We start from the raw sequence: 115,343 nt of genomic DNA, 5'->3' as shown, positions 1-115,343 counted from the left end.
GTGCCAGAAACCCGATTGCAAAATTCCCGCTTCAAACAATTGGCGCACCATTTCAAGGCTGTCAACAGTTTCCTGGATGGTTTGCGTGGGATAGCCGTACATCAAATACGCGTGTACCATAATTCCGGCTTCAGTAAAATTCCGGGTTACTTTTGCGACTTGTTCGACCGTTACGCCTTTATCGATGAGTTCCAGCAAACGGTCGGAAGCCACTTCCAATCCGCCCGAAACGGCAATGCAGCCTGAAGCTTTTAATAAAAGGCATAAATCTTTAGTGAAGCTTTTTTCAAAACGGATGTTCGTCCACCAGGTGACTGCAATTTTCCGTCGGATGATTTCCAATGCCAACGCACGCATCAATGCTGGTGGTGCGGCTTCATCGACAAAATGAAAACCATTCTGCCCGGTTTGCGCGATCAGTTCTTCGACGCGGTCGCAAAGCAGGTTCGCCGCGACAGGCTCGTAGACCTTAATATAATCGAGCGAAATGTCGCAAAATGTGCATTTACCCCAATAACAGCCGTGCGCCATGGTGAGTTTGTTCCATCGGCCGTCGCTCCACATGCGGTGCATCGGGTTGACGATTTCGATCACCGAGATGTATTTGTCCAACAGCAAATCGGAATAATCAGGCGTTCCGGTTTCGCTTTGCTTGTAATCGCGGCAGGTCGAATTGTTGATATACTGCACTTTTCCATCGACTAAGGCAAAAGTCCGCTTTAAATCGCATAAATTACGTTTACCTTCTAAATGTTCAATCAGATTTTCAACCGGCATTTCGCCGTCGTCAAGCGTAATAAAATCCAGGAATTCGAAGACGCGCGCATCCGAAAGCGAACGCAATTCGGTATTCGGGAAACCGCCGCCCATAGAAATCTTAATATTCGGATAATGCTTTTTGATCCATTGCGCTGAGCGGAAAGCCGCATATAAATTTCCGGGAAACGGCACCGAGATCAAAACAAAATCGGGCTGTATGCTTTCGATTTTTTTTCGGAGGATTTCAATCAGGATCTCATCGATATAAGTATGGCCGAGTTGCAGCGCAGCATAGAGTTCGTCGAACGAATTCGCGCTTCGGCCCAAACGTTCGGCATATCGGCTAAAGCCAAAATTCTCATCTACGGCTTCGACGATAAAATCGGAAATATCCTCAAGATACAATGTAGATAAATGCTTGGCTTTGTCCTGAGTTCCCATAGTCCCAAAAGCCCAGTCGAGTTCTTCAAGTTGTGCAAACCGCGATGCTTCAGGCAGGAAATCTTCCTGGCAGATTTGTAATGATAAGGTTGGATTTTTTCCCTGTAGAAACAAAATCACGGCATCGATCGTTTTGAGGTATTCGTCCTGCAGCGCTAAAATCCGCCCAGCATTTGCCGAAAGCTGCAAGGTTTTATTTTCAGCATCTTTAAAAATCCGCTCAAGCCCTTTTTTGGAAAACAATTCGAGGATGACTTCAATTCCGAGGTCAGCCTGCGTGGAAGGAATATTTTTAGTATTCAGGAAGCCTTTAATATAAGCCGTCGCCGGATAGGGCGTGTTGAGTTGCGTGAAGGGCGGCGTAAAAAGGAATATTTTGGTTTCCATAACTAAAAAGGCAAATTTACAGCATATTTTGGTTGCTGCCGATGATTTGCATGAATTTGTCTGAACTAATTCAGATCAAAGCCAATGGTGGATCAATGTTGGATTCCCAACCCTTTGTTAAAGCAAATTTAGCACACTTTATTTTTGTAATTTTACCGACTCGAAGGCTGAAAAGCCTATTGGAACAAAGTAAAATTTTAAGCAAAAAACTATGCCAACCGACTGTATAAGCTACCAGGATTCCGGATATTTCACGCCCATCATGAATGATTACCTGAATCAGAAAACGCAGCTACAGCCATTGTACAACCGATTTCCGACACTTGAGAATTTCGGGGCACAGATTTTAGAAAAGCAGCTAAATTTCAATCCTGAAAACAGGAAAGTGCTGTCGCAAACGCTGCAAAAGCAATATAAAAAAGTCCCTGCTTCTGACCTGACGCTTAAAAACATCGAACTGCTGCAGCACGAAAATACCTTTACGATCACGACCGGGCATCAGTTGAATTTGTTTACCGGGCCGTTGTATTTTTTATATAAGATCATCAGTACGATCAACCTGGTGAAGCAATTGAAAGCCGAATACCCGCAGCACCATTTCGTACCTATATATTGGATGGCAACCGAAGACCATGATTTTGAAGAAATCAATTATTTCACTTTTAAAGGCAAAAAGTTTCGTTGGAACAAAGAAAGTTCGGGGCCGGTTGGGCGTTTGTCAACAGCAGGTTTAGACGAAGTTTTTAAACTATTTGCACTTGACCTTGGGCCGGGAAGCAATGCTGAAACAATTAAAACGCTTTTCAGCAAAGCATACCTGAAACATGAAAATCTTGCTGATGCTACACGTTGGCTGGCAAATGCGCTGTTTAAAGATTTTGGCCTGGTGATCATTGAACCTGATGATAAAGCGCTCAAAACATTACTTGCTCCGTATGTGAAACGGGAATTGCTGGAGCAGGTTTCTTCTAAAATGGTTTCAGAAACGACTAAAAAGCTAGAAGACTACAACATTCAGGTGAACCCGCGGGAGATCAATCTCTTTTACATCGAAGATGGTTTGCGCGAACGCATTATTTTTCAGGACGGTTTGTATTATGTCAACCATACCAAAATAAAATTTACGGAACCTGAAATCCTCGAAACACTAGAAAACCATCCGGAGAAATTCAGCCCGAACGTCATCATGCGCCCCTTGTACCAGGAAGCCATCCTACCAAACCTTTGTTACATCGGCGGCGGCGGCGAATTGGCCTATTGGCTTGAGCTTAAAGCCTATTTTAATGCGGTAAATGTTACATTTCCTATATTATTACTGCGAAATTCTGTAATGCTCGCTACTGAAAAACAAGCTAAAAAAGCCGATCGTTTGTTTTTATCGTGGTCAGATTTATTTATGAAACAACAGGAATTGGTAAACCGCAAAACCAGGGAAATATCAGAATTCCCGGTGAATTTCGAAAAGCAAAAAATATTGCTCAAGCAACAATTTGAAGATTTGATGCAGGTTGCCCTGAAAACCGACAAATCTTTCACAGGCGCTGTCGAAGCACAGCAAGCCAAGCAAATAAAAGGTTTGGAAAATCTTGAGAAACGTTTGCTAAAAGCACAAAAAAGAAAATACAGCGAGCAACTCCAGCGCATCACCGATTTGCAAAATGAATTGTTTCCAAATAAAAGCCTTCAAGAACGGCAAGCGAATTTTGCAGAATTTTATTTGGAAAGCGGAAAAGCCTTGATTCAGAAATTGTTATTTTCTTTGCATCCACTGGAAAACGATTTTGACATTATTGTGCTTTAAGGATTATGCTATTGTCAAAAAGTAACTCTTTAATTTAAGTATCGAAAAAAAAAGGATATTTCTAAAATTAATATCACGATTCAACTGTTAAAAAAATAATCTTATCAACACGATAACGTTTTCGTAACACTAATTCTTTACGCAATCGATTTTGCTATGGAAATTTGATTATTTTTATTGAAATTTAAACTTAAATCATTTATTATGAAAACAAAATTACTATCCTTATTGTTGTTTTTTGTACTTTCAATGGGATACTCACAAACAAGTATTGCAATTGTAGGTGCTGATGTAGGCGGATGGCCAGATGCGGCAAATCCAGTACCAGATACTCATGTAATGACAACTACTGACGGGATTCACTGGACATTGGATGCTATCGAAATTATTCCAGTTGCTGTTGATGGCGGATTGAAATTCCGTGCAGACAATGCCTGGACGCTCAACTGGGGTAGCGATGCTTTCCCTACTGGAATTGCTGTTCTAAACGGTCCAAATATTCATGGTGTTGGCGCAATTTACAGCGTTACTTTTAACAGTGTTACAGGGGAATTTCACTTCGAAGGCCCACCGGTACCGGTAGTTAAAATCATTGGTGCTGCCGTTGAATCAGCTGACGGTATCGCAATGACGACTTCAGATGCTGTTAACTATACGGCTTCAAACGTAACGCTTCTTACAGGTGGCGCTCAGTTTAACATTGCAGTTGACGCAGAAAATGTAAGCTACGGTGGAACTACTTTCCCTGAAGGTGAAGCTACAGACGAGGGTGTAACAATTCCTGTAGTAGCAGGAACTTATACTACTGTAACCTACAACATTAATGACGGTGTGTATGTATTTACTGCTGCTCCTGTTTATCCATCGATTGCGCTTGTAGGAAGTGGCGCAGGCGGATGGCCGGTTGATCCACAGATCGATGCTAATGTGTTGACAACTGCTGACGGTGAAACTTATACTGGAGTTGTAACGCTTACTGCTGTTGACCCTGCAATTGATGGTTCAGGCGAAATCAAATTCCGCTCAAACAATGACTGGAACCAGCCAAACTGGGGTGGTGGTTCATTCCCTGCGGGCCCAACAGTTCCTGCTGACAATATTTTCGTTACAACTGCCGGCACTTATGACGTAGTGTTCACAAGATCTACAGGTGCTTACACATTCTCTATGGCTTCTTTCGCAATCGTAGGAGACGGTGCTGGTGGATGGCCAAATGACCCACAAATCGATGCAAACCAAATGACCACTACTGATGGCGCTAACTACACATTGGCTTCAGTTACTTTGACAGATGGTCCAATCAAATTCCGCGCTAACAATGCCTGGACAATGAATTTTGGCGGTACTGCATTTCCTTCTGGAACTGGAGTTGCAAATAGCAATGATAACATACCAGCAACAGCTGGAACTTACAGCGTATCTTTGAACAGATTGACTGGTGCTTACAGCTTCGCAACTTTAGCAACTGCTAACTTTGACAAAGCAGCTTTCAAAGCATATCCTAACCCAACGCACAACAACTGGAACTTTGATTCTGCTAAAGAAAACATCGAAACCATCCAAATCGTTGATGTATTAGGAAAAACTGTTTTGAACATCGCTCCAAACGCAGCTTCTGCTTCGGTTGACGCTTCAGCTTTAAACAATGGTGTGTACTTCGCAAGAATTGCAACAGCTACAGGTTCTAAAACTGTAAAAGTGGTTAAAAACTAAATTTTTATCTTAAATATTAAAAATCCCTTGCTACTAAATGGCAAGGGATTTTTTATGCAAAAAAGTAAAACTTGACTTTTAAAAATCAATTAATAAACCTTACTTTTGCAGCAAATTAAAAAAAACAAAATGGCAACGAACAGAACATTTACAATGATCAAACCAGATGCGGTAGAAAACGGCCACATCGGAGGAATTTTAAATATGATTGCAGAAGCAGGTTTTAAAATTGTTTCTTTAAAATTAACGCAATTGACTACTGCAGATGCCCAGGCATTTTATGCAGTGCACGCAGCACGTCCATTCTATGGCGAATTGGTTGAATTCATGTCAAGAGGCCCAATCGTAGCGGCAATCCTTGAAAAAGAAAATGCCATCGAAGAATTCCGTACCTTGATCGGGGCTACAAACCCGGCTGATGCTGCTGAAGGAACCATCCGTAAAAAATATGCCACTTCAATCGGTGAAAATGCAGTTCACGGTTCAGACAGCGATGAAAATGCAGCTATTGAAGGTGCTTTCCATTTCGCAGGAAGAGAGCAGTTTTAATCAAATGAGTCATTAGATAATTGTTCAGTGAAGATAAAAAAGCCAGTTGTAAAACAACTGGCTTTTTAATTCGCATATCCGCTAATTTCTAATTGACTCATTTTGTAATCATTACCGCAGCACCACATCTTTCACCACTTCACGTCGCAATTCTTCATTGATCATTTTAATGATTTTCGCCTTTCCATAACTCAATTCCTCACGCAAAACTGCTGAAGTCAGCTCAACATAAAGCGTACTGCCTTTTAAAATGACGTTTCTGGTATACGTATTCACGCCGTTCCCCATCAGGTTTTTCCATGCATCCTTCACAGAAACATCATCGATTCCGGGCTGCAGCTTGTTGACCTGGATAATCTGCTTCAGCACATCGCCTATCGAACTGTCGTTATTGAGCCTTTTTGCCATTTCCGGTGATGTTTATGGGAGTGGTTTTCTTATAATGGTATTCTTTATTTTCTGCATTCAGCAAAACCAGTTCTTTTTCTGAAACTGATTTTAATTCCTCACGCCATTTCGCATAAGGCGTTTCATATTTCAGGTAGGTTTTGCCCTTATCATAAACCACGGCCACTTTTTCCTGCAGTTCATTAGTTTCAAAACTGCCGTCAAGCCGCGGCATTACTTTCTGCCGAAAGCCTTTATTTCCTTTGATCTCAAAAAAATCGTACGTCTCATTAATCGTATAATCTTTCACTTTCCCATCGGGAAGCAACACTTTTTCAATCTCCCAATAGCCGTTGAGCTTTGCCACATCCTCAGGCTTTACCTGATGCTGGCAAGCCGACAGAAACAACGATATGGCTACAATCCTGAATGCATTTTTCATTTGGTAAAAATAGGATTTTTAAATGGAATTTTCTTTTTCGGGAGCAATTTCCGGCTGTACGCTTGTATCTTTTTATTGCACATACCTTTCCGTGAACCGGAGCAGCATCCAGGCAATAAAAAGGATACCGCTGCCATCCGGGCTAGGCACTTCAATTAAAATGAAAAATTGTTTAAACTATTGTGTATTTTTAAGGTCATAAGCCCGACTTAAAAACCAAACCATGAAAAAATCATCCTTTCTTTTCATCGCAGCAGTTGCTTTCCTAGGTTGCAGTTCTTCAGATGATACCGTTGCAACAGCAAGCACACCAATTGTAGTTCCGCCAGTAATCGTTCCCGAAGAACATTCTGAATCCATGTATTTTCCGCCAATGGCCGGAACCGATTGGGAAACAAAATCCATAACCGATTTAAGCTGGAACCAAACTGCCGTTCAGCCACTACTCGACTATCTCGAACTCAAACATTCAAAAAGCTTCATGATCCTTGTAAACGGAAGAATCGTCATGGAAAATTATTTCAACGACCACAGCGCCACAACGCCATGGTATTGGGCCAGTGCCGGAAAAACTTTAACGTCAGCCGTAACCGGGATCGCTGAACAGGAAGGTTTGCTCAATATCAATAACAAAGTTTCAAATTACATCGGAACCGGCTGGACTTCAGAAACCTTGGCAAAAGAAAATTTAATCACGTGCAAAAACCTGCTTACCATGACTTCCGGAATTGATGATTCCATGGGCGACGGCGTTTCTCCATCTGAACTGCAATACAAATCCGACGCCGGAACCCGCTGGGCGTATCACAATGTTTACGTAAAGCTTCAGGATGTTGTCGCAGCTGCATCCGGGCAAACCTGGAGCAATTATTTCAATACCAAACTCCGCGATAAAATCGGCATGACCGGAGCCTGGCTCCAAGTAGACAATAATGTGGTATATTACAGCACCACCAGAAGCATGGCGCGCTTTGGCCTGATGATGCTCAACAAAGGAAAATGGAATTCAGATCAAATCCTGAACGAGAATTATTTTAATGCGGCTACGACCACTTCACAAAACATCAACCTTTCTTACGGTTATTTATGGTGGCTCAACGGAAAGTTGAGTTACCACATGCCACAAACGCAATTTCAGTTTCCTGGCAGCATCATTCCGGCAGGTCCAAATGACATGTTTATGGCATTGGGCAAAAACGATCAGAAAATCTATGTCATTCCAAGCAAGAAAATGGTTGTCATCAGGATGGGCGATGCTGCCGATGACGTGAATTTGGCCTTGTCTGGTTTTGACAATGAATTGTGGGTAAAGATCAATGCGTTGTATCAGTAGCTGAATAGCTGAGTTAAATTTAAAAAAATTAAAATGCGCCCGATTTGGGCGTATTTTTTATATGTAATCTTTAAAACCTAGGCAATCAGCTACTTAGCAACTATTTAAAAAAAGAATCTACAAATTCATATTTATTGAACACCTGTAAATCATTGATGCCTTCGCCTACTCCGATGTACTTTACGGGTATCTGGAACTGGTCAGAAATCCCGATGACGACGCCACCTTTTGCAGTTCCGTCGAGTTTTGTGACAGCTAATGAAGTGACTTCAGTTGCAGCAGTGAATTGTTTGGCTTGCTCGAAAGCATTTTGTCCTGTTGATCCGTCTAGAACCAACAATACATCGTGTGGCGCATCTTCAACGACTTTTTGCATGACGCGTTTGACTTTCGTAAGTTCGTTCATTAAACCTACTTTGTTGTGCAAACGGCCAGCGGTATCGATAATCACAACATCGGCATTTTGGGAAACGGCAGATTGCAGGGTATCGAAAGCTACGGAAGCCGGATCGCTACCCATTTGTTGTTTTACGATGGGAACGCCCACGCGGTCTGCCCAGATTTGCAACTGGTCGATCGCTGCAGCGCGAAAGGTATCGCCAGCACCCAGAACTACTGAATATCCGGCACTTTTAAATTGGTGCGCGAGTTTTCCGATGGTGGTTGTTTTTCCAACACCGTTAACTCCGACAACCATGATGACGTAAGGTTTTTTGTCGTTTGGGATCACAAATTCGGTTGCTTCGCCTGAGTTGGTTTCAGACAATAAAGAAGCGATTTCTTCGCGAAGGATTTTGTTGAGTTCGTCTGTTCCTAGGTATTTGTCGTCGGCGACGCGCTTTTCGATGCGCTTGATGATTTTAAGCGTGGTGTTGACGCCAACGTCTGAAGCGACGAGAATTTCTTCAAGGTTGTCTAAAACCTCATCGTCGACTTTGGATTTGCCGGCAACGGCTTTGGTGAGTTTGGAAAAGAAGCTGGTTTTGGATTGTTCCAGCCCTTTGTCGAGGGTTTCCTTTTTTTCGGAAGAGAATATTCTTTTGAAGAAGCTCATTTTTTTGGTGTGCGAATTAGCGAATATGATTATTAGCGAATATTTCAGAACCCGCTAATTCGCTCGTTGTTCCATCCGCTCATTTTAGCCCGGAACGCAGCGGAAAGCCCGGAGTTTTGAAGGCTTGGTTTTTGAAAATTGACGTGGCGACCAAAGGAAGCCGGCGTGAATTTATAAAAAACCGCCTGAAAAGCGAGGACTTGCAGCGGAGAGCCGGAATTGCTGCGTAAAAGTATAAAATAAAAAAGCTACTTCCGAATGAAAGTAGCTTTTCTATAAATGTTTTGTTTGATTATTTCTTTTTCAAGAATTCGTCAACAAGTTCAGGAGCCATAATGCTTTCTACGAAAGTATATGCACCGGTTTTAGGAGATTTCACCATTTTGATGGCTTTTGATAATCTCTTAGAAGCGGTTTGTAAGGTTGCTACGGTTTTCTTTGCCATGATTTAATGTTATTTGAAATTTAAATAATGATCTTATTGAGACCTTATTAAATCCCTGTTATTATTTAATTTCTTTGTGAACAGTTACTCTTTTAAGGATCGGGTTGAATTTTTTAATTTCCAAACGGTCCGGAGTATTTTTTTTGTTCTTAGTCGTGATGTATCTTGAAGTACCTGGTTGACCACTGGTTTTGTGCTCTGTACATTCTAAAATTACCTGGATTCTATTGCCTTTCTTTGCCATCTTGCTGTATAATTTTTAGCCCGGGAACGGGATATTATTTAATAAAACCTTCTTTCTGCGCTTTTTTCAAAACTGCAGCGATTCCGTTTTTATTGATTGTTTTAATTGTTGAAGCAGCGACTCTTAACACAATCCATCTGTCTTCTTCAGGAAGATAGAAACGCTTTTTCACTAAGTTCACAGAGAATTTTCTCTTAGTTTTATTCATCGCGTGGGAAACATTATTTCCTACCATCGCTCTTTTACCTGTAAGGTCACAAACTCTTGACATTATGCTTATCTTTTATCGTTATTCAAAATCAGGGTGCAAAGAAAAGAAAAATAAACGTTTCTGCAAAATAATTAAAGTACAATTTTTTATTTTTTATAATTTAACTTCTAAAGGCAGAAAAAGAGCAGGCTGGTATTTGTCGCTTTGGTTAAGATTTGAGTTTTTTTTGACCAATGATGAACGACGAATGACTAAATGCTGCTCGTTAAACATTCGTCATTAGACATTCGTCGCAGCGTTTTTTAAAATTTCTTTTTGCAGCATTTCCATGCTTTTATTTATGGCGCGGTCAATGACTTTTTCGCGTGGCTGGCCGAAGTTAAATTTGTCCGATAATGTGCCATTTGGTGTTGCCAATGCTATGAAAACCACGCCAACTTCTTCATTGGTATCATCGGTTGTCGGACCTGCATTTCCGGTGATTCCGATGCCGTAATCAGTGTTCATTATTTTTCGAATTTGCGTCGCCATTTCGATTGCTACTTCTTCACTGACGACTGAATATTTATTAATCGTTTCTTCGGAAACGCCCAGGATTTTTATTTTGATTTCTTTCGAATAACTAACGATGCTGCCTTTGAAATATTGTGACGAACCCGGAATGGACGTAATGAGTTGTGCCAATTTTCCGCCGGTGCAGCTTTCAGCAGTCGCCATCGTTTTTTTATTTTGTGTCAATAATTTTCCCAAAACCATTTCAAGCGTTTCGCTGTCGTCAAATCCGGTGATGATATCGCCGATGATTTTGGTTAGGCTTTCGATGTTTTGGTTGAGCGCTTTGTCGAGGATTTCTTTGTCGGTGCCGCGGGCAGACAATCGCAAGCGAACGCGTCCCGGACTTGGCAAATAGGCCAGCTTTATAAATTCTGGAAGGTTGTTTTCCCAGTCTTCGATTTTTTCAGCAAGCATGCTTTCGCCCATTCCGTACGTTAAAATGGTTTTGTGGATGATGTATGGACGCTCATATTCTTTGACGATCTTTGGAATGATCTCATTTTCTATAATGCCTTTCATTTCAAACGGAACACCGGGCAATGAAATAAAAACGGTGCTTTCTTTTTTCATCCACATTCCCGGCGCGGTGCCGTTGTCGTTTTTAAGCACAATCGCAGTTGACGGAACCAAAGCCTGGTCTTTATTGATTTGCGTGATTGGACGCTTGAAATAACCTTCAATGAGTTTGGTGACGTGTGCCAATACTTCTTCGTTGGTAACAAGTTCGTCATTAAAGTATTCGCAGAATGTTTTCTTGGTGATGTCGTCTTTGGTTGGGCCGAGGCCGCCGGTGATCACAACCAGATCGACCTGGTTTTGCAGGTTGGCAAACGTGTCTAAAATGTGTTGCTTGTTGTCGGAAATGGAGATCATCTCTGAAATCTCGATACCGATTTTATCCAAGGATTTGGCGATGAAACCCGAATTCGTATCGACAATCTGCCCAATTAAAATTTCGTCACCAATGGTGACTATGGTTGCTTTCATTCGGCTTTATTTTTTTTAGCGGACTCATGATGTCGCTTCGCTCATGTCCTTTTTTTGAGTTGCAAAGTTACAGAGTTTTCTGGGATTGTGGAAATTGTCGATCAGTAGCTTGCCCTAGCCCTGATTGAACGGAAAGCCCCGAAAAACAAAAGCTCTTTTTTCCCGCAGAAAAGTGCGACCGGAGGAAGCACCTTTGATGCGTTTTGAAAAAATAGCTTTTATTTGAGGGCTTGCAGTGAAAGCAGGAACAGCTCCTAAAAAACTTTGACCCGAACCTGAAAGGCGAACGGATGAGATAAACCCTGCAACTTTAAAATTTTGAAACTTCTAAATATCAAAATCCTTCTTAATCTCCTTAATTGCTTTCTCCACCTGGTCTTCAATACTGTCGAAAGTATCGTTGATCTCGCGGCGTTTGCCTTCGTTTTTCGTCCAGGCTTCTACCAGTAAAATTTCTTCAAATGCCTGGTTCATGCCCAATAGATCAAGTGTTGGCTTGATTTTATGTGCGTAGCTGTAAGCAAGTTTATAGTCTTTTACTTTGATTCCGGCTTTGATTTGCTCCATGTCCTGCGGCACTTCGGTTACGAAAAGGGAAATAATCTGCATCACGAACTCGGGATCGTTGTCTGAAAGCGCGTACACTTTTGCTAAGTTATAGTTTAAGGCCATTATTTTACGTGTATTCTAAATAGTTTTTGTTGTTCTAAAAATCCTTCCAAAACGTCTTCGGGCTTTACCGCAGCCACACCTTCAGGCGTTCCTGTAAAAATAATATCGCCAATCTTGAGCGTAAAGTATTGAGAAACATAGGATATGATTTCGTCAATTTTCCACAACATCAATGCAGAATCGCCTATTTGGACGGATTTTCCGTTATTGGTCAGTTCAAATTTAAGGTTTTCTACCGAATTAAAAACTTTTTTATCGATAAAGTCGCCAATAACTGCCGAACCGTCGAAAGCCTTCGCCTTTTCCCACGGCAGGCCTTTGTCTTTTAATTTTTGCTGTACGTCGCGTGCGGTAAAATCGATGCCAACGCTGATTTCGTCGTAATATTTGTGGGCGAATTTGGGTTCGATGTACTTCCCTACTTTCGAAATCTTAACAATGATCTCAATTTCATGGTGTACGTCATTTGTAAATTCCGGGATTACAAACGGGAATTTTTTGAGCACAATCGCCGTATCAGGCTTCATGAAAATGACCGGCTCGTCAGGTTTTTCGTTTTGTAATTCCTGGATGTGTTTGGCGTAATTGCGCCCGATGCAGATGATTTTCATTTTTTAAGTGGCAAAGTTTCAAAGTTGTAAAATTTTTTATCAGGAGCTATTCCGGCCGTCCGCTTTATCTTTTGCATTTAAAATGATGCTTTTGTTAACCAAAATACCTAACAGCCACCAGCTGTTCTCCTTTTAATTTCAAATGCAAAAGGATGCCGCTTCCATCCGGGCTAGGACAAACTACAAACCGGTGATTTCCGCAATAGAAGGAAACTTTCCTGCTCTGTCACTTTGCTCCTTCAACTTCTTACAATTTATTATTCAGTTTCCTAAGCTTAATCGCCGTTAAAACCTTTTTCGTATACAACGGAAAATCGGCATTCTGGATCCAGCCGAAATATCCAGGTTCGTTATCGAAAACCGTTTCTACTTTGGCGCCTTTGTGCTTTCCGAAAGTAAAGATCTCATTTTCATCTTTGTCATAACCGATAAAGCCTGCGAAATCGGCAGAGCGTTTTCTGGTTGTGAATTCCGATAAGGATTTCATGTCGTTTTCCAGATCCGGATAACGGTCGAGCTGCGCTTTCAGGATTTCATAAGTCGCCATCGTATCGGCTTCGGCAGAATGTGCATTTTCAAGCGGTTTTCCACAGTAAAATTTCAGGGCAGCGCCTAATGTACGCTCTTCCATCTTATGGAAAATCGTTTGTACATCAACTGAAACACGGCTTTTCATATCAAAGTCAACTCCGGCACGAAGCAATTCCTCTGCCAGAAGCGGAATATCAAAACGATCCGAGTTGAATCCGCCCAGATCGCTGTCTTTGATCATATTGTAAACCTGTTGCGCAAGTTCTTTGAAAGTGGGTTCGTTGGCTACTTTTTCATTTGTGATTCCGTGAACTGCAGTCGTTACGGCTGGAATCGGCATTTCGGGATTGACAAGCCAAGTTTTGCTTTCCTTATTTCCGTTTGGAAAGACCTTGAAGATCGAAATTTCGACAATGCGGTCTTTCGCCACTTCAATTCCGGTGGTTTCTAAATCGAAAAAGCAGATTGGTTTGTTGAGTTTGAGTTCCATTTTTTGTATTTTGGATTACAAAGATAGGTTTTGAGGTTAATTAATAATGTATAATTAATAATTAATAATGGACAATTGATAATGGACAATTGATAATGGACAATTGGCATCTTTCGATCGTAAATCAATCTGCTATTTGATAATCTTAATGGTTTTAGACATTTGCTTGCCTGAAATATTAAGGAAATAAGCACCTTTTGGCAATTGCGGCATTTGAAGTTGTTTTGAATTTTGTCCGATGCTGAAATGTCCAGAAAACAATTGCTGGATCTTTCTGCCGGTTTGGTCAATCAATTCGAATGATAGAAATTCCTCCTGATCCATTTTAAAATCAACATTTACTATATTTTCAAATGGATTTGGCGACACTGTGAATGCTGTTTTAGAGAAGTCTTGTTGGACTAACGTTTGTTGAATAAAACGCCACAATACAAATTGCTCTCCGGTTGGCCCATCAGAAGTTACAGTTACACCGCCAAGAGTGATTTTTCCATCGTTTGTAATAATGATATCTTTGGCAGCAGCCATTTCTTGGGGATCAATCCAGTAAAATCCGTTATTTCCAAATGCTGCATCTTGGCTTCCGTCAGCGTTTATCTGCAACAGAAATGCATTAAGAATACCGTTGTTAAACCCACCTCCAACGATCAGGAATTTTCCATCTCCAGTAAGGTGCGAACCAAAAGCATAATTTTCAGGCGTTTGGTTGTTGGTTTCGGTAATTAATTTTCCGCCGTTTGCAAAAGTTGCATCAAGCGTTCCGTTTGCATTGTATTTTGCGACGACTATTTTTTCATTATCGTCATTGTTATAATACATCGTGCCACAGGCAATGATTTTACCGTTTGGAAGCAATTGTATACTTTCTGCAATTTCATCATCGGCAGTAAAATTGGTGTATGCTTTTCCATTTACTCCAAAATTGGCATCTAAAGTTCCGTCTGCATTAAGTCTTGCCAACGCAAACTTAGCCCTTTCAGGACCCATGCCATCCGACGTATATCCTGCAATAATGATTTTCCCATCAGGCTGTATTTTCAAAGCATTTGCATCTTCGTACGTCCGGGTCGCACTGTTTGTTGAAGTTCCAAAGTTGATCCTTACAATGCCGTTCACTCCAAAGATAAGATCTTTCGATCCATCGGAATTGTATCTCGATACAGCGAAATCGGTGTCATTCGAATCATAAGTGAAACTTGTTCCTGCTATAACAATTTTACCATCGGATTGCAATTCCATATCCCGGCCAAAATCGGAACGGTCAAAATCTGCCACTGCCATTCCGTTGGTTCCAAAACCGCCATCAGGTGTTCCATCAGCATTAAACCGAAGCAAAACATAATCAGTATTTTGTTGGTTTGGCGCAGCATTAACTGTCCGATTTGTCATGACCAGGATTTTGCCGTTGCTGAGTATCTTTACATCATTGTGCTCATTGCTGTCGTCACTTCCAATTGGAAGAATTATTTTTCCGTTTGTTCCAAATGACAAATCAATTGTTCCATTAATATTGTATCGCGTGAGCGCCAATTGGTTTACTGTATATGGAGCCGTGTCAATTTCTTTGTTGTACGTGCCGCAGGCAACAATTTTACCGTCAGGCTGTACTGCGATTCTCGACAAAATACTGTTGTCTGCACCAAAGGAAGTTTGTACTTTTCCATTATTTCCAAAGGACAAATCAGGAATTAAATTTTGAGAAAATGCCGAAGCAGATAACAGTAATGCTGAAATGAGTAATTTTTTATTCATAGCGAATCATTTATTTCCTATATATATAAAAAGCCTCTTCATTGGAAAAGGCTTTCAGTGTTCATTATTTAATTAAACAGATCGGTTTTCATCAAACGCTTCCATATAATCAGCGACGCGTTTTACAAAACTTCCGCCAAGTGCGCCGTCAACAACCCTGTGGTCGTAACTGTGCGACAGGAACATTTTTTTGCGGATTCCGATGAAATCACCTTCCGGGGTTTCAATGACTGCCGGCACTTTTCTGATCGCACCTAAAGCTAAAATCCCGACTTGCGGCTGGTTGATGATCGGTGTTCCAAAAACGCTACCAAAAGTCCCAACGTTTGTCACCGTATAGGTTCCGCCCTGCGTATCGTCTGGTTTTAATTTTCCGGCTTTCGCGCGGTTTCCAAGATCGTTTACGGCTTTTGCCATTCCGAGTAAATTGAGCTGGTCGGCATTTTTGATTACCGGAACAATGAGATTTCCGTTTGGCAAAGCTGCCGCCATTCCGAGGTTGATGTTTTTCTTTTTGATGATGTAATCGCCTTCTACAGAAATGTTCATCATTGGGAAATCTTTCAACGCTTTCGCTACGATTTCCATGAATATTGGTGTAAAAGTGAGCTTCTCGCCTTCTCTTTTTTCGAATGCATTTTTGTTTTTCTCCCTCCAGTCCCAAATTGCGGTCACGTCTACTTCGATAAACGATTGTACGTGTGCCGAGGTTTGCACCGATTGCACCATATAACCTGAGATGAGTTTTCGCATCCGGTTCATTTCGATGATCTCATCCTGGCCGTTTACAGAAACCGGAATCGATTTTGGTTGTTGGTTGCCGGTTGCCGGTTGCTGGGCTGCGGGTTTCGGTACTTCAGATGTTCCGTTTGATTGCGCTGCTTGTGGTTGTGCCGCAACCGTTTGCGCTTGAGGTGCTGGTTCTGAAACCGGAGCAGCCTGAGGCGCTTTGCTTTTATTCTCTACATAAGCGAGAATGTCGTTTTTCGTCACGCGGCCTTCGCTTCCTGTTCCTGAAATGCTTTCGAGTTCGGCAATTGAAATGCCTTCTTCTTTGGCAATATTTTTGACCAGTGGCGAGAAAAATTTCTCAGAATTGGAAAAATCCTGTGAAGTGGCAGCCGGAGCAGCTACATATTGTTGTGCGGTTTCAACCGATTTTGTGATCGATTCCACTGCGGCAGGAATTGCTTCTTTTGCAGGTTCGGCAGCAACTGGTGCTGTGGCAACGCTTCCGCCTTCGGTTTCAATGATGGCGATGGTTTGGCCAACCTGTACAAGATCGTCTTTCTGGAATAATTTTTCAACGAGCACGCCCGAAACTTCGGATGGCACTTCGCTGTCGACTTTATCCGTGGCGATTTCGAGTACGGTTTCGTCGGTTTCGATTTTGTCGCCAACTTCTTTGAGCCAATTCGTGATCGTCGCTTCTGCTACGCTTTCTCCCATTTTTGGAAGTTTCAATTCAAATCTTGCCATATTGTGAACCTAAAGGTTGTTTTCGATTTTCTGTTTGCGAAATTAATTAAATTTTTCTGCTTTTAACAGGAATTGCATAATTTATAACTTAGTTTTTATCCAAATGTATAATTTCACCGCGGTCATTGCTATTGTCGCTTCCGATGAAAAAATCGCTTTCGCGCGGTAAAATCCTGAATGTGAAACGGGATTTTGAGAATTTTTCCATTTGGGAAATGATGCTTTTGAAACTTAAATGGTTGTTGTCAAATATGATTTCGATGCATTTTTCATTTTCCGCTTGTAGCGAATTTAGATTATTTTCAGATGTATTATCAAGCAGTTGCACTTTTTTTCCTAACAACTTTTCAACTTTTACGCGCATGTTTTCGTTGTTGGAAATCAATGTATAGTGATCAATTTCAGGCCTTGAAAGCACGGCTTGTTTTTTCTTAACAATGGAAAAAAAGAATGCGCCGGTTTTCATAAAAACATCAAATAGGAATGAGCTTCGGAAATGTTTTTTGTAAAAGAAATCCATTGCCTGCCGAAAGCGCTGCATGTATTTTTCATCGCGAACCGTACTTTCTCCTTTATAATGTACCACCGTGGTTTCGTGGAAATAATAATTGGATCTTCCGGTTTTTAAAACCATATACGATAAATCGATGTCATCGGAATACATAAAGCAGTTTTCATCAAAACCGCCGACTTCAATATAGGTTTCTTTTTTCATGGCCATAAATGCACCGACGAGGATTTCGACTTTCCCGGTTTGGTTTGGATTTAGATGTGACGCGTAATATTTTCCGAAAACATCGGACAATTTATACAATCCGGTCACTTTTGTAAATGCGGTAAACGGCGTCGGGATGCCACGTTTGGATTCGGGTAGAAAATTTCCCGCGCCGTCGATGAGTTTGCATCCGACGATTCCGAGCTTTTTCTGCTTATCGGCGAAAGCCAGCACTTTGTCAAAAGTATCTTCGGCGACGACCGTATCGGGATTTAAAATGCAGATGTATTCGCCTTTGGCTTCAGCAACTCCGATATTGTTGCCTTTTGGAAAACCTGAATTTTCTTTGTTTTCGATGAGTCTGACATTTGGAAAACGCTTTTTCATCATGTCGCAGCTGTCGTCGGGAGAATTATTATCAATTACAATAATTTCAGCGTCAATGTTTAGGAGTGCGCTCTGAACGCTTAAAACACAAAGCTCAAGAAAATTCCGAACGTTGTAATTAAGAATGATGACAGACAATTTCATATCGCAAATATAAACGAAAATCCCATAATTCGTTAGGCGTTTACAAGACTCGCAATGACATGCTGGCGGCTTTTGTGTATTTTTGCTTTGAGTTCATCGGGAACAAATGGTTTTGTCATGTAATCATTCATTCCGGCATTTCTTATTTCATTTTCCATTTCCGGGGAAACTTCTGCTGTAAGCGCAATAATATGGATTTTGGACTGTGAGCCTTGTATTTTCCTAATGTGTTTTGTTGCTTCGAGTCCGTCCATAACGGGCATATTGACATCCATCAAAATGACATCGTATTGATTTTCAATTAACATATCAATTGCTATTTTTCCGTTGCTGGCGACTGCAATTTCCAGATTCCATTTGGCAAACAATTTCTTCATGAACAGCACATTAATTGCGTTGTCTTCGGCTAGAAGAATCCTGATATTTTCGATATTGACAGTTTCCACATTTATTTTATCTGAATCATCAATCACATTAAAACTGATGGTTTCAAAATCAATTTCGAAGTAAAAATTGGTTCCGATTCCATCTGTACTTTCCATGTAAATTTCGCTATCAAAATGCTTTAAAAGTTGTTTGACAATTGGCAATCCTAGGCCTGTTCCTCCAAAGTAGCGCGTCGTACTTTCTGAAGCCTGAACAAACGGATCAAAGATCAGTTCTCTTTTATCCGGACTGATGCCGATGCCCGAATCTTTTACACAGAAGCGCACGCGGGCAATTTTATTTTCATGCCGAAGCAAACTTGTGCTGACTTCAACAAATCCGCTTTCTGTAAATTTGATTGCATTTCCGAGCAGGTTTGAAAAAATCTGCAGCAGCCTTGTAGAATCGCTGACAATGTTGAAATTATTGATTTCCGGATCGTGAAAAACAATGAAATCGAGTTTTTTCTGATGCGCTTTTAACCTAAATCCTGAATGCGCATTCTGAATCAGATTGTAAAGATTGAATTCCCTTTTTTCGAGCCTGACAGAATCTGAATCTATTTTATTGAAGTCGAGCACATTATTGATCAGACCCAAAAGGCTTTCTGCAGAAAATTTTAAAATATCAAGATTTTCCTTTTGGTCGGGATCGGTTTTTTCGCTCATTAGCAAATTGGTCATCCCAATTACCGAGTTAAGGGGCGTTCGCAATTCGTGCGACATTGTCGACAAAAAATCACTCTTGCCTTTTGCCGTTTTATGCAGGATTTGGTTGAGTTGTTTTTTCTCATCAATTGTATCCACAAAAGCACTGTAAAACAAATAATGCGACATCCCGATACTGACAAAATTTAGTACAATGACGACAATGTAAGTGACGTTCGTAAAAATATCCGGAACGATATTCAACACGGCATGCTGCTGATTAACAACAAGCGCGATTACGACCGGAATGACTGCTATCGCTGAATAAAACATTCCGCCTTTTCGGCCCAAACCGTAAAAACTAAAGGTCATTATCATAAAAACCTGTTGTAAAACGGCTATGTCAACGGTATAATTTCCGTAGAGTATGATGCGTCCAAAGACCAGAAAAATAGTCGCCAGAACAGAAATATGAATCAGAAAATTGATCCATTTTGGTCTTGAAAGCAACAGTTTTATAATTAGGAGTGAAATTATAATTCCGAAAATACTTCGAAGGAACATTTGCTGTTGCGCATCTTCGACATACTTTGGCAAAGCGATGCATACTTTTATAATATTCAGCAGAAAAATGACAATGAATATCTTTATTTTAGCCTGATCCAGCGAATCGGGAACAAATTCAAACGTCTTGCGGAGCGAGCAATTGAGCAAAGTAGGTTGCTTCATTTTTATAATATAATAGCTACAAATATATACAATTTGGAAATTGTCCTGACACGCGAAACGCTTTTAGCCAAACTTCACTTTGATGTCGCTTAAACACAAGGATTTAATAATTAGCGCGAAAACTCTGCGACAAAAGATTACTTTTGCAAAAAAATTATTCCTGTGAATTACCTATCAGTAGAAAATATCTCGAAATCGTTTGGCGACCGCACGTTGTTTGACAACATTTCGTTTGGCATCAATAAAGACCAGAAAATTGCTTTTATCGCGAAAAACGGTTCGGGCAAAACGACCATTATGAATATTATCAATGGTTTCGATACGCCAGACACCGGAAAGGTCGTGATCCGCAAGGAAATCAAAATGGCATTTCTATCTCAAGTCCCGAATTTACAGGACGAATTAACGGTTGAAGAGAGCATTTTCGCATCTGATAATGAAGTGCTAAAAGTGATTGAAGCGTATGAAAAAGCGCTTGAAAATCCGGAAGATGAAGAAGCTTACCAATTGGCTTTCGACCGGATGGACCAACATGAAGCCTGGGATTTTGAAAACCAGTTTAAGCAGATTTTGTTCAAGCTGAAACTTGAAGACCTGAAAATGAAGGTTAAAAATATGTCTGGCGGACAGAAAAAACGTTTGTCATTGGCGATTATTTTAATCAGCCGCCCGGATCTTTTGATTTTGGATGAACCAACGAATCACCTGGATTTAGAGATGATCGAATGGCTCGAAAGTTATTTTGCGAAAGAAAATATTACCTTATTTATGGTGACGCACGACCGTTTCTTTTTGGAGCGCGTTTGCAATGAAATCATCGAACTCGACAATGGGAAGTTGTACCAATATAAAGGAAATTACTCTTATTATTTAGAGAAAAAGGAAATGCGGATCGCTTCTGAAAACGCTTCGGTCGACAAAGCGCAGAATCTTTTTGTGAAAGAACTCGCGTGGATGCGCCGACAGCCAAAAGCGCGTACGACCAAATCGAAATCACGCCAGGATGATTTTTACGTGATTAAGGAAAAAGCCGAAAGCCGACGCAGGGAAAATCAGGTCGAGCTTGAAATTAATATGGAACGCATGGGCAGCAAAATCATTGAGCTGCACAAACTGTATAAAAAATTCAACGACAAAGTCATTTTAGAGAATTTTAGTTTTGATTTTCAGCGTGGCGAACGCATCGGAATCATCGGGAAAAACGGAACCGGAAAATCAACTTTTCTCAATATTTTAACCGGAGTTACACCGCCAGATGCAGGCAAAGTTGTTGTTGGCGATACGATCAAGATCGGTTATTATACACAAAGCGGCATTAATCCAAAACCGCAGCAAAAGGTGATTGATATTGTTAAGGAATATGGCGAATTTATTCCGCTGACGAAAGGAAAAATCATTTCGGCTTCGCAATTGCTTGAAAGATTTTTGTTCGACAATAAAAAACAGTATGATTTTGTAGAGAAATTAAGCGGTGGCGAACTCAAACGTTTGTATTTGTGTACGGTTTTGATCCAGAATCCGAACTTTTTGATTCTTGATGAGCCGACAAATGATCTCGATATTGTGACTTTGAACGTTCTTGAAAGTTTCCTTTTAGATTATCCCGGCTGTTTATTAGTAGTTTCTCACGACAGATATTTCATGGATAAAATCGTCGATCACTTGTTCGTGTTCCGCGGACAGGGCGAGATTGAGGATTTTCCGGGCAATTATTCCGATTTTCGTGCGTATGAAGATTCGGCCGATGTGCAGCAGAAAGAAGACAACAAAACCGAAAAGAAAGCCTGGAAACAAAACAATCCGACCGGAAATTTAACGTTTAACGAGGAAAAAGAATTCAAGAAAATCGAAAAGGAAATTAAAGATTTAGAATTTGATAAAGCGAAAATCGAACAATTGTTTTCGGATGGAAAAGTTTCCGATTCTGATATTGAAAGTAAAGCATTGGAATTGCAAACAGTTATTAAAAAGATCGAAAGCAAGGAAGAACGCTGGTTTGAGTTGAGCGCGAAGTTTGAGGGATAATTGCTATATGTCATTTCGACGAAGGAGAAATCTGCATCATTTTAAAGATTTCTCCTTCGTCGAAATGACAAACTGATCGAATAAGAAATTACATTGATGCTGTTCCAAATAAAATCATATCTCAAATTCCTTTGGAAATCTAAAAATGCACACGGCATTCATTCGCCGTTTGTGTTTGATTTGGTGACAAAATGCTTTTATGACAAAACTAATTTTCCGGAATATTCATTTTTGAAAAATTACAGAAATTCACTTCTGCAAAATACAAAAACTATCGAAGTTACTGATTTTGGTGCTGGTTCAAAAGTTTTTAAATCAAATAGAAGAGAAATATTCAAAATAGCCGAAACTGCAGGAATTACGCCTAAAAATGCGGAATTGCTATTTCGGATTTGTAAATATTTCGAGCCGGAAAAAGTTTTGGAAATTGGAACTTCATTGGGATTAGCCACTGCTGCGCTTGCTCTCGGAAATAAAAAATCAGAAATTACAACTTTAGAAGGTTGTTCCGAAACTTTAAATGTTGCTCAAAATCAATTTGAAAAATTCGGCTTAACCAACATCAACAGTAAAATCGGCGAATTTCTCGAATCGTTTGCCGCATTCGACATTCGACATTCAACATTCGACCTGATCTACATCGACGGTAACCACCAAAAAGAAGCGACTTTGCAATATTTTGATTTGCTTTTACCAACAATTACAAACGATTCCGTGTGGATTTTCGATGACATTCATTGGTCAGAAGATATGGAAAAAGCCTGGGAAATCATAAAGCAAAACCCCAAAGTCACGGTCACGATCGACACATATCAATGGGGATTTGTTTTCTTCCGCAAAGAACAAAAAAAGGAAGATTTTGTCATTCGAACATCGAATTCGAAAATTTTAAGTGCCATTCTTGGATTAAAAAATGGTTACGGACTAATTGACTAAACTTTTCAACTTTCTCACAAAAAAAAATGGCCGCCAATTTCTCGACAGCCATTTTCCTGAATTAATAATCTAACCCTTTATTTTTTTGCGTCAGCATTTTCGCTGGCTTTTGCAGTGCCTCTTTCCCATTTGAAAACAGGTCCGAATTTGGTTTTAATTGCTGCAATTTTTAAGTTGTCACCAGTTGACAAACCTTCTTTTTCAACGGTATTTTTTCTAGCATCCAATGCTTCATACATTTGTTTGATCTTGTCAAAATCTTCTCTTGAATATGATTTCTCATTATCATAGAAAGTTTTGGTGAAATTCTGGTAAACAGACAAGATGTTGTCTTTATTTACCCAATTGAAGTTCATGTCCTGTCCTAATTTTCCTTCTCCGAAGAATGCATTTCTCAATATTGTTGGTCTGTCTCCTGCTGCTGGCATTGCTGCTGCTTTTTCAGCTGCCACTTCTGCTTCCACTTTAGTTTTCCAGTCGTTGTATTTCGTTTCTGCCGCAGTCACTTTTTCTTCGGCAGCTGTTTTATCTTTTAAATTGGCCAATGCCGCTTTGGCTTCCGCCAATTGTTGCTCTGAACGTGCTGCGATCGCTTCCCAATTTGCTTTTACATCTGCAGAAGCGACTGTACTCACCGAATCCACATAAGTTGAATAATGATCAACGGTTACTTTTGCTTTTTCTTCTTGCTCATTTTTGCAGCTTGTTAAATTTAAAGCCATAACAGCTGCTCCTAATAATACGATTCCTTTTTTCATGATTCTTGATTTATTGTTTAGATTATAATACGCCGTAAAAATATAAAATTATTTGATTTAAATCTTTAATTAACTTAATATTTTATGAATTATTTAATATTATTGTCTTTTTTTAATTAAAATTATAATAATCATATAAATGCAGATTGAAATTGTGTAACATCATCGCAGCAAAATGTGACTAATATTTATGTCAAAATTGTGTACTTTTATCACAAATTCAAAATATGCCAACGCCGCTCATCCAGATTACCAACATCAAACGTGATTTTATTCTTGGAAATGAAATCGTTTATGTATTAAAAGGTATCAACCTCGAAATCAAGAAAGGCGAATATGTTGCATTAATGGGTCCGTCAGGATCTGGAAAATCAACGTTGATGAATCTTTTAGGTTGCTTGGATACGCCTACATCAGGAACTTATATTCTAAATGGAAAAGATGTCAGCAAAATGCACGATGACGAACTTGCAGAAATCCGCAACAAAGAAATTGGTTTCGTTTTCCAGACATTTAATTTATTGCCAAGAACTACGGCTTTGGCCAATGTAGCACTGCCGATGATCTACGCCGGATATTCCAAATCCGAAAGAACTGAACGCGCCACCGAAGTCCTTAAACAAGTCAACCTCGCCGACCGGATGGACCACCAACCCAACCAGCTTTCGGGCGGACAGCGTCAAAGGGTTGCGATCGCACGCGCGTTGGTAAATAAACCGTCAATTATTCTCGCCGATGAGCCCACAGGAAACCTCGACAGCAAAACATCTATCGAAATCATGAACCTTTTCGGAGAAATCCACAAAAACGGAAATACGGTGATTCTGGTTACGCATGAAGAAGAAATCGCCGCTTATGCGCACCGGATTATTCGTTTGCGCGACGGCATTATTGAAAGCGATACTAAAAACTCAGCGACTTAGTTACTCAGTCACTCAGCAACTCAAAATATGAAAGTATATACCAAAACCGGAGACAAAGGAACCACCGCACTTTTCGGAGGAACGCGAGTTCCGAAAGACCACATTCGCATTGAAAGTTATGGAACCGTTGACGAACTCAATTCACACATCGGGCTCATCCGCGACCAGGAAATCAACCCGCATTACAAAGAAATCCTGATCGAAATCCAGGACCGACTGTTTACCGCAGGTGCCATTTTAGCCACACCACCTGACAAAGAGATTTTAAAAAACGGAAAACCGCGGCTTAATATTCCGAAAATTTCCGAAAACGATATCGAATTGCTTGAAAATGAAATCGATGCGATGGAAAGTGAATTGCCACAAATGACGCATTTCGTCCTTCCGGGTGGTCATACAACCGTGTCATATTGTCACATCGCACGTTGCGTTTGCCGCCGTGCCGAACGTTTATCGGTGCATTTGGCACACAATGAACCCATAGATGAACTCGTTTTGAAGTACCTGAACCGACTTTCTGACTACCTTTTTGTGCTGGCACGGAAGTTGTCCTCCGATCTGCATGCTGATGAAGTGAAATGGATCCCAAGAAAAGATTGATTTTCAGCAGCTATTTGCTTCGCCTGTTCGCTCCTTATTTTTTTTATATGGAGCTTGAGTCCCGCTTTCGCCTTTATCTCTCCGCTGCGCTGCGAGGATACCGGCTTAATCGGGGCTAGGGCAGCCGTTTTCATTAGAAGATTAAATTTTAAATCATTGAATTTCAGTTATTTAAAACTACGTTCTTAACTTTTTTTAAAATAAATGAAATTTTACTTGACTTTTTCAGTAGAAAATTTATTTTTGCATAAACTAAAATCGACAGAAGATGTATTGGACATTAGAATTGGCCTCCTATTTAAGTGACGCGCCGTGGCCTGCAACCAAAGATGAACTTATTGACTATGCGATCAGAGCCGGAGCGCCTCTTGAAGTAGTTGAAAACCTGCAGTCTATCGAAGACGAAGGGGAAATTTATGAGTCAATGGAAGAGATTTGGCCTGATTATCCAACAGACGAAGATTATCTTTGGAACGAGGACGAATACTAAAAAATAAAACTATCTTAAAAGTCTCATCGGAGGCTTTTTTTTTGCATAAATTTGCACACTTTATTAAAATAGAAATACAACAGCATTATGAGTTTCATAAACAGCATACTTAAGGTTTTTGTTGGGGACAAATCCGAGAAAGATGTCAAAGCCTTACAGGGAAATATTATTAAGATCAAAGCGCTTGAGAGCATGCTGACGTCCTTAACGCATGATGAACTCAGGGCCAAAACCACCGAGTTCAAAGACCGCATCACCAAAGCGCGTTCTGAAAAGGACAGCAAGATCGCTGCCTTGAAACTCGAAGTGGAAGCTATTGAAGACATCGACAAAAGAGAAGATATTTATGTCGCTATCGACGCCCTTGAAAAAGAAGCTTACGAAATCTCAGAAAAAACACTCAACGAAATCCTTCCTGAAGCATTCGCTGTTGTAAAAGAAACTGCAAAACGTTTCAAGGAAAACACTCAAATTACCGTAAAAGCTACTGCAAAAGACCGCGAACTTTCTGCTGAAAAAACATATATTACTCTTGACGGCGATAATTCCATTTGGGCCAATTCCTGGAGCGCTGCCGGAAAAGAAATTACCTGGGACATGATCCATTATGACGTGCAGCTGATTGGCGGAATGGTGTTGCACGAAGGTAAAATTGCCGAAATGCAAACGGGTGAAGGTAAAACATTGGTGGCAACCCTGCCATTGTACTTAAATGCATTGACCGGAAATGGCGTGCATTTAGTAACCGTGAATGACTATCTCGCCAAACGTGACAGCACCTGGAAAGCGCCTTTGTTCGAATTCCACGGACTGACTGTTGAATGTATAGACAATTACCAGCCGAACTCTGAAGGCCGTAAAAAAGCGTATGATGCTGATATTACTTATGGAACAAATAACGAATTCGGTTTCGATTATTTAAGGGACAACATGGCACATTCTCCGGCCGAATTGGTGCAAAGAAAACACAATTACGCCATTGTCGATGAGGTCGATTCGGTTTTGATCGATGATGCGAGAACGCCGTTGATCATTTCAGGCCCGGTTCCGCAAGGCGACCGACATGAATTTAATGAGCTTAAACCAAAAATCGACAACCTCGTAAACCTCCAGAGACAATTGTCGAACGGATTTTTATCTGAAGCCAAAAAACTGATCAAAGAAGGAAACAACAAAGAAGGCGGATTTAATTTATTGCGTGCTTACCGCGCACTTCCAAAAAACAAAGCGCTGATCAAATTCTTAAGTGAAGAAGGTGTCAAACAGTTGCTTCAGAAAACGGAAAACACCTACATGCAGGACAACAACCGCGACATGCATTTGATTGATGAAGCGTTGTATTTTGTAATCGAAGAGAAAAATAACCAGGTAGAACTGACAGATAACGGAATCAAATTCCTTTCATCTGATACCGACAATAATTTCTTCGTACTTCCAGACATCGGAACTGAAATAGCAAGGATTGAAAAACAAAACCTCGATAAAGATTCTGAAGCCGAGGAAAAAGAAAAATTATTCCAGGATTTCAATATCAAAAGCGAAAGAATCCATACTTTAACGCAATTGCTTAAAGCGTATACGTTGTTTGAAAAAGACGTCGAATATGTGATTATGGACAACAAGATCATGATCGTAGACGAGCAAACCGGCCGTATTATGGACGGACGCCGTTATTCTGACGGATTGCACCAGGCGATCGAAGCAAAAGAGAACGTAAAAATCGAAGCTGCAACGCAAACATTCGCAACTGTAACTTTACAGAATTATTTCAGGATGTACAGCAAACTTGGCGGTATGACCGGAACGGCTGTTACTGAAGCTGGCGAATTGTGGCAAATTTATAAATTGGATGTAGTCGAAATTCCAACCAACAGGCCAATGGCAAGAAAAGACCGTGAAGATCTGATCTACAAAACGACACGTGAAAAATTCAACGCCGTTATCGAAGATGTTACTGAATTGTCGAAAGCAGGACGGCCGGTTTTGATCGGAACAACTTCCGTAGAGATTTCAGAATTGCTAAGCCGAATGCTGAAAATGCGCGGCGTAGCACACAATGTCCTAAATGCGAAAATGCACAAACAGGAAGCGCAAATTGTTGAAGAAGCCGGTAAAGCCGGAGTCGTAACAATCGCAACCAACATGGCTGGACGTGGAACGGATATCAAATTGACAAAAGAAGTCAAAGAAGCTGGTGGTTTAGCCATCATCGGCACAGAACGCCATGATTCGCGCCGTGTAGACCGCCAGTTGCGTGGTCGTGCCGGACGTCAGGGAGATCCGGGAAGTTCGCAGTTTTACGTTTCTTTGGAAGACAATTTGATGCGTTTGTTCGGTTCTGAAAGGGTGGCGAAAGTCATGGACAGAATGGGACTTAAAGAAGGTGAAGTCATCCAGCATTCGATGATGACCAAATCGATCGAGCGCGCACAGAAAAAAGTCGAAGAAAACAACTTTGGTGTCCGTAAAAGATTATTGGAATATGATGATGTCATGAACGCACAACGTGAAGTCGTTTACAAACGAAGAAGACACGCTTTACACGGCGAACGTTTGAAACTCGACATCGCAAATATGATGTATGATACTTGCGAACTCATCGTAAGCCAAAATAAAGCTGCAAATGATTTCAAGAATTTCGAATTTGAGCTGATCCGTTATTTCTCGATCACTTCTCCGGTGACCGAAAGCGAATTCAGCAGCATTAACGAAATAGATCTGACCGGAAAAGTATATAAAGCGTCGATGCAGTATTATACGGAAAAAACGGAACGCAGTGCACGCGAAGCTTTCCCGATCATCAAAAATGTATACGAAGAGCAAAACAACCAGTTTGAAAGAATTGTAGTTCCTTTTACAGATGGTGTAAAAACATTGAATGTCGTTACCGATCTGCAAAAAGCATACGATTCTGAAGGAAAACAATTGGTTGCCGATTTTGAGAAAAACATCACTTTAGCCATTGTTGACGAAGCCTGGAAAAAACACCTTCGCAAAATGGACGAATTGAAACAATCGGTGCAACTTGCCGTTCATGAGCAAAAAGATCCGTTGCTGATTTACAAATTTGAAGCATTTAACCTGTTCAGCACCATGTTAAACGGTGTGAATAAAGAAGTAATTTCGTTCTTATTCAAAGGCGATCTGCCACAGCAAAATGCACCTGCAATCCAGGAAGCAAAAGAAGTGCGCCAGAAAGAAGATTATCAGACTTCAAAAGACGAAATCTTGAACAGCGACGAAGCGGCAGCTATAAACCGCGAGGCCGGGCAAACGCAACAACGCCAGGTTACTGAAACCATCGTTCGCGATATGCCGAAAATCAACCGAAACGACAATGTTACAATCAAACATGTCATGAGTGGAAAAACAGAAACGATGAAATACAAAAAAGCCGAAAGCATGTTAAGCACCGGCGAATGGGTCATCGTTAACGAATAATTTGCATAAGTTTAGAATATAAAATCCCCGGTTAGCCAATAGCCGGGGATTTTTTTATATTTGGAATCTAATCCCGCCAAATGAAACTAAAATTATTGTTCGTTCTATTAATGAATTGTGCCAATATGCTTCAGGCGCAAACTTTAGAAACCTTAAAACCCGAAGCTTTAAAATTCTACGAAGGCCATTATTATATGGATTTTAACGAAATTGCAGGATTGACTTATCCAAAAATCATTGAAACAGCTAATAAAGAAAATTTCATCAAAAAGCTCGATTCCGATTATCAAAATACAGTTTACAGAAAGCGGCTTCAACTCGTTCATCCAGTTTTCGGGTATTCAGCAATAAAAAAAATCGACGGAATTTCTTTTTGCATCATCACGTATAAAAATCCGACGCGCTATTCTTTCGAACAAAAGCTTGACACCGAAACCGCCTCCCAAAAAACCGCCGAACTCAAACAAAGCACAAAAGCAACCGAAGTGATTTTCGAACCAATCCGCAACAGCATTAATGTCAAGTACACTTCAAAGATCATCGCTGTCGCAGATTCTTCTACCGGAAACAATTGGAAATTCTTCAATTTTGATGATCCGGCGCAAGAAGAAATTTTCCGAAACATATTTAATGAAAACATAAAAAAGACGCTCGGGCTTTAAAAGTCAGGCAAAATTATTTTATATTTACTTAAGTTATCAATCGAATACTAACTTTAAAAAATACGACCATGGCCAAAAGTCAGGATGCTAAAAAAACAGTAAAAAAAGAACCTTTAAAAACTGCGAAGGAGAAAAAGGAAGAAAAAAGAGACAAGAAAAATGCTCCTAAAAGAGATTAAAAAAAGCACCGTTTTGGTGCTTTTTTGTTTTATAAATAATCTGGTAATACTTTTCCGGGATTTAAAATTCCGTTTGGATCAAAAGTGTTTTTGATGCCTTTCATTAGTTGCAATTGCACTTCGCCAAATGCAATATCCATATAATTTTTCTGGACGTATCCAATCCCGTGCTCGCCTGAAAGCGTTCCTTTTAAACCAACTGTCAGCTCGAAAATCTCACGAATGCCTTTTGGCACCTCAGTTTTCCAGGCTTCATCGCTCATGTCGCCTTTTACGATATTGACGTGCAGATTTCCGTCGCCTGCATGTCCGTAACAAACCGATTTAAATCCGTATTTCTCGCCGATCGTTTTAATTCCTTTGAGTAATGTGGGCAATTCATAACGCGGCACAACCGTGTCCTCTTCCTTATAAACCGAATTTGATTTTACGGCCTCGCCTACTGCCCTGCGCAGTTTCCACAACGCATTTTTCTGGTCTTCCGAATCGGCGAACAAAATTTCATCGATTTCAAATTGCTCTAAAACTTCGGTAATTTTTTCCGCTTCAGCGAATAAGACTTCGGGATAATTGCCGTCGACTTCAATCAGCAAATGTGCCTGAACCGCTTCTTTGATCTCGATATTGACACCGTCCACATATTTTAGGGTCCAGTCGATCGCATCGCGTTCCATAAATTCGAGTGCGCTTGGGATAATTCCTGCTTTAAAGATTTTCGCAACGGCTTCACAAGCTTGTCCGGCATTGAAAAACGGAACCAGCATTAAGATGTTGTGCGAATTTTGCGGCACCAATTTCATGACGATTTTAGTAATGACGCCGAGCGTGCCTTCGCTTCCCACCATCAGTTGCGTCAAATTGTAGCCTGTAGAATTTTTCAAAGTATTCGCGCCTGTCCAGATGATTTCACCATTTGGCAAAACAACCTCGAGGTTCAGTACATAATCTTTGGTCACACCATATTTAACTGCACGTGCGCCACCGGCATTTTCAGCAACGTTTCCGCCAATGAAACAACTGCCCTGACTACTCGGATCTGGCGGATAAAACAAGCCTTTCTCAGCGACAGCTTCGCGTAAAACCTGCGTAATAACAGCAGGCTCTACCAAAACCTGTAAATTCTGCTCATCAATATGGATGATTTTATTGAACCGTTCCATAGACAGGCCGATTCCTTGATGAATTGAAAGTGCACCACCGCTCAAACCGGTTCGTCCGCCGATTGGCGTGACCGGAATCCCGTTTGCGTTTGCGAATTTCATGATCGACGAGATTTCCTCAGGCGTTCCGGGTTTTAAGACCACTGCGGGCGGAAACACATAATCTTCGGTTTCATCGTGGCCGTAATCGTTTCGGGTTTGCGTATCTGTAAAAAGAAATGATTCACCAACTATCAATTGAAGCTGGTGAATCATTTGTGGAGTCAATGCAGTATTTTGGATCATTTTGAGAATCATTTTCGATCTCCAAAAATACTATTTATTTGGTTGCGGCGTCATTCTTAAATACTGTTTAACGCGCTCGTAGCCTTTTGGGAATTTGGCTGCGATGTCTTCGTCTTTTACCGCTGGCGTGATGACGACATTTTCGCCGTCTTTCCAGTTGGCCGGAGTGGCTACTGAATAATTTGCGGTTAGTTGCAGGCTGTCGATGACGCGCAACAATTCGTCAAAATTTCTTCCGGTTGATGCCGGATAAGTCAGCGTTAATTTTATTTTTTTATCTGGGCCGATTACGAAAACCGACCGTACGGTTGATTTTTCGCTTGCGTTTGGATGCATCATGTCATATAGCAAAGCAATTTCTTTGGATTCGTCTGCTATAATCGGAAAATTGACTGTTGTATTTTGCGTTTCGTTGATGTCTTTGATCCATTCGTGGTGCGAATCAAGGCCGTCGACACTCAGGGCGATTACCTTGGTGTTGCGCTTTTGGAATTCAGGAAAATAATTGGCGACGGTTCCAAGTTCTGTGGTACAAACCGGGGTAAAATCGGCGGGATGCGAGAACAGCACGCCCCAGGAATTGCCGAGCCATTCGTGAAAATTCAGAGTTCCTTGTGTGGTTTGCGCCTCAAAATCGGGTGCGATATCGCCTAAACGTAATGTTGCCATAACTGTAATCATTTAAATTTTTGTAGCTTTAAATTTATTGAATTATTTGCAACGAATTTTACATGAAAAGTTAAATCTAAAATGATCTTTCAGCGAAAACGATTTAGTTGTGGTTTTTTTATAATATTCTGATGAATAACACTTCCCTAGCCCCGATTGCGGCGGTATCCTCGTAGCGCAGCGGAGAGATAAAGCCAAAAGTGGGATCAAGCTCCTTGTAAAAAAACAAGAAACAAACAGTCGAAGCAAACAGCTCCTAAAAAAATAAAATGAAAGTTATACCAAACAGAAATTTTACCCCATTAAGAAATGAAGCATCATTAAGATCGATAACTTTATCCTTCTTAATGCCTTAATGGTTAACTTTTTTTAATTCTTTTTTTTAGATTTGGAAGAAAGAATGCGATGATGCCGATGAGCGGCAGATAGGCGCAAATTTGATAGACATATTCGATTCCGGTGTGATCTGCGATGTAACCTAAAACTGCTGAACCTAATCCGCCCATCCCGAACGCAAATCCGTAGAAAAGCCCCGAAACCATTCCGAGTTTCTTTGGCAATAATTCCTGTGCGTAAACGAGAATCGCCGGGAAAGCTGATGAAATAATAATTCCGATAATAACTGATAACACGCCTGTCCAGAACAAATCGGCATAAGGCAATAAAAGTGCAAATGGCGCGACACCGAGCACGGAAAACCAGATGACGTATTTTCGTCCGAATTTGTCTCCGAGTGGCCCGCCGAGCAATGTACCGACCGCACACGAAGCCAGGAATAAAAACAAATGGTATTGCGCATCCTGTACCGAAAGCTGGAATTTCTGCATCAAATAAAACGTGAAATAACTTGACATACTCGCCATGTAGAAGAATTTTGAAAAGATCAGGACAAGCAAAATAATTACGGAAATCGCGATTTGTGTTTGAGACAAATCAGGCAAAACGATCACGGCTTTTTTCTTCGCGCGCAGGCTCAAATGGTTTTGATACCAAATGGCGATTCGGCTTAAAACGATCAATGCCAATATGGCGATTGCGACAAACCCGATGATGTAAAACTGGCCTTTCGGAACCACGAATAACGCGACTAATAATGGCCCGATTGCAGTTCCTGCGTTTCCGCCGAGCTGGAAAATAGATTGGGCAAGTCCGCGTTTTCCGCCTGATGCAAGAAATGAAATCCGGGATGCTTCGGGATGAAAAATCGATGATCCGATTCCGACTAAAATGACTGAAATAATGATCATGTAGAAATGTGCAGCCATTGATAATGAAATGATTCCGGCAGTTGTAAACAGCATTCCGAAAATCTGGGAATACGGTTTTGGGTATTTATCGGTGTACATTCCGACAAGCGGCTGCAGGATCGACGCTGCCATTTGGTACGAAAACGTGATCAGACCGATTTGCGTGAAAGTCAGGTTGTATTTTTCTTTTAAAATCGGGTATACCGACGGGATGACTGCCTGTAATAAATCGTTGAACAAATGTGCAAAGGCGATTGCAAATAATATGGAGAAAACCGTTTTTTGTGCGATTTCTTTGGTGTCGGGAATGGGTGTTGTTTGTTCCATAAAAATCAAAAAGTTATTAAAATCCAGTACCAGAAAGCCAACGTTACAAACGATAGCGGAATTCCGATTCCGATCATCATCGTGCTTAATTTCGGCTTTAAGCCATAAGTTGTTGCTAAAACCGAAGCCGTGATCATGGGTGCCATTGCGGCTTCCATGATTGAAACGTCGATTTGGAGGTTGTGCTGGTTGAAAAACAATTTATATAAAAGGTAAAAAAATGCCGGTGTGATCATCAATTTAAAAAATAATCCAAGCGCAAGGAAGTTGTAATGCTTGCTGCGCCGGTCGAATTTTAATTGCAATCCGACGGCGACTAAAGCGATTGGCGTTACCGTATTTCCGAGTTTCTGAAATACCGATTGCAGATTTGAAATGAAATCGACTTTTAAGACATTCATCGCAATGGCAATAAAAAAAGCAATGAATGGTGGAAATGTGATGATTTTAAAAAGAATTGTTTTTGGATTTGGCGTTCCGCGGGAGAATTGCGCCGCAACGATAATTCCGAGCGTCGCCATAACCATAAAGGAACCGGGCTGATCGACGACAATTGCGGTTTGCAAACCCGGTTTTCCGTACAAAGCTTCGATTACCGGAAAACCTACGAATGACGTATTTCCAAGTCCGCTCATTAAAATCAGGCAGCCGATGAGCTTTCGCGACCAGCCGAATATTTTTCCGAAAATTGTAAAAAATAAATACGACAGCACAAATCCGATCCATGCTATTCCGAGCGGAAAAAGCAATTGTGAGTTGATTTCGATTTTCGGAATATAATATAAAGCAAGCGCCGGAAGTGAAATGTGTATTACAAACTGGTTCAGTGTTACATAACTATTGGCTGGAAATGCTTTGGAATATTGCAAAGCAACACCGGTGATCATACACAAAAACAATAAAATAATGCTGTCCATACCTTTGAATCGAGTACAAAAGTAAGCCTAAAAATCTGGACGGAAACCCGCTTGGATGTTTTAACGATTATTTAAGATTAAAAAAACGTACCTTCGGAATAATACATTTAAATTTGTAATCTATTTTATTACAGTATGATTTCAGGGAAATTCGCCATTACACTCCACATTTTGACTTTGCTGTCGAAAGCGCCTGAAGATTTTTTATCTTCGGATTACATTGCGGGCAGCATGAATATGAATCCGGTGCTTGTCCGAAAGGAAATCGCCAACCTGAAAAAAAATCATATTGTTGAAAGCAAGGAAGGAAAAAACGGCGGAACGCGATTGCTGAAGCCTGCTGCTGAAATCACTTTAAATGACATTTTTAAAATGACTTTTGAAACGGTAACTTTTGGCTATTCGAAAAACGAACCCAATCCGGAATGTCTGGTCGGAAAACAAATCAATCAAAACCTAGGGAATTTATACGACGACATCAACCAGAAAATCAGCAAGCAGCTCAGTGAAATTTCGCTGTTGAATTTTGCAGATACTTTCTGATTTTTTTTAACCAAAACTGTAACATTTTTTATCACATTAAATAAATATATTATGAAAATCGCACTTATCGGAGCCACTGGATTTGTTGGTTCGGCATTATTGAATGAACTGGCAAACCGCGGAAATGACGTAACGGCAATCGCCAGAAATACGGGAGAAAATGACAAAGTAAACTGGGTTAAAGCCGATGTTACAAAATCAGAAGAGCTTTCAAGAGTTTTAGAAAATCACGATGTTGTGATCAGCGCTTACAATCCGGGTTGGGAAAATCCAAATATTTATGAAGATTTTATTGCAGGTTCTAGAGACATTCAGGAAGCAGTGAAAAAATCAGGTGTCAAACGCTACATTACGATTGGCGGTGGCGGAAGCTTATTTGTGGCGCCAGGCGTTCAAGCGGTGGACACTCCGGATTTTCCGAAAGAATATTATCCCGGAGCATCGGCCGCACGAGATTATCTGAACATCATCCGCGAAGAAAAAGATTTGGATTGGGTATTTTTTAGCCCGGCATTCGAAATGCACCAGGGAATTACTACGGGAAGAACCGGAAAATACCGTTTGGGCCTCGAAAACCCGGTTTTTGATGCAGACAACAGAAGCATTTTATCTGTAGAGGATTTAGCTGTCGTGATCGCTGATGAAGCTGAAAACCCGAAACACCACCAACAGCGTTTTACGGCAGCGTATTAATTCAGATTATATCTTTTCAGATTTACGGAACAGTTTCAGAAGGCGATTTGCTTTTTGAAACTGTTTTTGTTTTGCTTACTTTTACCTGAGAAATTCAAATCGTGGATCAGGAAAAACCAAAATCTTCCGCATTGAGCGAAAAATCGGGCGTTGAGCAACCGGAGATTGTCAGCAAAATTGCTGCCGGTCATATTGTTGCGCTGCGGAATAAAAATGTGGCTGCGGCCGATTTGATTTCGGGGATTTTATCGGGTAATATTACGGCACTCAGCCGCGCAATTACATTGGTTGAAAGCACGAATCCCGAACATCTGGCAAAAGCCAATGAAGTGATTAACGGCTGTCTGCCGCATGCAAATCAATCGATACGCATCGGGATTACAGGCGTTCCAGGCGTTGGAAAAAGTACGTTTATCGAAGCTTTTGGAAAACATCTAACCGGAATTGGGAAGAAAGTCGCTGTTTTGGCAGTTGATCCAAGCAGTACCATTTCGCATGGAAGCATTTTGGGCGATAAAACCAGAATGGAAGAATTGGTGAAAGATCAAAATGCATTCATCCGACCTTCGCCATCAGGCGAAACTTTGGGTGGCGTGGCGCGAAAAACCCGCGAAACCATTACACTTTGTGAAGCTTTCGGATTTGATACGATTGTGATTGAAACCGTTGGCGTAGGCCAAAGTGAAACTGCCGTTCACAGCATGGTCGATTTCTTTTTGCTTTTGAAGATTTCAGGCGCAGGCGACGAATTGCAAGGCATCAAACGCGGCATCATGGAAATGGCCGATGCGATCGTCATCAACAAAGCCGATGGTGACAACATTAAAAAAGCACGTTTGGCGAAAACCGAATTTAATCGCGCGTTGCATTTATTTCCAGCAAAAAAATCGGGCTGGACGCCAAAGGTCAGCACGTGCAGCGCCATTACAAAAGACGGAATCGATGAAGTCTGGGAAATGATTTCGGAGTTTCTGGAACTCACAAAATCCAATCATTATTTCGGGGAAAAACGACGCGAGCAAAATCAATACTGGATGCTTGAAACGATTGATGAGCGTTTGAAAAATCATTTTTACAATGATAAAAATACCATCGCTTTATTGGAACAAAATAAAAAAGCGGTGCAAAACAATGAAATTTCACCGTTTGCCGCCGCTCAGATTTTGCTGGAAAACTATTTTAAATTTAACCATTAAGGAATTAAGAGTCATTAAGGCTTAATGTACCTTAATTTCTTAATGGTGGATGACTTCATTTATTCCTCGTAACGTTGCACTTCCCGATCGTAAAAATCATTCGCTTCAGCAATCAAACCTTCCATGACTTCGTTGAGTTCGGCTTCGTCTAAATCTTCGGCTTCTTCCATAAATTCGACTTCATCGTCTTTAAGGTTGATGATAAATCTTGGATAATCCATGTGGATGATGAAAATATCTTCAGGAAAATCGGTATTGTCGCCTAGTAAAAATTTTGGTAATTCCATATTATAATTCTTTTTCTGCTGTTGTTAAATCGCGGTTTTCCGCAACCATTTTCTGTGTGAGTTTGTTGAAGCGAAGATACAAAAATATTGCAGCCGCGGTCAATCCGGCTAAAAGCCCGATCCAGACGCCGACTGCTTTGAGCTGGGTATATTTCCCGAGGTAAAAAGACACCGGAAAGCCGATGATCCAATAAGCGACAAACGTGATGTACATTGGAATTTTAACATCCTGCAATCCGCGTAAAGCGCCTAAAACCACAACCTGAATTCCGTCAGAAATCTGGAAAACGGCTGCTACCAAAAGCAATTTTGCAGCGATGATGATGACTTCGGCATTGTCGAGCAATTGCATTTCGTTGTCCATATTTAGGAAAAAATGCGGCAGCCATCGGTGGAAAACGATAAACATTAAAGCGAAAACCACTTCTAAAATGATCGCTAATAAAAAGATCGAACGCGCCACGACGATCAGGTTTTTGTAATCATTTAAACCTTTTTGATTGCTGACGCGAATCATTGCCGTAACGCTCAAACCCATCGCAAACATGAACGTTAATGTGGCCAGACTCAGTGCAATTTCGTTTGCCGCCTGGCTGGTTTTTCCGATGCTTCCGCAGAGCCAGACCGCTGATGTGAACAAGGCGACTTCAAAAAGCATCTGCATTGATGACGGCAATCCGAGATTGATGATTTTCTTCAGCATTGATTTTTTGATTTCATCGAAGCTAAAACCTTTAAAATAGGTTTTCAATTGTTCATTTTTAGATAAGATAATGTGCATGAAAATCACCATTGCCATCCTGGAAATTACGGTTCCCATGGCAGCACCGACGATTCCCATTTTCGGAAAAATCCAGATGCCATAAATCAGCACATAATTGATCGGAACGTGGATGATGTTCGACAGGACGATCGCATACATCGAATATTTTGTCATCGAAAGCCCGTCGGCAAATTGCTTGTAACCCTGGTAAACCACAACCGGGATCAATGAAAACGCGACCCAATCCAGATAAGGCAAAGCCAATTGAATGACTTCATCTGATTGTCCCATCGCATACATCAACGGTTTTGAGAAATACACCATTGTGAAGAGCGACAAGCCTAAAATCGTACACAGAAACAAGCCGTGGTGAAACGCAGAGCGCACTTTTAAAACGTCTTTCTCTGCATCGGCTTCAGCGACAATTGGTGTAATCGCAGTAGAAAATCCGATCCCGATCGAAACCGCAATAAAAATAAAACTGTTGCCCAAGGAAACTGCTGCGAGTTCGGCTGAACCCAATTTTCCAACCATTAATTTATCTACAATTCCGATTAAAGTATGACCAAGCATTCCCAGGATTACCGGATAAGCCAGTTTTAAATTGTATGAAAACTCTTTAGTGTAAGTCGAAAAATTCACGGCGTTTATTTTAGGGCAAAGATAGCATTTCGGTTTTGGTTACTTGTCCTGAAAAAAGTCAATTCCGTCAAAAATTAAACGCTTTTTCTTAAAATATGTTAAAAATCCGGATGCAATCTACTGAAAACTGGCAAATCGATAAAATCAGAAGGTTCAGATAACCAACCGCCTAATGTCTTATAAAACAATAAATTATAATCATATTTTAAGCTTTTTTATTGACAAAAATTCAACTAGAAATTAAATTATGAAACATTGCCTGCAAATTATGTAACCTTTTCAAAAATATCCAACAATACATTTACACCGTTATACTGAAGCATTCAGCCGATGGATAACCCTCAAAAATCACTAATAAAAATTGACACTTATGAACACTACAGCAAAAATTAAAGGGCTGTTTGCATTTGGAATTTTGCTTTTGGCAGGAACTCATGTGAACGCACAGGAAACGACTACAACCACGACAACTTCAGTAATTGGAGATACGCAGAATTACGACCAGGGATTTCGCCTTGGATTTGGATTGAACGCAGGTTATGTTTTAGACGATGATTATTTTGACGGACTGGCTTTAGGTGCCGATGTCAGGCTGCAATATGACTTGTCGAAAAGAACATCGATCACTTTAACAACAGGTTATGATCACTTTTTTGTAGATGACAATTTACAGGAATATTACAACGCGAAAGACATTGGGATGATTCCGGTAAAAGCAGGTTTTAAAGCATTTTTCTGGGGCGACAGCTTTTATGCATTGGGTGAAGCCGGTGCCGGATTTGTTGTAAGCAAACAAAATCCATACGCTGAAAACACCACAGTGATTTTGTCTCCCGGAATTGGTTATGCCAACAAATGGATCGACATCAGCGCACGATACGAACACTATACCGAATTTGAAACCGGGCAAGTTGCCCTGCGCATCGCCTACGGCTTTAAACTTTAACTACAATAAAACAACAACACACAACTAACTCAAAACCCTTGAAAAGCCCGGATTTATTCGGGCTTTTCTTCTTTTTCCAAAGCGTCTTTGTATTCTGAAATGTGCGTTTTAATTTCAATATCAAGCGGCGGTTCCTGTATGTCAACATATTGTTCAAGGCGATCAAGAATGATTTTCGCTACGATTAATCGTGCGGTCTCTTTATCGTCGGCAGGAATCACAAACCACGGAGCCGTTTCCCTTGAAGTGGCATTAATGGCTTCTTCGTAATACTTTTGATAATCTTCCCAATATTCCCGTTCTTTCAAATCGCCAGGCGAAAATTTCCAGTTGTGCTTTGCTTCTTCAAGCCGGCGCAACAGCCGCTGCCTTTGCTCCTCTTTTCCCAAATGGAGGAAAAATTTTAGAACGATCGTGCCATTATCAACAATATGCTTTTCAAAATTAACGATCTGTTCCATCCGTTTTTCCCAGAATTCTTCTGTTATATCATCTACTGATGTAATTTCCGGCAGATTTTCATTCATAATATACTGCTTGTGAACGCGCGTTACCAGTACATTTTCATAATATGTGCGGTTAAAAACACCAAATTTCCCACGCTCGGGCAACGCTATATAATGCCGCCACAAATAATCGTGCTCCAATTCATTCGTGTTCGGGGTTTTAAAACTGCTGACCACAACGCCACGTGGATTAAATTCCTTAAAAACTTCCCTTATCAGGCTGTCTTTTCCCGAAGTATCCATGCCCTGAAGGCAAATCAGGACGCTGTATTTATTTTGCGCGTACATCACATCCTGAATATCGCTGATTTTTCTACGTGTTTTTTTGAGTTTGTCTTTGATGTCATCTTCATCCATGTGCAAATTGAGCAACGTTTGCATATCAATAAGGGAAACTGGATCGCGAACTTCAAAATCGGCTGTGTGAATTGTCTTCATAATTGTGTTTTATAAGTAAATATAAGTAATTTTAGGAGCTATTTCCGGCTGTGCGCTGTATCTTTTTTGTTTGGAAATTTCTATCCGAAATCAGATTTCGTCTCAAACAAAAAAGGATGCCGCTTCCATCCGGGCTAAAACGAACCTCATGCAAAAATTCACACTTGAGTTATTATTCCAGATTATCGGGATCGGATCGGCTTCCGGCTTATTCTATAAAGACGATTCGGTTTCCGTAATTGGCGACAACAGCGGATTTTTATACGATTACCAAATCGGAACCAAAGACTTGAGAAGTTATTCCCTGATTCCAAACGCAGCAGCAAACATTCCCAAAAAACAAAAGCCTGATTTTGAAGCCATGGCTTCAGACAATGATAATTTCTACATTTTCGGATCCGGCTCTACCGAAAACCGGAACAAAATGGTACAGTTTGACAAAATATCCAAAACTGCTGTCAAAACAACTGATTTAACCGATTTGTATTTATCTATGCAAAGCTTTGGAAACATCAAACCTGAAGATTTCAATATCGAAGGCGTGGCATTATCAGGCGAAACCTGGTATTTCCTGCAACGCGGAAACGGTTCAAAAGGAAAAAATATCTTATTTACCGTTGATGGAAAAACGCTCGAAAACGGTTTTACGATTTTATCAAATGATTTCAAATTGCCCCAAATTAAAGGCGTCCGAACCTCATTCACTGATGCATTATTGATCGACAACCATTTGTATTTTCTCGCTGCAGCCGAAGATTCCAAATCCACTTATGAAGATGGCGAAGTGCTTGGAAGTGTCATTGGAAGCATTAATATTGAAACCATGAAAATCCAATTCACACAACAAATTTCAGACAAACACAAATTTGAAGGTTTGGCACTGTACTCAAAAACCGATACAGAAATCACATTTTTACTCTGCGAAGACAACGATACCGATATGCAGCAATCTGATTTTTACAAATTAACGCTAAAAAAATAATCTTGCGAGCATCAGCATTTACTGGGTTTTAAAAAATATTTCAAAAAAAATCAAATAGCGTCCCAACCTTTTGCCCTCTTTTTTACTCTTAGTATAAACGGAAACTTGTGATCAACGAAAATCTCATATCAGCTTGTAGGAAAATGCAACGGGACGCACAGCGGCAGCTTTATGAGTTTATGTCGCCGAAACTTTATCATACGTGCAAACGCTACCTCAAAAAAGAAGAAGAAATCGAAGATGTCCTTGCCGATTCGTTTTACACCATTTTCACAAAAATCGACAAACTCAAAGAAGCCGACGCTTTTGAAGGCTGGGCACGAAAAATCACAGTCAACCAATGTTTGATGATGATTAGGCAAAAAGTAAATTTCAATATGTATCTGGATGATATCGAATTGGCTTCACAGCCAATTACCGCAGAAATCACCGATCTTGAAGAAGAAGATTTGCTCAATTTGCTGAATTTAATTCCCGAAGGCTGTAGCACGATTTTCAATCTCTTTGTCATAGAAGGTTACACACATAAAGAAATCGCCGAAATGCTACAAATTTCAGAAGGCACATCCAAATCGCAGCTCAACGTTTCCAAAACAAAGCTCAAAGATTTAGTCAACAAAATGTATTACCAAAAAGCACGATAGTCATGGACAATCACGATAAATTATTCAACCAGATTAAAGATGCTGCGCAAAAGCAGGAAGAGAAGGACTTTGCGGCATTTGATAAAGTCTGGTCGCGCGTTGAAGACAAACTTGACCATAAAGTACTTCAGAAAGAAAACCATCTTTGGAAAAAAATTGCCGTTGCCGCTTCATTTTTATTGCTATTTACTGTTGGTTACCAATTGTTCAAACCGAAAGAAAACATAGTTGCTCGGGCAAATGAAATCACGGTGAATGATACGATCAACAAAGGAAATCCGACAATAGAATCTGTTCAAAAACAAGAAATCGCAACCCAGGATAAAGCCAATCCGGTTATAAAACCAGAAGCATCAGAAATTTTAAAAGAACAAATCAATACAAGAACTGAAGTTGCTGTTGGAAATGCTTTAAAAACCGCAAAACCTAATGCAATGGCAATTCCGAAAGCAAAATCGGAACAATTTCCGGAAAGCAAAGTCGCATACGAAGTTGGAAACAATGAATCTGATTTTATCAAACGCAGGAAAAATGCTGCATTAAGTGTTTCCCGTAAAGAAGAAATTTCTAAAACCCCAATGCCACAGGCAGACAAAAAAAATGATCCGCTGGTGGTCATCGATGGAAATGTCAGCAAAAACGGACTCGCCGACAAGGAAAAATTAAAAAACGACGATATCGACGATATTGTTGTTTTAAAAGAACCATTATACATTATCAACGGTCATTATTATTTAGAAGAAGAACTTTTCGGACCAAACCCAACAAGTCCTTATGCACCGTTGAACAAACAGGAAATCGAGAGCGTTTCAATCCTGCAGGGCGAAAAGGCAATCGAAGCTTACGGAAAAAAAGGCAGCAAAGGCGTTGTCATCATTTCCACCAAAAACCAGAAACCTGTGAACCAGGCCGCCGACAAAGGCAAATAATCCAATACTAACATCTTAAATTCAACATCATGAAAAATTTGAAAATCTTTTCATCAGGCATCGCCATGCTTTTACTTTTCGGTTCATTCGATGTAAAAACAAGCACATTGCAAACTACAGAAACAGAAAAAACCATTACCGGAACGGTTAGTGACACGCAAAAAACTCCTGTTCCGGGGGCGTTTGTTTCCATTAAAGGGACAAATATCGGTGTGCAAGCCGACTTCAACGGAAAATACACGATCAAGGTTAAAGAAAATCAGGTCTTGGTTTTTAGCTTTCTCGGAATGAAAAGCAAAGAAGTGAAAATTGCTAAAACGAGTGTCATCATCAATGTGACTTTAGAAGACGATAATCAATCGCTTCAGGAAGTTGTCGTTACCGCAACCGGCGTGAGAAGAGAGAAAAAATCTTTGGGATATGCAACCCAAAAAATCAGTGCTGACAAAGCTTATAAAGGGCAATTATCAGGGAAGGTTGCCGGAGTTCAGGTTTCGAATGCCAAAGCAAACCAAAATATCATTTTACGCGGCTACACGAGTGTCCAAAAGTCTGAATCTGAAATTAAAAACCGTCATTACGACACGATGGTTCCGGTTCCGGTTCCGGTTGCCAATGAAGATTATGATTCGTTCGTCGAAAATCCGTTTGAAACGCCTAAAAACGCTCCACTTTCGACATTTTCGATTGATGTTGACAACGCTTCTTATACCAACGTTCGCCGTTTCATCAACAACGGGCAAACTGTTCCGGCAGATGCGGTTCGCGTGGAAGAAATGATCAACTTTTTCAAATATACGTATCCGCAGCCTTTGAACAGCAATCCGTTTTCGATCAATACCGAATACAGCGAATCGCCATGGAATCCGAAACACAAATTACTGAGAATCGGATTGCAGGGAAAAAACATTCCGACTGACAATCTTCCGGCTTCAAATCTGGTTTTCCTGATCGACGTTTCGGGTTCGATGAGCGACGCCAACAAACTGCCTTTACTGAAACAATCGCTTAAAATATTGGTTCAGGAACTTCGCAAAGAGGACAAAGTCGCTATTGTAGTTTATGCAGGAGCAGCCGGCTTGGTTTTGCCTCCAACATCGGGATCGGAGAAAAAAACGATCGTTGATGCACTCGAAAACCTTCAGGCTGGCGGAAGTACGGCTGGCGGCGCCGGTATCGAATTGGCATACAAAACAGCTCAGGAAAATTTTATCAAAGGCGGAAACAACCGCGTCATTCTTGCGACTGACGGCGATTTTAATGTTGGCAGTTCTTCAAATAAAGACATGGAAACTTTAATTACAGAAAAAAGAAAATCAGGCGTTTTCCTGACCTGCCTCGGTTATGGAATGGGAAATTACAAAGACAGCAAAATGGAAATTTTATCCGATAAGGGAAACGGAAATTATGCGTACATCGACAACATTCAGGAAGCAAACCGCTTTCTTGGAAAAGAATTTAAAGGTTCGATGTTTGCCATTGCGAAAGATGTGAAGATCCAAATCGAATTTAATCCGAAACAAGTTCAGGCATACCGGTTGATTGGTTACGAAAACCGAAAATTGCGCCCTGAAGATTTTACAGATGACAAAATCGATGCTGGTGAACTCGGAAGCGGCCATACGGTTACCGCTTTATATGAAATCGTGCCTGTTGGCGTTGAAAGTGATTTTACCGGAAATATTCCGAATTTGAAATATACAAAGACCGAAGCAACGTTAAATAACAATTATAATGATGAGCTCGCCACAGTAAAATTCAGGTATAAAAAACCCGATGGCGATAAAAGCATTGAAATGGTACATGTCATCAAAAACACACCGTCGTTGCTTCAAAATGCGACGGAAGATTTTAAATTCAGCGCAGCAGTAGCCTGGTTCGGATTGAAATTGCGTGATTCGAAATTCATCGGAAACAAAAATTCAGGTGACATCGAAAAACTAGCCAGGCAAGGTTTTTCAAACGATCTGGACGGCTACAAAGCAGAATTCATCAGGCTTGTAGAAAGCGAAATGAAGATTTAGTTAAGTTGATTTGTTGGGTTGAAAAAAGGGCAACAGTTGGTTACTGTTGCCCTTTTGAATGACTATAAATTTTGGATTTATTTTTCGATCTCGCGAAGGTTTTCCATTTTCTTATGAGCCAGGAAACCTTTGATATCTTCGAAATGTTCTTTGACGCGTTTGTTTCCGAATTCGAAAACTTTTTCAGCCAATCCGTCAAGGAAATCACGGTCATGCGAAACGAGAATTAAAGTACCGTCGAAATCTTTCAAAGCATCTTTAATAATGTCTTTGGTTTTCATGTCAAGGTGGTTTGAAGGCTCATCTAAAATCAGCAAATTTACTGGTTCCAATAGCAATTTGATCATCGCCAGACGCGTTTTTTCCCCACCTGAAAGCACTTTTACTTTCTTGGTCACATCGTCACCATGAAACATAAAAGCGCCAAGCAGATCTTTAATTTTTGAACGGATGTCGCCCACGGCAATATCATCGATCGTTTCAAAAATCGTGGCATTTTCATCCAAAAGGGAAGCCTGGTTTTGTGCAAAATAGCCGATTTGCGCATTGTGCCCAATTTCAACCGTTCCGCCTTCAGGCGAAATTTCTTTCATGATCGCTTTGATCATCGTCGATTTTCCTTCCCCGTTTTTTCCAACGAATGCGACTTTCTGTCCGCGTTCAATTACAAGATTCGCTTCTTTAAATACAACGTGATCGCCATACGATTTATCGAGCTCTTTTACGATAACCGGATATTGACCCGCACGTACTGACGGCGGAAATTTCAATTTTAATGCTGATGTATCGACTTCATCTACCTGAACAAGCACGAGTTTTTCGAGCATTTTTACTCTGGATTGCACGGCATCAGTTTTAGAAAAAGTTCCTTTAAAACGATCGATAAAAGTCTGATTATCGGCAATCATTCTTTGTTGTTCGTCGTAAGCCTTTTGCTGGTGGATTCTTCGGTCTTTACGCAATTCGAGGTAATGTGAATATTTCGCTTTATAGTCGTAAATCCTTCCCATGGTCACTTCGATTGTGCGGTTTGTGATGTTGTCGACAAACGCGCGGTCATGCGAAATGACTACAACTGCTTTGGCAGAATTGATCAGAAAATCCTCAAGCCATTGAATACTTTCGATATCCATGTGGTTCGTTGGCTCATCGAGTAAAATTAAATCTGGTTTTTTCAGCAGTATTTTAGCAAGTTCAATGCGCATGCGCCATCCGCCTGAAAATTCAGAAGTTTGACGGGTAAAATCCTCACGTTCAAACCCGAGTCCGGTTAAGATCTTTTCCACTTCGGCTTCATAATTAACTTCTTCGATCGCGTAAAATTTCTCGCTTAAATCGGATACGCGCTCGATCAGTTTCATGTAATCGTCGCTTTCGTAATCGGTTCTGATCGTGAGCTGTTCGTTCAATTCGTCAATCTCGGCTTTCATTTTAAAGATGCTGCCAAAAGCTTTTGATGCTTCTTCAAAAACAGTCGAACCATCCTGTGTAAGCAAATGCTGTGGTAGATAAGCAATCACAGCTTCTTTAGGTGCAGAAATATTTCCGGTTGACGGTTTGCTTTCGCCTGCAATAATTTTTAAAAGCGTTGATTTTCCGGCGCCGTTCTTTCCCATCAGGGCAATTTTGTCATTTTCATTGATGGCAAACGAAACGTCGCTAAAAAGTGTGGTTCCGCCAAATTGTACGGATATGTCGTTGACTGTGATCATGGTTTATTTTTTTGAAGTCGCAAAGATAGGTGAATCTGAAGAATTTTATTTTATGCAAACAATCAATTGTTAAAACTATTTTATATACTTTCGCCTTGTTAAAATTATCTTAAATATGAAATTACACTTTACCATTTTTCTATTCGCCATTTCAACAATTGTATCCGCGCAATTTAAATTTGAAAAAGGTTATTTTATTTCTAATGCGGGCACAAGAACCAATTGTTACATTAAAGATGTCAATTGGAATTCAAACCCTAAAACTTTCGAATATAAAGCACAGGAAGAAAGTGAATTAAAAGAACAGGGGATTTCTGCTGTATCTGAATTTGGAATCGATAATATCGTAACTTTCAAACGTTTTAAAGTGATGATTGACCGCAGTACGGATGAAATTCGAAAGCTTGGAAAATCAAACAAGCCTGATTTTCATGAAGAAGAACTTTTCCTAAAACTGCTTGTTCCCGGTAAAGTGAATTTATATATGTATCGGGATGGAGGCATTACGCGTTTTTTTTATGAAACAGAAAAAGTGCCATTGGAGCAATTAATTTACCTGCGGTATATCGTAGCAAGTGGTGATATGGCTACCAATAATTATTTCAGGCAACAATTACTCCAAAATGTAAGCAACAGTTATACTTCGCAAAAAGACCTGAAAAATATGAAGTATCGGGAAAGTGATTTGACGAAATATTTTTTAAAGTACAATGATAAAAAAGAACAGAAGCCTGTAAAAAAAGAGGCTGTAAAGGCAAATATAAAAGAGATAATCGCGTTACGCATTGCTCCGGGTTTTTTTCAATCTACTGCTTCAATCGGCATTCCTGCTGAAAATTTTTATTCAGGAAGCCAGGTTTCATTTGGCAAAGCAACTTTGAGCATTGGTGCCGAAATCGAATTTTACTTGAATAAGAAAAAGTCGTTTGGTCTTTTCCTGAATCCTGCTTATCACACTTTCAAAGGCGACGAAACGTATACGCAATCGCGAACATTCTTTCCCGAACAGATGCACCAAATCGGGCTTTCATACAAATCTTTCGAAATTGCTTCCGGAATTCGTTATGGTTTTTTTACGAATAAAAATTCAAAAGTTTTTACCAATTTGGGAATTTCGTATGATTTATCGGCTGATGTTACGATTCATCGTGACGGAAAGTTTCTTCCACTAAAAAGCCAAACATCAGCAGGGATTTTGATTGGTGTAGGATATTCTTATAAAAAATACAGCCTTGAGTTCAGGTATATCTCAAAAAAATCGATTGTCGAATCATCAAACACCTCATTCTCTGCAAAATATCAAAGAGCCGGAATCGTATTGGGTTATAATTTCCTATAATTAAACAAAAGATCAATTCTATTATCCGATCAAAAAAAAAACAATGAAAATTAAAATTCTAACTGCCTTATTATTCGTGTCCTTTTTAACGAATGCACAAATTGTTTTTGAAAAGGGTTATTTCATCAACAACAATGGAAAAACCACAAACTGTTACATCAAAAATGTGGACTGGCGCAGTAATCCAGCTTCTTTTAATTACAAGATGGACTTGCAGGATAAGGATGCAAAAACAGAAACTATCGCTACGGTTTCTGAATTTTCCATTGACAATATCAGCAGATATAAACGCTACACCGTCAACATAGAATATTCTGCCAATGATGTAAATAGCTTAACCGAATCTAAAAATCCGGTTTGGGTAACGGAAACACATTTCTTGAAAGAATTGGTTAACGGTGAGGCCAATTTGTATGCATATGATAAAGACAATTTTTCAAAATTTTTCTACGAAACCAAATCAAGACCGATTGAGCAACTGGTCAGGATTAAATACATGAATGGCACTTATATACAGGAAAACAATCTATTCAGACAACAGCTCAATAACAATGTGAAATGCGAAAAAACTCCGGAAAACAGTTTTAAGAGCATTGAATACACGAAAAATGATTTGGTCAAACACTTTTTAAAATTCAACAGCTGTACCGAAACACCTGTGAGAAACTTGAGCAATGAAACAGAACGCGCAAAATATTCATTACGCGTGACCGGTGGCGTATATGCTGCAAAGATGACCATAACCGACTCGAATATCTTTTACAATGTTGGGACAGATGTGAGCAAAACCATCTTTAAATTTGGCCTTGATGCTGAATACATCCTTCCATTTTATAAAAACACTTTAAGCATTTTTACAGCGCCGACCTATCAGAAATTCAGTGCCCAGAAAAGTTATGAAAAAAATGACGGAAATATAAATGGCGGTGCAACTATTTACAATACTGTAAACATTGATTATGCTTCAGTTGAAATTCCTTTGGGGATCAGGTATTATTTTTTCCAGAAAAACAATTCAAAAATTTATTTTAATGCTGCTTTTATTTTAGACATTCCAACAAGCAAAAGCCTTGAATTTTCAAATACCAACCGTGCCATAAATGCGACACATTCCTTAAAGTTCTCTCCTAGAAATAACCTTTTTGGCGGAATTGGTTACGATTATAAAAGGTACAGTGCCGAACTGCGATTTTATACAAATAAAGAACTCCTGGGAGAAGAAACGGTCTGGTCTGCCAAATATTCTAACATCGGACTCAATATTGGATATAAAATATTTTAACCGCTATTTAAAAATAAAGCATCAGGAGACTGGTGCTTTTTTATTATGACTATCAATCATTTTTTTTTAACTTCGTACCAAATATGCGGATCACCCTCAAAAATAAATTCATTCATCGGCTTGAATCCACATTTCTCCAATACATTCCTCGAACCTTGATTGTTTATATCAGCGATTGCATTGATCACACTTAAGTTCATTTCATTGAATCCAAAGTCAACGAAGGCTGTAGCCGATTCAAAGGCATAGCCTTTTCCCCAGAACTCGGGTATGAACCGGTACCCAAGATCATAATATCTTTCGTGGCCGTTGGCATTTTTTTCAATTTTAAGTCCGCTCCAGCCAATAAATTCATTCGTTTCTTTCAAAATGACTGCCCAGCGCCCGATACCATTGTCCAGATATTGCTGGTGAATATTCGCCAGAACATCATGAATTTGCGAAATATTAGTTACCGGTTTCTTTCCCAAATACTTGTGCACTTCCGGATTTGAATCGAGCCGAAATAGACCTTCCGTATCTGATGGAAGCAATTCCCGAAGCAACAATCGCTTCGTCTCAAATGCTGTTTTCATCCAATAAAATCTTAAATGCTCATCCTGAATTCTTCAATTACCGGACTGGCTTTGCCATATAAAACTTCTTCGATGAACAATTCCACCGCCAAATCTGTTCCTCCAAATCCGCCAAGCCTTGCCGATTGGATGTTGTTTTTTAATAAAGTGTCAATTCCTACTGCCTCGAGGCGTTCTTTTAAAGCCAATGCTAAAATTTCGCTGCCCGAAAATACTTTCATCAATCCCATAACTTTTATTTTTATTAATCTTCCGTTTCTTCTTCTATTTCTTCATCTGATTCTTCATCATCTATTTCAAAAAACACCGGTTCAAGCATAATTTTGTCGGCCATGGATTCTACCCGTTCAGTAATGTTGTTCGCTGCAAATAAATATTGTGTTTTTGCTATGCTGGCCGCAAGCCTGTGAATGACCGAATCCATCCTGTTTTTGAATAAGATTTCGGCATCATCGACAACAAATAATTTAACTGTATTCATATTAAAACCTGCCGATGAAAACAGCGCATTAATTTTTGTTGGTGTCCCAATTAAAACATCCAATCCAAGGGAAATGATATTTTTATCATAATCGATATCGCCTTTATCGTGTGTTCCAATGACGCGTAAATCAGTATAATTTCCGTAGGTTTTGAAAAGTTCGACAAGCTCCAGCACTTTTTCTTTGTCCTGGGCAAATATCAAAGCGCGCGTGCTTTCGCCTTGCGATTTTTCGAGTTTCTGGATGACATTGATTGCAATTGTCGAAGTTTTTCCCGAACCTTCAGGCGCGATAATTACCGCATCTGCGCCACTTTTTATCGTTGAAAAAGTTGCCGATTGGATTTCGTTGGCTTCAGTCAAACCGTTTTCTGATAACGCTTGCTGAAGGTTTGGATTTATTTTTTTTAGATTCATTTTTTAGGTCTAAAGTCAAATGTCGAAAGTCAAACGTTTCACTATTGTGTTTAGGTTCATCTTCAATTTTGACTAATTATTTTCATTTATATTCTTTAAAAGCATAATTTTCACGTACTAAAACGTTCGACATTTGACGGTCGACATTTGACATTTACTTACTCGCAAACAATTTCACGTCATTTTCCGAAATTTCTCCGCCACCAAGAATGATCAGCCTTTCAATTACATTTCGCAATTCGCGGATGTTTCCCGTCCAGTCGTATTCCTGCAACAATTTAATGGCTTCAGGGGAAAATGATTTAGGTGCGTTGCCTTGCTCTTCTGCGATTTTGACAGAAAAGTGTTCGATTAAAAGCGGAATATCATCACGCCGGTCGTTCAAAGACGGTACTTTTACAAGAATGACTGCGAGCCTGTGATACAAATCTTCACGAAAACGGCCTTCGGCAATTTCAACTTTCAGGTCTTTATTCGTTGCAGCAACCACGCGTACATCGACTTTAATTTCTTTTTCGTCGCCCACACGCGAGATTTTATTTTCCTGTAAAGCACGCAATACTTTGGCTTGCGCCGACAAACTCATGTCACCGATTTCATCAAGAAAAATAGTGCCTTTGTGTGCCGCTTCAAATTTTCCGGCGCGGTCTTTTACTGCAGACGTAAATGCGCCACGAACATGCCCGAACAATTCGCTTTCAATCAGTTCAGACGGAATTGCGGCACAGTTGACCTCGATTAACGGCGCTGCCGCGCGTTCGCTTTTTTCGTGCAGCCAATGGGCAACCAGCTCTTTTCCGGTTCCGTTTGGGCCGGTGATGAGTACGCGCGCATCGGTTGGCGCTACTTTTTCGATGATTTCCTTGATGTGGTTGATTGCGTCGCTTTCGCCGATCATTTCATAATGCTTCCCGACTTTTTTCTTCAGGATCTTATTTTCAACGACGAGTTGCTTTTTGTCGAGCGCATTTCTAACTGTATTGAGCAAACGGTTTAAATCCGGTGGTTTTGAGATGTAATCAAACGCACCGAGACGCATTGTTTGGATCGCAGTTTCCATATCGCCGTGCCCGGAAATCATGACGATCGGGATTTCGGGCTTGATTTTTTTGACCGCTTCGAGCAATTCGACACCGTCCATTTTTGGCATTTTGATGTCGCAGAGCACCAGGTCGTAATCGGTGTTTTTTATTTTTTCGTAGCCCGAAATTCCGTCTTCGGCATCTTCAACCGTGTAGGTATCGCTTTCTTCGGATAATATTTTGGTGAGTACGCGGCGGATCGAAGCTTCGTCTTCTATGATGAGTATTTTTGGCATTTTGAAGGAGTTGCTGAGTGACTGAGTTACAAAGTTGCTAAGTTACCCAGAAGTTGTTAAAAATCGGCGTACTTTATCGTATGATTATGAAAATTGTTGAATCAATTAATAATTAATAATGAACGATTAATAATTGCTTGCGAGATGCCCTAGCCCCGATTGCAGTGGAAATCCTTTTGTGTAGCGCAGCGGAATAAAAGATTGCAGCGGAAAGCGGGAAAAAGCTCCTGATTCAATTAATAATTTATAATGTATCATTAATAATCGCTTGCGAAAAGTTAAAGCATTTTGACTTTGAAACTTCGCTACTTTGAAACTCAGTTACTAATATTTCAACCACTTGAACAATTCTTTATACGTTGGTTTTTTGCCGTACATCAGGATTCCGACGCGGTAAATTTTGGCGGCAAACCAGACGACGAAAAAGAACGTTCCGAACAAAATGGCCATAGATAGCAGCAGTTGCCAGATTGGGACGCCGAACGGAATCCGCATCAGCATCACGATTGGCGACGTTAGCGGAATCATTGAAAATACGGTTGCGATCGTTCCGTGCGGATCGTTCATCACGGTGAAAAATCCGATATAAACGCCGAGAATCAAAGGCATAATGATTGGCAAAAGAAATTGCTGCGAATCGGTTTCATTGTCAACTGCGGCGCCGATCGCAGCGTAAAACGAACTGTATAAAAAGTAGCCGCCGATGAAATAAACGATGAACGAAAGCACCAATGTTGTGATGGGTAAACTCCACAATTCTTTGAGATAAAGCGCAAATGTTCCACCCATTTCGCTTTGTGCAGCCTTCATCATTTCGGGTGAAACGCCAGCTGTTGGGCCTGTGTGCACACCAAAAACCGACGAGGCGACAAACATAATGGAAAGCCCGATGATCGCCCAGATGATGAATTGCAAAATCCCGGCGAGAGACGTTCCGATGATTTTTCCCATCATCAACTGGAATGGTTTTACTGACGAAATGATGATTTCGATGATGCGGTTTGTTTTTTCTTCGATGACACTGCGCATAACCATGTTGCCGTAAATGATGATGAACATCATGATTAGGTAACCGAATGCGCCGCCGATTGCGATTTTGATTTCGTTAAGACCTTTTAAGCTTTCTTCGCCCGATGATTTGGCGAGTGAAATATTGACTTTTGCTTCGGCATTTTTGATCGCTACGGTGTCGAGTTTTGCTTTTTCAAAATTGGCTTTGGTGAGTTTTTTGGCCACTATATTTTCAAGTTGGCTGACGAACGAAAGGCTTGGGCTGTCATTTGAAATGAACTGGATTTTTGAAGAAAGTTCTTTAGTATCGTCGACTTTCGGAATGTACAACAAACCTTCGTAGTAATGGTTTGTAATGCTGTCTTTAAGAATTTTTACGTCGATGGCCGAAACATTCTGATAATGGTATTCATCAGAATTTTTGAATTCATTGGCAAATAATCCGGTTTCATCGTGGATGGCGATTTGCTTTACATCAGCTTTCATCGAACTCAAATAGCCAACGAATACGGCAATTGCAACAAACAACAGCGGACTTAAAAATGTCATGACAATAAAGGATTTGTTGCGCACTTTGGCGATGAATTCCCTTTTTATGATTAATGATAAAATGCTCATATTTTTGGATTTAGTTGCTGCTGACAGTCTGGATGAAAATGTCGTTGACGCTTGGGATCTTTTCTACGAAATGCGTCACTTGGCCGCGTTGCGTAAGGATGGAAAGCAATTCGTTTGGCTTTGCATTTCCGAGTACGACGTTGAGTTTGAGTTCGTCATTCAGCGATTTGAAATGCGTTTGCGACAATTGGAATTTTTGCGTTAAATCATACATTAAACCTTCAATATTGTCGCTGAGGATGCCGACTTCAAAAGTATTGGAACGGTATTCGCGCTTTACGTCGTCGAGTTTTCCTTCAATCAGTTTATTGGATTTATGGATTAGTGCGATGTCGTCACACAATTCTTCGACGCTTTCCATGCGGTGTGTCGAGAATATTATTGTGGAACCTTGTTTCTTGAGTTCGAGGATTTCGTCTTTGATCAAATTGGCATTTACCGGATCGAAACCTGAAAATGGTTCATCGAAAATCAGCAATTTCGGTTTGTGTAAAACACAGACTACGAATTGGACTTTTTGCGCCATTCCTTTTGAAAGTTCCTCTATTTTTTTGTTCCACCAACCTTTGATCTCGAGTCGGTCGAACCAGTATTCGAGTTGCTTGGTCGCATCGGCTTTTGACATGCCTTTCATTTGTGCGAGGTACAAACATTGCTCGCCCACTTTCATCGATTTGTATAAACCGCGTTCTTCGGGCAGATAACCAATGTGCTGCACATGGTTTGGATGGAGTTTTTGTCCGTCGAATATGATTTCGCCGCTGTCGGGCATTGTGATTTGGTTGATGATTCTGATCAGGGACGTTTTTCCGGCGCCGTTTGGGCCGAGAAGCCCGTAAATGCTGCCTTTGGGAACTGTCAGAGAAACTTCGTTAAGCGCTGTGTAATCGCCATATTGCTTGACAATTTTGTTCGCCGTAAGTATGTTTTCCATTCGGTAATTTGTTTGTGTAAATGTAGCAAAATTAGTACGCGTTTGCCTGGGAATGTTACAAAAAAAACCCACCCTTATTTGCACAAGGATGGGAAAAATTGCTATGAAAAAGAAATTACTAGTTACCTAGTAACATCCAAATATAAAATAATTTTTTAGTTTATGAAAACATATCTTTAACTTTTTCGAAAAAAGATTTATCTGATTTTTCCGGATTCGGAATGAAATTTTCTTCTTTCAGGGATTTCTCAAAAAAGTTTTTCTGCTCTTTATTCAAAGTTTTGGGTGTCCAGACATTGACGTGGACAAGCAAATCGCCGCTGCCATAACCATTGATGCTCGGAATTCCTTTTCCTTTGAGCCTCAATATCTTACCTGACTGAATTCCTTCTTCAAGCTTGATGCGTACTTTTCCGTTGACCGCTTCAATGTCTTTAGAGATTCCCAAAATCGCTTCAGGGAAACTGATGTACAAGTCGTAATGCAGGTTTTCGCCTTCGCGTTTTAAGAACTCGTGCTCTGATTCTTCGATTGCAACGATTAGATCTCCGGGAATGCTGTTGTTTCCAGGCGCATCATTTCCTTTGTTTGAAACTTTCAATTGCATGCCATCTGAAACTCCGGCAGGAATTTTAATGGATACGGTTTCTTCTTCAACGATCAAACCGTGTGCATCGGCTTCGGATGGTTTTTTGTCGATCGTTTGCCCTGTTCCACCGCAAGTTGGACATGTTGAAGCCGATTGCATTCTGCCCAAAATCGTATTGGTCACGCGCATCACCTGCCCTTGCCCGTTACAGGTTGAACAGGTTTTGTAGCTCACCCCTTTTGCCTGGACTTTGCGTTTTACTTTTACTTTTTTCTCAACACCGTTGACAATGTCTTCAAGCGTTAGTTTGACTTTGATTCGCAGGTTGCTTCCTTTGGCACGTCTTTGCTGCTGCCCACTACCGAAACCTGAAAATCCGCCGCCACCGCCGAATGCACTTCCGAAAATATCACCAAACTGGCTGAAAATATCATCCATGTTCATGTGATGTCCGCCGCCGCCATAACCGCCCTGCTCAAAAGCCTGGTGCCCGTATTGATCGTATTTGGCTTTTTTATCCGGGTCGCTTAACACTTCGTAAGCTTCGGCTGCCGTTTTAAAATTTTCTTCGGCTTCTTTGTTACCTGGGTTTTTATCGGGATGAAACTCAATTGCTTTTTTGCGGTATGCCTTTTTAATGGCAGCCGCGTCAGCGCCTTTTGCGATTCCGAGTATTTCGTAAAAATCTTTTTTCATGGTCTCTTTTCAAATGCGTTTGGTTTGCAAATTTGCAGATTATTGTCCGATCACGACTTTTGGAAAACGGATGATTTTGTCGCCAAGTTTGTAGCCTTTTTCGATCACGTCAACAATTTTGCCTTTTAATTTATCCGATGGCGCCGGGATTTGGGTAATGGCTTCGGCATAATCGGCGTTAAAAGCATCGCCTGCGCGAACCTCAACTTCTTCAAGTCCTTTTGAAACCAAGGTGCTTTTTAGTTTTTCGTGGATCAGTTCGACCCCTTTTATAAGTGCTTCGTCTTCCGATTTTTTAATTTCTGCCAACGCCCTGTCAAAATCGTCCAAAACCGGAATCAATGACTGTAAAACTTCCTGGTTGGCAGTCTTGAACAAATCGATGCGTTCTTTCGCAGTACGTTTTTTATAATTTTCAAATTCGGCAAAAAGGCGGATGTGTTTATCTTTCTCTTTATCCAAATCCTGTTGCAATTGTTCTTCAGGGCTTAGCTCTTCTACGATAAGCTGTTCACCGTTAGCGTTTTCCTCGATAATATTCGGGTCGAGTTCCTTTTCGTTTTCAGTATTCTCGGTAGTCATTTTTGTACTATTTTTAAATATATTGTTGAATTTCATTTTTGCTTTTGCCGTGGTTTGCAAAAGTATTGCCATTTCTCAAAAAATGTCAAATTGTCATTTTTATTTTTTCGAATGGTCGTTTTGAAAAAGAACGTTCCGGTTTAGACCCGGTTGCAGCAGCATCCTTTTTTGAGGCACGAGAAAAAAGATATAGCGGAAAACGGGACAGCACATGAACTGGAACAAATTCACTTGCTCCTGAAAATTTTAATAGAATTTTATGACTATTTCGTTTTCGTTTTGTCTATGTTTGTTTTTCTAAACTCTGGAGAAATTTTGGAGTTGGAATAAAATGAAATCTCTAAGGTTGGCATAAATTATTAATTCACATTACCTTATATTTTGAAAAAAGCGCTGTTTGAACGACAGCGCTTTTTTTATTGCAGCAAATCTGCAAGAGCAGTTTCTAGCATTTTGTATTTGAATTCAAAGCCGTTGTCGACGGCTTTCTGGGCGCTGACTTTCTGGCTGGTGAAAAGCAGAATGTGCATTTCGCCGAGGATGATTTTCATTAGGAATTTTGGGATGTTTGGCATAAAAAACGGCTTGTGGAGTTTTTTTGCCACTGCTTCTGTGACTTCGCGGTTTGTAACCGGATTTGGTGCGACGGCGTTGTAAATGCCTTGCCACTGGTTTTGTACCACGAAGAAATACAGGTGAACGAGGTCGTGAATGTGAATCCAGGACTGCCATTGTTTTCCTGTTCCGAATGGCGATCCGATACCCATTTTTATGGGTTTTAGCAGTTCCTGCAGCATGCCGCCTTTTTTTGAGAGCACGAGTCCTGTGCGGATTTTACACACTTTAATGTCTAATAACCTAAATTTATCGACCGATTCTTCCCATTTGACAACGACGTTTCCGAGGAATGACGCATCGACTGATTTTTCGTCTTCGGTGTAGGTTTTTGTGAGGCTGTCAGGATAAATTCCGATGGCTGAAGCCGAAACGAATTGCTTGACCTGATGCGGATTGTTTTTCAATAATTTATACAGCAGGTTTGCAGAAACGATACGGCTTTCTATGATTTCCTGTTTGTAGCTTTCGGTCCAGCGTTTTGAGATCGTAGCGCCTGCAAGGTGAATGATACTATCTACGCCAAGCATGCAATTTTCATCTACAATTCCTTGTTCGGGATTCCAGTAAAAACCGTGAAAATTATTCTCACTTGTAATTTCTTTTTTGGAAGTCGTCAGGTAATGGACGCTGATGCCGTTTTGTAAAAACAGGGTCGCCAATTCGCTGCCGATCATTCCCGTTGCGCCTGTAATTAATACTTTCATGTAGTTGTGTTTTGGTAAAAGGTCATTTTTTTGAGAAACCGCCTTCTCTCAAATTTACAGCCATAACTTGAAAAGTAAATGTTAATTAGGTTCGATTTAACGATTGAAAAGCGTGAGAAATCTCAGGATTTGAGTTTGACCGTCCATTCGAAATGCATTTCGGAAACTTGTTCGCCTGATGCATTTTTTCCGATCGATTTCATCCAGCAGGTTTGGCCTTCGCTGGTTTCGATGGTTTTTTTGATGGCATTCGAAATGGCTTTTCCGTCATTGCAGGTAAAGGTTATTTTCCCGGTTGCTTTTTTGGTAAAGTTGCATTTGTTGTTGGCAACGAGCATCGAGATTTTTTTATCGCTTTCGCGGATTTTACCCATGACCAATGCGCCGGTAGATAATTCGGCTGCCATAGCCTGCACTGCAAAATACATGGAATTGAATGGGTTTTGGTTGATCCAGCGGTGCGTGACAGTTACTTCGCATTTTACCTCATCTATATATTTGGCACGAACGCCACACAAAAAAGCCGATGGCAATTTGAAGAATAAAAACTTGTTGATGTTGGCTGCCGAAAACTTCATATTCACTGGGATTTTTGTGAAATATAGGCAATTAAAACCGTGTTAGCAAGTTTTGATATATGTTAATATTTTGTTAATAATTAGTACTATGCAAAACAAGATACTGTTTTTTAGCCATATATTTGCATAAGAAATTACTATATACTTTTAATCATGGAAACGACCAGCAACAAAAACACCGCAACATTGACGCATTTGAGTACGCTGACCCAGTACTTTATTCCGTTTGGAAATTACATTTTCCCGATCATCATCTGGAGTATTCAGCGTGAAAAATCGGAATATGTGAATGCGCAGGGAAAGCAAACGATCAATTTTCAGTTGAGTTTGTTTGTATACACTTTGATCTTGGCGCTGATTGCGATCCCGCTTTTTTGTATAACGGTTTTGAGAAGCATGTCGTTTGACACGTTCATCGACGGCGGCGATTTCATGATCCGGAATTTAAACCTGCAACACGTTTCTGGAATGGTGACTTTGCTCATTATGGCCGTACTCGTTTTTGTGGCGATGAAAGTAGCCGAATTTTTCCTGATCATTTATGCGGCAGTCAAAACATCAAACGGGGAAGATTTTAAATATCCGCTGACAATTCCATTTATACGATAGTCGAAAGTCGGAAAGTCAAATGTTAAATGACAAATGAATAAGCATCGGGAGTAATCAACCTGAATTATCATAAACGGAATTCATCACTCCGGAATCGAAAATCAATCATCAATCATCCGGCCCTCATCAAGCCGACAATCAATCAAAAAATCTAGCCGAAACAAGTGATCGTTCGACTTTCGACTAAAAAAATCATCAATCAAAAACGGACTGTTTAATCAAAAAAATCAAAAATGACGACACTATGAATATTGAAAACACAAAAGCCCAGATGCGAAAAGGTGTTTTGGAGTTCTGTATCTTATCGGTTTTAAAAGAAAAAGACGCTTATACTTCGGAAATATTAGACACCTTAAAAAACGCGAAACTGCTAGTCGTTGAAGGCACGGTTTATCCGCTGCTGACAAGGCTCAAAAACGACGGATTGCTTAACTACCGTTGGGAAGAATCGACTTCGGGACCGCCACGTAAATATTACGGCCTGACCGAAATAGGCAAAACTTTTTTAACCGAATTAAATGGCACCTGGACCGAACTTTCGGATGCTGTAAATATCATAACAAACCAAAAATAACAAGTCATGAACAAAACTGTAAACATAAATTTAGGCGGAATGTTCTTTCACATTGACGAAGATGCATACCAGAAATTAACGCGTTATTTTGATGCGATCAAACGCTCTTTATCCAATTCTAACGGCCAGGACGAGATCATCAAAGATATTGAAATGCGCATTGCAGAATTGGTTACTGAAAAACACAGTAATGACAAACAGGTGATTAACGTGAAGGAAGTGGAGGAAATCATCATCATCATGGGACAACCTGAAGACTATAGAATCGACAACGATGACGAGCAGCCAAAATCGGACGCTTTTTCAACTGTAAAAAGATCTAAAAAATTATACCGCGATAAAGATAAAGGCATGATTGGCGGCGTAGCAGCTGGTTTGGGACATTATTTTGGGATTGACGCCGTTTGGATCAGGATTCTTTTGGTCTTGTTCGTATGGCTTGGCGGATCCGGAATTATCGCTTATATCGTGCTTTGGATCGTGATGCCGGAAGCGGTTACGACTTCTGAAAAACTTGAAATGACGGGCGAACCGGTGACGATTTCAAACATCGAAAGAAAGGTTCGTGAAGAGTTTGACAACGTATCACAAAAGTTTAAAAATGTGAACTATGACGAAATGGGAAATCAGGTAAAAACTGGTGCTGAGCGTTTCGCTGGCAGTATTAGCGAAGTTTTCATGAGCATTTTTAAGGTTTTTGCTAAAGTTTTAGGTGCGATTATCGTAATCATTGCTGCAACAACTTTGGGCGGAATGCTGATTGGATTGTTTACCGTTGGATCGACTTCATTCGTGGATTTGCCTTGGCAGAATTATGCTGAAGCCGTGAATTATACGAATCTTCCGCTTTGGGTGATTACCGTTCTTGGATTTTTCGCGATTGGGATTCCGTTTTTCTTCCTGTTCATTTTAGGATTGAAATTGCTGGTTCAGAATATGAAATCAATCGGAAGCATTGCTAAATATACGTTGCTTGCCTTGTGGCTGATTTGTGTTGGGATTTTGATCTCACTCGGAATCAAACAAGCGACAGAAATCGCATTCGACGGAAAAGTCGTGATGAAAGAAAATGTTTCAATTGCGCCAACAGACACGCTTTACGTAAAATTCAGATTCAATGATTATTATGCGAAAGACATCGACCACAACCACGATTTCATGTTTACGCAGGATGAAAACAACAACGAGTTGATCTACTCAAACGACATCGAGTTCAATGTGTTGAAAACTGATGAGAAAACGCCATACATCCAGATTGAAAAACGCGCCGAAGGAAAGTCGTTAATGGAAGCCAAGCACCGCGCTGAAAAAATCAAATACGGCTATAAAATCGAGGGCAACCATTTGATCTTCGACAACTATTTAACCTCTGAGGTGGCCAACAAATACCGCAACCAGAAAGTCGAGATCTTCTTATATTTACCTGAAGGAACTTTATTGAAACCAGACAGCAGCATCCAGGATTATGACCGTTCTGACGATTCATTCTTCAACCTGCACTACAGCGGCGACTACCTTTACAAACTCGAAAATGCACAGGTAAAATGCCTGACTTGCCCTCCGGGAGAAAATGATTTCGACGATACCGAAAATCTTGAAGATGCTGAAACCAGCGAAGACACCACAGCCAGCGTCATCTTAAACAAAGACGGAATCCTGATCAAAAAATCTGGCCACGCCGATGAAAACAAAGAAGTAAAAAGCGTAAAGATCAATAAAGACGGAATCATCATTAAAACCGAATAACCATGGTCAAGTTCATCCTTTACATTACAAAATTTATCATTACGGCAGCCATCGCACTCCTTTTTGCCTCATGCGACAATGTCAATTTCGGCGGCGGGCCTTCAGTCAAAGGCGACGGAAACGTGGTCACTGAAAACAGGAACAACAACACCGAATTTACAAGTATCGAAGCCAGCCGCGCACTCGAAGTAGAAATCGAGCAATCGAACCAAAATTCCATCACGGTCGTAGCCGATAAAAACCTGCAAAACCACATTACGACACAAGTTGAAAATGGCGTTTTAAAGATTACGACAGATGTGAATATCAAAGATGCCGAATCTAAAAAAGTCATCGTGAAAATGCCTAGAATCGAAGCCTTACAAGCCTCAAGCGCAGCCAGGATTGTCGTTAAAAACACGATCCGTGCAAATGATCTAAGCCTGAGTTCAAGCAGTGCCAGCGCCATTGAAGCTTCTTTTGAAGGGGAAAGCCTTTCGGCAGAAACCAGCAGCGCTGGAAACATCACGATTTCTGGGAAAGCATTAAAATTTGAAGCGAATTCGTCAAGCGGAAGCATTTTAAATGCTGAAAAATTACTGGCGAACGACATTACTGCCGATGCGTCAAGCGGAAGCGGGATCGACATCCATCCGTTGGCAAACCTCGAAGCCCGAGCCTCAAGTGGCGGACGCATTACCTACCACAACAAGCCGAAAAACAATATCGTTAAAAAATCAAGTTCCGGCGGAAGCATTAATGAAGAATAATTACAAAATCCCGATCTGAGTATCGGGATTTTTTTTACATTGTAACACCATATTTGTCAGAAATTTTGTAACAGAAACTACCGACTTTCGTCCAACCAACAATCATTAATCCAAATAAAACTATGCAGTTAACCATCAAAAACCTAGACAAAAAATACAGCAACGGCGTGCATGCACTAAATGATGTTTCGCTAACAATTAACAAAGGCATGTTCGGCCTTCTTGGCCCAAACGGCGCCGGAAAATCTTCGCTGATGCGTACGCTTGCGACTTTGCAGGATGTCGACAGCGGAAGCGTCACACTTGGTGACATTGATGTATTGAACGACAAAGAATCGGTTCGTAAAGTTTTGGGTTATCTGCCGCAGGAATTTGGGGTTTATCCACGGACATCTGCAGTTGAATTGCTCGACCATTTAGCATTATTAAAAGGTTTTGACAACAAAGCCGACCGCAAAGCCATCGTTGAGCAATTGCTCGTAAAAGTCAATCTTTGGGAACACCGGAAAAATGCCGTCGCCAGTTACAGCGGCGGAATGCGTCAGCGCTTCGGCATCGCGCAATGCCTCATCGGAACCCCGAAACTCGTGATCGTTGACGAACCGACTGCCGGGTTGGATCCCGGCGAGAGAAACCGTTTTTACAACATCTTAAGTGAGATCGGGGAAAACATCATCGTCATTTTATCAACACATATAGTTCAGGACGTACGTGAATTGTGTACGCAAATGGCGGTCATGAACCACGGAAAAGTGTTGTTCAGTGGAAATACCGACGAAGCATTATCAGAAGTCAAAAATAAAGTCTGGGAACGCAAGGTTTCAAAAGCCGAACTTGCCGATTATCAGAACAATTATAAAGTTATCTCGAACAAACTCGTTGGCGGAAACCCATTAATCCACGTATTTTCGGAAACCGAACCCGGAAACGGTTTTACCAAAGCCGAAGAAAACCTCGAGGATGTGTTTTTCGCCAAACTCAACGAACTCGTTTAATTTCTAAATCAAAAACTTATGTGGAAATTTATACGTTTCGAGTTAAAATACTGGCTGAAATCGCCAATGCTTTGGATTTTTCTTTTGATCAATACGCTGCTGGTTTTTGCAGCGGCTTCAACCGATAAAATACAGATTGGTTTTGGCGTGGGAAACATCCATAAAAATGCGCCTTATGTCATTGAGAATTTTTACGGCACGATTTCGCTCTTCAGCCTTTTGATGATTACGGCGTTTATGAACGCCACTGCAAACCGTGATTTTGACAACGGCATGTACCAGTTTATATTTTCGGCGCCAATCAAAAAACGAAATTATTTCTTTGGGAAATTCATTGGCGCAACCATTATTGCCGTAATTCCGATTTTGGGCGTTTCACTGGGAATTTTATTGGCTACGTCACTTTCCCCGGCTTTCGGGTGGACAGAAGCTTCGCGGTTTGGACCGTTTATTTTATCAGGGCATTTGTACGGAATCCTGGCATTTGCGATTCCGAATGCCATCATTATCGGTGTGCTTGTATATTCACTCGCCATCATTTTCAGGAGCAACATTATTTCGTTTATCGGATCGATGATGATCCTGGTCTTGTATTCGATCGCCAGCGGTTTTACATCGGACATCCAGAAAGAATGGCTGGCGAATATTCTTGATCCTTTCGGCTTTAAGCCAATGGAAATCATGTCGAAATACATGACCGTCGGAGAAAAAAACATACTTGCCGTTCCGCTTGAAGGGCCGTTATTGATCAACCGACTTTTGTGGCTTGGATTGATTTTGTCAGTTCTATTTTTGGTTTACGCCAGATTTTCATTCAATGCGAAAAAGGAAAAACCGAAAAAATTAAAAAAGGAAGTGCAAACTCCGGCGCCGGCGATTTCCGATGTCATTTACCTTCCGGCGAAAGCCAATGTTTTTTCGTTCAAAACTTTATTCAGCCTGACAAAATTCGAAACCAAATCAATCCTTAAAAATCCAACATTCATCATCATTGTTGCGATCGGGATCATCAATTTAATCGCGAGCATTACGAGTTTTACAAATGCCTACGGGTCAAATCAGTATCCCGTGACTTATGATGTCATCGCTGCAATTCAGGGCGCATTTTATATGTTCCTGATTGGATTTATCACATTTTATACCGGCGTTGTCGTCTGGAAAGAACGCGATGCAAAATTGAATGAAATCCACGATGCTTCGCCAATAAAAACCGGACTTTTATTCGTTTCGAAACTGGCTTCAGTTGTCATTTGTACCGCTTTGATTTTGGTATTTACCATTTTAATCGGCATCATTGCGCAAACGCTTTACGGATTTACAGATTACAAAATCGACGTGTATTTCAAATATTTACTGCTGATCAATTTGCCGTTTTTCTCTTATTTAATTGTCATTTCGCTGCTGTTCCATTACCTGATTAACAACCGCTATATCGCTTATTTTGCGTTTGTCGTGTTTTTTATTCTGAACAATTTTATCTGGAGCGCACTTGACATTGACAGTTATATGGTGCAATTTGGAAAAAGCGAATCGGTCATTTATTCAGACATGAACGGTTTCGGGCCGTTTGTAAATGCCAAGATCTGGTTTACGGCTTATTGGATGTTGTTCAGTGTCATCTTATGTTTCATCATCAATGCTTTTTTCGTCCGAGGCAAAGAATTGCAGTTTGGCGCACGCGTTAAAAATGCAGGAAAGCAACTTGCAAAAAACAAGATCGGGCTTTCATTAAGCATCATCGCATTTGCGGCTTGCGCCGGATTTGTTTATTACAACACCGCTCATTTAAACACTTTGATTTCATCGGATGACCAGGAAAAAATGCAGGTCGATTATGAGAAAAACTTCAAAAAATACGAAAATATCGCACAGCCGAGGTTTTACAAATTCGATTACAATATTGACATCGATCCCGAAAAACGCAACTTAAAAGCCGACATTGTGGCTTGGGCCAAAAACATTTCGGGCCAACCGATCAATGAAATTCATTTTACGATGCCGTCAACTTCCGACAGTGTTTCTTTGGAAATTGCAAATGCAAAAGTCAAACTCCGCGACAACCGTTTGTACTATCGGATTTATGCCTTAAACCAGCCGATGCAACCGAATGATTCCGTAAAAATCACAATCCATTACAAATACATCAGCAAAGGATTTGAGAATACCGTGAATTTTAAATCGCTGACACAAGACGGGACTTTCATCAACAACATGGATGTCGCGCCATCAATCGGTTACAATAACAGTTACGAAATCTCCGATAAAAACAAGCGTTCGAAACTCAAATTGCCAAAACGCCAGCGCATGCCGAAACTCAATGACAACGACCTAAAAGCGCGAAGCAACACGTATATCGGTAACGATTCCGATTGGGTAAATGTGAATACGACCATCAGCACTTCAGCCGATCAGACTGCGGTTGCGCCTGGTTCATTGGTAAAATCGTGGAAAGCAAACGGAAAAAATTATTTTCAGTACAAACTCGACCATGAATCCCTGAATTTCTATTCGTTTGTTTCGGCGCGATATGAAGTTGCACGAAAAAAATGGAAAGGCATCGATCTTGAAGTCTATTACGACAAACAGCACGCTTACAATGTTCCGAATATGATGAAAAGCATGCAAAAATCGCTTGAATATTATACGGCGAATTTCGGCCCTTATTTCCACAAGCAATGCCGCATCATCGAATTCCCGAAATACAGCAGTTTTGCACAGGCATTTCCGGGAACGATGCCCTACAGCGAAGGCATTGGCTTTATCATCGATTTGCGCGGCGTGACCAAAGACGATATTGATATGGTTTATTATGTCGTTGCACACGAAATGGCGCACCAATACTGGGCGCACCAGGTTGTTGGCGCGAATATGCAGGGCAGCGAAATGATGAGTGAAGGCTTTGCACAATATTCGGCTTTGATGGTTATGGAAAAAGAATATGGCGAAGATAAAATGAAGAAATTCCTGAAATATGAGATGGACGATTATTTAAACGGACGAAGCTCTGAACCCGAAGCCGAACAACCGCTGATGAAAACCGAAAACCAGCAATATATTCATTACAACAAAGCCAGCGTCGTGCTGTATTATTTGAAGGAAATGATCGGCGAGAAAAACGTCAATGCGGCTTTGGCCAATTTGCTGAAGGAATTCGGATACAAAAAACCGCCGTATGCAACATCGAATTATGCTGTTCGGGAATTTAAAAAAGTCACACCCGACAGTTTGCAGTATCTGATTTCCGATATTTTTGAGAATATTACACTGTTCAGCAACCGGATGCTCGAAGCCAAATACAAAAAAGTGGGCAATGAATATGAAGTCAGCCTGAAAACGGTATCAGAAAAATTCCGTTCGGATTCGCTTGGGACAGAAACCAATATCCCGATCGCCGATTATGTTGACATTGCCATCTTTGCCGAACCGAAAGGCGACGCGCCAACGGGAAAAGTATTGGTCAAAAAACGTTTGAAGATCACAAAAAAAGACAATTCGTTTACATTTAAAACGAAGGAATTGCCGTATCAGGCCGGAATCGATCCGTACAATTACCTGATCGACCGCGTTCCGGACGACAACCTTAAAAAAATCGAAGAATAACAATCACTAAACATCCCGAAATTCACGGGATGTTTTTTTATATTTGCGCTCATAACCCTGAAATCAATCAAAATGATTCAAAAATTCTCTTTATACATTGCTGCTTTTTTATTGACAGCAACACTTTCGGCGCAACAAAAAGAAAAAATAAAAGGCTCAAAAGTCGTTACAATTGAGCAAAAAGAAATTGGTGATTTTGAGAATATTGAAGTCGGTGACAACCTTGAAATTTTCCTAATCAAAGGCGAAAAATGCGCTATTGAAATCGAAGCCGACGACAATTTACACGATGCAATCGACATCAATTTACACGCCGGAACCTTGCAATTGGCTGCATCCAAAGATGTGACCGGAGCTAAAAAATTCAGCGTCAGGATTACGTATACAGACGCTTTAAAAATGCTGACGGCAAACGGACAGGCAAACATAACTGCTTTGGAAGATATGACTCTTAGTGATTTTACATTTAAATCATTTGATTCTGCAAAGATCTTCGCGAATGTTAAAGCGAAGATTTTTACGCTTTCGGCCAATGACAAATCTAAAACCGAACTCAATCTGACCAGCAGCGAGCAAACGACTATCGAATTGGGTAAGACGGCTCAATTGAAAGCGCTCATTTCTGCACCAGCATTGAAATTTGACATGTACCAAAAATCAACGGCAACCATCGAAGGCGATGTAATCGATTTGAAACTCCGACTTGACAACAACGCCAATTTCACCGGAAAAAACTTCACCGCAAAAACCGCTGAGCTTACTACTGAAGGTTATACCAATTGCAGCATTGTTATCAACGGAACGGTTGTGATTGACGCTTCCGGAAAATCGGAAATCCAATTGTACGGCGACCAGAAAATCGAAATGAAAAACTTTGTCGACGATGCAATTCTAAGAAAGAAACCGACAAAATAAAGCATAAAAAAATCCCGAGATTATCGGGATTTTTTATTTTATATCAATTTATGTTATTCAATTGAAGCCAAGTATCTTTCTGCATCAAGCGCAGCCATACAGCCTGTTCCGGCAGCAGTGATCGCTTGTCTGTAAACCTGATCGGCAGCATCCCCGGCAACGAAAACACCTTCAACATTTGTTCTTGAAGTTCCCGGCTGGTTGATGATGTAACCGGTTTCGTCAAGCAAAATATAATCTTTAAAAACATCCGTATTTGGCTTGTGGCCAATGGCAACGAAGAAACCGGTTGCGGGAATCTCATGCACTTCAGTTGTGGTTTTATCGATCACTTTTACAGCTGTTACGACATTTCCGTCGCCAATAACTTCCAATGTATCCGTATTCATCATGATCGTGATGTTTTCTGTTTTCTGTACGCGTTCGACCATGATTTTAGAAGCACGGAATTGATCGCTTCTCACAAGCATCGTTACTTTTTTACAAAGTTTCGAAAGGTAATGCGCTTCTTCACAGGCAGAATCTCCCGCTCCAACGATCACGACTTCCTGGTTTCTGTAGAAAAATCCGTCGCAAACGGCACAGGCAGAAACGCCGCCGCCCATATTCAAATAATGGATTTCAGATGGCAATCCTAAATATTTTGCAGTAGCCCCTGTAGAAATAATCACCGTTTCCGCGTGGATTTCTTTGGTTTCGTTGACCCAAACTTTATGTGGTCGAGAGGAAAAATCAACTTTCGTTACCCAACCGTCACGCACATCGGTGCTGAAACGTTTGGCTTGTTCCTGCAATTGCACCATCATTTCCGGACCGGTCACGCCATCGGGATATCCCGGGAAATTTTCGACTTCATTGGTTGTGGTCAGTTGGCCACCCGGCTGAACGCCCTGGTATAAAACCGGGAACATATTGGCACGTGCCGCATAAATAGCCGCAGTATAACCCGCTGGCCCTGAACCTATAATTAAACATTTTACTTTTTCGATGGTATCAGACATAATAATTGTTCTTTTTGATGGCGCAAAAGTACATTTTAATTGAAATATTAATGGCATTTGCACATTACTTTTAACTATTCGAAAATAATCCGACATTATTCGGCTTTTCGTTTTGCAGGAACAAAAATAGTTTTATATTTGCACTCGCTTTCGGGGTGTAGCGTAGCCCGGTTATCGCGCCTGCTTTGGGAGCAGGAGGCCGCAGGTTCGAATCCTGCCACCCCGACAAAGAAATCCTTTCTGCAGCGCAGAAGGGATTTTTTAGTTTAAGGAAAATCCTGAAGCCCAGCTTCGAAGGATTTTCCTTAAACTAAAAAATACCGCAGCAGTTTTACAAAAACTGCTGCGGTATTTTTTTGAGCATCTTCCCCAACCCAGGATCATGAAATAATCCTGCAAAAATTTCATAAAATAATTTTTCCGAAGGCTCTTCAGAGCTTATTTATAATACTCTCTCGTTAAATTATAAGCATTTTGCTTTCTTAGGGATTTTAAACAAATTAAAATTTTGTTTTTTTTAAACCATTAAGAAATTAAGGATCATTAAGTTTTTGCAACATCCTTTTGTTAAACATAGTTTTTTTCGATAAACTTTATCGTTCCCGCTTCGCAGCCCGGATGGCAGCGAAAAGCTTCCTGTGCCGGACGCTATTTTTTACCGCCGGGGCAGAGCGACCGCAGGAAGCTCCTGAAATGGCGCAGTAAAAAAAGCGCCCGGCACAGGAACTTGGAGCATACAGCCGGAATTGCTGCCCCAATTATCGGTCATAATTGTTCATTATTAATTATTAATTGTTCATTAAATTCCTATTTTTGCCGCATCAAACTACAAATCTTTACAACATGCTGATTATTGGAATTGCCGGCGGTACCGGAAGCGGGAAAACCACCGTAGTGCACCAGATTATGAACGAATTGCCGCAGACCGAAGTGGGCATTATTTCACAAGATCATTACTACAAGCAAACCGATCATTTGTCGTTTGACGAGCGTGCGCTGATCAATTTTGACCATCCGCGCGCGATCGATTTTGAGCTTTTGGTCGAGCATTTGAAAGAATTGAAAGCCGGAAATGTCGTAGACCAGCCCGTATATTCGTTCGTCACACACAATAGAACTGACGATACTGTTTCGACGCATCCACGGAAAGTGATGATCGTAGAAGGGATTTTGATTTTGGCAAACCCGGAATTGCGCGACCTGTTCGACATCAAGGTTTTCGTGCACGCCGATTCAGACGAACGATTGATCAGACGTTTAAAACGCGACATTGCCGAGCGGGGCCGCGACATGGAAGAAGTGTTGGCACGTTATCAAAATACGCTAAAACCCATGCACCAGCAGTTCATTGAGCCTACAAAAGCATTCGCCGACATCATCATCCCGAACGACAAATACAACACCGTCGCGATCGATGTGGTGCGTGCGGTAATAAATCAGCGCATTTCATAAATTTTTAGTATTTTAGGAACTTTTTCCCGCTATCCGCTGCAATCTTTTTATTGCCAGAATGCTTACCATAAAAACCGGAAACAAAAAACCGGCAATAAAAAGGATTTCCGCTGCTATCGGGGCTAAAACCACTCGAGGCGAAGGCCGACCAGAACGAAGTTAAACAAGAACAGATGTCTTACAAAGAAAAACCGTGGTTCAGATTCCTCAGCAACAAATACGTTTGGGTGCTGCTCTTTTTTGGCGTCTGGATGCTGTTCCTGGACAACTATTCTTACTTTGACCACCGCATCCTGAACCAGGAAATCGACGAGCTCGAAACCAATAAAAAATACTACCAGGACGAGATCAAAAAAGACCAGCAAAACATCAAGCTACTCAAAAATCCCGACCAGATCGAAAAATATGCCCGCGAGAAATATTATATGAAAAAAGACAGCGAGGACATTTATATTATTGAATTTGAAGGTGATACGGTAAAAAAATAGTCGAAAGTCTGAAAGTCGAACGACTTAAACCATTTACCCTGAGCCTTTCACACTGAACACAAAACCATGGCAGAACATTTATTTCAGGATTTCGAACCCGTTTCTTCCAAACAATGGAAGCAGCAGATCCAGTTTGAGCTTAAAGGCGCAGATTACAATGAAACATTGGTCTGGCATTCGCCCGAAGACATTAAGGTAAAGCCTTTTTACCACATTGACGAAGCAGCCAAACCGTTGCACATTGCGCCAAGAAACACGGCTTTTAAAATCTGCCAGGATATTTTTGTTCACGATCTTGAGAAATCGATTTTCCGTGCAAACGACAGCATCAAACGCGGCGCCGAAAGCATTCGTTTTACGGTTGAAAATGACCAGATCGATGTGCGCAAATTACTCGAAAGCATTCCGCTTGAAAACATTTCCATTTATTTTAACCTGCCGTTTCTTTCAATCGATTTCGTAAAAATAATCGATGCCGTTGCGGGAGAGAAAAACGCGACGATTTTCTGCAATCTCGATCCTGTTGGCCAACTCGCAAAAGATGGAAACTGGTTTCCCGGCGGCGAGAATTTCCAGGTTTTAAATGCCATTTCAAAGGAAACAAAAAACATTTCGTTTTTATGCATTCATTCTGGTTTATACCAAAATGCAGGCGCGACGATCGTTCAGCAAATCGCATATACTTTGGCACATGCGAATGAATATTTTAACCGGATTGAAAATATAGAAAAACCAATTGTGATCGAAGTTGCTGTCGGTTCCAATTACTTTTTTGAAATTGCCAAATTGCGCGCGCTGCGGTTGCTTTTTAAAACCATTGCAAAAGAATTCAACCACAATTTAGACTGCCATATTCTGGCGACGCCAACAAAACGCAACAAAACGATTTACGATTACAACGTGAATATGCTGCGCACCACAACCGAATGCATGTCGGCCATTTTAGGCGGTGCGGATGCGGTTGCGAATTTGCCTTATGACGTTTTATACCACAAAAGCAATGAATTTGGGGAACGGATTTCGAGAAATCAACTGCTTGTTCTAAAACATGAAAGTTATTTTGACAAAGTGAGCAATCCCGCCGACGGCAGTTATTATATTGAAAGCCTGACGCAGCAACTGGCCGAAAAAGCATTGACTTTGTTTAAGGACATTGAAGTCAATGACGGTTTTCTGGTCAAACTCGGCGAAAGCAACATCCAGAGAAAAATCAGCGAAAGTGCCGAAAAAGAGCAGGAATTGTTCGATTCAGGAAAAGAAGTGTTGCTGGGTACGAATAAATATCCGAACAAAAACGATCAAATGGCGCACGACCTAGAATTGTTCCCATTTGTTAAAACCAAACCGAGAAAAACATTGATCACGCCAATCATTGAAAAAAGACTGGCGGAGAAATCTGAACAGCAAAGGCTCGAACTTGAAAAAGAAAACAATCATGAATAAATATGCTTTAATAGTATTTTTATTGCTTATGCAGTTTGCCTTTTGCCAAACGGTCAAACCAATACCAACTTATTGTCCGGATAAGCCATCAATTCCCGTTTCAACAATTGACCCAAACGAAGTTTTTGTTCTGCCTGCAGTGGATCAAAAACCTGAATTTCCCGGAGGCCTTCCCGAATTTTATACACTTTTCCACGCCGAATTTAAAGCACCCGCGCAAAAACCCGATTTGAACGGAAGGCAATTCGTAAGTTTTACGATCGAAAAAGACGGCTCTTTGTCAAACATCAGGATCATCCGCGACCTAGGAATGGGTATCGGCGCCGAAACCATTCGTGTACTCCAGTCAATGCCACATTGGAAACCCGCTGTATACCAACAAAAAACTGTGCGTTGCAATTATACATTGCCTGTAACATTTCCTTATGAAGCTTCCAAATTAACCGCCGGGCAATTGAAAAACATTGCGCAAATTAAGGACAAACAATGAAAAGAAAAGACCTCCAACACATCGATTTAAAAACGGCTTATCCGGATTTTGAATTTGCGACGGCTTCAAATTTTCTGACCGCCGAAGGCATTGAACTCAAATCTGAATATTCCGAAAAAGACATAGAAAATCTCGAACATCTCGAATTCGGGGCGGGCTTTGCGCCAAATTTACGCGGCCCATACGCCACCATGTACGTTCGCCGTCCATGGACAGTGCGCCAGTATGCAGGATTTTCTACTGCCGAAGAAAGCAACGCCTTTTACAGAAGAAACCTGGCGGCCGGGCAAAAAGGACTGTCGATCGCATTCGATTTACCTACGCACCGCGGTTACGATTCTGATCATGAACGCGTCGTAGGCGATGTTGGAAAAGCTGGTGTGGCGATCGATTCGGTTGAAGACATGAAAGTGCTGTTTGACCAGATTCCGCTTGGTGAAATGTCGGTTTCCATGACTATGAACGGTGCCGTTTTGCCCATTATGGCCTTTTACATCGTTGCAGCAGAAGAACAAGGTGTAAAAACCGAACTGCTTTCAGGAACGATCCAGAATGATATTTTAAAAGAATTCATGGTGCGGAATACTTACATTTATCCGCCCACGCCATCAATGAAAATCATTGCCGATATTTTTGAATTTACGAGCAAAAAAATGCCGAAATTCAATTCGATCTCAATTTCCGGTTACCACATGCAGGAAGCCGGAGCAACCGCAGACATTGAGCTCGCTTATACTTTGGCTGACGGATTGGAATACATTAGAACCGGATTGTCCACCGGAATGAAAATCGATGAGTTCGCTCCGCGCCTATCGTTTTTCTGGGCCATTGGCATGAACCATTTTATGGAGATTGCAAAAATGCGTGCAGGTAGAATGATCTGGGCCAAATTGCTAAAACAGTTTTCCCCAAAAGATGAAAAGTCATTAGCACTAAGGACACATTGCCAAACATCAGGCTGGAGTTTAACCGAACAGGATCCGTTTAACAATGTAGCGCGAACCTGCATTGAAGCCGCAGCCGCAGCATTTGGCGGAACCCAATCTTTACATACAAATGCCCTGGATGAAGCGATTGCACTGCCAACAGACTTCTCGGCCAGAATTGCCAGAAACACACAAATCTATTTGCAGGAAGAAACCAAAATTACCAAAACCGTTGATCCATGGGCAGGCAGTTATTATGTCGAAAGCTTAACGAACGACATTGCGCAAAGCGCCTGGAAACTCATTGAAGAAGTTGAAGAACTCGGCGGCATGACCAAAGCGATTGAAGCCGGAATACCAAAATTGCGCATTGAAGAAGCGGCAGCGAGGAAACAGGCGCGCATTGACAGCAACCAGGATATTATTGTCGGCGTAAATAAATTCAGATTAGAAAGAGAAGATCCGCTGCACATTCTGGATGTCGACAACCAAATGGTACGCAGGCAGCAAATTGAAAGGCTCGGGCAAATACAAGCTTCGAGGGATTCACAAAAAGTGGCTGCCTGTTTGGATAAATTAATAGCTACAGCCAAATCAGGCGAAGGCAATTTATTGGAACTCGCAGTCGATGCCGCAAGAAACCGCGCGACTTTGGGCGAGATCAGCGATGCATTGGAAACAGTCTTCGGAAGGTATAAAGCACAAATTAAATCTTTTAGTGGCGTGTACAGCAAAGAAATCAAAAACGACGAAAGCTTTGAAAAAGCCAGGCAAAAAGCCAACGAATTTGCCAAACTTGAAGGCCGTCGCCCAAGGATCATGATCGCAAAAATGGGCCAGGACGGACATGACCGAGGTGCAAAAGTAGTGGCGACAGGTTATGCCGATGTGGGTTTTGACGTTGACATCGGGCCGTTATTCCAAACTCCGGCAGAAGCAGCAAAACAAGCGGTTGAAAATGACGTGCACATCCTGGGCGTATCTTCACTGGCCGCAGGGCACAAGACTTTGGTTCCACAAGTGATCGAAGAACTTAAGAAATATGGCCGCGAAGACATTATGGTGATTGTTGGCGGCGTGATTCCGGCACAGGATTACCAATATTTGTTTGATGCAGGCGCAGTGGCCGTTTTTGGTCCGGGAACGAAAATTAGTGAAGCGGCAATTACGATACTCGATGTACTGATTAAAGGCTTTGAAGCCAATTAGTGGATGTAGGGTTTGATTTTTTCGGTGTCGAGCGGTTTAGGATCACGTTTTGGTATTGCATCGATTTGTTGTAATCTTTCCATCAACGAAGAAGTCAGCACGACAACTTTGATGCTTTTGGTAATTTCTGATGGCAGTTTTTCAAGTCCATCAAAAAATTAAAAACCGTTCACCACAGGCATTATGAGATCCAGCAAAATATATTCCGGTGTTTTATTCCGGATGACTTCCAACGCATTTCTGGCATTTTCAAAAAGTCATATCTGTTCAAAAACCTGCATTTTTTCGACAATTCTCTTGTTCAGAAAATGGAACATTTTATTGTCGTCAATGAGCATTATTGTTTTCATGGCCCGTATATTTCGTTTTTAAGGTGAGAGGCAAAATATAAATAATTTAGAAATTTTTTTGAACATTTGCTTCTACAAACTAAAGGATTATATCGAATAACAACACAAACAGCAACACTCTATGTCAAAATTCCCGGATTCTGGAGAAAGTATTTTTACAACCATGTCTAAAATGGCAAATGAATACCAGGCGATTAACCTGTCGCAGGGTTTCCCAGATTTTCCTGCAGATGAAAAACTGACCAACATTGTTGCTAAAATCGCAAAACAAAATATCCATCAATACTTACCATTTTCAGGTTATCTGCCGCTGCTCGAAAAAATCGCGACACTGACTTTAAGATCATACCAACGGCTTGTAGATCCGGTTTCAGAAATTCTAGTCACCGCAGGTGCCACGCAGGGAATTTTCACCGCAATCCAGGCATTGGTTAACACAAACGACGAAGTCATTATCCTGGATCCTAGTTATGATTGTTATACAACACCGATTGTTTTGGTTCATGCGAAGCCGGTACGGATTGCACTGAATGCTGATTTTACACCCGATTGGAATGCCATTTCAGACGCGATGAACCAGCGAACAAAAATGATCATCCTCAACAATCCGCACAATCCGTCGGGGAAAATATGGTCGGAATCCGATTTTCTCCAGCTCGAAAAATTATTAGAATTGTTCCCGGAAGTTTTGATATTGGCTGATGAAGTGTATGAATATATCGCATTCGGAAACCGCCACATTTCGGTTCATTCGCGTGAAAAATTAAAAAACCGCAGCATCGTTATTTCGTCTTTTGGAAAAACGTTCCACATTACAGGCTGGAAAATCGGCTATGCCATTGCTCCGGCACATTTGATGCAAGAACTTAAAAAATTGCATCAGTTTTTGGTTTTCAGCGTCAACAGCATTGCCCAGGTTGCGATAGCCGAATATCTTGACATTGTAGCGCCCAACACTCTTTATAATTTCTATGAGGAAAAACGCAATGGTTTCAGAAGTCTCTTAGCGACAAGCCGTTTTTCGCTTTTGCCTTGTGAAGGAACCTACTTTCAGGTGGCATCGTATGCAGCGATCAGCAATGAAAATGACCTGGATTTTACAAAACGCCTGATTGTAGATTATGGTGTCGCGGCGATCCCGCTTTCTGTATTTTATGAGAATAAAAGTGACCGGAAACTGATTCGTTTTTGTTTTGCCAAAAAAGACGAAACCCTTGAAAAAGCAGCAGAAAGATTAATCCGCATTTAAACAGTATTATTCCTGTTAAAAATAAGTTTTGCTTATATGCTTTTTTTTGTTGGATATTTATCAGATCAAATAAATGCAAGTCTAAAACCAATGCAAGCCAATCATCAGGCGGGTTGATAAAAAATTCTTAAAAAACATTTTTGTAACGCGTTGCCAATATATGACAAAATGCGATTTTATTCTTGCATATTTATTTGCTAATACTTAACTTGTTGCAACCAATGCTATTTTTAAGTATCGGATAACTCAAAAATGGACGAGCACAAAAATCAATCAAACCTTACAAACCAACTCCGCAACAGGCTGGATTCGCTGTTAGAAGGCATTCAGGTGATTGATTTTAACTGGCGCTATATTTATTTGAATGATGTAACGGTGCAGCAATCAAAAGCTCAAAAAGAAGATCTTTTAGGCTTTACGATGATGGAGAAATTCCCAGGCATCGAGAATACACCACTTTTTAGACATCTTAACCGTTGCATGACACTGCGCGAACCCCAGCGTTTTGAAAATGAATTCGTATATCCCGATGAATCTTCGCGCTGGTTTCAAATCGTGGTTGAACCTGATAATGATGGCATTTGCGTGATGTCGATTGACATTACACCTTATAAAAAAGCACTCGAAAAAATTAGTAAAGGAAAAAGCCTTTATGCATTCCTGAGCCAGATTAATCAAAACATTCTGCATGTTCATGATGAAAAAACACTTTTCAGGAATGCCTGTGACATTGCAACAGCATTCGGGAAATTTAAAATCGCATGGATAGGTTTGTATGATGAAACCCGCACGAGCATCAGCCTGATTGGAGAATCCGGGCTTCATGCCGATGAAGTGCTGCAACTGAAAAACCTACGCTATGCAAAAAATGGCCCACAGGATTTTGTCCTTCGCACCAAAACACATTACATCTGCAGCGACATCCAGCACGACTTGGATCTTGTGAGCTGGGCGGCATTTGCTGAAAAACACGAAATAAGCTCATGCATTGTATTGCCTTTGTGGAAAATGGGTCGCATCATCGGAACTTTCAACCTGTATTCCAATGAATTGAACTTCACTGAAAAACAGGAAATTGACCTGCTGACCGAAGTCGCATCCGACCTTTCGTTTGCCATCGATAATTTTGAAAAAGCCAAACAGCACCGCTTCACCGAAGAATTGGTCATCAAAAACGAAAAACGCTTTCGCGCACTAATCGAGAAAAGCGTCGACATGAAAACATTGGCAAACAAAGAGGGAAAAGTACTGTACGGCAGCCCTTCGATTACAGAAATCCTGGGTTATGATATGGCCGAAATGCTGAATTCACAACTGTTTGACATTATCCATACAGAAGATTTGCCTGTATTTCTCAAAAAACGCAATAACGCGATGAAAGTTCCGGGCAAAACGTTCTCGTTCCAAATCCGAGTCAAGCACAAAAACGGGCATTGGCTTTGGTGTGAAGGAATTGGCACCAATCTGCTCAATGACCCTGCAGTGAATGCCATGGTGTCGAATTTTACGGATATCACTGAAAAAAAATTAGCCGAACAGCAACGGGAATTCGACCGCAACAACCTCGATGCGCTGATCAACAACACCGGCGACATCATGTGGAGCATCGACAACAAACTCAAACTCATAACATTCAACAAGGCGTTCGACGAACTGATCACCACCGTATATGGAAAATCGCTTTCCAAAGGCGACAACATCATCAAGCGGGAACTGAACATTCGCAGCCGTAAAATGTACCGGCATTTTTATGCGAGAGCGCTCGCAGGGGAAAGTTTTACCGAAATCGTCAGGATCACTTATCCCGATGGCAATTGGTCGGAAATTTCATTTAACCCAATCCGAAAAGGGAATGAAATCGTTGGCGTCGCTTGCCATTCCAGGGATATTTCCGAAAGGATCAAATCGGAACAAAAACTCGAAAACAAAAATAAAGCGTTGATGAAAGCCAATTTTGAGCTCGACCGCTTTGCATACAGCGTGTCGCACGACTTGAGATCGCCGCTGACTTCAATGCTCGGGCTGCTATCATTTATCGAAGACGAAACACGCGAGCTTCAGACACGCGAACACGCTAAAATGATCCGAAGCAGCATCAACCGGCTTGACGGCTTCATCAAAAACATCCTGAGTTATTCGAGGAACAACAGAACCGGCATCGAAATAGAGAAAATCAATCCGCGCCAAGAGGTGGCAGACGTTGTAAATACCTTCCTTCGCAGGAAAAAAGCCGCGAACATTTCGTTTGAGCTGAACATCGCCCAAGAGGATTTCTTTTATTCCGATAAAATCGGATTTTGTACGGTTGTAGAAAATATCATTTCAAATGCCATCAAATTCCATTCAGATTACGTCGCCACACCATTTGTTAAAATCATAGGCTTTGCGGATCCTGAAAATTTCACCATTACCATTGAAGACAATGGCATTGGCATAGCCGCAGAACAGCAGCACCGGATTTTTGACATGTTTTTCCGAAGCTCAGCAAAGATTGAAGGATCCGGAATTGGTTTGTATATCGCAAAAGAAATCGTTGAAAAACTTGAAGGATCGATCAGCTTTGAGTCGCATGAAGAAAAAGGAACCCTTTTTAAAATCTTGTTTAAGAACCTGAAACCATGAGCGAAGCTAAATTTAACAAAGTAATGGTCATCGATGACAATACCATCGATTTGTATGTCACGGCGCGGATCATGTCGAAAACACATTTTTGCAACGATCTGCTGCAATACCCTTCCGCGCTTGACGCACTAAAATACTTCAGGGAAAATATTAAAAATGAAGAAGCCTGGCCCGATGTCATTTTAGTTGACATTTACATGCCTGAGATGTCAGGGTTTGAATTCATGGACGCTTTCGTCCATTTTCCAGATGCCTTAAAAAAATACCCGAAAATATTTATCGTTTCGTCGAGCATCGATGCGCATGACATTGAGCGGGCAGCCAACAATCCGTATGTAACGGCATTCCAGGAAAAGCCTTTGAGTCCTGAATTTTTGGAAAGCATCGGATAAACCAAAGCGTTACAAAAATTAGTATCCGCTCATCGCTTCTTTAAAACACGCGATCGCTTTGTCGTATTTCCTGGCATTCAGGTAAATGTATCCGATGTTATCGAGTACATTACAATAATCATAACTTCCCTTTTCAGAGGGTTTTAAGCTCAGATTAAAGCTTTCGAGGGCGCGGTTCATGTAGCCGTGATCATAATACAACATCCCGATGGCGCGGTATAAAATGGCGCGCTTTTTCTGGTTTTGCTGCTTCTGGTAAATTTTCAGTGCTTTGTTTTAATAAGGAATCGCATGGTTCCGGTATGGGCAAGCGCCACATTCGTATCGTCCGTTCGTTTCGTTTAAATAATGCTACAAAAGTGAGCGAACTTTGATTACATTTTCATTTTTATAATCATTTCTAAGGATGTTTCGAAGCGCATCGATCTTGTGGTAAACCGTTTCATTTTTATCGTTTGCCACTTTCCACAAGCTGTCTTGTCTTTGCTGCGAAAAAAGGCTTATTGATACAAACAGCAATATGGAAAGCATCGTTTTCACCCTTTCAGAGAAATTAAATAATAATAAAGCTACGATTTTATCGGTTTTAAGATTTAATTTCTATCAATATTTCAATACAAACAAAAATCATCTGTTCATTTATCAACAAGTTACATTTAAAAACAACGCGAATTATTACATCCGATTTATTTGCCGCAGCGTTTTTAAAAAACAATATCTTTGGAATCTGTTCCAATAAAACGCAGCTCCGTGGAAAATTACAGTATCGTCATCTTCATTCTGGCCATTATGATCGGATTGTCGGCTGTCGCCGATAAGATCAAATTGCCCTACCCGATTATCCTGATCGCTGCCGGAATTGCCATCGGGTTCATCCCGACTTTACCCGATATCGAAATCAATCCCGAAATCATTTTCCTGATTTTCCTCCCGCCGCTGCTGTATGATGCCGCGTTCAACATTTCGTTTGCCGAATTCAGGACAAACATGAATACGATCAGCACGCTCGCCATTACACTGGTTTTCCTGACGGCAACTGCAATTGCCATAGCCGCACATTATTTGATCGATGGCATGACTTGGCCGCTTTCATTCGTACTCGGATCGATCCTTTCTGCGACCGATGCTGTTGCAGCAATGAGCATTACGAAAGGCCTCGGATTGTCTAAAAAAACCAATACGATCCTGGAAGGCGAAAGCTTGCTGAACGATGCGTCGGCGCTGGTCGCTTACCGTTTTGCCGTAGCCGCAGTTACGGGAACGGCATTTGTTTTCTGGAAAGCGTCATTAGAATTTGTAATTCTGATGGTTGGCGGATTTCTCGTCGGATTTATACTCGCAAAAATACTTGCAGCCATTCTCGAACGTGTCAAAGGCAACACTTTAGTGACCATCAGTTTTATGCTGCTGATGCCGTTTGTGACCTATCAGGTTGCGGAAGAATTGCATGTTTCGGGCGTTATTGCCGTGGTGATGCTGGGATTGGGCATTTCGCGTTTCAGCAATAAAATATTTCCGGAAGTTTTAAAAAAAGAATCCAAATCGATTTGGGACATCATCATTTTCTTATTGAACGGACTCATTTTTATCCTGATCGGATTGCAATTTCCTTATGTGATCAAAAACATTGATGAAAGCCAGTTGCTGCCATTTATCGGATACGCATTTATCATCACGATTGTCGCGCTTTTATTAAGAATGGCGCGCGTTTTCCTGCAGCAATTCAGCCTCAAAAAAGACTTTCAAAGCAATCGGAAGCGCAAAATTTCCGAACAGGCTTTGCTCGATTTTAAAAGCAGCCTGATCATCAGCTGGTCCGGAATGCGCGGCATTGTTTCACTGGCCATTGCGATTGGGTTGCCGATGACCTTGGCAGATGGAAGTCCGTTTCCACAAAGAAACACCATTATTTTCATCTCCGTTGTAGTCGTTTTATTTACGTTGATCGGGCAAGGCCTGACACTTCCGTGGATCGTAAAAAAACTTCGCTCCGATGAATAATTTTAAATAACGATTTCAGATGTACGATTTACGTGATCGGCGTTCGTAAATCGGCCATCTGCTCCGAAACTTCAGGATGAAATCAAAAATCGATCGTCCGGAAAGTCAGATTGATTCGTGGCTTGAAGATTTTTTTCGTCGGCGGAAGCCGGTGCATCCAATGCGTTTGCGTGATGTCTTTCATCACCAGCAAACTTCCGTTTTCTAAAAGCAGCGAGACCGTTTCTTTTGTTTTTTTGTGTTTGAACGCAAACTTCCTTTCTGCCCCGAAACTCATTGAGGCGATCGCACCGTTTTTTTTCAGGTCTTTTTCGCCATCGCTGTGCCAGGCCATGCCTTCTTCGCCACTGTGGTATAAATTGAGCAGGCAGGAGTTGTAGGTTTCGCCTGTTTTTTGTTCGGCCAATGCTTTTAATTCGAGCAATTCCGGTGTCCAGATTAACGCTTGTTTTGTCGTATTGGAATACGTATAATTGAAATTTCTGTCGCCGTACCAAGCCACTTTTCGTTTGGTAATAATGAGTTTTCCAAAGATGATCGCTTCATCATTTTTCCATTCGATGGTTGACAGCAAACAGTCATAATAATGTTGCGCTTCGCCCGCCGTCATTACTTTTCCGAAATAATTAACTGTACCGTGGTAAGGTAGCAGGTTGGTATTTTCGTCTGTATTATTCCCGAACAAATCCATTTTTCCAGTTTTGATAGTTCAATTTCATGCAATGCCCGCAAGGTCGGAAATTGTTTGCAATGGCGTCATTTTCTGAGGCAAAGAAAATGCGGTTTTCGCGTTTCATGCGTTTTCCAGAATCACATCGAAACGTGCCGTAAATCTTGAGTTTTTTGTTGCCTGCGAAAGCAATCTTTTTTTCTTTGATTAATTTTCGGATGGCGGCATCGTTTGTATTGAAATGGTTTATCATTTTTTGGAAGTTTGCGTTAAGGATGAAAGTGGAAATCCTTTTTATAATGCAGCGCAGCGGAATTACAAAAAGATTGCAGCGAACAGCCTGGCCGAAGGCAACGCCCAAAAACTACTAAAGCAATGATTTTTCTACATCAATTTGCGCAGCTTCCCAACCGATGATCGCGGTTTTCCTCGTATTTCCCCACATATATCCGCCCAGGTTTCCCGATGCCTGAATGACGCGGTGGCATGGAATTAAAAATGCAACCGGATTGCTGCCAATGGCTGTTCCGACAGCACGTGACGCATTTGGCTTTTCTATTTTGTATGCGATATTTCCGTAAGTTGACAGTTTCCCTTTGGGAATTTTGAGCAGCGTTTCCCAGACTTTTAACTGAAACTCGGTGCCTTTGAGATGCAGCTTAATGCGGGCGATCTTGTCTATGTCATATTGAAAAACATGCAGCGCATTTTGCTGCATCGAATCGGTAATTTGCTTGAAATTGGCGTTTGGAAAATGGCTTTGAAGGTTATAAAATCCCGAAATTTCATCTTCTGAAAACGCCATGTGACAAATGCCTTTTGATGTTGAAGCGACAATAATATTCCCGAAAGGCGTTTGCGCGAAACTGTAATTGATGGACAAACTTTTGCCGCCGTTTTTATATTCGGCTGGCGTCATGCCTTCGATGTTTATAAACAAATCGTGTAAACGGCTCGTGCCTGAAAGTCCGGTTTCAAAAGCAGTTTCAGATAAGGTAGATTGCTCTTTTAAAAGTTTTTTCGCATGTTCGATGCTGATGTATTGCAGAAATTTTTTAGGGCTGGTTCCGGCCCATTCTGTGAATAATTTCTGGAAATGAAACGGACTCAGATGCACTTTCTCCGCAATTTCCTCAAGGCTTGGCTGCTCCTTAAAATGCAATTTAATGTAATCGAGCGCTACGGCAATGCGGTCATAATTGAGTGTTTGTTGCACGTTCATGGTTTTTGTGTTTTGATAAGGCAAAGATAAACGCGCAATAGACGGCATAAAATCTGAAACTTGCGCAATTGGATGCATTGTTTAAAAATAGCAAATCTATGGATGCTGCTTCGAATTTTTTCTATCTTTAAACCAAACAAACCACACTTTATGGATTTTACTGCAAAAATGCTGCGCGACGATGCGCTAAAAGGCAAAACGATCGTAGTAACCGGCGGCGGAAGCGGCCTGGGCAAAGCGATGACGAAATATTTTCTAGAGCTTGGCGCCAATGTAGCGATCAGTTCGCGCGACCTTGAAAAACTCAAAACTACGGCAGCGGAACTCGAAACCCAAACCGGCGGGAACTGCCTTCCAATACAATGCGATGTGCGGAATTATGACGAAGTCGAAAACATGCTTGCCGAAGTATTGAAAGCTTTTGGAAAAGTCGATGTGTTGCTGAACAACGCCGCGGGAAATTTTATTTCACCCACGGAAAGATTGTCTGCACATGCTTTTGATACAATTATCGATATTGTATTGAAAGGTTCGAAAAACTGCACTTTGGCTTTTGGAAAGCATTGGATTGATACAAAACAGGAAAGTTCGACCATTTTAAATATCGTAACGACTTATGCCTGGACAGGATCTGCTTATGTGGTGCCTAGTGCGACGGCAAAGGCTGGAGTGCTCGCCATGACGCGCAGTTTAGCAGTCGAATGGGCGAAATACGGAATCCGTTCGAATGCGATTGCGCCAGGGCCATTTCCTACAAAAGGTGCCTGGGACCGATTGCTTCCCGGCGATTTGGCTGAGAAATTTGACATGGCGAAAAAAGTGCCGTTGAAACGTGTGGGCGACCATCAGGAACTAGCGAATTTGGCTGCCTATCTGGTCTCGGATTTTTCGGCTTATGTGAATGGCGAGGTGGTGACGATCGATGGCGGCGAATGGCTGAAAGGCGCGGGACAGTTCAACCTTTTGGAAGAAATTCCTGAGGAAATGTGGGACATGCTGGAGGCGATGATTAAGGCAAAGAAGAACAAATAGTCGAAAGTCCAAAGTCTAACGTCGAAAGAATTGCCTGATGGAAACTGCTGCCATAGCCCTGATGGAAGCGGCATCCTTTTGTGTAATGCAATGGAACGAAAGATACAGCGGACAGCAGGATTAAGCTACTGAAAAATAACCGCTTTTGAACAACCGCTTGACATTGGACTTTCGACTTTGGACAATTAACTAATGTTAACAAATAACCCTTGAAAAACCCATAATTAATTGTATTTTTACACCTCAAAATTTTAAAGTATAAATGGGTAAAATCATTGCCATTGCCAATCAGAAAGGCGGCGTAGGAAAAACGACAACATCGGTTAATTTAGCGGCTTCGCTGGGCGTTCTCGAGAAGAAAGTATTGTTGATTGATGCCGATCCGCAGGCGAATGCGAGTTCGGGTTTGGGCATTGATGTCGACTCGGTGGAAATCGGGACGTACCAGATTTTAGAGCACAGCAATATTCCTGAAGATGCGATTGTGAAAACTTCTGCCCCGAATGTGGATTTGCTTCCGGCGCATATCGACTTGGTTGCGATCGAGATCGAACTCGTTGATAAGGAAAACCGCGAATATATGCTGAAGCAGGCATTGGTGAATATCCGGGAACAATACGATTATATTTTGATTGATTGCGCGCCATCTTTAGGATTGTTGACATTGAACGCATTGACTGCGGCAGATTCTGTCGTGATTCCGATTCAGTGTGAATATTTTGCTTTGGAAGGTTTGGGAAAATTACTCAACACGATTAAAAGCGTGCAGAAAATCCACAATCCGCAACTTGATATTGAAGGTTTGCTATTGACGATGTACGATTCCCGTTTGCGTTTGTCGAACCAGGTTGTTGAGGAAGTGCAAAAGCATTTTCACGATATGGTTTTTGAAACGATCATCCAGAGAAACGTGAAATTGAGCGAAGCACCAAGTTTTGGTGAAAGCATCATCAATTATGACGCAACGAGCAAGGGCGCAACGAATTATCTCCATTTGGCACAGGAAATTTTAAAGAAAAACAGCATATAGATTTATGACGAAAGTGGTCAAAAAACAAGCATTGGGAAGAGGATTGTCGGCATTATTGAAAGACCCTGAAAATAATATTCAGTCGGTCGACGATAAAAATGCAGACAAAGTCGTAGGCAATATTATTGAGCTTGACATTGAAGCGATTGAGATCAATCCGTTTCAGCCGAGAAGCAACTTTAATGAAGAAGCGCTCCAGGAACTGGCGATTTCGATTCGCGAATTGGGTGTCATCCAGCCAATTACCGTTAGAAAATTAGATTTTAATAAATACCAGTTGATTTCGGGTGAAAGAAGGCTTCGTGCTTCGAAAAGCATCGGATTGACTACGGTTCCGGCCTATATCAGAATTGCAAACGACCAGGAATCTTTAGAAATGGCTTTGGTGGAAAACATCCAGAGGCATGATTTAGATCCGATCGAGATTGCACTTTCGTACCAACGTTTGATCGACGAAATCCAGTTGACGCAGGAACAAATGAGCGAGCGCGTGGGTAAAAAACGTTCTACAATTGCGAATTACCTTCGTTTGTTGAAATTGGATCCGATCATACAAACCGGAATCCGTGACGGATTTATCAGCATGGGCCACGGCCGTGCGATCATTAACATCGATGATCTCGACGTTCAAACCGACATTTACCAGAAAATCGTCAGCGGAAATTTATCCGTAAGGGAAACCGAAGCCTTGGTAAAAAACTACCAGGAAAGCCTGAAACCTGCGCCTGCAAAAACGGCAAAAGGAACGTCTTTTAAAGTGGCAGATGACGAACAAAAAGCAATTGCGACTTATTTTGGAGCGAAAGTCGATGTAAAAGTTGCGGCAAATGGCAAAGGAAAAATCACGATCCCATTTCATTCTGAAGAGGATTTCAACAGAATCATCAAATTAATCAAAGGTTAGTGAATAAGCTGCTTGCCATATTTTTTATCTGTTTTCTTTTCGGAAGCACTACTTTACTGGCACAGGGAAATTCGGGGACCGGATTGATTGTGACCGATACGGTAAAAAAATCGAAAAGCAACGAGATCAATCCGCTTGCTCCGGCTAAGGCGGCTTTTTTTTCTGCGATTTTTCCCGGAATGGGCCAATTGTACAATAAAAGATACTGGAAAATGCCGTTGGTTTACGGCGCGATTGGAACGAGCGTGTACTTCTACTCGACCAACAATACAAAATACCATGAATTCCGCGATGTGTACAAACGCCGTCTTGCGGGTTACACCGATGATAAATATCCGTTTTTGGATGAAGACCGACTGATCCGCGCACAGCGTTTTTACCAGAAAAACCGGGACCTTTCGGCTTTAATAACGGTTGGTTTTTATGTACTGAATATTATCGATGCTAATGTTGATGCGCATTTAATGCAGTTCAATGTAGATGATGATTTGTCTTTTGAGCCTTCTTATTTCCAGAACGGACTCGATTCCAAACCGAATATCGGATTCACTTTAAATTACCGTTTCTGATGAAAATCGCACTTTTAGGATATGGAAAAATGGGCCAGGTGATTGAACGGATCGCTTTGGAACGCGGCCATGAAATCGTACTGAAAAAATCAGGAAAAGATACTTTTGACGGATTGGATCAAGCGGATGTGGCGATTGATTTCAGCATTCCAGATGCGGCAGTTGGCAATATTTCGGCTTGTCTGAATGCCTCGATTCCAGTGATTTCAGGAACCACAGGCTGGCTTGATCAGTATGATAATGTTGTTGGTTTGTGTGAAGACAAAAAAGGCGCGTTTATTTATGGTTCGAACTTTAGCCTTGGCGTGAATCTGTTCTTCGAACTGAATGAGCATCTGGCAAAAATGATGGCAAAATTCGACCAATACAAAGTGTCGATGGAAGAAATTCACCACACTCAAAAACTTGATGCGCCAAGTGGAACCGCAATTTCATTGGCAAAAGACATTATTGAAAACTCAGATTATTCGAGTTGGGTGCTTTCAGATGCAAAGCCAGATGACACGAGCGAAAGCGAACTGGCGAAGCAAATCTTAATTGATGCCAAACGCATTGAAAATGTTCCCGGAACGCATACCGTAACATACAATTCCAAAGTCGATTCGATCGAAATCAAACACACTGCACACAATCGGGAAGGATTTGCGCTTGGCGCCGTTATCGCTGCCGAATGGCTTGTTGGCAAAACCGGCATCTTCACTATGAAAGATGTGTTAAATTTAAAATAATATCACAACAATAAAGTAAGTTTGGCTTACTTACAAACAAAACTCAGATTATGACACTATTGCAATGGTTTATCTTTTTCCTGATCGTTCAGGTTGTTCATTTTGCGGGAACCTGGAAATTGTATGAAGCTGCCGGACATAAGCGCTGGGAAGCTTTGGTTCCAGTTTACAATGCCATTGTTCTGATGAAAATAATCGGACGACCAACCTGGTGGACGATTTTGCTTTTTGTTCCGGTTGTAAACTTAATCATGATCCCGGTGGTTTGGGTAGAAACCATTCGAAGCTTTGGAAAAAATTCGACTACAGATACGGTTTTGGTATTGGCAACTTTCGGATTTTATACGTATTACATCAATTACTCCCAAAAACTAGAATACATTTCAGATCGCAGCCTGACTGCAAGATCGAAAGCCGGAGATACGATCAGCTCCTTATTATTTGCAGTCGTTGTAGCAACATTGGTACATACTTATGTGATGCAGCCTTTTACAATCCCGACTGCATCGCTTGAAAAGTCGTTGTTGATTGGTGATTTTCTTTTTGTGAGTAAATTTCATTATGGTGCCAGGACGCCAATGACGACTGTGGCTTTGCCGATGGTTCACGATACGATTCCGGTTTTGCACAAAAAATCTTACATGAAATGGCCACAATTGCCGTATTTCAGGTTTCCGGCTTTGCAGAAAATTGAACGCAACGACATTGTCGTTTTCAACTGGCCGGTCGATACAGTTTATAAGTTTTTTGACCGATCAGGAAAAAGATTTGACAAGCCGATTGACAAAAAATCGAATTATGTAAAACGATGTGTCGGAATTCCTGGCGACAGCCTTTCGATCAAAGACGGTTACGTTTACAATAACGGAAAACTGCTGGTGTTGCCGGAGCGCGCGAAGCCGCAATATTCTTATTCGGTTGCAACCGACGGCGGCAGTTTTGATCCGACTTATTTATTGAAAGAACTACACATTACCGATGGTGTTTATATCGATCAGAGAACGCCGAATACTTATATCTTTGCGGCACTTACGGAAGAATCAGCCGGAAGGCTGAAAGCCAATCCGATCGTGAAAAGCATCACAAGAAACATCGATAAATCGCCGGATCCGACCGTTTTTCCACAAAACGACAAATGGAATAAAGACAATTACGGTCCGATTTACATTCCGCAAGAAGGCAAAACCGTAACATTAAATCCCGAAACCCTGCCGTTCTATAAAATGATCATTACGGATTATGAAAACAACGACCTCAAAGTCAATGGAAATGAGATCAGGATCAACGGAAAAGTAGCGACTTCATACACTTTCAAACAGGATTATTACTGGATGATGGGCGACAACCGCCATAATTCTGAAGACAGCCGTTATTGGGGATTTGTGCCGGAAAACCACATTGTTGGAAAACCGGTTTTCATTTGGCTGAGTTTGGACCAGCATGAAAAAGGACTCAATAAAATTCGTTGGGAACGCATGTTTACAACCGTTAGCGGCGACGGACAGCCTTACTCCTATTTCAAATTTTTCCTGATCGCGCTTGCTGCTTATTTCGGAATCACATTCTTCCTGAACAAAAGAAAAGAAAACGCTTAATTTTTGATGGGCATCCTGATTCATCCTACATATTTTCCTTCGATCAGCCATTTTGCAGCTATGGCTCAGGCCGACAGCATCACGTTTGAAATGGAAGACAATTTCCAGAAGCAAACGAACAGGAACCGGACGTACATTTACAGTCCGAACGGCATTCAACTGCTAAATATTCCGATCAAGCATTCGAAAGACAAGCATCAAAAAACAAAAGATGTAAAACTAGAAACGGCATTTGACTGGCAGAAACAGCATTTCAAATCGATGGAAGCGGCTTATCGGACTTCGCCATTTTTTGAATATTTCGAAGACAACCTGATGCCGATCTTTACAAAAAAGCATGAATTTTTAATGGATCTCAATTTTGAAGCGATGGAGATTGTTTCGAAATGTTTGGGATTTCCTTTTGAATTCGGGAAAACTTTTGAATATTTCCATGAAGTTTCCGAATACACGGATTTCAGAAATCTGGCAAATGGCAAGAAAGACATCTCGAAATTTGAACCTTACACGCAGGTTTTCGGGGATAAATTCGGATTCATCAACAACCTTAGTATTTTGGATTTATTATTCAATGAAGGCCGATTTGCATTGGATTATCTGAAGAAGCAAAGCCTTAATCCAGCATTGAAATCCGCGCCATAATTGGATAGTGGTCGGAATTTTCAAAATCGGGAAAGTTCTCAAAACTTTTGACTTTCATTTTCGGATCGGCAAAAATATAATCGATACGCGCTGGGTAATACCTGAATTTATACGTTTTTCCAAAACCTTCACCGGCTTCCTCAAATGCATCCTGCAACTGCCCGCGAATGCTTCTGTAGACATACGAAAAGGCGCTGTTGTTCATGTCGCCGCAAATAATGATCGGATATTCGCAATCTTTTTTGTGCTCCATGATGATCTCGGCCTGCTGCTGCTGTTTTCTAAATGCGGTGCTAATCCTGCGAACGACCTGTTGCGATTTTTGCTGGTTGATCTCATCAGGGTTTTCCGAGATTTCATTCACATCTGGCGAGATCTTAATCGATTGCAAGTGCATATTGTACACGCGAATGATGTCTTTTCCTTTTTTGATATCGGCAAAAATGACGCTGTTGTTGGAGCTTGGCAGTTTTAAATTTCCTTCATTGATGATTGGGAATTTTGAAAAGATCGCCTGTCCGGTCTTGATTTTATTGCCCTGCATGAAAATATAATTGTGCGGATAAATTTTAAGATCAATGTGCGCCGAATTTGAATATTCCTGAAGACACAAAATGTCGGGGTTTTCGTCATTGATGAAATTTCGGATCTCACGCGGTACATCTTCGTAATCGATCCATTTGAACAAATTGAACAAACGGACATTGTAGCTCATCACGAGAAAATCTTTTTCTTCTACCGGTTGATCGGCAGCAGAAAATTTATAAAACTTATTGATAAACGTAATCCCGATTAGTAAAACAAGAGCAGAAAGAATAATTTGCCGTTTGAATTGCAGCAGCCAATAGATAAAAAACAAACCATTAACAATCAGGAAAAACGGCAAAATTAAGGTTAGCACCGATAAAAGCGGAAAAAATTTCGGTGCTAAAAACGGCAATACATACGCAAGGAACGTCACTACAGCCAAAGCTATATTGAAAAAATAAATGAGTTTGTTAAACCATGAAAGTTTCTTCATACTTGCTTATTTTCCTGCTTTGAACAGGAATTCTTTTTCTTCCTTAGTCAGGCTGTCATAACCCGATTGTGAAATTTTATCGAGGATTTCATCTATTTGTTGCTGCGTTTTGTCTTTTGTAACAATTTTAGATACGGTTTTTACGGGCTTGCGGTCGTAATTGCGATGAACGGTTTTTAGTGGAGATGCCTTTCTCCCGCTGAAAATGTTGGCAAAAAAGTTTATTATTGAAGTCACGCCTTTCGTCAGATCTGTTCCGTTCTGAAGCAATTTTATATAGAAAAACCCGAAAAATGCACCCGCCAGATGCGCAATGTGACCGCCGGTATTTTCAACAAAAATCTGCAACAGATCAAGGATAACAATTACTGCTGTGAGTTGCCACAATTTGACATTTCCAACCAGCAACAACCTCAAATTCATATAAGGCGAATACGTTGCCGTTGCTACCAAAATTGCCATGATCGCTCCCGAAGCACCAACGATTGCTGCAGTTTGCCCAAGTATTAAATAACCTCCGATAAAAGCCAATCCGGCAAAAATTCCGGCCATCAGATACAATCCAAGAAACTGCTTTTGTGTAAAAAATGTCAGGAATAAGCGTCCGGAAAAATTAAGGACAATCATGTTAAAGAACAAGTGAAAAAATCCTGCATGAAAGAAGGAATACGTCAGCAATGTCCAGGGCTTCCAAAGCAAATCAGAAACATTTGACGAAAGCGAAATCCAATCCGGAAATGCGAAAAAACCCAGCTTGAACTGGTAAAAAAACACAATTGAAATGACAAAGGCCGCAACATTCCAATAGATGACTTTTTGCTCAAAGCCTCCCATTTTATACTGCAATTTTAAATCATCGAATATGCTCATTTTATTTTTTTAAATTTGAATGTTAATTCCAGCGGTTGTTGCTGAATTGGTTTTTCTTCCAATACCACATCATGATGAACCCGACGACAGCACCGCCGACATGTGCAAAATGTGCGATGCCACTTGATCCGCCAAAAATCGAATTGCCTTTTAATCCTAAAACCAGATCCACTGCAATCAATCCCGGAACAAAATATTTGGCTTTGATCGGAATTGGGATAAACATTAACGCGAGTTCTGCATTCGGAAACATAAAAGCAAAAGCCACAAGCAAGCCGTAAATCGCACCCGAAGCGCCAACAACCGGTGTTGCAAAAGCACCTGCGAAATTATCTATGCCCGATTGACCTAAGACTTCCGTCCATCTGGTATCAATCTGCCCGCTGTTTAGAAGCCTGTAAATGTCTTCAGATTTAAATCCAGCCTCTATAAGATCGTTCAATCCACTGTGAAAGAAATAATAATTTACGCCGGTATGCAGCAATGCCGCACCCAATCCGCAGGAAATGTAGAAAAACAAAAATTTCTTCCCGCCCCAAAAATGCTCCAATGCAGATCCGAAAGAATACAAAGCAAACATATTGAAAGCAATATGCATTATTCCGCCATGCATAAACATGTGCGTCAATGGCTGCCACGGCTGGAATTTTGCATTTTCAAAAAAGAACAACGACAAATAATTATAGGCTTCGTCGCCTACGATCTGACATCCAATAAAAAAAATAATATTAATAATTAGAAGTTGCTTCACAACTGGTGTAATCTGCATCATATAGCGAATTTTTTATCTAAATCTTCCACACGCATCGTGATGAAAGTGGGTTTTTGAAAAGGGGAAACATTTGGTTCTTTACAGGCAAATAAGCCGTTAACAAGGTTTTCCTGCTCTTTTTCAGTCAAATAAGTCCCGGTTTTTACGGCTAGGCTGCGCGCCATCGATTTGGCGATCGAATCGGTCTGGCTAAAGCTGTTTTCGGGAATTCCGTCCTGCAAATCGCTGATCAGTTGCTCTAAAACGATCGACACTTCGCTTTCAGTCACGTTGACCGGAATTCCTGAAATCACGATATGGTCTTCTGCATTTTGATCAAATACAAATCCTGTGTTGGATAGTGCAGGTTTGAGTTCGTGAACGAGTTCCATCTCGCCAGATGAAAAATACAGGTTCAATGGAAACAGCAATTGCTGGCTTGCTGCCTGAAAAACCGTCATGTTCGTAAGGAATTGCTCATACAAAACGCGCTGGTGCGCACGCTGCTGGTCGACAATCACCATTCCGGATTTGATCGGGTTGACGATGTATTTTTTATGGATTTGGTAGGTTTTATTGACTGCTTTTTCGATGTCGCTGTCGTCAAATAAAGAAGCATTCACTTCTTCGCTTTCAAATTGCATCTCTGAAACATCGGTCATTGATTGCTGCGACGAACGGCCTTCGAAACTCATTTCGGTGTCGTGTTTTAATCCCACATACAAACCTTCCCAGCTTGACGTTTCTGCCCTGCTGTTTCGTCGCGAATCGGCTGCATAATGGCGGTTTGGCTTTTCATCTGCGAACGGATTGAAATTGCCATCAACCTGAATCGTTGGAAACGATGCTTCCGTATCTTTGTAAGCATACGGCGTATCAAGGTTCGAATCGCGTTCAAAATCGAGTACCGGCGACACGTTAAATTGCCCGAGGCTGTGCTTTACAGCAGATCTTAAAATCGCATACAAGGCATGTTCGTCGTCAAATTTGATCTCGGTTTTTGTTGGATGGATGTTGATGTCGATTGTATTTGGCGGTACCTGCAAGTACAGAAAATATCCGGGTTGGCAGCCGTCTTTAAGCAAACCTTCGTAAGCCGCCATGATTGCATGGTGCAGGTAACCGCTTTTAATAAACCGGTCGTTGACGAAGAAAAATTGCTCGCCGCGGTTCTTTTTGGAGAATTCGGGCTTGGTGACAAATCCGGCGATCGAAACGATTTCGGTTTCTTCTTTAACCGGAACGAGTTTTTCGTTGGTTTTTCCGCCTAAAATATTGACAATACGCTGGCGGAAATTTGATGGCGGCAAATTGAACAACTCGCCACCATTATGATAGTATGTAAAATGAATGTTTGGATGTGCTAAGGCAACACGCTGGAATTCATCCACAATATGCCTGTGTTCGACAGTTTCAGATTTCAGGAAATTGCGGCGCGCCGGAATATTGAAAAATAAATTTTTGACTGCGAACGACGTGCCGCGTGGCAAAACAGCAACGTCCTGGGAAACGAATTTGCTGCCTTCGATAATAATATGCGTCCCGAGTTCTTCCTGTTCCTGGCGCGTTTTCATTTCGACGTGTGCGATTGCAGCAATTGACGCGAGTGCTTCGCCGCGAAAGCCTTTGGTATACAATGAAAACAAATCCTCTGCCTGGCGGATTTTGGAAGTGGCATGGCGCTCAAAACACATTCTTGCGTCGGTGACGCTCATCCCGACGCCATTATCGATGACCTGGACAAGTGATTTTCCGGCATCTTTGATGATGAGTTTGATGTCGGTTGCTTTGGCATCGACGGCATTTTCCAGCAGCTCTTTGACTACAGAAGCCGGGCGCTGCACGACTTCGCCGGCAGCAATCTGGTTGGCAACGTGGTCGGGAAGCAATTGGATAATACTGGACATTCGTGTTTGTTGGTTAGCGTCGTTCTGGTTCGGAAAACGACTTTCAAAAGTACGGAATTTATGCCATACGTGAAAAGGTTGGAAATAAGAAAGTTTTCACAAAAGTAACCGAGTGGCTGAGTGCCTGAGTTGTAGCGTTGCAGCGTTTCAAAGTTGCAAAAGTTTGAAAATTGATGCGTTGAAAAGTTTGGGATGCCTGATTTTGGGTTTGTTCCCGAAAAACTTCGTGCGCGTTAGGGATAGTCGTGGAAATCCTTTTGTGAGGCACGAACAAAAGATTGAAACAATAGCCCGGCCGAAGGCAACGCCCAAATCGTCGGAAGTCGAATGTCAGAATCTAAGTAAGTTTTGAACTTTGAAACTTGGAAACGTTGTCACTGTGTTATTCTCCAGTTCTTTTCAAATGAGCCATTTTAATGGCCGCAATTGCGGCTTCGGTGCCTTTGTTGCCGTGGATTCCGCCGCTGCGGTCGATGGATTGCTGTTCGTTGTTGTCGGTCAACAGGCAGAAAATCACGGGTACATCGCCTTTTACATTGAGGTCTTTGATGCCCTGGGTGACGCCTTCGCAGACGAATTCGAAGTGCATGGTTTCGCCTTTGATGACGCAACCGATCGTGATCACGACGTCGAGTTCGTGCTTTTGGGTGATGCGGCTTGCGCCGTAAATGAGTTCGAAACTTCCGGGAACATTCCAGCGGATGATGTTTTCAGGCAGCGCGCCGCAGTCTAAAAGTGCAGCTTCGGCTCCGGAATACAGGCCATTTGTAATGTGGTCGTTCCATTCTGAAACCACAATCCCAAACCGAAAATCCTTTGCGTTTTGAATGGTATTTTTATCGTAATTGGATAGATTTTTATTTGCTGTAGCCATTTTTTAGTATTTAGAATTGAAATTCGATTAAAAAAAAATGAGAATTGAAAAATCTTTTACGACCTCAATTCTCATATCTCAATTTATGTTTTTTCTTTATTGTGCCAGTCCGATCAATGCGTCAACGGTTGAACCTTCCGGTGTGTTTTCATATTTCTCTTTGACTTCCGTGAAATATTTCAATGCATCGGCTTTGTTTCCGCTAGCTAAGGCAGCTTGTCCTGCTTTTACTAAGAACCGTGGCGTGGTCAGGTCGTTTTTGTTCATTTCAGATGCTTTTACATAAAAATCCAACGCTTCTTTTGGCTGGTTTTTTTGTGAATACGCATCCCCGATCGCTCCTTTTGCCAAAGCGCCCAGAATGATGTCTTCTGATTTAAATTTTTCTAATGAAGCAATCGCTTCTGTGTATTTTCCTAAGTTCAGGTAAGAAATTCCGGCGTAGTAATTTGCGAGGTTTGCTGCGTCTGTTCCTGAATATTTATCTGCAATATCAATAAACCCGAATTTTCCTTCAGATCCTTTCAATGCCAGATTGTATAATGAATCGGCTGATTTTCCAGTTCCGTCAGTCGCTTTCTGGAAATTTTGCTGTGCTTCGAAGATTTCATTCGCTGCATCGTCTTCTTTCGGGCCAACCACAAATTTTTGGTAAGCTACGTATCCAACAACAACAAGCGCCAAAGCACCTACAATCCCGAAGATGGCTTTTTGGTTTTTCTCGAACCACTCTTCAGTTTTAGAAGCTGTTGCATCCAAAGAATTGAATACCCCTGCGGTTGTACTGTCTTTTTCGTCAACATTTACATCCTCAATAAAGTTATCGTCTAATTTTTCTTCTTTTTCTTTTGGAGCTTTGTAACCTCTTTTATTATACGTTGCCATTTAATTTAAATTAGTGAGCCGCAAAAATAAAATTTTTATTCAAACCCACATAAAAAAAATCGATTTTATATTCAAATAAGAAAATTAAATTTATTTTATAAAAAATGAGTGGGATGCTGTTCATAATTATTTCGTTTGGAAAATGGGCAATTGGGGATTTTGTAGATAATTTTCGGTAATTTGCAGCCGCTTTCAGAAACTGTCATTTGGCAGTAACAGCGCGACATTTCAAGATGTATTTAAAGAAGATCTCCCTTTTCAATTATAAAAATTTTGCCGAAGCCGACTTTGATTTTGACCGCAAGATCAATTGCTTTACGGGAAAAAACGGCATTGGAAAAACCAATGTACTCGACGCGATTTACCATTTGTCGTACGGAAAAAGCTACTTTAACCCGCTTGCAGTACAGAATATCAGGCATGGTGAGGAGTTTTTTGTGATCGATGGCGAGTTTGAAATTAAAGACCGGAATGAGCAAATCGTTTGCAGCCTCAAAAAAGGGCAAAAAAAAATCCTGAAGCGCAACGGAAAGCCATACGATAAATTTTCAGACCATATCGGGTTTATTCCGCTTGTGATCATTTCGCCTGCCGACCGCGATTTGATCGTTGAAGGCAGCGAGACACGGCGAAAATTCATCGATTCGGTGATTTCGCAATTGGATTCGAAATATTTGCAGGAACTCATTCAATACCAGAAAATTTTAAGCCAACGCAATGCTTTGCTGAAATATTTTGCATCGAACCACATTTTTGAAAACGACACTTTGTCTATATACAATGAGCAGCTCAACGAATTGGGGCAGCGCATTTTTGAAAAGCGAAAGATTTTCCTGGCCGATTTTATTCCGATCTTCAACAAACACCATCAGGCGATTACCGATTCTTCAGAAACCGTACAACTCGTTTACGACAGCCTTTTGGCAGAAAAAGACCTGCTGACCCTTTTACAGGAAAACATCGCGAAAGACCGTGCGCTGCAATATACTTCCGTTGGCATCCACAAAGACGACCTTTTGTTTGAGATCGACCACTACCCGATCAAGAAATTTGGTTCGCAAGGGCAGCAGAAAACTTTCCTGATCGCGCTGAAACTCGCGCAGTTTGATTTCATCAAAAAGAAATGCGGCCAAAAACCAATTTTATTGTTTGATGATATTTTCGACAAACTGGATGAAACGCGTGTCGGGAAAATTGTAGAAATGGTCAACAATGATGAGTTCGGTCAATTGTTTATTTCGGATACGCATCCGGAACGCACGGAAACCGTGATAAAATCTACGCATCAAAGCTATAGAATATTCAACCTTTAGTAGCGTTAACCTACAATTCATCTATCAAAACAAAGGCATTATTTACATTAAATTTAATTTTTCTGTTTAATCTTCCCACATAAATTATAAAACGCACACGTTACCGAAATTATTCCTAAAAATCAATACTTTAGGCATTGCAACGCTGTTTTTGGTTATTTTTGGCATTCGTTTTTATAAACGATTGTTAAAAAGTTTAACCCCTATTATAAACTTAATTTAATAAAAATGGCTGTATCATTCAGGCAACGAAAACGAATACACCTGGCATTATTCATATTTGTTCTTTTTGTCCAGATATTGATTTTAGTGCTATGGTACAAACAAACTACAGATGAGAAACTTTTGTCTGAGTCGTTTGAAAACTCTAAAAACCAAAACCTCGCTTTTGTATACACCAATGGTGCAACGAAAAATTATTTCGACGCCGAGAATTATTTCAACGAATACCTGCACCAATACGACCAGAATTTACTTTTGGAATATCGCAATTCCCTTGATAAAATGTCGGTCTATCTTGACAGCCTGAACCAACTCGTCAATGACGACAAGGATTTCCATTACGCCGTTAGTATTAAAAAAGATAAAGAAAAAGAAATCGTAGTCCTTAGAAAAGAGCTTGATGCTTTGCTCAAAGTTGGCGTTTATCCGCTTACCGCACAAAATGCCGACGATTATGAAATGAATCCATATAATTTCAAAAAAGTATTGGGTTCGATCAAATACGATTCGATACGTCTTTCGGATGATGTCATACAAAAAGGATTGCTGACGCGCATTGGCGATGCAATTAAAGGACGCTATGAGATCAAGCGCGAAGAACTCCAGATTTACATCAAAATGGTCTACGGAAATACCAAGAAAACGGGTACGATCGAAGACCAGATGAAAAATATTTTTGAAAGCACCAGCGCACATTACCAGAAGGAATTCGGGCAATTACGCAACACCTATTCGCACCTTCGCGAAAAAGACAAGGAACTGATGGTGGTCAATAAAAAAATACTTCAGAATTCCCAGGATCTTTTGATGTTTTATACAGAATCGGCACAGCTTTCAGGAAAGCAGCAGCTTGAAAATGCCATGTCGAACATCCAGAATAAAAAATCGCTGGTCGGGATTTTATTGCTGTCCATGATCGTTTGTACGATTTTACTGATGCTGTATTCGTTCTTTGCCTACATATTTGAAAAAGAACTCGCCAAGGCAAAAACCATTGCAGAAAACAATGTAGAATTTAAAAACAGGCTAATTGGCATGTTAAGCCACGAGATGCGTGCACCGCTCAATATCATTTCAAACCTGTCAAACAAACTCAAATTATCGAATACCGACAAGGCGCTCAGCAACCCGATCAACCTGATGCATTTTACTTCGAATTCGCTTCAGATCACGGTCAACCAAATTCTGGATTTCTTTAAAAATGAAAACACGACACTGGTTTTATACAACTCTAAGATCAACCTTAAAAAAGAAGTCAGCACCATTCTGGAATCACTGAAATCATTGGCAGAAGTTAAGAAAATCGAATTGATCAGCAATATTGACCCCGACATGAAAAACGAGGTTTTGGCCGATAACGGAAAAATCCACCAGCTGTTTTACAACCTGATCGGGAATGCCATTAAATTCACGAATTACGGCAACATTGTCGTGACCTGCAAACTGGCTGATGCAGATGGGAAATACCGTTTTGATGTGACAATAAAGGACTCCGGTGTCGGGATTCCGAAAGAAGACCTGGACAAAATTTTCGACAAATATTACCAGAGCAAACATTATAAAGACCAGATCAGTTTTGGCGCCGGGCTTGGCCTGAGCCTGTGCAAGGAAATCGTGGAATTGTACGGTGGTCAAATTTCTGTCGACAGCGAAATCAATCAGGGAACGACGATCCATTTTCATATTTTCCTTGAAAAAATGGACGCATCGCACAAAACCGCACAAGTACAATTGCAGGAAAAATTTGAAGGCAAAAACATTAGGATTGCGCTGGTCGATGACGATCAGATGGTCGTAGCGATTATGAAAAAACTGGCTTCTAAAGTCGGGTTTGAAATTGCAGATTTTACCGCCAGCAAGAACATCAAAAAATACCTCGAAAACGAAACCGTCGACTTGATCATCACCGATCTGCAGATTGGAAACATTTCCGGAATTGAACTGATCCAACAAATCAAACAGTTAAATAACAGCAATTCAGGCACACCAATCATGCTGATTACCGGAAACAATTATATGTCGGATGCCGATATCAGTGAAATCGGTGCCAATGAAATCCTGATCAAACCGATCAACAAAGAAGAATTCTACACCAAACTGCTCAAAGTTTTGGCCTAACAAATTACGTTTTGATTGCTTAAAATTTGTAATTTAGCCGACATTAAAATCTGCACAAATTGAAAGCAAAAATCTCGGCAATCATGGGCTTCTGCCTATTTATCATGGGCTGTAATGCCCAAACCTCAAAGAACGTCCAAACGATTCCGGCTGCAGTTTACGCCGAAAAAATCAAAGCCACGCCAAATGCACAGATTCTAGATGTGCGCTCGCCTGAAGAATTTTCAGGAGAACATTTGGAACAAGCCGAGAACGTGAATTGGAACGATCCAAATTTCGTTTCCAATGCTTCGAAATACGATAAATCCAAACCCATTTTCGTGTATTGTAAAGTAGGCGGACGCAGCAAACAAGCAGCAGACAAACTCAGCGCACTCGGCTTTACCGAAGTCTACAATCTCGAAGGCGGCATCATGAAATGGAACGCTGCCGGATTCTCCAAGCCCAGCGACAAGATCATAGGAATGTGCAGCCAGGAATATGGCGATTTAATCAAATCCGACAAAAAAATACTAGTCGATTTTTATGCCGATTGGTGTGAGCCGTGTAAAAAAATGACGCCTTACTTACTCAAAATGCAAACCGATTTGAAAGGCAAAATGACCCTTTCGAGGCTTAACGCTGATGAAAATAAAACGCTGGTTTCTGAAATGAAACTCGACGAACTTCCGGTGCTGATCTTATACGAAAACGGCCAGCAAAAATGGATTCACAAAGGTTTTATCAGCGAAAGCGACTTAAAAAAACAACTGCAATGATTTCAAAAGAAAGCCTGAAATTTCTTGACGATTTAAAGAAAAACAACAACCGCGACTGGTTTCTTGCCAACAAATCGCGCTACGAATCCTATAAAAAAGAATATTACCAATTGGTTCAGGATTTTCTCGACGAAATAAAACCCAACGATCATATGCTCGATCATCTGGAAGTCAAAAATTGTGTCTTTCGCGTAAACCGTGACATCCGTTTCAGCAATGACAAAACGCCTTACAAAACGCATATGGGCATCTGGATGTCGGCCGGATCCAAAAACACAAATCTTTCCGGATATTACATCCATATTGAAAACGGCGCAAGTTTTATCGCAGCAGGATTGTATTGGCCCGACGCGCCAGATTTAAAGAAAGTCAGGAAGGAAATTGCTTTTTTTTATGATGAACTTGAAGATATCGTAGATGACAAAAATTTCAAATCGGTTTTTGGCGCACTCGATCGCGACAATGTATTAAAAACGTCACCTAAAGATTTTGAAAAAGACCATCCGGCGATTGAATTCCTGAAACTCAAAAGCTTTACGGCATCGGCGAAAATTGACGATAAAACTTTAACTGATAAAGATTTTGTCAAAAAAACCGCAGCAAAACTTATCGCGCTGAAACCGCTGAACGAATTCCTGAACCGCGCCTTAACAAGTGACGAATCTTAACCGTATATGGAAATCAAGAATCATTTTTCTTTAAAAAAATACAACACTTTTGGCATTGAAGCCAACGCCAGGAAATTTGTCGCCGTACATTCGATAGCGGAATTGAAAACCGTTTTAGAGCAAAATCCGAACGAAAAAAAATTCATCCTCGGTGGCGGAAGCAACATGCTTTTGACACAAGACATTGATGCACTTGTAATCCATGTCGATTTAAAAGGCATCAGGATCGTAAAAGAAAATGAGGATTTTGTAGAAATAGAAGCGATGGCCGGGGAAAACTGGCATGAATTTGTACTGTTTACGATCGGGCAGCATTTTGGCGGACTCGAAAACATGTCCTTAATTCCTGGAAATGTCGGCACGACGCCCATCCAGAATATCGGTGCATACGGAACAGAAATTAAAGACACTTTCGTGTCATGTGAAGCGATGGAAATTGCGACCCAAAAACTCCGCACTTTTACCAAATCAGAATGCCATTTTGGGTATCGCGAAAGCATTTTCAAGCATGCCGAAAAAGACAAATACATCATTACTTCTGTGATTTTTAAACTGACGAAACAAAACCATAAAATCAATATTTCTTACGGCGATATCAGTTCGGAATTGTCGAAAAATAATATTGTTACGCCAACATTAAAAGACGTCAGCAACGCCGTCATTGCGATCCGGCAAAGCAAACTGCCCGATCCGAAAGAACTTGGAAACAGCGGAAGCTTCTTTAAGAACCCGATCATTTCCAAAGCCGAATTCAGTCCGATTCATGCTAAATTCCCCGAAATGAAATTCTACGAAGTATCTGAAACCGAAGTTAAAGTTCCCGCCGGCTGGCTCATCGAACAGGCCGGATTTAAAGGCAAACGCTTCGGCGACGCTGGAATCCATAAAAACCAGGCGCTCGTTTTGGTCAATTATGGCAATGCGACCGGACAGGAAATTTTAAATGTGTCGAAAGACATTCAGCAAACGATCAGGGAAAAATTCGGGATTTCGATCGAAGCTGAAGTAAATGTGATTTAACTATGTACATCGCCGACGGTTATCAGAACGAAAATGACGCGGAAATCCTTGAATTCCTGCAAGCCAACAGTTTTGGGATTTTAATCAATCAGGTTGATGGAAAACCCTGGGCAACGCACATTCCTCTGGAATTGGATGTCAATGAAGCTGGTCAGAAAGTTTTATTCGGACACCTTTCAAAAGAAAATCCGCAATGGAAAAGTTTTGCATCCGATGAAAAAGTACTGGCAGTTTTTTCCGGGCCGCACGCTTACATTTCGTCTTCGTGGTACGACCATGAAAATGTGCCGACGTGGAATTACATTGCTGTTCACGTTTACGGAACCATAAAAATCATTGAAGGCGAAGCAATGTTATCTGCATTGAATAAACTCGTTGACAAATACGAAGCAACCTCTGAAAATCCGGTCAGAATTGAAGATTTATCCAAACGTGCGATGATGCAAACCCGCGGCATTGTTTCTTTTGAAATCTTGATTGAAGACATTCAGGCCGTTAAAAAAATGTCGCAGAACCGCGATGCCAAAAACTACGAAAACATTATTTCTGAACTTCAAAAGACTGGAAATCCCGATTCGGTTGCTGTAGCAGGTGAAATGTTGAAATGCCCGCGATAAAGTTCTCAATAAATTCGGATGCTTATTTAATATTCCTATTTGAATTTGTACCTTTGCAGTCCCGAAACTTCGGGATTTTAAAAGACAACCTGCTTATATGTTGACCATTACTTTTTATCTTTTTATCGTCATTGTTGCCATTCAGCTTTTTTATTATCTGGTGATTTTCGGAAAATTTGCGTATTCGAAAACACAGAAAAGCAACCCGAAACGCATTCCGGTTTCAGTAATTGTATGCGCAAAAAACGAAGAAAAAAACGTAGTAAGATTTATCCCGATCCTCGCCGAACAGGATTATCCCGATTTTGAAATCGTATTGATCGATGACGCTTCAAGCGATGAAACACTCGAGCTTTTTGAAGGGTTTGAAAAGCAATATCCGAACATCAAACTCGTTAAGGTAGAGAACAACGAAGCCTTTTGGGGCAACAAAAAATTTGCACTGACGCTGGGAATTAAAGCAGCAAGAAAAGAATATTTGCTCTTTACCGATGCCGATTGCTATCCGACATCAAAAGACTGGATCAAAGACATGACTTCGCAGTTTACGTTGCAGAAAACTATTGTTCTCGGCTACGGAAAATACGAAAAAATCGCAAATTCATTCCTGAATAAAATCATCCGTTTTGAAACGATGCTCACCGCAGTGCAATATTTTTCATGGGCGAAAGCCGGGCATCCATACATGGGTGTTGGCCGGAACCTGGCTTATAAAAAAGAAGAATTTTTTAATGTAAACGGATTTATCGACCACATGAAAATACGCTCCGGCGATGACGATTTGTTCATCAATCAGGCGGCGACCGCAAAAAACACGACGATTTGTTACACACCGGACAGTTTTACGTATTCGGAACCGAAGAAAACCTTTAAAGAATGGTTTACCCAAAAAAGACGGCATGTGTCAACCGCTTCTTTTTACAAACCGTTTGACAAATCACAATTAGCGGTTTTTTACCTGTCCCAATTGCTGTTCCTCATATTACCAATTGTCCTTTTGGCATTCCGGTTTCAATGGATCATCGTTTTGGGACTGATTGGATTCCGATATTTGTTTGCCTGGCTGACACTCGGCTTTTCGGCAGGGAAATTAAAGGAAAAAGATGTGATGTATTGGTTTCCGATCATTGAAATCACCTTGGTTTTCACACAATTGAATATTTTTTTAAGCAATATTTTTTCAAAACCCGTACATTGGAAATAACAGCCTATATAGAAAAAGCGAAGCACGGAGACCAAAATGCCTTCACTTTTCTATTGGACCATTATTGGAATGAAGTCTACGGATTTATGCTGAAACGTACCGAAAACGAAACCGACGCTGAAGACATTGCGATTGAAACTTTCTCCAAAGCTTTTGATAAAATCGCGATGTACAACCCCGAATTTCAGTTCAATACCTGGCTGATCGCGATCGCAAAAAACGTCCACATTGACCTGCTCCGAAAAAAGAAATCTTCGCTTTTTATCGACATTACCGACAACGAAGACAACGCCGCTTATAACGTTGCCGACACCGCGCCGTCTGCTGAAGACGAGCTTATTGCCAAACAAAATCTTTCAAGTTTGCTGCAATGCATCAAGCAATTGAAGCCGCATTACCAGGAAGTAATTCAACTGCGATATTTCCAGGAATTGAGTTATCAGGAAATCGCCGACCAATTGGGTGAGCCTTTGAGCAACGTCAAAATCAAGTTGCTGCGCGCCAAAAGACTACTTGCCGAGATCATCGAAAACAAGCGTTGAATCTGCAAATTAAAAATTTCTTAATTTTTATATAATTTTTTATACATATCTGAAGTTATATGTTAAAACGACTTCACTTATGAAACATACTTACCTAACCAATTAAATTTTTAATTATGCCAAATGTTAGTATCTATGAAAAAAAATGGCTCGATCTTGTTTTTGAAGGAAAAAACAAAAAATATGGCGCGTATCAATTGCGCCAGGACAGCAGCCGCACCACTTTAGCCGCTTTCTTTTTCGGAATTTTATTTATCGGAACACTTTCGGGTTTGACGATGGTGCTGAGTTCTTTTGGCGCTAAGCCTGCTGCATTGCCTATCGAAAAGGATTGGGATGTGCTTAAGATCGTAAAAATCGCAAATCACGTAACTCCGAAATCCGCAAAAGTGATGCTTCCTAAAAAAGCTGCTGCTGCGCCTGTTACAAATCAAAAGCAACTCAGCAGCCATACCACGGTGGTATCAAGTACTGAAAAGCCTGATGATGTAACAACTAAAAGCCAGTCCATGAGCAGCCAGCCAAATGAAGGGCAGGGAAGCGGAACCGCAACATCAACTGAAAACCCTTTGACCGGCGAAAACGGAACGGCAGTTGTTGAAGTTCCGGTAAATACAAATACGCCCGTTATTACTGCAGTTTTAGACAAGCTTCCTGAATTTCCAGGCGGCATTGAAAAATTCTATAAATATGTCGGCAATAATTTTGAAAAACCGGAGATCGACGAGCAGAAAACCATTAAGATTTTAGTCGCCTTCGTTATTGAAAAAGACGGTTCGATGACCGATATCAAAGTGTTGCGCAATCCGGGTTACGGACTTGACAAAGAAGCGATACGTGTGTTGAAAGCCCTGAAAATCAAATGGTCGCCTGGAATTATGAATGGCAAAGCGGTGAGAACGGCTTACAATTTGCCAATTTCGGTACAAATGCAATAACCCAGATTTATAAATTGAAAAAGCAGGACATTTGATCCTGCTTTTTTTATGCTTTCTTTACAAATTCAGTCCTGAGTACCATGGCGGTTTTGTTGACACGGCAATCAATTTCTGCCGGATCATCGGTTAACCTGATATTCTTAACCGTTGTTCCTCTTTTGATCACATCTGATGAACCTCTGACTTTTAAATCTTTAATTACTGTTACAGAATCACCATCATTCAATAGATTTCCGTTGCTGTCTTTAACTTCCATGTTTGTTGTTTTTAGAAGCGCAAAAGTAGCAACATTTATGCAATCTGTCAGGATTAAAAAAAATCAAATATTAGGGTTGTTGGTATATTGAAAATGACCATTCGTATATTGGTCATTTTTAATATGGTTAAAGTACTGTAGCTTCGAGAAATAATTTAAAAACTACATTATGAAATCAATCTTAAAAATTGGCAGTTTTCTTATGATTTTTGCCTTGGCATTATTAAACAATTCGTGTTCAGATGATGGAGCAGACGGAAAAAATGGCATTGACGGAGCAACCGGAACAGCGAATGTTATTTACAGCGAATGGCTCAGCATGTCTACAAGCCAGAATGTTACAATTGACGGCACTTCAGGAAAGGCTTATGATTTTGCGGCACCTCAGATTACTGCGGATGTGATGGCAAAAGGCGTTGTTTTATCATATCTTAAATTTGATGAAACCAATATTTTCCCTACGCCTTATACTTCAATAGCAGGTGGCTTTATTAATACAATAACATCAATACCAGCTGTCGGAAATCTTAAACTTTTCAGGTTTCGTCATGACGCGGGAGGAACAGTTTCAATTGGTTCCGGTGTAGAAGTCCGCTATGTGATCATTCCCGGTGGTGTCGCCGCAAAACGATCTGTATATGAAAACATGAGTTATAAAGAAGTTTGTGCGGCTTTGCATATTCCGGAATAACCAATTAAAACAAATGCAAAAGCCTGTTTTTCATATTCGAAAAGCAGGCTTTTGCATTTCAAAAAATAGCAATTAACTTATTTTTAACCCTTCGTTTTTGATTTAAGCTGTAACTTTAAGATCAACTCAAAATCCGATCCGATGAAAAAAATTTTACTTTTATTATTGGTAACCATGCTTCCAATGGCCGGCCATTCCCAATATACAACTCCCGGAACCGGCGTTAATTGGGGACTTAACGACATTATTATCAATGCTCCTGCTGGAATTTTATCATTTTCTGATGGAATTTATACGCTTTCACAAAACCTGACTATTGCACCAGGCGATACTTTTTCAATTACAGAAAATACAGTTTTACATATTGATGCAAACATCCAGCTTGATGTTGCCGGGACTTTTACAGCCGATGCAGAAAACATTCTAATTACCGCTTCAAACATTGCTGCGCCTTATGACAGCATTAGATTTGAGGAAAATTCGACCGGATTTCTTCGGAATGTCACCATCAATTATGGAAAAGGAATCCGGGCTTCGACCGGGAATTTTCAAATGTACAATTGTTCGATGTCCTACCATATTGCAGGAACCACAACCAGTGCCGCCATTTCTTTTTCAACCGGCCGGCCAATTGTTGACGGTTCAAGGTTTACTTTTAATGTAGTTCCGGCGTTGGGATCGGGTGCGAACCAAGAAGTTGCGGCTATTATTACAAACAATTATATTGAAGGAAACAACACTTCGAATACGAATCGTCCGCAAATTAATATGGGCCCAAGCGGAAATGATACGATCAGGATTACAGGAAACACCATCAAAGGAAACCGCGAGCTTATTATGGTGGGCGGAATTTCGGCGTCAAGCCTTTTGGGAAATATAAATAAAGTCGTAATCGACAACAATGTCATCACAGACAATAGGTACGGAATTACGGTTGCCGGAGCAAGTTCTTCAGGTTACATCCGCGGCAATAGTATAGAAGACAACAACACCCAAAATGCGCCAAACCTCGGCGGAAGTGGCATTTCGCTAAACGCGACAGGAGCCGCAACCATGAACATCATTGCCAGCCAAAACCAGATCAGGCGGAATTTATGGGGAATTACAGTCATTGGTACCGCAAATATTAATTTGGGCAGCAATCACGAAACCACATTCAACGAAGGAGGAAACATTTTTTCTGAAAATGCCAATGGCGGGCAAACGTATGCGCTATTCAACAACACGGCTTTGCCAATTAGCGCCACAAACAATTGCTGGATTGAAGGCACAACGCCAACAACAGAAACCGTTGAAAACGTCATCAGCCATCAGGTCGACAACGCGGCTTTGGGTTTGGTTACTTTCTCTCCGTTTAACAACTGCCTGCTTGGAACGAATGCTTTTAAAAATGCGAAAATTTCATTTTATCCCAATCCGAATTCGGGATTGATTTCCATAGAAACTAAAGAAACCGGTACTGCGGAAATTTACAATTTAAGTGGGCAAATGCTTTTAAAATCAACATTAAAATCGGGTACAAATGACATTGTGCTTAATTTGCCATCTGGCATTTACATCATGAAAACCACGACTGTATCTGGGCAGTTTACCGATAAAGTCATCAGGCAATAGTTTGGGTACATAACCCTATATTTGGAGGCAGCGCTGTTCGGGTGCTGCTTTTTTTTATTTATTATGATGTATATGCTGCAAACTGTACTATTTTTGGATTCAAAGCCAATCGCTTCCTATGATCAAGAATAAAAAAGTCATCGTGGTTTTGCCCGCTTACAATTCGGAGAAAACGCTCGAAAAAACATACAATGAAATTCCGTTTGACATTGTTGACGAGGTCATTCTCGTAGATGATTTCAGTTGGGACATGACTTTCGAGATCGCGCAGCAAATTGGCATTCAGCATGTCATCCGCCACGATTCAAATAAAGGTTATGGCGGAAACCAAAAATCCTGTTACGACAAAGCGTTAAGCTTACAGGCAGATATTGTCGTGATGCTGCACCCCGATTACCAATACACGCCAAAACTCATTCACTCGATGTGCTATTTAATTGCAAATGAAGTGTATGAAGTGGTTTTAGGCTCAAGGATTTTAGGAAAAGGCGCGCTTCACGGTGGCATGCCATTGTACAAATATATTGCAAACCGGTTTCTGACCTTATTTCAAAATATCCTGATGGGGCAAAAATTATCCGAATACCACACCGGATTCCGTGCCTTTTCATCAAATGTACTCCAGAATATTCCGTACCATAAAAACTCCGATGATTTTGTTTTTGACAACCAAATGCTTGCTCAGATTTGCTTTAGCGGATTTGAAATCGCAGAAATCACCTGCCCAACGAAATATTTCGAAGAAGCCTCATCGATCAATTTTAAACGAAGCAGCATTTACGGAATGGGCGTTTTAAAAACTTCCATCGCCTATTTCCTTGCAAAAAAAATGGGCTTTCAGATTCGTATTTTCGAAAAACGCGAATCAAAAAACTAATTTTTCACCTCAATTTTCACCAACAAACCAACGCTTTTCACTAACATGAAATTAACGGTTTAAATCAAAACAATGCTTATCTTTGTGCTTCAAAATTTGCATGTATGGAAACGGTTTTAGACAATACTTTACCGATCGGAAAGCCCAAATGGCTAAAGGTAAAACTGCCAATTGGACAAAAATATACCGAACTTCGCGGCCTCGTCGACAAATACAAACTCAATACGATCTGTACCTCAGGAAGTTGCCCAAACATGGGCGAATGCTGGGGCGAAGGAACGGCAACATTCATGATCCTTGGAAATACCTGTACGCGTTCGTGCGGATTTTGCGGTGTAAAAACAGGACGTCCGGAAACGGTTGATTGGGACGAACCTGAAAAAGTAGCCCGCTCCATCAAACTGATGAAAATCAAGCATGCAGTTGTCACCAGCGTCGACCGCGACGATTTAAAAGATATGGGCTCCATCATTTGGTTTGAAACCGTTCAGGCGATCCGCAGAATGAATCCAGAAACCACTTTAGAAACATTAATTCCTGATTTTCAAGGAAATGAAAGAAATATTGACCGCATCATCGAAGCCAATCCCGAAGTCGTTTCGCATAATATGGAAACCGTTCGCCGGTTGACGCGTGAAGTGCGCATTCAGGCAAAATACGACCGCAGCCTCGAAGTGTTGAAATATTTAAAAAACAACGGAATCCGCCGTACAAAATCTGGCATCATGCTTGGATTGGGCGAACAGGAAGAAGAAGTCATCCAAACGATGCGCGATTTGCGCAATGCCAATGTCGATATTGTAACGATCGGCCAATACTTGCAACCCAGCAAAAAACACCTTCCGGTAAAAGAATACATCACACCGGAACAGTTCAAAAAATACGAAGAAATCGGCAAAGAAATGGGCTTCAGGCACGTAGAAAGCGGCGCTTTGGTGCGTTCTTCCTACCATGCCCAAAAACACATTCTTTAATTAATAATTATTTGGGCGTTTCCCTGCGGGCCAGGCTATCCGCTACAATCTGCCATTGCTTTTGATGCGAATCTTTAAAGATATTTTATCTGAGCAATGTCAGGATTTCCGCTGTTATCCTTAACGCGAGCGCAGTCAATACCCAAATTTCCGACCATACAATTTACACTTCATGACAAAAATAAAAGTTGCCATCAACGGATTCGGACGCATTGGAAGAAACTTATTCCGCCTGCTGCTCGAACATCCCGAAATTGAAGTCGTTGCGATCAACGATATCGCCGACAACAAAACCATGGCACATTTAATCAAATACGACAGCATTCATGGCGTACTGCCTCTGGATTGCTCGTTTGATGAAAATTCCATTATCGTTGGCGGCAAACATTATCAATTCTTCCACGAGAAAAACATTGCAAACCTCGACTGGAAATCATTACATATCGATGTAGCCGTTGAAGCAACCGGAAAATACAAAACCTTCGACGACATCAATGCGCACATTGTAGCCGGGGCAAAAAAAGTCATCTTATCAGCACCGTCAGAAGTCGACAACATTAAAACCGTCGTGCTGGGCGTAAACGAGCACATTTTAGACGGTACCGAAACCATCATTTCAAACGCCAGCTGCACAACGAACAACGCCGCACCGATGATCAAAGTCATCAACGATCTTTGCGGCATTGAACAGGCATACATTACAACCGTTCACTCCTATACTACCGATCAGAGTTTGCACGACCAGCCACACAAAGATTTACGCCGTGCGCGTGGCGCTTCGCAATCTATCGTGCCAACGACAACTGGAGCTGCGAAAGCACTGACAAAAATCTTCCCCGAAATGGAAGGAAAAATCGGCGGAAGCGGTATCCGTGTTCCAGTTCCCGACGGTTCGCTCACAGACATTACATGTTATGTGAAACATGCCGTAAGCATTGAGCAGATCAACGAAGCTTTTAAAACCGCAGCTGCAACCGAATTTCAAGGCATTATGGATTATACCGAAGACCCAATTGTGTCTGTTGACATCATTGGCAATCGGAATTCCTGTCTTTTTGATGCACAACTCACTTCTGTAATTGGTAAAATGGTCAAAGTCGTAGGCTGGTATGACAACGAAATTGGATATTCTTCAAGAATTATTGACTTAATTATTTTAACATATAAGAAATAATTTAGTACATTTAATCCCTTGAAAACCAAACCAGAAGTCCTAATGAGGCAATTCTTAATATTTTTTTTACTGCTTAGCGCGGTTGTTTACCCGCAAAAAAAGAAAGATTCTGTAAAAGAAAACGATAGTGTCAGTTATTATATTGAGCTGTCGAATTTTAATATTAAGACCGACAACTACAAATTTTCCCTGTCATTTGCGCAAAAAGCGATTGATTATGCCAAGAAGACCAAAAATGTTGAAGCTGAGGCCAATGCATATGCGACGCTTGGCGCCATCTATTTCGAACTCAAGAAATATGATGATGCCATTGAAACTTATTTCCGTAGCGTATCGCTTTTCAACACCATAAAACCATCGAGCCAGCAAGCATTTTCGTATTATCAACTGGGTTTGTGCTATATGGAAAAAGGCGATTATTCTAAAGCCGAAGTCTACTTTGACAAAGCCAAAACGATTTATGAAACGATCAAAATCCCCAATGCGATCGAATTGCTGAACCTCCAGAAAGGAATTGTTTATAAGGCCAAAGGCGAATACAAAATGGCCACGCCGATTTTCGACCAGATTATTGCAAAGCCGGATGCCGATGACGATTTCAAAACTAAGGCCGAAGCTTTGTACCAAATTGGGAATATCGAAGCCATTAACAATCGGAAAAATCTTGCACTCAATTACCTGAACCGCGCCTACGAACTTAATGCGCGTGATAAAAACTTCGAGCAAAAAGCAAAAATATTATTGGCCCTGAGCCAGGTTTACGAACAATTATTGAATACGGATCGCGCGTATTCTTACCTCAAAAAACATTTGCTGCTTAAAGACAGTATTGCCGCATTGAACGCTAAAAAACTCGGTGCCGAAGATTATGTGCAATTCAAGGAAAGTGAAAGGCTCAAGACCATTGAACAGATGGACAAGGAAAATAAAGAACAGCAAAAAGCAAATAAAGTAGCCAAACTCATAAGCATCCTTGCCATTGCGCTGATCTCGATTTTGTCGCTGCTGAGTTTGTCCTTATACAAAAACAACATCATCAGGAACCAGTCGAATTTGCTGCTGAAAGAAAAGAATAATGAGTTGCAGCTGGCCAAAGAAAAAGCTGAAAAGGCCTCTAAAGCCAGGGCAGAATTCCTTTCTACCGTGAGCCATGAATTGCGGACACCGCTGAATGCGATCAACGGAATCACACATTTGCTGCTTGAGGAAAATCCGAAAGAATCACAGCTGAATTACCTGACGTCACTAAAGTTTTCGGGAAATTACCTGCTGACATTCATCAATGAAATCCTCGAAATCAATAGGATCGAATCGAGCACGATTGAAACCGAAAACATTACGTTCAACTTGAAGCAACTGCTGGGCAACATCCAGAGTTCGTTAAAAGAGCTTGCTTCAATCAACAACAATGCATTTACGATTAAGGTTGATCCGAATATTCCGGATTTCCTTATTGGCGACCCAACGAAATTATCGCAGATTTTCCTGAACCTCATCAACAACGCTTTAAAATTCACTAAAAACGGCGAAGTCAAAGTATCATTGGCAGTAAATGAATTGAATCCCGAATTCACATCGATCCATTTTGAAGTGTTGGACACCGGAATCGGAATTCCTGAAGAAAAAATCGACGCCGTTTTCGACAGTTTCTCCCAAGGTTCTATAGAAATCAACAGGAAATATGGCGGAACCGGACTTGGCCTTACTATCGTAAAAAAACTCATTGATATCCTTGGCGGAAAAATCAAGGTGGAAAGTAAAGTGGGCAAAGGATCGGCATTTTCGTTCGACCTGAGTTTTAAAATCGGATTGGATCAGATTCACCACGAAAAGAAAGCCGAATTTGACGACAGCATTTTAAACGGCCTGAATGTTTTATTGATCGAAGACAACAAAATCAACCAGATGATCACAAAGAAAATGGTTGAAAACAAAGGCATGGTTTGCGAAGTCATCGATAACGGTGAAGATGCGATCGAAGCCGTGAAGAACAATTCTTACGATCTGGTATTAATGGATGTGCACCTTCCGGGAATCAACGGAACGATCGCCACACAAACGATCAGGACATTCGACAAGAAAACGATTATCATTGCACTGACCGCAATTTCACTTAATGAAAACCGAGACATGCTTTTATCCTACGGAATGAACGATGTGATCACCAAACCGTTTGATCCGCAGGATTTTTACCGCACTTTAGTGATGAACCTTAAAAAAGACTGATGATTATTTAGGATTTTTAATGTCAGGTTTACGAACGCTTGTTGCATAAATCGTACGTCAAAAATCGTAAATTGGTTAATATCTTTTAATCAGTTCCACAATCAGGTTTCGCACCAATGGCTCGGCTTTTTTTGCCGCTTCGAGTACTTCTGCATGCGTGATCGTATCGATGCTTTCTTCGTCGCCCATATCGGTAATCACAGAAATCCCGAAAGTTTCGAGTTCCATGTGGCGCGCTACGATGACTTCGGGGACCGTTGACATTCCAACACAATCGCCGCCCATGGTTTTGACCATTTTATATTCTGATAAAGTTTCAAATGTTGGGCCTTGCAATCCGAAATAAACGCCATCTTGGACATTAATTTCAAGTTCGTATGCAATTTCTTTTGCTTTTGAAATCATCTTCCGGCTGTAAGGTTCGCTCATGTTCACGAACCTTGGCCCAAAACGCTCGTCATTTTTCCCGCGAAGCGGATGCTCGGGCATCATGTTAATGTGGTCTTTGATAATAACAATCGAACCAACTTTATAATGTGGGTTCACACCGCCTGAAGCATTGGAAACAATCAGTTTTTGTACTCCAATGTATTTCATGACGCGAACCGGAAACGTCACTTCTTTCATGTCGTATCCTTCGTAATAATGAAATCGCCCCTGCATGGCGACGACTTTTTTATCTCCAATTGTCCCAAAAACCAAAGCACCTTTATGGCCTTCGACAGTAGAAATCGGAAAATTAGGAATTTCGCTGTAAGGAAGCGTAAATTCAATTTTGATATCTTCAGTAAAACTTCCAAGGCCGGAACCTAAAATGACACCGTATTCCGGCGTGAAGTTGGTTTTTTGTTTAATATACGCTACGGTTTGCTGAACTTTTTCCCACATTTTAAATATTTCTTTTTATTAAGTGCCTTATCTTTAAACAAATACGCTTAGAATACTTATCATAGTACATATAAGCGTTTGCCAAAAGTAACAATTAAATGTATTTTAATCAGATTTGGCCAAAACAAACAGGCAATTTCTAAACGTTCGTTTTTTTGTGAATGTAATATCTTACATATAATTAACATTTTTCAACAACAATTTCCGTATTCTTATTTGAGGCTTAAAAAAATATCATATATACAATTGAATTATAAAATATTGTACATTCGTAGCCTAAAAAACAGTTTTTTAGCAAGCACAGAAAACTCAATTTTTTTAAAGTCGTATATAAGCTTAATGTTGCATTTCTTTGGATTCGAAGCAGTTTAATCCGAATTCAGAACTTAGTTTTTCATGATCAAGCCTGAAAAAAAATTCTCAATCCTGATTGCCACGAAAAACCGTCGTGATGATCTCATTTTTACGCTTCATAAAATCAGCAACCTGTTGCGAAGGAGTGATGTGGAATGTATTATTTGCGATGACGGCTCTAGTGACGGTACTTTTGAATATGTTTCTGAAAACCATCCCGGCATTTTATTAATTAAGCACCAAACATCCAAAGGATTGATGGTTAGCCGAAATGAACTGCTGCACCAAGCATCGGGTGAATATGCCATTTCAATAGATGACGACCTGCATTTTATCACAGAGCAACCGCTTGAAATCATCGAAAACTATTTTAAGACACATCCACAGACAGACTTGTTGTCTTTCCGGATTTTTTGGGGCCTTTCTGCACCTGCTTCTACTTATACCGATGAAATGCCGCAACGTGTCAGGAGTTTTGCCGGCGGCGCACACGTATTGAGAATTTCTTCCTGGCGCAAAATTCCCGATTACCCGGTTTGGTTTGTATTTTATGGTGAAGAAGATTTTATTTCGTATCAAATGCTGCGCAGAAACATGGAAATCCATTATTTGCCGCAAGTGCTCACACACCATCGGGTGGATTTAAAAGGGCGCAAAAACAACAATGATTATTACATACGGCAACGCCGTGCCTTGCGGTCTGACTGGTATTTGTATTTCCTATTTGTCCCGCTAAAGTACATTCCTAAAAAAATGACGTATTCGATTTGGACACAATTCACGAAAAGAGTTGTTGAAAAGCGCAACCCAAATGCCATCAA

General features: G+C 40.9%; 107 protein-coding genes and 1 tRNA gene (2 of these 108 only partly in view). 61 read left to right on the top strand and 47 right to left on the bottom strand.

Annotated elements, in window-relative coordinates; genetic code table 11:
* On the bottom strand, positions 1-1,587 hold the 5' portion of the coding sequence (locus BLS32_RS06790) for a B12-binding domain-containing radical SAM protein (protein WP_091393214.1). Its footprint begins 612 nt before the window's first position; only the first 1,587 of its 2,199 coding nucleotides appear in the window; the start codon lies at positions 1,585-1,587; its stop codon lies off the left edge, out of view.
* Positions 1,588-1,798: 211 nt separating this feature from the next.
* Between BLS32_RS06790 and bshC the strand changes: the two genes are divergently transcribed.
* The 3 genes from bshC (at position 1,799) to BLS32_RS06775 (ending at position 5,650) form a co-directional block, all read left to right on the top strand.
* Positions 1,799-3,388, top strand: coding sequence for a bacillithiol biosynthesis cysteine-adding enzyme BshC (bshC, locus tag BLS32_RS06785; protein ID WP_091393211.1), 1,590 nt, complete (start codon positions 1,799-1,801; stop codon positions 3,386-3,388).
* Between the two features lie 204 nt (positions 3,389-3,592).
* Positions 3,593-5,101 carry a T9SS type A sorting domain-containing protein gene (locus BLS32_RS06780; RefSeq protein WP_091393208.1) on the top strand — a complete coding sequence of 503 codons (1,509 nt, stop codon included), beginning with the start codon at positions 3,593-3,595 and terminating at the stop codon, positions 5,099-5,101.
* Positions 5,102-5,230: 129 nt separating this feature from the next.
* Positions 5,231-5,650: a nucleoside-diphosphate kinase gene (locus BLS32_RS06775; protein WP_091394643.1), complete on the top strand. Its 420-nt coding sequence runs from the start codon at positions 5,231-5,233 to the stop codon at positions 5,648-5,650.
* 111 nt (positions 5,651-5,761) lie between these two features.
* Here BLS32_RS06775 and BLS32_RS06770 read toward each other — a convergent pair whose 3' ends face one another.
* Together BLS32_RS06770 and BLS32_RS06765 are read right to left on the bottom strand one after the other, a co-directional pair.
* On the bottom strand, positions 5,762-6,058 hold the full coding sequence (locus BLS32_RS06770; protein ID WP_091393205.1) for a DciA family protein: 297 nt from the start codon (positions 6,056-6,058) through the stop codon (positions 5,762-5,764).
* Complete coding sequence (locus BLS32_RS06765) at positions 6,039-6,479, bottom strand: lipocalin family protein (protein ID WP_091393203.1); 441 nt, start codon at positions 6,477-6,479, stop codon at positions 6,039-6,041. Before BLS32_RS06765 ends, BLS32_RS06770 begins: the two co-directional genes overlap by 20 nt.
* A gap of 223 nt (positions 6,480-6,702) precedes the next feature.
* Here BLS32_RS06765 and BLS32_RS06760 point away from each other — a divergent pair, with 223 nt between their 5' ends.
* Positions 6,703-7,812 (top strand): serine hydrolase domain-containing protein, encoded by a 1,110-nt coding sequence (locus tag BLS32_RS06760; RefSeq protein WP_091393200.1) that lies wholly within the window; start codon positions 6,703-6,705, stop codon positions 7,810-7,812.
* Between the two features lie 100 nt (positions 7,813-7,912).
* On the opposite strand, the gene ftsY is transcribed toward BLS32_RS06760, so the two are convergent.
* The 12 genes from ftsY to BLS32_RS06700 form a co-directional block, all read right to left on the bottom strand.
* Positions 7,913-8,866 (bottom strand): signal recognition particle-docking protein FtsY, encoded by a 954-nt coding sequence (gene ftsY / locus BLS32_RS06755; RefSeq protein WP_091393199.1) that lies wholly within the window; start codon positions 8,864-8,866, stop codon positions 7,913-7,915.
* Positions 8,867-9,158: 292 nt separating this feature from the next.
* Positions 9,159-9,311 carry a DUF4295 domain-containing protein gene (locus tag BLS32_RS06750; protein WP_022828526.1) on the bottom strand — a complete coding sequence of 51 codons (153 nt, stop codon included), beginning with the start codon at positions 9,309-9,311 and terminating at the stop codon, positions 9,159-9,161.
* Between the two features lie 61 nt (positions 9,312-9,372).
* Entirely contained in the window at positions 9,373-9,555 is a 183-nt protein-coding gene (gene rpmG / locus BLS32_RS06745) for a 50S ribosomal protein L33 (protein ID WP_056069900.1), read from the bottom strand.
* A gap of 34 nt (positions 9,556-9,589) precedes the next feature.
* On the bottom strand, positions 9,590-9,826 hold the full coding sequence (gene rpmB, locus BLS32_RS06740) for a 50S ribosomal protein L28 (protein ID WP_091393197.1): 237 nt from the start codon (positions 9,824-9,826) through the stop codon (positions 9,590-9,592).
* Between the two features lie 219 nt (positions 9,827-10,045).
* Positions 10,046-11,308 (bottom strand): competence/damage-inducible protein A, encoded by a 1,263-nt coding sequence (locus BLS32_RS06735; RefSeq protein ID WP_091393195.1) that lies wholly within the window; start codon positions 11,306-11,308, stop codon positions 10,046-10,048.
* 327 nt (positions 11,309-11,635) lie between these two features.
* Positions 11,636-11,980 carry an Hpt domain-containing protein gene (locus BLS32_RS06730; protein ID WP_091393193.1) on the bottom strand — a complete coding sequence of 115 codons (345 nt, stop codon included), beginning with the start codon at positions 11,978-11,980 and terminating at the stop codon, positions 11,636-11,638.
* Positions 11,980-12,591: a fumarylacetoacetate hydrolase family protein gene (locus BLS32_RS06725; RefSeq protein WP_091393192.1), complete on the bottom strand. Its 612-nt coding sequence runs from the start codon at positions 12,589-12,591 to the stop codon at positions 11,980-11,982. The genes BLS32_RS06730 and BLS32_RS06725 overlap by 1 nt, the downstream gene beginning before the upstream one ends.
* Before the next feature lie 247 nt (positions 12,592-12,838).
* Complete coding sequence (locus BLS32_RS06720; RefSeq protein ID WP_091393189.1) at positions 12,839-13,612, bottom strand: 3'-5' exonuclease; 774 nt, start codon at positions 13,610-13,612, stop codon at positions 12,839-12,841.
* Positions 13,613-13,744: 132 nt separating this feature from the next.
* Positions 13,745-15,364: a T9SS type A sorting domain-containing protein gene (locus BLS32_RS06715; RefSeq protein WP_091393188.1), complete on the bottom strand. Its 1,620-nt coding sequence runs from the start codon at positions 15,362-15,364 to the stop codon at positions 13,745-13,747.
* Positions 15,365-15,436: 72 nt separating this feature from the next.
* Complete coding sequence (locus tag BLS32_RS06710) at positions 15,437-16,843, bottom strand: dihydrolipoamide acetyltransferase family protein (protein WP_091393185.1); 1,407 nt, start codon at positions 16,841-16,843, stop codon at positions 15,437-15,439.
* An 88-nt stretch (positions 16,844-16,931) separates the two neighbouring features.
* Positions 16,932-18,089, bottom strand: a complete 1,158-nt coding sequence (locus tag BLS32_RS06705; protein ID WP_091393183.1) for a glycosyltransferase family 2 protein — start codon at positions 18,087-18,089, stop codon at positions 16,932-16,934.
* A 32-nt stretch (positions 18,090-18,121) separates the two neighbouring features.
* Entirely contained in the window at positions 18,122-19,891 is a 1,770-nt protein-coding gene (locus BLS32_RS06700) for a response regulator (RefSeq protein WP_091393180.1), read from the bottom strand.
* Between the two features lie 162 nt (positions 19,892-20,053).
* Here BLS32_RS06700 and BLS32_RS06695 point away from each other — a divergent pair, with 162 nt between their 5' ends.
* The gene (locus BLS32_RS06695; RefSeq protein WP_091393178.1) at positions 20,054-21,916 is read left to right on the top strand and encodes an ABC-F family ATP-binding cassette domain-containing protein; all 1,863 of its coding nucleotides are present in this window, start codon (positions 20,054-20,056) and stop codon (positions 21,914-21,916) included.
* 96 nt (positions 21,917-22,012) lie between these two features.
* Positions 22,013-22,852 (top strand): O-methyltransferase, encoded by an 840-nt coding sequence (locus BLS32_RS06690; RefSeq protein ID WP_091393175.1) that lies wholly within the window; start codon positions 22,013-22,015, stop codon positions 22,850-22,852.
* A 77-nt stretch (positions 22,853-22,929) separates the two neighbouring features.
* Here BLS32_RS06690 and BLS32_RS06685 read toward each other — a convergent pair whose 3' ends face one another.
* Positions 22,930-23,610, bottom strand: a complete 681-nt coding sequence (locus BLS32_RS06685) for a hypothetical protein (RefSeq protein ID WP_091393170.1) — start codon at positions 23,608-23,610, stop codon at positions 22,930-22,932.
* A gap of 227 nt (positions 23,611-23,837) precedes the next feature.
* Here BLS32_RS06685 and BLS32_RS06680 point away from each other — a divergent pair, with 227 nt between their 5' ends.
* The 5 genes from BLS32_RS06680 (at position 23,838) to BLS32_RS06660 (ending at position 29,726) form a co-directional block, all read left to right on the top strand.
* Positions 23,838-24,533 carry an ABC transporter ATP-binding protein gene (locus BLS32_RS06680; protein WP_091393168.1) on the top strand — a complete coding sequence of 232 codons (696 nt, stop codon included), beginning with the start codon at positions 23,838-23,840 and terminating at the stop codon, positions 24,531-24,533.
* A gap of 27 nt (positions 24,534-24,560) precedes the next feature.
* Entirely contained in the window at positions 24,561-25,133 is a 573-nt protein-coding gene (locus BLS32_RS06675; RefSeq protein ID WP_091393165.1) for a cob(I)yrinic acid a,c-diamide adenosyltransferase, read from the top strand.
* Positions 25,134-25,401: 268 nt separating this feature from the next.
* Entirely contained in the window at positions 25,402-25,623 is a 222-nt protein-coding gene (locus BLS32_RS06670) for a DUF2795 domain-containing protein (RefSeq protein ID WP_022828503.1), read from the top strand.
* Between the two features lie 87 nt (positions 25,624-25,710).
* Positions 25,711-29,064 carry a preprotein translocase subunit SecA gene (gene secA, locus BLS32_RS06665; protein WP_091393162.1) on the top strand — a complete coding sequence of 1,118 codons (3,354 nt, stop codon included), beginning with the start codon at positions 25,711-25,713 and terminating at the stop codon, positions 29,062-29,064.
* 80 nt (positions 29,065-29,144) lie between these two features.
* Positions 29,145-29,726 carry a hypothetical protein gene (locus BLS32_RS06660; protein ID WP_091393159.1) on the top strand — a complete coding sequence of 194 codons (582 nt, stop codon included), beginning with the start codon at positions 29,145-29,147 and terminating at the stop codon, positions 29,724-29,726.
* A 208-nt stretch (positions 29,727-29,934) separates the two neighbouring features.
* Here BLS32_RS06660 and BLS32_RS06650 read toward each other — a convergent pair whose 3' ends face one another.
* From BLS32_RS06650 to BLS32_RS06635, 4 genes are all read right to left on the bottom strand, one after another.
* Entirely contained in the window at positions 29,935-31,350 is a 1,416-nt protein-coding gene (locus BLS32_RS06650; RefSeq protein WP_091394640.1) for an FAD-binding oxidoreductase, read from the bottom strand.
* 30 nt (positions 31,351-31,380) lie between these two features.
* The gene (locus BLS32_RS06645) at positions 31,381-32,019 is read right to left on the bottom strand and encodes a peroxiredoxin (protein WP_091394638.1); all 639 of its coding nucleotides are present in this window, start codon (positions 32,017-32,019) and stop codon (positions 31,381-31,383) included.
* Positions 32,020-32,378: 359 nt separating this feature from the next.
* Entirely contained in the window at positions 32,379-33,593 is a 1,215-nt protein-coding gene (locus BLS32_RS06640) for an MFS transporter (RefSeq protein ID WP_091393153.1), read from the bottom strand.
* A gap of 5 nt (positions 33,594-33,598) precedes the next feature.
* The gene (locus BLS32_RS06635; protein ID WP_091393150.1) at positions 33,599-34,510 is read right to left on the bottom strand and encodes an AEC family transporter; all 912 of its coding nucleotides are present in this window, start codon (positions 34,508-34,510) and stop codon (positions 33,599-33,601) included.
* Between the two features lie 135 nt (positions 34,511-34,645).
* On the opposite strand from BLS32_RS06635, the gene BLS32_RS06630 reads away from it, so the two are divergent.
* The 3 genes from BLS32_RS06630 (at position 34,646) to meaB (ending at position 36,942) form a co-directional block, all read left to right on the top strand.
* Positions 34,646-35,053: an Rrf2 family transcriptional regulator gene (locus tag BLS32_RS06630; RefSeq protein ID WP_091393147.1), complete on the top strand. Its 408-nt coding sequence runs from the start codon at positions 34,646-34,648 to the stop codon at positions 35,051-35,053.
* A 51-nt stretch (positions 35,054-35,104) separates the two neighbouring features.
* Positions 35,105-35,746: an NAD(P)-dependent oxidoreductase gene (locus BLS32_RS06625; protein WP_091393145.1), complete on the top strand. Its 642-nt coding sequence runs from the start codon at positions 35,105-35,107 to the stop codon at positions 35,744-35,746.
* Positions 35,747-35,847: 101 nt separating this feature from the next.
* Positions 35,848-36,942, top strand: coding sequence for a methylmalonyl Co-A mutase-associated GTPase MeaB (gene meaB / locus BLS32_RS06620; RefSeq protein WP_170227545.1), 1,095 nt, complete (start codon positions 35,848-35,850; stop codon positions 36,940-36,942).
* Between the two features lie 59 nt (positions 36,943-37,001).
* Here meaB and BLS32_RS06615 read toward each other — a convergent pair whose 3' ends face one another.
* Together BLS32_RS06615 and BLS32_RS06610 are read right to left on the bottom strand one after the other, a co-directional pair.
* Entirely contained in the window at positions 37,002-37,229 is a 228-nt protein-coding gene (locus BLS32_RS06615) for a hypothetical protein (RefSeq protein ID WP_091393140.1), read from the bottom strand.
* 1 nt (position 37,230) lies between these two features.
* Entirely contained in the window at positions 37,231-38,634 is a 1,404-nt protein-coding gene (locus tag BLS32_RS06610; protein ID WP_091393137.1) for an MATE family efflux transporter, read from the bottom strand.
* Positions 38,635-39,004: 370 nt separating this feature from the next.
* Here BLS32_RS06610 and BLS32_RS06605 point away from each other — a divergent pair, with 370 nt between their 5' ends.
* Positions 39,005-39,580 carry a hypothetical protein gene (locus BLS32_RS06605; RefSeq protein ID WP_170227544.1) on the top strand — a complete coding sequence of 192 codons (576 nt, stop codon included), beginning with the start codon at positions 39,005-39,007 and terminating at the stop codon, positions 39,578-39,580.
* A gap of 53 nt (positions 39,581-39,633) precedes the next feature.
* On the opposite strand, the gene BLS32_RS06600 is transcribed toward BLS32_RS06605, so the two are convergent.
* On the bottom strand, positions 39,634-40,524 hold the full coding sequence (locus tag BLS32_RS06600) for a PPK2 family polyphosphate kinase (protein ID WP_091393134.1): 891 nt from the start codon (positions 40,522-40,524) through the stop codon (positions 39,634-39,636).
* A 148-nt stretch (positions 40,525-40,672) separates the two neighbouring features.
* Between BLS32_RS06600 and BLS32_RS06595 the strand changes: the two genes are divergently transcribed.
* The 4 genes from BLS32_RS06595 (at position 40,673) to BLS32_RS06580 (ending at position 45,103) form a co-directional block, all read left to right on the top strand.
* On the top strand, positions 40,673-41,506 hold the full coding sequence (locus BLS32_RS06595) for a DUF6929 family protein (RefSeq protein ID WP_091394632.1): 834 nt from the start codon (positions 40,673-40,675) through the stop codon (positions 41,504-41,506).
* Between the two features lie 143 nt (positions 41,507-41,649).
* Positions 41,650-42,150, top strand: coding sequence for an RNA polymerase sigma factor (locus tag BLS32_RS06590; RefSeq protein ID WP_091393131.1), 501 nt, complete (start codon positions 41,650-41,652; stop codon positions 42,148-42,150).
* Positions 42,151-42,152: 2 nt separating this feature from the next.
* Positions 42,153-43,079: a hypothetical protein gene (locus BLS32_RS06585; RefSeq protein WP_091393129.1), complete on the top strand. Its 927-nt coding sequence runs from the start codon at positions 42,153-42,155 to the stop codon at positions 43,077-43,079.
* Positions 43,080-43,108: 29 nt separating this feature from the next.
* Positions 43,109-45,103 carry a YfbK domain-containing protein gene (locus BLS32_RS06580; RefSeq protein ID WP_091393126.1) on the top strand — a complete coding sequence of 665 codons (1,995 nt, stop codon included), beginning with the start codon at positions 43,109-43,111 and terminating at the stop codon, positions 45,101-45,103.
* A 77-nt stretch (positions 45,104-45,180) separates the two neighbouring features.
* Here the strand turns inward: BLS32_RS06580 and BLS32_RS06575 are convergent, their stop codons facing one another.
* The gene (locus BLS32_RS06575; RefSeq protein ID WP_091393123.1) at positions 45,181-46,815 is read right to left on the bottom strand and encodes an ABC-F family ATP-binding cassette domain-containing protein; all 1,635 of its coding nucleotides are present in this window, start codon (positions 46,813-46,815) and stop codon (positions 45,181-45,183) included.
* Positions 46,816-46,930: 115 nt separating this feature from the next.
* Here BLS32_RS06575 and BLS32_RS06570 point away from each other — a divergent pair, with 115 nt between their 5' ends.
* The gene (locus tag BLS32_RS06570; RefSeq protein ID WP_091393120.1) at positions 46,931-48,154 is read left to right on the top strand and encodes a hypothetical protein; all 1,224 of its coding nucleotides are present in this window, start codon (positions 46,931-46,933) and stop codon (positions 48,152-48,154) included.
* A 43-nt stretch (positions 48,155-48,197) separates the two neighbouring features.
* Positions 48,198-49,436, top strand: a complete 1,239-nt coding sequence (locus tag BLS32_RS06565; protein WP_091393117.1) for a porin family protein — start codon at positions 48,198-48,200, stop codon at positions 49,434-49,436.
* A gap of 56 nt (positions 49,437-49,492) precedes the next feature.
* Here the strand turns inward: BLS32_RS06565 and BLS32_RS06560 are convergent, their stop codons facing one another.
* The 10 genes from BLS32_RS06560 to BLS32_RS06515 all read right to left on the bottom strand — a co-directional run bounded on the left by BLS32_RS06560 (position 49,493) and on the right by BLS32_RS06515 (position 58,557).
* Complete coding sequence (locus tag BLS32_RS06560) at positions 49,493-50,011, bottom strand: GNAT family N-acetyltransferase (RefSeq protein ID WP_091393113.1); 519 nt, start codon at positions 50,009-50,011, stop codon at positions 49,493-49,495.
* An 11-nt stretch (positions 50,012-50,022) separates the two neighbouring features.
* Positions 50,023-50,241, bottom strand: coding sequence for a putative signal transducing protein (locus tag BLS32_RS06555; RefSeq protein WP_091393110.1), 219 nt, complete (start codon positions 50,239-50,241; stop codon positions 50,023-50,025).
* A 14-nt stretch (positions 50,242-50,255) separates the two neighbouring features.
* Positions 50,256-50,909, bottom strand: a complete 654-nt coding sequence (locus BLS32_RS06550) for a DEAD/DEAH box helicase (RefSeq protein WP_091393108.1) — start codon at positions 50,907-50,909, stop codon at positions 50,256-50,258.
* A gap of 154 nt (positions 50,910-51,063) precedes the next feature.
* The gene (locus BLS32_RS06545) at positions 51,064-52,227 is read right to left on the bottom strand and encodes a sigma-54-dependent transcriptional regulator (RefSeq protein WP_091393105.1); all 1,164 of its coding nucleotides are present in this window, start codon (positions 52,225-52,227) and stop codon (positions 51,064-51,066) included.
* A 324-nt stretch (positions 52,228-52,551) separates the two neighbouring features.
* Positions 52,552-53,856, bottom strand: coding sequence for an ABC transporter permease (locus BLS32_RS06540; RefSeq protein WP_091393102.1), 1,305 nt, complete (start codon positions 53,854-53,856; stop codon positions 52,552-52,554).
* Between the two features lie 10 nt (positions 53,857-53,866).
* A complete protein-coding gene (locus BLS32_RS06535) occupies positions 53,867-54,790 on the bottom strand; it encodes an ABC transporter ATP-binding protein (RefSeq protein ID WP_091393099.1) in 924 nt (307 codons plus the stop codon).
* A 160-nt stretch (positions 54,791-54,950) separates the two neighbouring features.
* On the bottom strand, positions 54,951-56,075 hold the full coding sequence (dnaJ, locus tag BLS32_RS06530; protein ID WP_091393096.1) for a molecular chaperone DnaJ: 1,125 nt from the start codon (positions 56,073-56,075) through the stop codon (positions 54,951-54,953).
* 39 nt (positions 56,076-56,114) lie between these two features.
* Positions 56,115-56,693: a nucleotide exchange factor GrpE gene (locus tag BLS32_RS06525; protein ID WP_091393092.1), complete on the bottom strand. Its 579-nt coding sequence runs from the start codon at positions 56,691-56,693 to the stop codon at positions 56,115-56,117.
* A 380-nt stretch (positions 56,694-57,073) separates the two neighbouring features.
* A complete protein-coding gene (locus tag BLS32_RS06520) occupies positions 57,074-57,979 on the bottom strand; it encodes a TIGR01777 family oxidoreductase (RefSeq protein WP_091393089.1) in 906 nt (301 codons plus the stop codon).
* Positions 57,980-58,101: 122 nt separating this feature from the next.
* Positions 58,102-58,557: a DUF4442 domain-containing protein gene (locus BLS32_RS06515; protein ID WP_091393088.1), complete on the bottom strand. Its 456-nt coding sequence runs from the start codon at positions 58,555-58,557 to the stop codon at positions 58,102-58,104.
* A gap of 153 nt (positions 58,558-58,710) precedes the next feature.
* Here BLS32_RS06515 and BLS32_RS06510 point away from each other — a divergent pair, with 153 nt between their 5' ends.
* The 7 genes from BLS32_RS06510 to BLS32_RS06480 all read left to right on the top strand — a co-directional run bounded on the left by BLS32_RS06510 (position 58,711) and on the right by BLS32_RS06480 (position 67,745).
* On the top strand, positions 58,711-59,166 hold the full coding sequence (locus BLS32_RS06510; protein ID WP_091393085.1) for a DUF4870 domain-containing protein: 456 nt from the start codon (positions 58,711-58,713) through the stop codon (positions 59,164-59,166).
* Positions 59,167-59,410: 244 nt separating this feature from the next.
* A complete protein-coding gene (locus BLS32_RS06505; RefSeq protein WP_091393082.1) occupies positions 59,411-59,740 on the top strand; it encodes a PadR family transcriptional regulator in 330 nt (109 codons plus the stop codon).
* A gap of 6 nt (positions 59,741-59,746) precedes the next feature.
* Positions 59,747-61,486, top strand: coding sequence for a PspC domain-containing protein (locus tag BLS32_RS06500; RefSeq protein ID WP_091393079.1), 1,740 nt, complete (start codon positions 59,747-59,749; stop codon positions 61,484-61,486).
* A 2-nt stretch (positions 61,487-61,488) separates the two neighbouring features.
* Positions 61,489-62,235, top strand: coding sequence for a head GIN domain-containing protein (locus tag BLS32_RS06495; RefSeq protein ID WP_091393077.1), 747 nt, complete (start codon positions 61,489-61,491; stop codon positions 62,233-62,235).
* 122 nt (positions 62,236-62,357) lie between these two features.
* Positions 62,358-63,230, top strand: coding sequence for an ABC transporter ATP-binding protein (locus tag BLS32_RS06490; RefSeq protein WP_091393074.1), 873 nt, complete (start codon positions 62,358-62,360; stop codon positions 63,228-63,230).
* A gap of 18 nt (positions 63,231-63,248) precedes the next feature.
* Positions 63,249-66,830, top strand: a complete 3,582-nt coding sequence (locus tag BLS32_RS06485) for a M1 family aminopeptidase (protein WP_091393071.1) — start codon at positions 63,249-63,251, stop codon at positions 66,828-66,830.
* Between the two features lie 72 nt (positions 66,831-66,902).
* The gene (locus BLS32_RS06480; protein ID WP_091393069.1) at positions 66,903-67,745 is read left to right on the top strand and encodes a GIN domain-containing protein; all 843 of its coding nucleotides are present in this window, start codon (positions 66,903-66,905) and stop codon (positions 67,743-67,745) included.
* A 53-nt stretch (positions 67,746-67,798) separates the two neighbouring features.
* Here BLS32_RS06480 and trxB read toward each other — a convergent pair whose 3' ends face one another.
* Positions 67,799-68,746, bottom strand: a complete 948-nt coding sequence (trxB, locus tag BLS32_RS06475) for a thioredoxin-disulfide reductase (RefSeq protein WP_091393066.1) — start codon at positions 68,744-68,746, stop codon at positions 67,799-67,801.
* A 151-nt stretch (positions 68,747-68,897) separates the two neighbouring features.
* On the opposite strand from trxB, the gene BLS32_RS06470 reads away from it, so the two are divergent.
* The 9 genes from BLS32_RS06470 to BLS32_RS06430 all read left to right on the top strand — a co-directional run bounded on the left by BLS32_RS06470 (position 68,898) and on the right by BLS32_RS06430 (position 79,367).
* Positions 68,898-68,972, top strand: a tRNA-Pro gene (locus BLS32_RS06470).
* Positions 68,973-69,589: 617 nt separating this feature from the next.
* Positions 69,590-70,198, top strand: coding sequence for a uridine kinase (gene udk / locus BLS32_RS06465; protein ID WP_091393063.1), 609 nt, complete (start codon positions 69,590-69,592; stop codon positions 70,196-70,198).
* A gap of 173 nt (positions 70,199-70,371) precedes the next feature.
* Positions 70,372-70,686, top strand: a complete 315-nt coding sequence (locus tag BLS32_RS06460) for an FtsB family cell division protein (protein ID WP_091393062.1) — start codon at positions 70,372-70,374, stop codon at positions 70,684-70,686.
* A 66-nt stretch (positions 70,687-70,752) separates the two neighbouring features.
* On the top strand, positions 70,753-72,129 hold the full coding sequence (locus BLS32_RS06455) for a methylmalonyl-CoA mutase subunit beta (protein ID WP_091393059.1): 1,377 nt from the start codon (positions 70,753-70,755) through the stop codon (positions 72,127-72,129).
* Entirely contained in the window at positions 72,122-72,619 is a 498-nt protein-coding gene (locus BLS32_RS06450) for an energy transducer TonB (protein ID WP_091393056.1), read from the top strand. The genes BLS32_RS06455 and BLS32_RS06450 overlap by 8 nt, the downstream gene beginning before the upstream one ends.
* Complete coding sequence (gene scpA / locus BLS32_RS06445) at positions 72,616-74,754, top strand: methylmalonyl-CoA mutase (protein ID WP_091393054.1); 2,139 nt, start codon at positions 72,616-72,618, stop codon at positions 74,752-74,754. Before BLS32_RS06450 ends, scpA begins: the two co-directional genes overlap by 4 nt.
* 471 nt (positions 74,755-75,225) lie before the next feature.
* Positions 75,226-76,353, top strand: coding sequence for a methionine aminotransferase (locus BLS32_RS06440; protein ID WP_091393051.1), 1,128 nt, complete (start codon positions 75,226-75,228; stop codon positions 76,351-76,353).
* Between the two features lie 252 nt (positions 76,354-76,605).
* Positions 76,606-78,975 carry a PAS domain S-box protein gene (locus tag BLS32_RS06435; protein WP_091393048.1) on the top strand — a complete coding sequence of 790 codons (2,370 nt, stop codon included), beginning with the start codon at positions 76,606-76,608 and terminating at the stop codon, positions 78,973-78,975.
* A complete protein-coding gene (locus BLS32_RS06430; RefSeq protein ID WP_091393045.1) occupies positions 78,972-79,367 on the top strand; it encodes a response regulator in 396 nt (131 codons plus the stop codon). The genes BLS32_RS06435 and BLS32_RS06430 overlap by 4 nt, the downstream gene beginning before the upstream one ends.
* Positions 79,368-79,385: 18 nt before the next feature.
* Here BLS32_RS06430 and BLS32_RS06425 read toward each other — a convergent pair whose 3' ends face one another.
* On the bottom strand, positions 79,386-79,547 hold the full coding sequence (locus BLS32_RS06425) for a tetratricopeptide repeat protein (protein ID WP_170227543.1): 162 nt from the start codon (positions 79,545-79,547) through the stop codon (positions 79,386-79,388).
* A 570-nt stretch (positions 79,548-80,117) separates the two neighbouring features.
* Here BLS32_RS06425 and BLS32_RS06410 point away from each other — a divergent pair.
* Positions 80,118-81,368, top strand: a complete 1,251-nt coding sequence (locus BLS32_RS06410; RefSeq protein ID WP_091394630.1) for a Na+/H+ antiporter — start codon at positions 80,118-80,120, stop codon at positions 81,366-81,368.
* Positions 81,369-81,450: 82 nt separating this feature from the next.
* On the opposite strand, the gene BLS32_RS06405 is transcribed toward BLS32_RS06410, so the two are convergent.
* The 3 genes from BLS32_RS06405 to BLS32_RS06395 form a co-directional block, all read right to left on the bottom strand.
* A complete protein-coding gene (locus tag BLS32_RS06405) occupies positions 81,451-82,059 on the bottom strand; it encodes an alpha-ketoglutarate-dependent dioxygenase AlkB family protein (protein WP_091393034.1) in 609 nt (202 codons plus the stop codon).
* On the bottom strand, positions 82,040-82,291 hold the full coding sequence (locus BLS32_RS06400; RefSeq protein WP_091393031.1) for an Ada metal-binding domain-containing protein: 252 nt from the start codon (positions 82,289-82,291) through the stop codon (positions 82,040-82,042). Before BLS32_RS06400 ends, BLS32_RS06405 begins: the two co-directional genes overlap by 20 nt.
* Before the next feature lie 114 nt (positions 82,292-82,405).
* Positions 82,406-83,260, bottom strand: coding sequence for a bifunctional helix-turn-helix domain-containing protein/methylated-DNA--[protein]-cysteine S-methyltransferase (locus tag BLS32_RS06395; RefSeq protein ID WP_091394628.1), 855 nt, complete (start codon positions 83,258-83,260; stop codon positions 82,406-82,408).
* Between the two features lie 150 nt (positions 83,261-83,410).
* Here BLS32_RS06395 and BLS32_RS06390 point away from each other — a divergent pair, with 150 nt between their 5' ends.
* The 7 genes from BLS32_RS06390 (at position 83,411) to BLS32_RS06360 (ending at position 89,760) form a co-directional block, all read left to right on the top strand.
* A complete protein-coding gene (locus tag BLS32_RS06390; protein ID WP_091393027.1) occupies positions 83,411-84,292 on the top strand; it encodes an SDR family oxidoreductase in 882 nt (293 codons plus the stop codon).
* Positions 84,293-84,554: 262 nt separating this feature from the next.
* The gene (locus tag BLS32_RS06385) at positions 84,555-85,322 is read left to right on the top strand and encodes a ParA family protein (RefSeq protein ID WP_091393024.1); all 768 of its coding nucleotides are present in this window, start codon (positions 84,555-84,557) and stop codon (positions 85,320-85,322) included.
* Between the two features lie 4 nt (positions 85,323-85,326).
* Positions 85,327-86,226, top strand: coding sequence for a ParB/RepB/Spo0J family partition protein (locus BLS32_RS06380; RefSeq protein ID WP_091393023.1), 900 nt, complete (start codon positions 85,327-85,329; stop codon positions 86,224-86,226).
* Positions 86,226-86,795, top strand: coding sequence for a DUF5683 domain-containing protein (locus BLS32_RS06375; protein WP_170227542.1), 570 nt, complete (start codon positions 86,226-86,228; stop codon positions 86,793-86,795). The genes BLS32_RS06380 and BLS32_RS06375 overlap by 1 nt, the downstream gene beginning before the upstream one ends.
* On the top strand, positions 86,795-87,523 hold the full coding sequence (gene dapB, locus BLS32_RS06370) for a 4-hydroxy-tetrahydrodipicolinate reductase (RefSeq protein WP_091393020.1): 729 nt from the start codon (positions 86,795-86,797) through the stop codon (positions 87,521-87,523). The genes BLS32_RS06375 and dapB overlap by 1 nt, the downstream gene beginning before the upstream one ends.
* A 50-nt stretch (positions 87,524-87,573) precedes the next feature.
* Positions 87,574-89,118 (top strand): signal peptidase I, encoded by a 1,545-nt coding sequence (lepB, locus tag BLS32_RS06365; protein ID WP_091393018.1) that lies wholly within the window; start codon positions 87,574-87,576, stop codon positions 89,116-89,118.
* Between the two features lie 6 nt (positions 89,119-89,124).
* Positions 89,125-89,760 carry a WbqC family protein gene (locus BLS32_RS06360; RefSeq protein WP_091393016.1) on the top strand — a complete coding sequence of 212 codons (636 nt, stop codon included), beginning with the start codon at positions 89,125-89,127 and terminating at the stop codon, positions 89,758-89,760.
* Here BLS32_RS06360 and BLS32_RS06355 read toward each other — a convergent pair.
* The 6 genes from BLS32_RS06355 to BLS32_RS06330 form a co-directional block, all read right to left on the bottom strand.
* Positions 89,732-90,781 (bottom strand): endonuclease/exonuclease/phosphatase family protein, encoded by a 1,050-nt coding sequence (locus tag BLS32_RS06355; RefSeq protein WP_091393015.1) that lies wholly within the window; start codon positions 90,779-90,781, stop codon positions 89,732-89,734. The genes BLS32_RS06360 and BLS32_RS06355 overlap by 29 nt on opposite strands.
* A 6-nt stretch (positions 90,782-90,787) precedes the next feature.
* Positions 90,788-91,651 (bottom strand): rhomboid family protein, encoded by an 864-nt coding sequence (locus BLS32_RS06350; protein ID WP_091393013.1) that lies wholly within the window; start codon positions 91,649-91,651, stop codon positions 90,788-90,790.
* Between the two features lie 22 nt (positions 91,652-91,673).
* A complete protein-coding gene (locus BLS32_RS06345; RefSeq protein WP_091393012.1) occupies positions 91,674-92,423 on the bottom strand; it encodes a rhomboid family intramembrane serine protease in 750 nt (249 codons plus the stop codon).
* A complete protein-coding gene (gene mutL / locus BLS32_RS06340; protein WP_091393010.1) occupies positions 92,420-94,309 on the bottom strand; it encodes a DNA mismatch repair endonuclease MutL in 1,890 nt (629 codons plus the stop codon). Before mutL ends, BLS32_RS06345 begins: the two co-directional genes overlap by 4 nt.
* A gap of 382 nt (positions 94,310-94,691) precedes the next feature.
* Positions 94,692-95,183 (bottom strand): 6,7-dimethyl-8-ribityllumazine synthase, encoded by a 492-nt coding sequence (gene ribH, locus BLS32_RS06335; RefSeq protein ID WP_091393008.1) that lies wholly within the window; start codon positions 95,181-95,183, stop codon positions 94,692-94,694.
* A 96-nt stretch (positions 95,184-95,279) separates the two neighbouring features.
* Positions 95,280-96,068 carry a tetratricopeptide repeat protein gene (locus BLS32_RS06330; RefSeq protein ID WP_091393006.1) on the bottom strand — a complete coding sequence of 263 codons (789 nt, stop codon included), beginning with the start codon at positions 96,066-96,068 and terminating at the stop codon, positions 95,280-95,282.
* Positions 96,069-96,301: 233 nt separating this feature from the next.
* On the opposite strand from BLS32_RS06330, the gene recF reads away from it, so the two are divergent.
* From recF to BLS32_RS06285, 9 genes are all read left to right on the top strand, one after another.
* A complete protein-coding gene (gene recF / locus BLS32_RS06325; RefSeq protein WP_091393004.1) occupies positions 96,302-97,381 on the top strand; it encodes a DNA replication/repair protein RecF in 1,080 nt (359 codons plus the stop codon).
* 228 nt (positions 97,382-97,609) lie between these two features.
* Positions 97,610-99,721: an ATP-binding response regulator gene (locus tag BLS32_RS06320; protein WP_091393003.1), complete on the top strand. Its 2,112-nt coding sequence runs from the start codon at positions 97,610-97,612 to the stop codon at positions 99,719-99,721.
* A gap of 59 nt (positions 99,722-99,780) precedes the next feature.
* Complete coding sequence (locus tag BLS32_RS06315) at positions 99,781-100,479, top strand: thioredoxin domain-containing protein (RefSeq protein WP_245699353.1); 699 nt, start codon at positions 99,781-99,783, stop codon at positions 100,477-100,479.
* Positions 100,476-101,147 carry a DUF2461 domain-containing protein gene (locus tag BLS32_RS06310; protein ID WP_091393001.1) on the top strand — a complete coding sequence of 224 codons (672 nt, stop codon included), beginning with the start codon at positions 100,476-100,478 and terminating at the stop codon, positions 101,145-101,147. The genes BLS32_RS06315 and BLS32_RS06310 overlap by 4 nt, the downstream gene beginning before the upstream one ends.
* Before the next feature lie 6 nt (positions 101,148-101,153).
* Complete coding sequence (murB, locus tag BLS32_RS06305; protein ID WP_091392999.1) at positions 101,154-102,167, top strand: UDP-N-acetylmuramate dehydrogenase; 1,014 nt, start codon at positions 101,154-101,156, stop codon at positions 102,165-102,167.
* A gap of 2 nt (positions 102,168-102,169) precedes the next feature.
* Positions 102,170-102,784, top strand: a complete 615-nt coding sequence (locus BLS32_RS06300) for an FMN-binding negative transcriptional regulator (protein WP_091392998.1) — start codon at positions 102,170-102,172, stop codon at positions 102,782-102,784.
* Positions 102,785-102,881: 97 nt separating this feature from the next.
* Positions 102,882-103,988 (top strand): glycosyltransferase, encoded by a 1,107-nt coding sequence (locus tag BLS32_RS06295; protein ID WP_091392996.1) that lies wholly within the window; start codon positions 102,882-102,884, stop codon positions 103,986-103,988.
* Positions 103,979-104,530 (top strand): RNA polymerase sigma factor, encoded by a 552-nt coding sequence (locus tag BLS32_RS06290; protein ID WP_091392994.1) that lies wholly within the window; start codon positions 103,979-103,981, stop codon positions 104,528-104,530. The genes BLS32_RS06295 and BLS32_RS06290 overlap by 10 nt, the downstream gene beginning before the upstream one ends.
* Positions 104,531-104,646: 116 nt before the next feature.
* The gene (locus BLS32_RS06285; protein ID WP_091392991.1) at positions 104,647-105,468 is read left to right on the top strand and encodes an energy transducer TonB; all 822 of its coding nucleotides are present in this window, start codon (positions 104,647-104,649) and stop codon (positions 105,466-105,468) included.
* 46 nt (positions 105,469-105,514) lie between these two features.
* On the opposite strand, the gene BLS32_RS06280 is transcribed toward BLS32_RS06285, so the two are convergent.
* The gene (locus BLS32_RS06280; protein ID WP_091392989.1) at positions 105,515-105,724 is read right to left on the bottom strand and encodes a zinc ribbon domain-containing protein YjdM; all 210 of its coding nucleotides are present in this window, start codon (positions 105,722-105,724) and stop codon (positions 105,515-105,517) included.
* Positions 105,725-105,893: 169 nt separating this feature from the next.
* Here BLS32_RS06280 and BLS32_RS06275 point away from each other — a divergent pair, with 169 nt between their 5' ends.
* The 6 genes from BLS32_RS06275 to BLS32_RS06250 all read left to right on the top strand — a co-directional run bounded on the left by BLS32_RS06275 (position 105,894) and on the right by BLS32_RS06250 (position 113,280).
* The gene (locus tag BLS32_RS06275; protein ID WP_091392987.1) at positions 105,894-106,415 is read left to right on the top strand and encodes a hypothetical protein; all 522 of its coding nucleotides are present in this window, start codon (positions 105,894-105,896) and stop codon (positions 106,413-106,415) included.
* A 141-nt stretch (positions 106,416-106,556) separates the two neighbouring features.
* On the top strand, positions 106,557-108,029 hold the full coding sequence (locus tag BLS32_RS06270) for a T9SS type A sorting domain-containing protein (RefSeq protein ID WP_091392985.1): 1,473 nt from the start codon (positions 106,557-106,559) through the stop codon (positions 108,027-108,029).
* Positions 108,030-108,147: 118 nt separating this feature from the next.
* Positions 108,148-108,906: a glycosyltransferase family 2 protein gene (locus BLS32_RS06265; RefSeq protein ID WP_091392982.1), complete on the top strand. Its 759-nt coding sequence runs from the start codon at positions 108,148-108,150 to the stop codon at positions 108,904-108,906.
* Between the two features lie 104 nt (positions 108,907-109,010).
* A complete protein-coding gene (gene lipA, locus BLS32_RS06260) occupies positions 109,011-109,880 on the top strand; it encodes a lipoyl synthase (protein WP_091392980.1) in 870 nt (289 codons plus the stop codon).
* A gap of 172 nt (positions 109,881-110,052) precedes the next feature.
* A complete protein-coding gene (gap, locus tag BLS32_RS06255; RefSeq protein WP_091392977.1) occupies positions 110,053-111,054 on the top strand; it encodes a type I glyceraldehyde-3-phosphate dehydrogenase in 1,002 nt (333 codons plus the stop codon).
* A gap of 42 nt (positions 111,055-111,096) precedes the next feature.
* A complete protein-coding gene (locus BLS32_RS06250) occupies positions 111,097-113,280 on the top strand; it encodes an ATP-binding protein (RefSeq protein WP_091392975.1) in 2,184 nt (727 codons plus the stop codon).
* A 75-nt stretch (positions 113,281-113,355) separates the two neighbouring features.
* Here the strand turns inward: BLS32_RS06250 and BLS32_RS06245 are convergent, their stop codons facing one another.
* Entirely contained in the window at positions 113,356-114,168 is an 813-nt protein-coding gene (locus BLS32_RS06245; RefSeq protein WP_091392973.1) for a purine-nucleoside phosphorylase, read from the bottom strand.
* A gap of 396 nt (positions 114,169-114,564) precedes the next feature.
* Here BLS32_RS06245 and BLS32_RS06240 point away from each other — a divergent pair, with 396 nt between their 5' ends.
* A protein-coding gene (locus BLS32_RS06240; protein WP_245699352.1) for a glycosyltransferase family 2 protein crosses the window boundary here: on the top strand, positions 114,565-115,343 show its 5' portion. It continues 190 nt past the right edge of the window; 779 of the gene's 969 nt are visible here — the first part of the coding sequence; the start codon lies at positions 114,565-114,567; its stop codon lies off the right edge, out of view.

Origin of the sequence: Flavobacterium noncentrifugens, from assembly GCF_900100375.1 — a bacterium.
Lineage (GTDB): Bacteria > Bacteroidota > Bacteroidia > Flavobacteriales > Flavobacteriaceae > Flavobacterium > Flavobacterium noncentrifugens.
Note: the sequence above shows the minus strand (reverse complement) of the source record. Positions and strands in the feature narration are given on the sequence as shown.

Excerpts from the sequence above, each read along its gene's own strand:
- bshC (WP_091393211.1), top strand. The coding sequence starts at position 1,799 with ATGCCAACCGACTGTATAAGCTACCAGGATTCCGGATATTTCACGCCC.
- BLS32_RS06780 (WP_091393208.1), top strand. The coding sequence starts at position 3,593 with ATGAAAACAAAATTACTATCCTTATTGTTGTTTTTTGTACTTTCAATG.
- BLS32_RS06775 (WP_091394643.1), top strand. The coding sequence starts at position 5,231 with ATGGCAACGAACAGAACATTTACAATGATCAAACCAGATGCGGTAGAA.
- BLS32_RS06770 (WP_091393205.1), bottom strand. The coding sequence starts at position 6,058 with ATGGCAAAAAGGCTCAATAACGACAGTTCGATAGGCGATGTGCTGAAG.
- BLS32_RS06765 (WP_091393203.1), bottom strand. The coding sequence starts at position 6,479 with ATGAAAAATGCATTCAGGATTGTAGCCATATCGTTGTTTCTGTCGGCT.
- BLS32_RS06760 (WP_091393200.1), top strand. The coding sequence starts at position 6,703 with ATGAAAAAATCATCCTTTCTTTTCATCGCAGCAGTTGCTTTCCTAGGT.
- ftsY (WP_091393199.1), bottom strand. The coding sequence starts at position 8,866 with ATGAGCTTCTTCAAAAGAATATTCTCTTCCGAAAAAAAGGAAACCCTC.
- BLS32_RS06750 (WP_022828526.1), bottom strand. The coding sequence starts at position 9,311 with ATGGCAAAGAAAACCGTAGCAACCTTACAAACCGCTTCTAAGAGATTA.
- rpmG (WP_056069900.1), bottom strand. The coding sequence starts at position 9,555 with ATGGCAAAGAAAGGCAATAGAATCCAGGTAATTTTAGAATGTACAGAG.
- rpmB (WP_091393197.1), bottom strand. The coding sequence starts at position 9,826 with ATGTCAAGAGTTTGTGACCTTACAGGTAAAAGAGCGATGGTAGGAAAT.
- BLS32_RS06735 (WP_091393195.1), bottom strand. The coding sequence starts at position 11,308 with ATGAAAGCAACCATAGTCACCATTGGTGACGAAATTTTAATTGGGCAG.
- BLS32_RS06730 (WP_091393193.1), bottom strand. The coding sequence starts at position 11,980 with ATGGCCTTAAACTATAACTTAGCAAAAGTGTACGCGCTTTCAGACAAC.
- BLS32_RS06725 (WP_091393192.1), bottom strand. The coding sequence starts at position 12,591 with ATGAAAATCATCTGCATCGGGCGCAATTACGCCAAACACATCCAGGAA.
- BLS32_RS06720 (WP_091393189.1), bottom strand. The coding sequence starts at position 13,612 with ATGGAACTCAAACTCAACAAACCAATCTGCTTTTTCGATTTAGAAACC.
- BLS32_RS06715 (WP_091393188.1), bottom strand. The coding sequence starts at position 15,364 with ATGAATAAAAAATTACTCATTTCAGCATTACTGTTATCTGCTTCGGCA.
- BLS32_RS06710 (WP_091393185.1), bottom strand. The coding sequence starts at position 16,843 with ATGGCAAGATTTGAATTGAAACTTCCAAAAATGGGAGAAAGCGTAGCA.
- BLS32_RS06705 (WP_091393183.1), bottom strand. The coding sequence starts at position 18,089 with ATGAAATTGTCTGTCATCATTCTTAATTACAACGTTCGGAATTTTCTT.
- BLS32_RS06700 (WP_091393180.1), bottom strand. The coding sequence starts at position 19,891 with ATGAAGCAACCTACTTTGCTCAATTGCTCGCTCCGCAAGACGTTTGAA.
- BLS32_RS06690 (WP_091393175.1), top strand. The coding sequence starts at position 22,013 with ATGCTGTTCCAAATAAAATCATATCTCAAATTCCTTTGGAAATCTAAA.
- BLS32_RS06685 (WP_091393170.1), bottom strand. The coding sequence starts at position 23,610 with ATGAAAAAAGGAATCGTATTATTAGGAGCAGCTGTTATGGCTTTAAAT.
- BLS32_RS06680 (WP_091393168.1), top strand. The coding sequence starts at position 23,838 with ATGCCAACGCCGCTCATCCAGATTACCAACATCAAACGTGATTTTATT.
- BLS32_RS06675 (WP_091393165.1), top strand. The coding sequence starts at position 24,561 with ATGAAAGTATATACCAAAACCGGAGACAAAGGAACCACCGCACTTTTC.
- BLS32_RS06670 (WP_022828503.1), top strand. The coding sequence starts at position 25,402 with ATGTATTGGACATTAGAATTGGCCTCCTATTTAAGTGACGCGCCGTGG.
- secA (WP_091393162.1), top strand. The coding sequence starts at position 25,711 with ATGAGTTTCATAAACAGCATACTTAAGGTTTTTGTTGGGGACAAATCC.
- BLS32_RS06660 (WP_091393159.1), top strand. The coding sequence starts at position 29,145 with ATGAAACTAAAATTATTGTTCGTTCTATTAATGAATTGTGCCAATATG.
- BLS32_RS06650 (WP_091394640.1), bottom strand. The coding sequence starts at position 31,350 with ATGATCCAAAATACTGCATTGACTCCACAAATGATTCACCAGCTTCAA.
- BLS32_RS06645 (WP_091394638.1), bottom strand. The coding sequence starts at position 32,019 with ATGGCAACATTACGTTTAGGCGATATCGCACCCGATTTTGAGGCGCAA.
- BLS32_RS06640 (WP_091393153.1), bottom strand. The coding sequence starts at position 33,593 with ATGGAACAAACAACACCCATTCCCGACACCAAAGAAATCGCACAAAAA.
- BLS32_RS06635 (WP_091393150.1), bottom strand. The coding sequence starts at position 34,510 with ATGGACAGCATTATTTTATTGTTTTTGTGTATGATCACCGGTGTTGCT.
- BLS32_RS06630 (WP_091393147.1), top strand. The coding sequence starts at position 34,646 with ATGATTTCAGGGAAATTCGCCATTACACTCCACATTTTGACTTTGCTG.
- BLS32_RS06625 (WP_091393145.1), top strand. The coding sequence starts at position 35,105 with ATGAAAATCGCACTTATCGGAGCCACTGGATTTGTTGGTTCGGCATTA.
- BLS32_RS06615 (WP_091393140.1), bottom strand. The coding sequence starts at position 37,229 with ATGGAATTACCAAAATTTTTACTAGGCGACAATACCGATTTTCCTGAA.
- BLS32_RS06605 (WP_170227544.1), top strand. The coding sequence starts at position 39,005 with ATGAACACTACAGCAAAAATTAAAGGGCTGTTTGCATTTGGAATTTTG.
- BLS32_RS06600 (WP_091393134.1), bottom strand. The coding sequence starts at position 40,524 with ATGAAGACAATTCACACAGCCGATTTTGAAGTTCGCGATCCAGTTTCC.
- BLS32_RS06595 (WP_091394632.1), top strand. The coding sequence starts at position 40,673 with ATGCAAAAATTCACACTTGAGTTATTATTCCAGATTATCGGGATCGGA.
- BLS32_RS06590 (WP_091393131.1), top strand. The coding sequence starts at position 41,650 with ATGCAACGGGACGCACAGCGGCAGCTTTATGAGTTTATGTCGCCGAAA.
- BLS32_RS06585 (WP_091393129.1), top strand. The coding sequence starts at position 42,153 with ATGGACAATCACGATAAATTATTCAACCAGATTAAAGATGCTGCGCAA.
- BLS32_RS06580 (WP_091393126.1), top strand. The coding sequence starts at position 43,109 with ATGAAAAATTTGAAAATCTTTTCATCAGGCATCGCCATGCTTTTACTT.
- BLS32_RS06575 (WP_091393123.1), bottom strand. The coding sequence starts at position 46,815 with ATGATCACAGTCAACGACATATCCGTACAATTTGGCGGAACCACACTT.
- BLS32_RS06570 (WP_091393120.1), top strand. The coding sequence starts at position 46,931 with ATGAAATTACACTTTACCATTTTTCTATTCGCCATTTCAACAATTGTA.
- BLS32_RS06565 (WP_091393117.1), top strand. The coding sequence starts at position 48,198 with ATGAAAATTAAAATTCTAACTGCCTTATTATTCGTGTCCTTTTTAACG.
- BLS32_RS06560 (WP_091393113.1), bottom strand. The coding sequence starts at position 50,011 with ATGAAAACAGCATTTGAGACGAAGCGATTGTTGCTTCGGGAATTGCTT.
- BLS32_RS06555 (WP_091393110.1), bottom strand. The coding sequence starts at position 50,241 with ATGGGATTGATGAAAGTATTTTCGGGCAGCGAAATTTTAGCATTGGCT.
- BLS32_RS06550 (WP_091393108.1), bottom strand. The coding sequence starts at position 50,909 with ATGAATCTAAAAAAAATAAATCCAAACCTTCAGCAAGCGTTATCAGAA.
- BLS32_RS06545 (WP_091393105.1), bottom strand. The coding sequence starts at position 52,227 with ATGCCAAAAATACTCATCATAGAAGACGAAGCTTCGATCCGCCGCGTA.
- BLS32_RS06540 (WP_091393102.1), bottom strand. The coding sequence starts at position 53,856 with ATGAGCATTTTATCATTAATCATAAAAAGGGAATTCATCGCCAAAGTG.
- BLS32_RS06535 (WP_091393099.1), bottom strand. The coding sequence starts at position 54,790 with ATGGAAAACATACTTACGGCGAACAAAATTGTCAAGCAATATGGCGAT.
- dnaJ (WP_091393096.1), bottom strand. The coding sequence starts at position 56,075 with ATGAAAAAAGATTTTTACGAAATACTCGGAATCGCAAAAGGCGCTGAC.
- BLS32_RS06525 (WP_091393092.1), bottom strand. The coding sequence starts at position 56,693 with ATGAAATTCAACAATATATTTAAAAATAGTACAAAAATGACTACCGAG.
- BLS32_RS06520 (WP_091393089.1), bottom strand. The coding sequence starts at position 57,979 with ATGAAAGTATTAATTACAGGCGCAACGGGAATGATCGGCAGCGAATTG.
- BLS32_RS06515 (WP_091393088.1), bottom strand. The coding sequence starts at position 58,557 with ATGAAGTTTTCGGCAGCCAACATCAACAAGTTTTTATTCTTCAAATTG.
- BLS32_RS06510 (WP_091393085.1), top strand. The coding sequence starts at position 58,711 with ATGGAAACGACCAGCAACAAAAACACCGCAACATTGACGCATTTGAGT.
- BLS32_RS06505 (WP_091393082.1), top strand. The coding sequence starts at position 59,411 with ATGAATATTGAAAACACAAAAGCCCAGATGCGAAAAGGTGTTTTGGAG.
- BLS32_RS06500 (WP_091393079.1), top strand. The coding sequence starts at position 59,747 with ATGAACAAAACTGTAAACATAAATTTAGGCGGAATGTTCTTTCACATT.
- BLS32_RS06495 (WP_091393077.1), top strand. The coding sequence starts at position 61,489 with ATGGTCAAGTTCATCCTTTACATTACAAAATTTATCATTACGGCAGCC.
- BLS32_RS06490 (WP_091393074.1), top strand. The coding sequence starts at position 62,358 with ATGCAGTTAACCATCAAAAACCTAGACAAAAAATACAGCAACGGCGTG.
- BLS32_RS06485 (WP_091393071.1), top strand. The coding sequence starts at position 63,249 with ATGTGGAAATTTATACGTTTCGAGTTAAAATACTGGCTGAAATCGCCA.
- BLS32_RS06480 (WP_091393069.1), top strand. The coding sequence starts at position 66,903 with ATGATTCAAAAATTCTCTTTATACATTGCTGCTTTTTTATTGACAGCA.
- trxB (WP_091393066.1), bottom strand. The coding sequence starts at position 68,746 with ATGTCTGATACCATCGAAAAAGTAAAATGTTTAATTATAGGTTCAGGG.
- udk (WP_091393063.1), top strand. The coding sequence starts at position 69,590 with ATGCTGATTATTGGAATTGCCGGCGGTACCGGAAGCGGGAAAACCACC.
- BLS32_RS06460 (WP_091393062.1), top strand. The coding sequence starts at position 70,372 with ATGTCTTACAAAGAAAAACCGTGGTTCAGATTCCTCAGCAACAAATAC.
- BLS32_RS06455 (WP_091393059.1), top strand. The coding sequence starts at position 70,753 with ATGGCAGAACATTTATTTCAGGATTTCGAACCCGTTTCTTCCAAACAA.
- BLS32_RS06450 (WP_091393056.1), top strand. The coding sequence starts at position 72,122 with ATGAATAAATATGCTTTAATAGTATTTTTATTGCTTATGCAGTTTGCC.
- scpA (WP_091393054.1), top strand. The coding sequence starts at position 72,616 with ATGAAAAGAAAAGACCTCCAACACATCGATTTAAAAACGGCTTATCCG.
- BLS32_RS06440 (WP_091393051.1), top strand. The coding sequence starts at position 75,226 with ATGTCAAAATTCCCGGATTCTGGAGAAAGTATTTTTACAACCATGTCT.
- BLS32_RS06435 (WP_091393048.1), top strand. The coding sequence starts at position 76,606 with ATGGACGAGCACAAAAATCAATCAAACCTTACAAACCAACTCCGCAAC.
- BLS32_RS06430 (WP_091393045.1), top strand. The coding sequence starts at position 78,972 with ATGAGCGAAGCTAAATTTAACAAAGTAATGGTCATCGATGACAATACC.
- BLS32_RS06425 (WP_170227543.1), bottom strand. The coding sequence starts at position 79,547 with ATGAACCGCGCCCTCGAAAGCTTTAATCTGAGCTTAAAACCCTCTGAA.
- BLS32_RS06405 (WP_091393034.1), bottom strand. The coding sequence starts at position 82,059 with ATGGATTTGTTCGGGAATAATACAGACGAAAATACCAACCTGCTACCT.
- BLS32_RS06400 (WP_091393031.1), bottom strand. The coding sequence starts at position 82,291 with ATGATAAACCATTTCAATACAAACGATGCCGCCATCCGAAAATTAATC.
- BLS32_RS06395 (WP_091394628.1), bottom strand. The coding sequence starts at position 83,260 with ATGAACGTGCAACAAACACTCAATTATGACCGCATTGCCGTAGCGCTC.
- BLS32_RS06390 (WP_091393027.1), top strand. The coding sequence starts at position 83,411 with ATGGATTTTACTGCAAAAATGCTGCGCGACGATGCGCTAAAAGGCAAA.
- BLS32_RS06385 (WP_091393024.1), top strand. The coding sequence starts at position 84,555 with ATGGGTAAAATCATTGCCATTGCCAATCAGAAAGGCGGCGTAGGAAAA.
- BLS32_RS06380 (WP_091393023.1), top strand. The coding sequence starts at position 85,327 with ATGACGAAAGTGGTCAAAAAACAAGCATTGGGAAGAGGATTGTCGGCA.
- dapB (WP_091393020.1), top strand. The coding sequence starts at position 86,795 with ATGAAAATCGCACTTTTAGGATATGGAAAAATGGGCCAGGTGATTGAA.
- lepB (WP_091393018.1), top strand. The coding sequence starts at position 87,574 with ATGACACTATTGCAATGGTTTATCTTTTTCCTGATCGTTCAGGTTGTT.
- BLS32_RS06360 (WP_091393016.1), top strand. The coding sequence starts at position 89,125 with ATGGGCATCCTGATTCATCCTACATATTTTCCTTCGATCAGCCATTTT.
- BLS32_RS06355 (WP_091393015.1), bottom strand. The coding sequence starts at position 90,781 with ATGAAGAAACTTTCATGGTTTAACAAACTCATTTATTTTTTCAATATA.
- BLS32_RS06350 (WP_091393013.1), bottom strand. The coding sequence starts at position 91,651 with ATGAGCATATTCGATGATTTAAAATTGCAGTATAAAATGGGAGGCTTT.
- BLS32_RS06345 (WP_091393012.1), bottom strand. The coding sequence starts at position 92,423 with ATGATGCAGATTACACCAGTTGTGAAGCAACTTCTAATTATTAATATT.
- mutL (WP_091393010.1), bottom strand. The coding sequence starts at position 94,309 with ATGTCCAGTATTATCCAATTGCTTCCCGACCACGTTGCCAACCAGATT.
- ribH (WP_091393008.1), bottom strand. The coding sequence starts at position 95,183 with ATGGCTACAGCAAATAAAAATCTATCCAATTACGATAAAAATACCATT.
- BLS32_RS06330 (WP_091393006.1), bottom strand. The coding sequence starts at position 96,068 with ATGGCAACGTATAATAAAAGAGGTTACAAAGCTCCAAAAGAAAAAGAA.
- recF (WP_091393004.1), top strand. The coding sequence starts at position 96,302 with ATGTATTTAAAGAAGATCTCCCTTTTCAATTATAAAAATTTTGCCGAA.
- BLS32_RS06320 (WP_091393003.1), top strand. The coding sequence starts at position 97,610 with ATGGCTGTATCATTCAGGCAACGAAAACGAATACACCTGGCATTATTC.
- BLS32_RS06310 (WP_091393001.1), top strand. The coding sequence starts at position 100,476 with ATGATTTCAAAAGAAAGCCTGAAATTTCTTGACGATTTAAAGAAAAAC.
- murB (WP_091392999.1), top strand. The coding sequence starts at position 101,154 with ATGGAAATCAAGAATCATTTTTCTTTAAAAAAATACAACACTTTTGGC.
- BLS32_RS06300 (WP_091392998.1), top strand. The coding sequence starts at position 102,170 with ATGTACATCGCCGACGGTTATCAGAACGAAAATGACGCGGAAATCCTT.
- BLS32_RS06295 (WP_091392996.1), top strand. The coding sequence starts at position 102,882 with ATGTTGACCATTACTTTTTATCTTTTTATCGTCATTGTTGCCATTCAG.
- BLS32_RS06285 (WP_091392991.1), top strand. The coding sequence starts at position 104,647 with ATGCCAAATGTTAGTATCTATGAAAAAAAATGGCTCGATCTTGTTTTT.
- BLS32_RS06280 (WP_091392989.1), bottom strand. The coding sequence starts at position 105,724 with ATGGAAGTTAAAGACAGCAACGGAAATCTATTGAATGATGGTGATTCT.
- BLS32_RS06275 (WP_091392987.1), top strand. The coding sequence starts at position 105,894 with ATGAAATCAATCTTAAAAATTGGCAGTTTTCTTATGATTTTTGCCTTG.
- BLS32_RS06270 (WP_091392985.1), top strand. The coding sequence starts at position 106,557 with ATGAAAAAAATTTTACTTTTATTATTGGTAACCATGCTTCCAATGGCC.
- BLS32_RS06265 (WP_091392982.1), top strand. The coding sequence starts at position 108,148 with ATGATCAAGAATAAAAAAGTCATCGTGGTTTTGCCCGCTTACAATTCG.
- lipA (WP_091392980.1), top strand. The coding sequence starts at position 109,011 with ATGGAAACGGTTTTAGACAATACTTTACCGATCGGAAAGCCCAAATGG.
- gap (WP_091392977.1), top strand. The coding sequence starts at position 110,053 with ATGACAAAAATAAAAGTTGCCATCAACGGATTCGGACGCATTGGAAGA.
- BLS32_RS06250 (WP_091392975.1), top strand. The coding sequence starts at position 111,097 with ATGAGGCAATTCTTAATATTTTTTTTACTGCTTAGCGCGGTTGTTTAC.
- BLS32_RS06245 (WP_091392973.1), bottom strand. The coding sequence starts at position 114,168 with ATGTGGGAAAAAGTTCAGCAAACCGTAGCGTATATTAAACAAAAAACC.